General features: G+C 63.6%; 93 protein-coding genes and 3 tRNA genes (2 of these 96 running past the window's edge). 47 read left to right on the forward strand and 49 right to left on the reverse strand.

The annotated features are described in order from the left end of the window. The 4 genes from AC4K8G_RS09550 to AC4K8G_RS09565 form a co-directional block, all read right to left on the reverse strand. Positions 1-785, reverse strand: partial view of a sodium-translocating pyrophosphatase gene (locus AC4K8G_RS09550; RefSeq protein WP_491733914.1) — the start only. 1,339 nt of this gene lie to the left of the window's left edge; only the first 785 of its 2,124 coding nucleotides appear in the window; it begins with the start codon at positions 783-785; its stop codon lies beyond the left edge, outside the window. Between the two features lie 166 nt (positions 786-951). Continuing rightward, positions 952-1,929, reverse strand: coding sequence for a thiamine-phosphate kinase (thiL, locus tag AC4K8G_RS09555; protein WP_491734447.1), 978 nt, complete (start codon positions 1,927-1,929; stop codon positions 952-954). Continuing rightward, the gene (nusB, locus tag AC4K8G_RS09560) at positions 1,926-2,375 is read right to left on the reverse strand and encodes a transcription antitermination factor NusB (protein ID WP_491733915.1); all 450 of its coding nucleotides are present in this window, start codon (positions 2,373-2,375) and stop codon (positions 1,926-1,928) included. Before nusB ends, thiL begins: the two co-directional genes overlap by 4 nt. A 41-nt stretch (positions 2,376-2,416) precedes the next feature. Continuing rightward, positions 2,417-3,313 carry a pirin family protein gene (locus tag AC4K8G_RS09565; RefSeq protein ID WP_491733916.1) on the reverse strand — a complete coding sequence of 299 codons (897 nt, stop codon included), beginning with the start codon at positions 3,311-3,313 and terminating at the stop codon, positions 2,417-2,419. A 265-nt stretch (positions 3,314-3,578) separates the two neighbouring features. On the opposite strand from AC4K8G_RS09565, the gene AC4K8G_RS09570 reads away from it, so the two are divergent. Next, a complete protein-coding gene (locus AC4K8G_RS09570) occupies positions 3,579-6,632 on the forward strand; it encodes an autotransporter outer membrane beta-barrel domain-containing protein (RefSeq protein WP_491733917.1) in 3,054 nt (1,017 codons plus the stop codon). Between the two features lie 31 nt (positions 6,633-6,663). Here AC4K8G_RS09570 and AC4K8G_RS09575 read toward each other — a convergent pair whose 3' ends face one another. Next, positions 6,664-6,948, reverse strand: a complete 285-nt coding sequence (locus tag AC4K8G_RS09575) for a BolA family protein (RefSeq protein ID WP_491733918.1) — start codon at positions 6,946-6,948, stop codon at positions 6,664-6,666. A 43-nt stretch (positions 6,949-6,991) separates the two neighbouring features. Here AC4K8G_RS09575 and AC4K8G_RS09580 point away from each other — a divergent pair, with 43 nt between their 5' ends. Continuing rightward, positions 6,992-7,543, forward strand: a complete 552-nt coding sequence (locus tag AC4K8G_RS09580; protein ID WP_491733919.1) for a DnaJ domain-containing protein — start codon at positions 6,992-6,994, stop codon at positions 7,541-7,543. Here AC4K8G_RS09580 and AC4K8G_RS09585 read toward each other — a convergent pair. From AC4K8G_RS09585 to AC4K8G_RS09615, 7 genes are read right to left on the reverse strand one after another with little or no spacing between them, the layout of a single operon-like run. Continuing rightward, positions 7,540-8,187: a glutathione S-transferase family protein gene (locus AC4K8G_RS09585; protein ID WP_491733920.1), complete on the reverse strand. Its 648-nt coding sequence runs from the start codon at positions 8,185-8,187 to the stop codon at positions 7,540-7,542. The two genes, AC4K8G_RS09580 and AC4K8G_RS09585, sit on opposite strands and share 4 nt — an antisense overlap. Beyond that, positions 8,184-8,855 carry a dihydrofolate reductase family protein gene (locus AC4K8G_RS09590; protein WP_491733921.1) on the reverse strand — a complete coding sequence of 224 codons (672 nt, stop codon included), beginning with the start codon at positions 8,853-8,855 and terminating at the stop codon, positions 8,184-8,186. Before AC4K8G_RS09590 ends, AC4K8G_RS09585 begins: the two co-directional genes overlap by 4 nt. Further along, entirely contained in the window at positions 8,848-9,345 is a 498-nt protein-coding gene (locus tag AC4K8G_RS09595) for a VOC family protein (protein ID WP_491733922.1), read from the reverse strand. The genes AC4K8G_RS09590 and AC4K8G_RS09595 overlap by 8 nt, the downstream gene beginning before the upstream one ends. Before the next feature lie 10 nt (positions 9,346-9,355). Continuing rightward, positions 9,356-10,192 (reverse strand): VOC family protein, encoded by an 837-nt coding sequence (locus AC4K8G_RS09600; protein ID WP_491733923.1) that lies wholly within the window; start codon positions 10,190-10,192, stop codon positions 9,356-9,358. A gap of 29 nt (positions 10,193-10,221) precedes the next feature. After that, positions 10,222-10,962: a DUF1428 domain-containing protein gene (locus AC4K8G_RS09605; RefSeq protein ID WP_491733924.1), complete on the reverse strand. Its 741-nt coding sequence runs from the start codon at positions 10,960-10,962 to the stop codon at positions 10,222-10,224. Beyond that, positions 10,959-11,642 carry a glutathione S-transferase family protein gene (locus AC4K8G_RS09610; protein WP_491733925.1) on the reverse strand — a complete coding sequence of 228 codons (684 nt, stop codon included), beginning with the start codon at positions 11,640-11,642 and terminating at the stop codon, positions 10,959-10,961. The genes AC4K8G_RS09605 and AC4K8G_RS09610 overlap by 4 nt, the downstream gene beginning before the upstream one ends. Before the next feature lie 23 nt (positions 11,643-11,665). Next, positions 11,666-12,112 (reverse strand): VOC family protein, encoded by a 447-nt coding sequence (locus tag AC4K8G_RS09615; protein WP_491733926.1) that lies wholly within the window; start codon positions 12,110-12,112, stop codon positions 11,666-11,668. 61 nt (positions 12,113-12,173) lie between these two features. On the opposite strand from AC4K8G_RS09615, the gene AC4K8G_RS09620 reads away from it, so the two are divergent. Both AC4K8G_RS09620 and cobS read left to right on the forward strand, forming a co-directional pair. Next, positions 12,174-12,854 carry a winged helix-turn-helix transcriptional regulator gene (locus AC4K8G_RS09620; RefSeq protein ID WP_491733927.1) on the forward strand — a complete coding sequence of 227 codons (681 nt, stop codon included), beginning with the start codon at positions 12,174-12,176 and terminating at the stop codon, positions 12,852-12,854. Positions 12,855-12,886: 32 nt separating this feature from the next. Further along, positions 12,887-13,894 carry a cobaltochelatase subunit CobS gene (gene cobS, locus AC4K8G_RS09625; protein ID WP_491733928.1) on the forward strand — a complete coding sequence of 336 codons (1,008 nt, stop codon included), beginning with the start codon at positions 12,887-12,889 and terminating at the stop codon, positions 13,892-13,894. Positions 13,895-13,946: 52 nt separating this feature from the next. Here cobS and AC4K8G_RS09630 read toward each other — a convergent pair whose 3' ends face one another. Then, a complete protein-coding gene (locus AC4K8G_RS09630) occupies positions 13,947-15,599 on the reverse strand; it encodes a M10 family metallopeptidase C-terminal domain-containing protein (protein ID WP_491733929.1) in 1,653 nt (550 codons plus the stop codon). A gap of 211 nt (positions 15,600-15,810) precedes the next feature. Here AC4K8G_RS09630 and cobT point away from each other — a divergent pair, with 211 nt between their 5' ends. Next, a complete protein-coding gene (gene cobT, locus AC4K8G_RS09635) occupies positions 15,811-17,634 on the forward strand; it encodes a cobaltochelatase subunit CobT (RefSeq protein ID WP_491733930.1) in 1,824 nt (607 codons plus the stop codon). A gap of 205 nt (positions 17,635-17,839) precedes the next feature. On the opposite strand, the gene rpmB is transcribed toward cobT, so the two are convergent. After that, entirely contained in the window at positions 17,840-18,136 is a 297-nt protein-coding gene (gene rpmB / locus AC4K8G_RS09640) for a 50S ribosomal protein L28 (protein WP_491733931.1), read from the reverse strand. A 157-nt stretch (positions 18,137-18,293) separates the two neighbouring features. Between rpmB and AC4K8G_RS09645 the strand changes: the two genes are divergently transcribed. Further along, positions 18,294-18,572 (forward strand): hypothetical protein, encoded by a 279-nt coding sequence (locus AC4K8G_RS09645; RefSeq protein WP_491733932.1) that lies wholly within the window; start codon positions 18,294-18,296, stop codon positions 18,570-18,572. Between the two features lie 36 nt (positions 18,573-18,608). Further along, positions 18,609-19,061, forward strand: coding sequence for a nucleoside deaminase (locus tag AC4K8G_RS09650; RefSeq protein ID WP_491733933.1), 453 nt, complete (start codon positions 18,609-18,611; stop codon positions 19,059-19,061). Here the strand turns inward: AC4K8G_RS09650 and AC4K8G_RS09655 are convergent. Continuing rightward, the gene (locus AC4K8G_RS09655) at positions 19,058-19,711 is read right to left on the reverse strand and encodes an OmpA family protein (protein WP_491733934.1); all 654 of its coding nucleotides are present in this window, start codon (positions 19,709-19,711) and stop codon (positions 19,058-19,060) included. The genes AC4K8G_RS09650 and AC4K8G_RS09655 overlap by 4 nt on opposite strands. Before the next feature lie 138 nt (positions 19,712-19,849). On the opposite strand from AC4K8G_RS09655, the gene AC4K8G_RS09660 reads away from it, so the two are divergent. Further along, a complete protein-coding gene (locus tag AC4K8G_RS09660; RefSeq protein WP_491733935.1) occupies positions 19,850-21,193 on the forward strand; it encodes a hemolysin family protein in 1,344 nt (447 codons plus the stop codon). Here the strand turns inward: AC4K8G_RS09660 and AC4K8G_RS09665 are convergent. The 3 genes from AC4K8G_RS09665 to purD are packed head-to-tail and all read right to left on the reverse strand — an operon-like array spanning position 21,190 to position 23,443. After that, on the reverse strand, positions 21,190-21,675 hold the full coding sequence (locus AC4K8G_RS09665; protein ID WP_491733936.1) for a helix-hairpin-helix domain-containing protein: 486 nt from the start codon (positions 21,673-21,675) through the stop codon (positions 21,190-21,192). The two genes, AC4K8G_RS09660 and AC4K8G_RS09665, sit on opposite strands and share 4 nt — an antisense overlap. A 5-nt stretch (positions 21,676-21,680) precedes the next feature. Beyond that, positions 21,681-22,187, reverse strand: coding sequence for a hypothetical protein (locus AC4K8G_RS09670; RefSeq protein WP_491733937.1), 507 nt, complete (start codon positions 22,185-22,187; stop codon positions 21,681-21,683). After that, positions 22,184-23,443, reverse strand: coding sequence for a phosphoribosylamine--glycine ligase (gene purD, locus AC4K8G_RS09675; RefSeq protein ID WP_491733938.1), 1,260 nt, complete (start codon positions 23,441-23,443; stop codon positions 22,184-22,186). Before purD ends, AC4K8G_RS09670 begins: the two co-directional genes overlap by 4 nt. Here purD and xseA point away from each other — a divergent pair. The 8 genes from xseA to AC4K8G_RS09715 all read left to right on the forward strand — a co-directional run bounded on the left by xseA (position 23,442) and on the right by AC4K8G_RS09715 (position 34,655). Next, positions 23,442-24,770 carry an exodeoxyribonuclease VII large subunit gene (gene xseA / locus AC4K8G_RS09680; RefSeq protein WP_491733939.1) on the forward strand — a complete coding sequence of 443 codons (1,329 nt, stop codon included), beginning with the start codon at positions 23,442-23,444 and terminating at the stop codon, positions 24,768-24,770. The two genes, purD and xseA, sit on opposite strands and share 2 nt — an antisense overlap. 4 nt (positions 24,771-24,774) lie before the next feature. After that, positions 24,775-24,987 carry a DUF2093 domain-containing protein gene (locus AC4K8G_RS09685; RefSeq protein ID WP_491733940.1) on the forward strand — a complete coding sequence of 71 codons (213 nt, stop codon included), beginning with the start codon at positions 24,775-24,777 and terminating at the stop codon, positions 24,985-24,987. 307 nt (positions 24,988-25,294) lie between these two features. After that, complete coding sequence (locus tag AC4K8G_RS09690) at positions 25,295-28,708, forward strand: TonB-dependent receptor domain-containing protein (protein WP_491733941.1); 3,414 nt, start codon at positions 25,295-25,297, stop codon at positions 28,706-28,708. A 103-nt stretch (positions 28,709-28,811) separates the two neighbouring features. Next, positions 28,812-30,818 (forward strand): tetratricopeptide repeat-containing sulfotransferase family protein, encoded by a 2,007-nt coding sequence (locus tag AC4K8G_RS09695; protein WP_491733942.1) that lies wholly within the window; start codon positions 28,812-28,814, stop codon positions 30,816-30,818. 1 nt (position 30,819) lies between these two features. After that, the gene (locus AC4K8G_RS09700) at positions 30,820-31,977 is read left to right on the forward strand and encodes an aspartyl/asparaginyl beta-hydroxylase domain-containing protein (protein WP_491733943.1); all 1,158 of its coding nucleotides are present in this window, start codon (positions 30,820-30,822) and stop codon (positions 31,975-31,977) included. 4 nt (positions 31,978-31,981) lie between these two features. Beyond that, positions 31,982-33,460 (forward strand): 2OG-Fe(II) oxygenase family protein, encoded by a 1,479-nt coding sequence (locus AC4K8G_RS09705; protein ID WP_491733944.1) that lies wholly within the window; start codon positions 31,982-31,984, stop codon positions 33,458-33,460. 551 nt (positions 33,461-34,011) lie between these two features. Then, positions 34,012-34,293, forward strand: coding sequence for a hypothetical protein (locus tag AC4K8G_RS09710; protein WP_491733945.1), 282 nt, complete (start codon positions 34,012-34,014; stop codon positions 34,291-34,293). A gap of 92 nt (positions 34,294-34,385) precedes the next feature. Next, positions 34,386-34,655 (forward strand): hypothetical protein, encoded by a 270-nt coding sequence (locus tag AC4K8G_RS09715; RefSeq protein ID WP_491733946.1) that lies wholly within the window; start codon positions 34,386-34,388, stop codon positions 34,653-34,655. 3 nt (positions 34,656-34,658) lie between these two features. Here AC4K8G_RS09715 and clpB read toward each other — a convergent pair whose 3' ends face one another. The 3 genes from clpB to AC4K8G_RS09730 form a co-directional block, all read right to left on the reverse strand. Next, positions 34,659-37,262, reverse strand: a complete 2,604-nt coding sequence (clpB, locus tag AC4K8G_RS09720) for an ATP-dependent chaperone ClpB (protein ID WP_491733947.1) — start codon at positions 37,260-37,262, stop codon at positions 34,659-34,661. Positions 37,263-37,320: 58 nt separating this feature from the next. After that, positions 37,321-38,943: a M28 family metallopeptidase gene (locus AC4K8G_RS09725; RefSeq protein ID WP_491733948.1), complete on the reverse strand. Its 1,623-nt coding sequence runs from the start codon at positions 38,941-38,943 to the stop codon at positions 37,321-37,323. 79 nt (positions 38,944-39,022) lie between these two features. Then, positions 39,023-39,823, reverse strand: a complete 801-nt coding sequence (locus tag AC4K8G_RS09730) for a D-Ala-D-Ala carboxypeptidase family metallohydrolase (protein ID WP_491733949.1) — start codon at positions 39,821-39,823, stop codon at positions 39,023-39,025. A 42-nt stretch (positions 39,824-39,865) separates the two neighbouring features. Between AC4K8G_RS09730 and AC4K8G_RS09735 the strand changes: the two genes are divergently transcribed. The 6 genes from AC4K8G_RS09735 to AC4K8G_RS09760 all read left to right on the forward strand — a co-directional run bounded on the left by AC4K8G_RS09735 (position 39,866) and on the right by AC4K8G_RS09760 (position 46,045). Further along, entirely contained in the window at positions 39,866-40,183 is a 318-nt protein-coding gene (locus AC4K8G_RS09735; RefSeq protein ID WP_491733950.1) for a polyhydroxyalkanoic acid system family protein, read from the forward strand. Positions 40,184-40,195: 12 nt separating this feature from the next. Further along, the gene (locus AC4K8G_RS09740; RefSeq protein WP_491733951.1) at positions 40,196-41,500 is read left to right on the forward strand and encodes an FAD-dependent oxidoreductase; all 1,305 of its coding nucleotides are present in this window, start codon (positions 40,196-40,198) and stop codon (positions 41,498-41,500) included. Between the two features lie 87 nt (positions 41,501-41,587). Further along, positions 41,588-41,664: transfer RNA gene (locus AC4K8G_RS09745), tRNA-Pro, on the forward strand. Positions 41,665-41,734: 70 nt separating this feature from the next. Next, on the forward strand, positions 41,735-43,027 hold the full coding sequence (locus tag AC4K8G_RS09750; protein WP_491733952.1) for a hypothetical protein: 1,293 nt from the start codon (positions 41,735-41,737) through the stop codon (positions 43,025-43,027). Between the two features lie 49 nt (positions 43,028-43,076). Next, on the forward strand, positions 43,077-43,700 hold the full coding sequence (locus AC4K8G_RS09755; protein WP_491733953.1) for a methylamine utilization protein: 624 nt from the start codon (positions 43,077-43,079) through the stop codon (positions 43,698-43,700). Further along, positions 43,700-46,045: a putative bifunctional diguanylate cyclase/phosphodiesterase gene (locus tag AC4K8G_RS09760; RefSeq protein WP_491733954.1), complete on the forward strand. Its 2,346-nt coding sequence runs from the start codon at positions 43,700-43,702 to the stop codon at positions 46,043-46,045. Before AC4K8G_RS09755 ends, AC4K8G_RS09760 begins: the two co-directional genes overlap by 1 nt. A gap of 1 nt (position 46,046) precedes the next feature. On the opposite strand, the gene AC4K8G_RS09765 is transcribed toward AC4K8G_RS09760, so the two are convergent. The 7 genes from AC4K8G_RS09765 to AC4K8G_RS09795 form a co-directional block, all read right to left on the reverse strand. After that, positions 46,047-46,628, reverse strand: coding sequence for a hypothetical protein (locus tag AC4K8G_RS09765; RefSeq protein ID WP_491733955.1), 582 nt, complete (start codon positions 46,626-46,628; stop codon positions 46,047-46,049). Between the two features lie 67 nt (positions 46,629-46,695). Then, complete coding sequence (locus tag AC4K8G_RS09770) at positions 46,696-47,835, reverse strand: L-lactate dehydrogenase (RefSeq protein WP_491733956.1); 1,140 nt, start codon at positions 47,833-47,835, stop codon at positions 46,696-46,698. Position 47,836: 1 nt separating this feature from the next. Then, positions 47,837-48,622 carry a class II aldolase/adducin family protein gene (locus AC4K8G_RS09775; protein WP_491733957.1) on the reverse strand — a complete coding sequence of 262 codons (786 nt, stop codon included), beginning with the start codon at positions 48,620-48,622 and terminating at the stop codon, positions 47,837-47,839. A gap of 26 nt (positions 48,623-48,648) precedes the next feature. Then, on the reverse strand, positions 48,649-49,290 hold the full coding sequence (maiA, locus tag AC4K8G_RS09780) for a maleylacetoacetate isomerase (protein WP_491733958.1): 642 nt from the start codon (positions 49,288-49,290) through the stop codon (positions 48,649-48,651). 10 nt (positions 49,291-49,300) lie between these two features. Continuing rightward, positions 49,301-49,708: an acyl-CoA thioesterase gene (locus AC4K8G_RS09785; RefSeq protein ID WP_491733959.1), complete on the reverse strand. Its 408-nt coding sequence runs from the start codon at positions 49,706-49,708 to the stop codon at positions 49,301-49,303. Further along, entirely contained in the window at positions 49,705-51,765 is a 2,061-nt protein-coding gene (locus AC4K8G_RS09790) for a S9 family peptidase (RefSeq protein ID WP_491733960.1), read from the reverse strand. Before AC4K8G_RS09790 ends, AC4K8G_RS09785 begins: the two co-directional genes overlap by 4 nt. A gap of 57 nt (positions 51,766-51,822) precedes the next feature. Continuing rightward, complete coding sequence (locus AC4K8G_RS09795; protein WP_491733961.1) at positions 51,823-53,022, reverse strand: pyrophosphate--fructose-6-phosphate 1-phosphotransferase; 1,200 nt, start codon at positions 53,020-53,022, stop codon at positions 51,823-51,825. 115 nt (positions 53,023-53,137) lie between these two features. Between AC4K8G_RS09795 and AC4K8G_RS09800 the strand changes: the two genes are divergently transcribed. From AC4K8G_RS09800 to AC4K8G_RS09830, 7 genes are all read left to right on the forward strand, one after another. Further along, positions 53,138-54,400 carry an aspartyl/asparaginyl beta-hydroxylase domain-containing protein gene (locus AC4K8G_RS09800; RefSeq protein ID WP_491733962.1) on the forward strand — a complete coding sequence of 421 codons (1,263 nt, stop codon included), beginning with the start codon at positions 53,138-53,140 and terminating at the stop codon, positions 54,398-54,400. 53 nt (positions 54,401-54,453) lie between these two features. Next, the gene (locus AC4K8G_RS09805) at positions 54,454-56,253 is read left to right on the forward strand and encodes an aminopeptidase P family protein (RefSeq protein ID WP_491733963.1); all 1,800 of its coding nucleotides are present in this window, start codon (positions 54,454-54,456) and stop codon (positions 56,251-56,253) included. Between the two features lie 2 nt (positions 56,254-56,255). Then, positions 56,256-56,651: a cupin domain-containing protein gene (locus AC4K8G_RS09810; RefSeq protein WP_491733964.1), complete on the forward strand. Its 396-nt coding sequence runs from the start codon at positions 56,256-56,258 to the stop codon at positions 56,649-56,651. Positions 56,652-56,827: 176 nt separating this feature from the next. Beyond that, positions 56,828-56,902: transfer RNA gene (locus tag AC4K8G_RS09815), tRNA-Thr, on the forward strand. A gap of 280 nt (positions 56,903-57,182) precedes the next feature. Continuing rightward, complete coding sequence (locus AC4K8G_RS09820; protein ID WP_491733965.1) at positions 57,183-74,696, forward strand: hypothetical protein; 17,514 nt, start codon at positions 57,183-57,185, stop codon at positions 74,694-74,696. 51 nt (positions 74,697-74,747) lie between these two features. Further along, positions 74,748-75,749 (forward strand): threonine aldolase family protein, encoded by a 1,002-nt coding sequence (locus AC4K8G_RS09825; RefSeq protein ID WP_491733966.1) that lies wholly within the window; start codon positions 74,748-74,750, stop codon positions 75,747-75,749. 77 nt (positions 75,750-75,826) lie between these two features. Next, entirely contained in the window at positions 75,827-76,783 is a 957-nt protein-coding gene (locus tag AC4K8G_RS09830) for a DMT family transporter (RefSeq protein ID WP_491733967.1), read from the forward strand. An 8-nt stretch (positions 76,784-76,791) separates the two neighbouring features. Here AC4K8G_RS09830 and AC4K8G_RS09835 read toward each other — a convergent pair whose 3' ends face one another. After that, the gene (locus AC4K8G_RS09835) at positions 76,792-77,163 is read right to left on the reverse strand and encodes a DUF6491 family protein (protein WP_491733968.1); all 372 of its coding nucleotides are present in this window, start codon (positions 77,161-77,163) and stop codon (positions 76,792-76,794) included. Positions 77,164-77,249: 86 nt separating this feature from the next. Here AC4K8G_RS09835 and AC4K8G_RS09840 point away from each other — a divergent pair, with 86 nt between their 5' ends. Next, positions 77,250-77,468: a KTSC domain-containing protein gene (locus tag AC4K8G_RS09840; protein WP_491733969.1), complete on the forward strand. Its 219-nt coding sequence runs from the start codon at positions 77,250-77,252 to the stop codon at positions 77,466-77,468. Positions 77,469-77,533: 65 nt separating this feature from the next. After that, the gene (locus AC4K8G_RS09845) at positions 77,534-77,704 is read left to right on the forward strand and encodes a hypothetical protein (RefSeq protein ID WP_491733970.1); all 171 of its coding nucleotides are present in this window, start codon (positions 77,534-77,536) and stop codon (positions 77,702-77,704) included. Here AC4K8G_RS09845 and AC4K8G_RS09850 read toward each other — a convergent pair. Continuing rightward, positions 77,701-78,264 carry a hypothetical protein gene (locus AC4K8G_RS09850; RefSeq protein WP_491733971.1) on the reverse strand — a complete coding sequence of 188 codons (564 nt, stop codon included), beginning with the start codon at positions 78,262-78,264 and terminating at the stop codon, positions 77,701-77,703. The genes AC4K8G_RS09845 and AC4K8G_RS09850 overlap by 4 nt on opposite strands. An 81-nt stretch (positions 78,265-78,345) precedes the next feature. Here AC4K8G_RS09850 and AC4K8G_RS09855 point away from each other — a divergent pair, with 81 nt between their 5' ends. From AC4K8G_RS09855 to fahA, 3 genes are all read left to right on the forward strand, one after another. Further along, a complete protein-coding gene (locus AC4K8G_RS09855) occupies positions 78,346-78,552 on the forward strand; it encodes a hypothetical protein (protein ID WP_491733972.1) in 207 nt (68 codons plus the stop codon). 115 nt (positions 78,553-78,667) lie between these two features. Further along, a complete protein-coding gene (hmgA, locus tag AC4K8G_RS09860) occupies positions 78,668-79,948 on the forward strand; it encodes a homogentisate 1,2-dioxygenase (protein ID WP_491733973.1) in 1,281 nt (426 codons plus the stop codon). Next, positions 79,945-81,204, forward strand: coding sequence for a fumarylacetoacetase (gene fahA, locus AC4K8G_RS09865; protein ID WP_491733974.1), 1,260 nt, complete (start codon positions 79,945-79,947; stop codon positions 81,202-81,204). Before hmgA ends, fahA begins: the two co-directional genes overlap by 4 nt. Here the strand turns inward: fahA and AC4K8G_RS09870 are convergent. Beyond that, positions 81,196-82,149 (reverse strand): ketopantoate reductase family protein, encoded by a 954-nt coding sequence (locus AC4K8G_RS09870; protein ID WP_491733975.1) that lies wholly within the window; start codon positions 82,147-82,149, stop codon positions 81,196-81,198. The two genes, fahA and AC4K8G_RS09870, sit on opposite strands and share 9 nt — an antisense overlap. Positions 82,150-82,196: 47 nt before the next feature. Here AC4K8G_RS09870 and AC4K8G_RS09875 point away from each other — a divergent pair, with 47 nt between their 5' ends. Then, positions 82,197-82,898: an MBL fold metallo-hydrolase gene (locus AC4K8G_RS09875; RefSeq protein WP_491733976.1), complete on the forward strand. Its 702-nt coding sequence runs from the start codon at positions 82,197-82,199 to the stop codon at positions 82,896-82,898. Here AC4K8G_RS09875 and AC4K8G_RS09880 read toward each other — a convergent pair. Beyond that, on the reverse strand, positions 82,895-83,305 hold the full coding sequence (locus AC4K8G_RS09880) for a Cif family virulence factor (protein WP_491733977.1): 411 nt from the start codon (positions 83,303-83,305) through the stop codon (positions 82,895-82,897). The two genes, AC4K8G_RS09875 and AC4K8G_RS09880, sit on opposite strands and share 4 nt — an antisense overlap. A gap of 130 nt (positions 83,306-83,435) precedes the next feature. Between AC4K8G_RS09880 and AC4K8G_RS09885 the strand changes: the two genes are divergently transcribed. Then, entirely contained in the window at positions 83,436-84,419 is a 984-nt protein-coding gene (locus AC4K8G_RS09885) for a cyanophycinase (protein WP_491733978.1), read from the forward strand. A 317-nt stretch (positions 84,420-84,736) separates the two neighbouring features. Here the strand turns inward: AC4K8G_RS09885 and AC4K8G_RS09890 are convergent, their stop codons facing one another. The 6 genes from AC4K8G_RS09890 to AC4K8G_RS09915 all read right to left on the reverse strand — a co-directional run bounded on the left by AC4K8G_RS09890 (position 84,737) and on the right by AC4K8G_RS09915 (position 89,429). Next, a complete protein-coding gene (locus tag AC4K8G_RS09890) occupies positions 84,737-85,090 on the reverse strand; it encodes a hypothetical protein (protein WP_491733979.1) in 354 nt (117 codons plus the stop codon). 362 nt (positions 85,091-85,452) lie between these two features. Beyond that, positions 85,453-86,610, reverse strand: coding sequence for a site-specific integrase (locus tag AC4K8G_RS09895; protein ID WP_491733980.1), 1,158 nt, complete (start codon positions 86,608-86,610; stop codon positions 85,453-85,455). A gap of 241 nt (positions 86,611-86,851) precedes the next feature. Beyond that, a complete protein-coding gene (locus AC4K8G_RS09900; protein WP_491733981.1) occupies positions 86,852-87,919 on the reverse strand; it encodes a hypothetical protein in 1,068 nt (355 codons plus the stop codon). A 247-nt stretch (positions 87,920-88,166) separates the two neighbouring features. Further along, complete coding sequence (locus AC4K8G_RS09905) at positions 88,167-88,472, reverse strand: hypothetical protein (RefSeq protein WP_491733982.1); 306 nt, start codon at positions 88,470-88,472, stop codon at positions 88,167-88,169. After that, complete coding sequence (locus AC4K8G_RS09910; protein ID WP_491733983.1) at positions 88,472-88,870, reverse strand: hypothetical protein; 399 nt, start codon at positions 88,868-88,870, stop codon at positions 88,472-88,474. Before AC4K8G_RS09910 ends, AC4K8G_RS09905 begins: the two co-directional genes overlap by 1 nt. Before the next feature lie 145 nt (positions 88,871-89,015). Further along, positions 89,016-89,429 carry a hypothetical protein gene (locus tag AC4K8G_RS09915; protein ID WP_491733984.1) on the reverse strand — a complete coding sequence of 138 codons (414 nt, stop codon included), beginning with the start codon at positions 89,427-89,429 and terminating at the stop codon, positions 89,016-89,018. A 233-nt stretch (positions 89,430-89,662) separates the two neighbouring features. Here AC4K8G_RS09915 and AC4K8G_RS09920 point away from each other — a divergent pair, with 233 nt between their 5' ends. The 3 genes from AC4K8G_RS09920 to AC4K8G_RS09930 all read left to right on the forward strand — a co-directional run bounded on the left by AC4K8G_RS09920 (position 89,663) and on the right by AC4K8G_RS09930 (position 93,027). Further along, positions 89,663-90,154 carry a restriction endonuclease gene (locus tag AC4K8G_RS09920; RefSeq protein WP_491733985.1) on the forward strand — a complete coding sequence of 164 codons (492 nt, stop codon included), beginning with the start codon at positions 89,663-89,665 and terminating at the stop codon, positions 90,152-90,154. A 310-nt stretch (positions 90,155-90,464) separates the two neighbouring features. After that, positions 90,465-92,105 carry an ATP-binding protein gene (locus AC4K8G_RS09925; protein WP_491733986.1) on the forward strand — a complete coding sequence of 547 codons (1,641 nt, stop codon included), beginning with the start codon at positions 90,465-90,467 and terminating at the stop codon, positions 92,103-92,105. A 202-nt stretch (positions 92,106-92,307) separates the two neighbouring features. Continuing rightward, a complete protein-coding gene (locus AC4K8G_RS09930; protein WP_491733987.1) occupies positions 92,308-93,027 on the forward strand; it encodes a hypothetical protein in 720 nt (239 codons plus the stop codon). Here the strand turns inward: AC4K8G_RS09930 and AC4K8G_RS09935 are convergent. The 3 genes from AC4K8G_RS09935 to AC4K8G_RS09945 form a co-directional block, all read right to left on the reverse strand. Next, a complete protein-coding gene (locus tag AC4K8G_RS09935) occupies positions 93,024-95,039 on the reverse strand; it encodes an N-6 DNA methylase (protein ID WP_491733988.1) in 2,016 nt (671 codons plus the stop codon). The genes AC4K8G_RS09930 and AC4K8G_RS09935 overlap by 4 nt on opposite strands. Positions 95,040-95,055: 16 nt before the next feature. Continuing rightward, on the reverse strand, positions 95,056-95,547 hold the full coding sequence (locus AC4K8G_RS09940) for a hypothetical protein (protein ID WP_491733989.1): 492 nt from the start codon (positions 95,545-95,547) through the stop codon (positions 95,056-95,058). 369 nt (positions 95,548-95,916) lie between these two features. Beyond that, positions 95,917-95,992, reverse strand: a tRNA-Thr gene (locus AC4K8G_RS09945). Positions 95,993-96,150: 158 nt separating this feature from the next. Here AC4K8G_RS09945 and AC4K8G_RS09950 point away from each other — a divergent pair. The 3 genes from AC4K8G_RS09950 to AC4K8G_RS09960 all read left to right on the forward strand — a co-directional run bounded on the left by AC4K8G_RS09950 (position 96,151) and on the right by AC4K8G_RS09960 (position 103,076). Next, positions 96,151-97,488 carry a hypothetical protein gene (locus AC4K8G_RS09950; protein WP_491733990.1) on the forward strand — a complete coding sequence of 446 codons (1,338 nt, stop codon included), beginning with the start codon at positions 96,151-96,153 and terminating at the stop codon, positions 97,486-97,488. Between the two features lie 79 nt (positions 97,489-97,567). Further along, the gene (locus tag AC4K8G_RS09955) at positions 97,568-102,211 is read left to right on the forward strand and encodes an NAD-glutamate dehydrogenase (protein WP_491733991.1); all 4,644 of its coding nucleotides are present in this window, start codon (positions 97,568-97,570) and stop codon (positions 102,209-102,211) included. Positions 102,212-102,230: 19 nt separating this feature from the next. Continuing rightward, a complete protein-coding gene (locus tag AC4K8G_RS09960) occupies positions 102,231-103,076 on the forward strand; it encodes an ATP-grasp domain-containing protein (RefSeq protein WP_491734448.1) in 846 nt (281 codons plus the stop codon). On the opposite strand, the gene AC4K8G_RS09965 is transcribed toward AC4K8G_RS09960, so the two are convergent. The 5 genes from AC4K8G_RS09965 to AC4K8G_RS09985 are packed head-to-tail and all read right to left on the reverse strand — an operon-like array spanning position 103,050 to position 108,772. Beyond that, positions 103,050-103,289, reverse strand: a complete 240-nt coding sequence (locus AC4K8G_RS09965) for a ribbon-helix-helix domain-containing protein (protein WP_491733992.1) — start codon at positions 103,287-103,289, stop codon at positions 103,050-103,052. The genes AC4K8G_RS09960 and AC4K8G_RS09965 overlap by 27 nt on opposite strands. After that, positions 103,289-104,011 carry an acetoacetyl-CoA reductase gene (gene phbB / locus AC4K8G_RS09970; protein WP_491733993.1) on the reverse strand — a complete coding sequence of 241 codons (723 nt, stop codon included), beginning with the start codon at positions 104,009-104,011 and terminating at the stop codon, positions 103,289-103,291. The genes AC4K8G_RS09965 and phbB overlap by 1 nt, the downstream gene beginning before the upstream one ends. 26 nt (positions 104,012-104,037) lie before the next feature. Beyond that, the gene (hemH, locus tag AC4K8G_RS09975; RefSeq protein ID WP_491733994.1) at positions 104,038-105,045 is read right to left on the reverse strand and encodes a ferrochelatase; all 1,008 of its coding nucleotides are present in this window, start codon (positions 105,043-105,045) and stop codon (positions 104,038-104,040) included. Continuing rightward, positions 105,045-107,114 (reverse strand): molybdopterin cofactor-binding domain-containing protein, encoded by a 2,070-nt coding sequence (locus AC4K8G_RS09980; RefSeq protein WP_491733995.1) that lies wholly within the window; start codon positions 107,112-107,114, stop codon positions 105,045-105,047. The genes hemH and AC4K8G_RS09980 overlap by 1 nt, the downstream gene beginning before the upstream one ends. Further along, complete coding sequence (locus AC4K8G_RS09985; RefSeq protein WP_491733996.1) at positions 107,111-108,772, reverse strand: class I adenylate-forming enzyme family protein; 1,662 nt, start codon at positions 108,770-108,772, stop codon at positions 107,111-107,113. Before AC4K8G_RS09985 ends, AC4K8G_RS09980 begins: the two co-directional genes overlap by 4 nt. 71 nt (positions 108,773-108,843) lie before the next feature. On the opposite strand from AC4K8G_RS09985, the gene lgt reads away from it, so the two are divergent. From lgt to AC4K8G_RS10010, 5 genes are all read left to right on the forward strand, one after another. Next, positions 108,844-109,722 (forward strand): prolipoprotein diacylglyceryl transferase, encoded by an 879-nt coding sequence (gene lgt, locus AC4K8G_RS09990; RefSeq protein ID WP_491733997.1) that lies wholly within the window; start codon positions 108,844-108,846, stop codon positions 109,720-109,722. A 65-nt stretch (positions 109,723-109,787) separates the two neighbouring features. Continuing rightward, positions 109,788-110,696, forward strand: coding sequence for a class I SAM-dependent methyltransferase (locus AC4K8G_RS09995; RefSeq protein WP_491733998.1), 909 nt, complete (start codon positions 109,788-109,790; stop codon positions 110,694-110,696). Then, on the forward strand, positions 110,693-111,199 hold the full coding sequence (locus tag AC4K8G_RS10000) for a GNAT family N-acetyltransferase (RefSeq protein ID WP_491733999.1): 507 nt from the start codon (positions 110,693-110,695) through the stop codon (positions 111,197-111,199). Before AC4K8G_RS09995 ends, AC4K8G_RS10000 begins: the two co-directional genes overlap by 4 nt. After that, a complete protein-coding gene (gene pgeF / locus AC4K8G_RS10005) occupies positions 111,196-111,960 on the forward strand; it encodes a peptidoglycan editing factor PgeF (RefSeq protein ID WP_491734000.1) in 765 nt (254 codons plus the stop codon). Before AC4K8G_RS10000 ends, pgeF begins: the two co-directional genes overlap by 4 nt. Before the next feature lie 62 nt (positions 111,961-112,022). After that, positions 112,023-113,333, forward strand: a complete 1,311-nt coding sequence (locus tag AC4K8G_RS10010) for a cystathionine gamma-synthase family protein (RefSeq protein ID WP_491734001.1) — start codon at positions 112,023-112,025, stop codon at positions 113,331-113,333. On the opposite strand, the gene AC4K8G_RS10015 is transcribed toward AC4K8G_RS10010, so the two are convergent. The 3 genes in view from AC4K8G_RS10015 to AC4K8G_RS10025 are tightly spaced (each overlapping or abutting the next) and all read right to left on the reverse strand, a layout consistent with a single transcriptional unit that may run on beyond the window. Further along, positions 113,330-114,001 carry an HAD family hydrolase gene (locus AC4K8G_RS10015; protein ID WP_491734002.1) on the reverse strand — a complete coding sequence of 224 codons (672 nt, stop codon included), beginning with the start codon at positions 113,999-114,001 and terminating at the stop codon, positions 113,330-113,332. The two genes, AC4K8G_RS10010 and AC4K8G_RS10015, sit on opposite strands and share 4 nt — an antisense overlap. Continuing rightward, positions 113,998-114,762, reverse strand: a complete 765-nt coding sequence (locus AC4K8G_RS10020; RefSeq protein WP_491734003.1) for an NTP transferase domain-containing protein — start codon at positions 114,760-114,762, stop codon at positions 113,998-114,000. Before AC4K8G_RS10020 ends, AC4K8G_RS10015 begins: the two co-directional genes overlap by 4 nt. Continuing rightward, positions 114,759-115,343, reverse strand: partial view of a CDP-alcohol phosphatidyltransferase family protein gene (locus AC4K8G_RS10025; protein ID WP_491734004.1) — the 3' portion only. The gene runs 537 nt beyond the window's last position; only the last 585 of its 1,122 coding nucleotides appear in the window; the start codon falls outside the window, past its right edge — the gene reads right to left on this strand; its stop codon occupies positions 114,759-114,761. Before AC4K8G_RS10025 ends, AC4K8G_RS10020 begins: the two co-directional genes overlap by 4 nt.

The following is a 115,343-nucleotide window of genomic DNA, read 5'->3' on the forward strand; positions in this document are numbered from 1 at the left end:
ATCAGCTTCATCAGCATGTCGCTGCCTTCGCCGGTGACTGTCAGCGCGACCGACACCATGGTGACGCCGAGCGTCACGACGTAAGTCTCGAACAAGTCGGCCGCCATACCGGCGCAATCGCCGACATTGTCACCGACGTTATCGGCGATCGTCGCGGGATTGCGTGGGTCGTCTTCAGGAATTCCGGCCTCGACCTTGCCGACCAGGTCGGCGCCGACGTCGGCGGCCTTGGTGAAGATGCCGCCGCCGAGACGGGCGAAGATCGAAATGAGCGAAGCGCCGAACGCCAGCGCGACGAGCGCATCGACGACGACGCGGTCATTGGCCGCATGGCCCGCGATCGCGGTCAGGTAGTAGAAGAACACGGAGATCGCGAGCAGCCCGAGGCCAGCGACGAGCATTCCGGTGATCGCCCCCGAGCGGAACGCCATGGTCAGGCCGCCCTGAAGCGAGGTCCGGGCCGCTTCCGCTGTGCGAACATTGGCCTTCACCGACACATTCATTCCGACGAAGCCGGTCGCTCCCGACAGCAGGGCGCCGATCAGGAAGCCGATCGCGGAAACGGGCCCGAGGAAATAATACACCAGGGCCACGACGACCACGCCGACGATGGCGATGGTCCGGTACTGGCGGGCGAGATAAGCCTGCGCGCCTTCCTGGACGGCGCTGGCGATGTCCCGCATCCGCTCATTGCCGGCGGGCGCCTTCAGCACCTGCGCGGTCGTGATGATTCCATAAAGGACGGCAATCAGGCCGCAGATAATGGCGATAATAAGCAGGTTCATGGGTTTTCGCGCTTCCCTGTTCTTATGGCGAAAGGGCGCTGCCCCAGAACGGGTGGCGGCCCCTAAAATCGGCGGCTGTTTAGGGGCGCTTGGCGCGGCTTGCAACCGCGCGAATTGAACGGCTCAGCGAAGCAGTAGAGCGACGACCATGCCCGAAGCGAGCCCGCTAAGGCCGATCAGCCATTGGCGGATCGGATAGTGGCCGATGCTGATCGCTCTTATGCTCAAAACCCAGTCTCTCCGGCAATTCAACCGGAAGGCCTCCGCTGACCACCCCGATGCGCGGCGCGCCGGCAAGAAGCCGTCCTATCCGCGCAATCGTCGTCCCTTGAGGTAAAGAAAGTGTTGCCGGATCGAGCTCCGTAGGAAGCGCGGCAAGGAGCGCGTAATCGTCACCTGCGGTGGCCGCGTACATCCGCGCTTCGAGATCGCCCCCGCGGCTTTCAATGAATCCGTCGGACAGCGGCAGAGCGTCGAAGTTGATCTCGGCCACACAACCACTCGCTTCGGCCATGCGCTGAGCGTCGAGCAGCAATCCATCGGAAACGTCCATCATTGCGTGCGCGTGCGGAGCTATCAGCTCTCCGGCGCCAAGCTGGGGGATCGGTCGCCTGTATATGTCGACCAGCACGCTCGCGGCCTTGGCATCGGCACGAAGCTGGTCGAGGCCGGCGGCCGAATCGCCAAGCGTACCGACCACCCACAGCGCGTCGCCCGCACGGCCGCCGGCGCGCTCGGGCGTGTGAGCGCCGGCCCGCCCGATCGCAGTCATCCCAAGCACGCGGGGGGCGCCGGCTGGGAGCGACACGGTGTCCCCGCCAATCAACGGCAAGGTGTAGCTTTCGCAGGCCGCTTCGACGCCGCTCAGGAACCTTTCCTCCCAGGCGCCGTCGCCGGAAATGGTCAGCGACAGAAGCGCGCCCGTGGGGCTGGCGCCTTTGGCGGCGAGGTCGGAAAGATTCACCGCAACCAGTTTCCAGCCGACGCTGGCAGGCGGATCGAAGGGCAAGAAGTGGACACCCTCTACAATGGTGTCGTGGGTGATCACGAGGCTATCGAGCACCGCGACGTCGTCGAGCAGGCCGCGGGCTTCGGGCGCGCTGGCCATCCGCCGTAACCGTTCGATTACCTCGCGCTCGTTCAGGCGCGAACCTCCTTCGCGATCGCGTCCAGCAGGCCGTTCACAAAGCCGCTTTCGCTCTTGTCGTAGAAGGCGTGCGCGACATCGACATACTCGGAAATCACCGAGCCAACCGGCACGTCCGCGCGAGCCACCAATTCGTAGGCGCCAGCGCGCAAGATCGCCCGCATCGGCCGGTCGAGGCGCTCGAGGCTCCAGCCCGCTGCGAGGCGGTTGCTGATCAGGGCGTCGATCTCTTCGCGCCGCGCTTCAGCGCCGGTCACTATATCGTCGAAGAAGTCGCGCTCGGCCTCGTGATAGCGCTCGTCCTCGATCGTGGCCCCCAGCCGGTGGTCGTGAAACTCCTTGAGCAGGCGCTGGACGGGCGTGCCCTCCATCTCCTGCTGGTAAAGCGCCTGGACCGCGGCGAGGCGCGCGGCGGAACGAAAACGGGAACGGGCCTGGGTCATGCCGCGGACCCACTAGCGCGAGTATGCCGTGAGCGTAACCCTCAGGGATAGCTGACGGTGATGGGCTTCTCCGGAAGCGGGATGAACTCCTGGTCGTCGCCCGGGACGAGCGGAAAGCGCATCGCCTTCCAGTCTTCCTTCGCCTGGTTGATCCGGTCGCGCGACGAGGAAACGAAGTTCCAGAATACGTGGCGGCGCGTCGCGAAAGCTCCGCCTCCGAGCAGCATCAGTCGTCCGCCGGCCTCGCTGGACAGGCGCGCGGCATGTCCCGGTTTCAGTACGTACAGGGTGTAAAGTTCGAGCGGGTCGCCATCGAGCTCGGCCGCTCCACCAACCAGCATGACCCCGCGCTCGTCCGCGTCCGCATCGACCGGGATTGATCCGCCGGGGTCCATCTCGATGTCAGCATAAATGGTCGGTGAATGTTGGGGCGTCGCGGCCGTCGCGCCCCACAATGTTCCCATCAGCACCCGGGCACGTGCCCCGCCGCCTTCGACGATAGGAAGCTGATCGGATGGAACATGATCGAAGGCGGGCGCGATTTCTTCGCGGCCGTCGGGAAGGGCAAGCCAGGTCTGCATCCCATAGAGGCTTGGGCCATCGGGCCGAAGCGATTGGGGAGACCGTTCGGAATGAACGATACCGCTGCCCGCGGTCATCAGGTTGATTGCGCCAGGCTCGATCACGGCATGCGATCCGATGCTGTCGCGATGCTCGATCGCGCCCTCGAACAGGTAAGTGACGGTGGCGAGGTTGATGTGCGGGTGCGGGCGCACGTCCATCCCCTGACCGGTAGGGAGGCGAGCCGGCCCAAACTCATCGACGAAGATGAACGGACCGACCATCGTGCGTTCCCTCGCCGGCAGGGTTCGGCGAACTTTGAACGCCCCGAGATCGTGAGTGACCGGAGCGACCGTAATATCCACGCTTGAATTCATACCCGGCCTTTAGCCCTGCCTCGGGCCTGTTGAAAGCGAGACACACTTCGCTGCTTATTCCAGCGGCTTAACAATCGTTCATCTGGCCTTCAGCCTTTTGGCAGTTTAGGCAAGTTGTTCCCGGGGGTTTGATTTGGGTGCGGAATCGGTCGCATCCTCTCCCGACAGTCACCGCTTTAGCTCCGCCGGGCTCGGACCTGCGGCAGGGCGCGAAGCGCACGCTTGAATCGAGTGGCTCCGCCACTCCAAAGGGGTTTGAATTTTTATGCGCGTGTTTCTTGCTTCGACGGGTCTGGGCGTAGTCCTCGCGCTAACGGCTGCTCCGGCCAACGCGGAGACAGTGATCAGCACGGCGGTAACGACCCCTCAGACGACCGGCGTGTCAGGCGATATCCGCATCAGCAACACCGGATCGATCAAGCTACCCGGCAGCGGCATCGCCGTTACCATCAACAGCAACAATTACGTCAAGAACGAAGGCACGATCGCGTTCAATAACGCGAACGATTCGACCGGGATTCTCGCCAACACCAATCTGACCGGCGACATCACCAACACTGGCACGATCAGCCTGCTCGAAGATTACACGCCGACCGATAGCGACAGTGACGGCGACTTGGACGGAACCTTTGCGCAAGGTTCGAACCGCTTCGGCATCCACGTTCTTAGCGGTGGTACCTACACCGGCAACATCCTCAATACCGGCACTATCACCATCGAGGGCAATCAATCGGCGGCGATCGCGATCGATAGCCCGCTCACCGGCTCGTTGAGCGCGGGCGGAACGATCAATGTTGTGGGTAACGACAGCGTTGGAATCCGGACCGGCGCGGTCAGTGGCGACGTTCGCGTCACCGGTGGATCTATCAGCGTCCTCGGCGGGAACTCGGTTGGCGTATCGATCGGCGGCGACGTTGGCGGCGCGGTTGTTTTACAAGGCGCCATCAGCACGACCGGCTACCGCACCACCACCCCTCTCGACACGTCGAAGCTCGACGCCGACGACCTTCTCCAAGGGGGTTCGGCGGTCGTTATCAGCGGCAATGTCGCTCACGGCGTGCTGTTCGACCTCAAGCCGACGGCCAGCGGCAGCAACACCGACGTCGACGGCGACGGCATCCCGGACGCGCAGGAAGGTTCGTCTGCGATCACGACCTACGGAAAGGCGCCAGCAGTCGTTATTGGTTCCGCCACGCAGGATATCGCGATCGGAGCGGTCCCCTCATCAAACCTCAATAGTGGCGTCGTAAACCGCGGGACGATTTCCGCATTCGGCGTTTACGACGGCATCGGCTCGACCGCGGTTTCGGTCGGCGGGCTCGGTCATGCAGTGACTCTCGCTAACGGCCTCACCAATTTCGGGACGATCACCGCCAAGTCGGGCAGTGCCGATGCAACGGCAATCCATATCGCCGTGGGCACTACATCGCCGCTATTGGTGAACGCGGGAACCATCATCGCCGACGGGGCGGGGGTAGACGGGACCTCGGCGCAGGCCATCTCGATCGATACGGGCGCCAACGTCCAGCAGATCCTCAACTATGGCACCATTGCCGCGACCCGTGAGGGTGAAGGTGGCACCGCCTTCGCCATTGTCGATCGTTCGGGCACGGTGAACACCATCGTCAATCAGGGCGTTATCGGGGTGAGCAACGCTGCCAGCGTTGGCGAGGACGCCACCGCGATCGACGTCCGCAACAACACCACTGGCGTCCTCCTGTGGCAGGGCGTGCCCGGCTCGGGCACCCCGGCAATCGAGGGCAATGTTTACCTCGGCTCCGGCAATGACCTGCTCAGGATCGACGCCGGTCATTTGTTCGGCAACGTCGATTTCGGCGGCGGCACCGACACGGTCCAACTGAACGGCACTTCGGTGCTTCGCGGGTTGCTTCTCCACACGGATGGAGTTGGCGTCACGATCGGCACGGGCGCACTGCTCGACGCGACGAACCTCGGCGTCGTCAACCTGGCGTCACTGACCGCGGCCGACGGATCCAATCTTGGTGTGACAATCGCCAGGGATGGCTTCACGTCTTACAATGTCACTGGCGCTGCCTCGTTCGGCACGGACAGCAAGATCCTCGTGACGCTCGACACCGTCGGCCACGCGACCGGAACCTATCAAATCCTCAATGCTGGCACGCTGACTGGAAGCGCCAACCTTACCGACACGATCGTCACCTTGCCGTTCCTGTTCAACAGTCATCTCACGACTGACGACGCGACGGGCAAGGTGCTTCTCGACGTCGAGCTCAAGGACGCCGGTGAGCTACAGCTCAACCGCTCGGAAACCGCAATCATCGACGCCGCGCTTCAGGCGGCGGACATCGATCGCCCGCTCCGCGCTCTGTTTCTGTCGACTGACAATGCCGCCGACCTCAAGAACACGCTCCAGCAGTTGATGCCCGAGCATGCCGGCGGCGTGTTCGAGACCGCGACCAAGGGCTCGCGCCTCGCGGCCGGCGTGCTCAACGATCCAAAGCCGCTCGGCGGGTTGTGGATGCAGCAGGTCGCCTGGGGCTCCACCAAATCGATCGGCGATACTGCCGCCTATGATCTCGAAGGTTGGGGCGCGACGGCGGGCTACGATATCGGGCTCGGCGCCCTCGGCCGGGTCGGCCTGACCGCCGCCTACCTGTACGGCAAGGATGGCAAGGACGCGAACGAGCTGATCAGCAATCACTATGAAGGCGGTCTATACTGGCGGAAGAGCGTCGGGCCGTTCAACGCCTGGGCGCGCGGCACGGTCGGCACGATCGACTTCAGCAGCACCCGTAACTTCACCGGCAGCACCACGCTCGGCAACTTCACCCGCAGCGCGGACGCCAAGTGGAAGGGCACGCTCTACGCAGCGACCGGCGGTCTTTCCTACGAAGCGCGCATGGGCCGGCTGACGATCCGTCCGAACGCCCGCGTCGAATACTACAAGCTCAACGAAAAGGGCTACACGGAGACCGGCGGCGGCGACGGCTTCGACCTCACCGTGCTCGGTCGCAAGAGTAGCGAGAGTGCGGCGTCGGGCATGCTCACCTTCGGTTACGACCTCATGGGCCTGGAGCCGGATTCGACCTGGATGCGCGTCGAGGCCGAGGTTGGTTACCGCGCTATCTTGGGCGGCTCGATCGGCCACACCAGCGCCTCGTTCAAGGACGGCGACCCGTTCACGCTCTACCCGGAAAAGCGCAAGAGCGGATTGAACGGCGCGGCGCGCCTTCTCGCCGGCGGTCAGACCATGTCGGTGGTTGGCGAAGTCGACGCCGAGGAGCAGCGCGACAAGGCGTCGCTCGGTGCCCGTCTCGGCGTGAACTTCGCGCTCTAAGCGAAACCCGGGGCGGCGCGGCGCGCCGCCCTCATTCTCCCGGCGCGGACGCTCTGATTGAAAGCGCGTGAACGCGCTCGCGCATCAGGTCACCGAGCGCCGCATAGACCAGCCGCTGGCGCTCGACGCGGCTCTTGCCGGCGAAGGTCGCGCTCACGATTGTCAGGCTGAAATGGCTCTCGCCGGCAGGGTTGTAGCCGCCATGGCCGCGATGAGCCTCGCTGTCGTCATTGAGCTCGATCCGCGTCGGCGAAAGCGATGAATTGAGCCGGCGCAGCATTTCGGCCGCGACCGGTCCGGTTTCAGGAGCGTTCATTGCCCTTATATAGAGGGGTTCAATGGCGTCGAAACAAGCAAGAATGCACGGACGGGTGGAGGGCGCGCAGGCGAATTGCGCCGTCCCGGGATGCGCCGCGCCCGGCGAATTCAAGGCGCCGCTGCAGCCCGCGAACTTCGATGGCCCTGGCGCCTGGCGCTTCCTCTGCCTGGACCATGTCCGCGAGCACAATGCCCGGTACAACTTCTTCGACGGGATGAGCCCCGACGAGATCCAGGACGCGCAGGGGCCGCTCGCCGGCTGGGAGCGCCCGAGCCGCAAGTTTGCGGCTAACGGCGCCGATCCGCCCCCCGCGTGGAGCGACTTCGCCGACCCACTCGACGCGATCTCGGGGCGGTTCGGGCGCAGGCGCGACCCTGCCTCGACCTCGCGGTTCAGCAAGAATGAGCGCCGGGCGCTGTCCGTGCTCGGGCTTGGCGAGGACGCCGACCGCAACCAGCTGCGCAAGCGCTATTCCGGCCTGGTTCGCCGCTATCACCCGGACAAGAACGGCGGCGATCGCAGCCATGAGGGGCGTCTCGGCGAAGTCATCGAAGCCTATCAGCTCCTGCGGAAGTCCGCGGCCTTCGCTTAATCCCGGTCGGGTGCGCCGAGCGGGAAATAGTGGCGATAGGGACGGCCCTCGTCCACGGCCCGGGCAACGATCGGGTGGGCGAGCAGGCGCTCGCGATAGGCTTTGAGCCGCGGCCGCGCGTTGCCAATTTCTTCGACCCAGTCGGCATAGAATAAAGACGGAGCCGCGGCGCAGTCGGCCATCGTGAACGTGTCGCCGACAGCCCAGGTCTCGCCCAGATATTGCTCGAGCCAATCGTAGGCGACATGAAGCCGCTCGCGCGCCTTCTGCTCGCCGTAGGCATCGGCCTGGCCTTCCGGCCGAAGCTTGTTGGCGACCGGATTGTTCATGTTGGTCATGACGTACAGGTCGAAGAAGCGGTCGAAGAACCGCACCCGCAGCCCTTCGTCACCGTCGGGGATCCAGCGGTTCGGCCCCGGATGATGCTCCTGCAGATATTCGATGATGATCGACGTCTCGAACAGCGCGCGATCGCCATCGACGATCAGCGGAAACAGCCCGAACGGCGAATGCCGCTTCAGTTCGGCCGCATTGTCCGGATCCTCCACCATTCGATAGTCGAATGGCGTTTCATTGGCCCACAGGGCGATCAGGACTTTTTGCGTGTAGGACGAGAAGGGGTGGCCGAAGAATTGGATCGTCACCAGCTGCCCTCCGCGATTGCTTTCTGCCGTTTTTGCTCGGTCGCGTTGGCTTCAACCGGCGGGCTCGATCCCACCGCGACCCCCAGCTCGGGCACGAAGCTCGCAACCGCGGTGCCCTTCGACGTCATCCGGCCGCTTTCAAGCCGCAAGGTCGCGGACGGAGTACCGGCGGCGAACAGGCGCTTCCCCTTTCCGAGCACAAGCGGGTAGGTCAGCACCGTTAGTCGGTCGAGCATGCCGCGCTCGAGGAGCCCAGGGTACAGCGTGCTGCTGCCCCAAATCTGCAGGTCTGGTCCCTCGCTGGCCCGGATCGCGGCAAGCTCGTCGAAGCCCGACACCCGGCGGCTGTTCGCCCATTCCAGCGGGGCGTCGGAATGGGTCATCACGAACTTTTCGGCCGCGTTGAAATCCTTCGCAATCTTGCCATTCTCGTCATCGCTCTCCTGGTAGGGCCAGTAAGAAGAGAAGATGTCGTACGTCCGCCGGCCGAGGAGGAGCGCGTAGGGCGGGTGCAGACTCCCGCCGATCGCCTCGCCCGCCTCCTCGTCGCGGAAGCCGAACTGCCAGCCGCCGAGGTCGAACCCGTCGGTCGGATCCTCGCTAGGGCCGCCGGGCGCCTGCATGACGCCGTCGAGGGTCTGGAATACCGTGCCGACGATCCTACGCATCGGCGGTTTCCCCGGCGATCGCAGCCTCAATCCTCGCAACGTCGATCTTGCCCATGTTCATCATCGCTTCGAACACGCGCTTGGCGACCGCGGGGTCAGGGTTGGTGTTGCCCTCCAGGAGGACGCGCGGCGTGATCTGCCACGAAAACCCCCAGCGGTCCTTGCACCAGCCGCACGCACTCTCCTCGCCGCCGTTTTGAGTGATGGCGTTCCAGTAGCGGTCGGTCTCCTGCTGATCTTCCGTCACCACCATGAAGCTGACGGCTTCGTTCGGCTTGAAATTGGGTCCGCCGTTGAGGCCGACGAACGCGCGATCGAGGACGGTGAATTCCACGGTCAACTCGTCGCCCTGCTGGCCGTCGGGGAAATCGCCTGGCGCTCGCATCGCGTCGCCGACATGGCTGTCGGGAAACACCGACGCATAGAATTCAGCGGCCTTGCGCGCCTCGCCTTTGTCGAACCACAGGCAGGTGGTGAGCTTGTTGGTCATGCTTGCCTCCTTACTTGCGCGGGCCGACGAGGCCGAACGCTGCGCCCTGAGGGTCCATCGCGTTGAGCGCATATTCGCCGCCGGGAATTTGATTGGGGCCGTTGGTAATTGTGCCGCCGCCGGATTTTACGGCCTCGATCGCCCGGTCGATGTCGTCGACGCCGATATAATAAGACCACATGCTGACCGGGATTTGCTCCGGCTTGCGCATCACTGCGCCGATGCCGACGCCATTGGCCTGCATGAACTTGTAATCGCCCATTTCGCCCATCGGCATCGCGCCTTCCTGCGTCCAGCCGAACTGGTTGCGATAGAAGTCGATGGCGCCATCCTGGTCGGTGGTCGAAAGTTCGTTCCAGCGAATGTGCTGCGGCTGGTCGACCGAGAAGACGTCACTTTGGGCGTTGGGATCGCCGGCCGGCGGGATCGGCTTCATGATGTAGAAGGGCGCGCCGGAAGGGTCGGCGACCATCGCGATACGGCCGACATTGTCGATGTCGGTCGCGGGCATCAGGGTCTTGCCGCCCGCCTGCTCAATCGAGCCGATCGCCGTATCGACATCGTCGACGCCGATGTAGCCGAGCCAGGTCGGGCGGGCGCCGTGCTGCTTCATCTCGTCCGTGAGGGTCAGCACGCCGCCAGCGAAGCCGCCGTCGCTTCGGCCGATCATTCGATAGCCTTGGTATTCCGCCACGGGCTCGCCGAAGTTCCAGCCCACGACCTTGTCGTAAAAGGCCTTCGACGCTTCGGCGTCAGGGGTCATCAGCTCGTACCAGACATGGTGGCCGCGGGGGGATTTGCCGCCCTCGTCGTTGGCGGCCTGCGGTGCGTCGCGAACGTCGCTCATCGTCAATCTCCTTGGTTGGTCGATTAGGTTCAGGCGTCGGCCGTCGCGGGCGCCGTGGCGGTGTCGAGGATCTTCTCGAACCCGCCCCAGAACATCCGCTTGCCATCGAACGGTATGTCGCCTTGAGGCTGCATTCGCTCGTCCTTCATGATCTTTTCCCAGGCCTGGTCGCGGGTCTGCTTGTCCGGCCATTCGATCAGCGAGAAGACGACGCTTTCGCCGTCCTCCGCCTTCACGGCGCGATAGAAGTCGGTGACCTTGCCGTGCTGGACGTCGTCGGCAAATGCTTCGACCAGCCGGGTCGCGCCATATTCGCGGAAATACTTCGCATTCTTCGCGGCGAGATCGCGATACGCACCGCGCTTGGCGGTCGGGACGGGAACGACCCAACCATCGACATAGCCCCCGCCGGCTTCTCCTTCTTCGACGATGGCGTCGAAGCCGCCCATGATCATCCGCTTGCCGTCGAATGGCATGTTCTTGCCCATCTCTTCCATGCGCGGATCGCTCATGAATTTCTGGTTGGCAGCGTCGCGTTCCTGCCGCGAGGGATATTCGAACCAGGAGAAGACGATCTTCTCCTCGGGCTTGGCGTCGACCGCCTTGCGGAAGTCGGTGAGCTTGCCTTCAGGCAGGTCGCTGTCCCAGCTTTCGACCATCCGTCGCGCGCCGACTTCCTGGACCAGCGGTGCGAAGTCGGTCGCGTGCTTCTTGTAGGCGTCCCGGTTCTGCTCGGGCACGGGGACGATGAATCCTTCGAAATAGGTCATGCTGCGACTCCTTCTGGGGGTTGGTGTTCGCGGAACGTGGCGATCTGATCGGCCAGCGCTCTCTGGAATGCGGGCCGCGAGGTCCCGCGCTCGACCAGCGCGGCCAAATTGGCGTGCTCGTTCAAAAGTTCGGGCCCAAGGCCGCGCAGCGCGTCGACCATCATCAGGTCACCGACGGTGAAGCGATCGCCCTCAAGCCAGGTCTTGTCGCCGAGCCATTGCGACAGTCGGGCGAGGCGGCCTTCGACGAGTTGGACGACTGCCGGCCGGCGCTCTTTGCCCCAGGCGGCGTCGGGGTTGAACACGTCGATGGCGGCAAGCTGGCCCGTCTGCGGTTCGATGCTGTTGAGGGCTGCGATGACCCAGGCGATGGCGCGCATCCGGCCCACCGTATCGCGGGGCAGCAGGCGCTCATCCTTCTCGCCAATGTGAATCAGGATCGCGCCGGACTCGAACAGGCACAGCTCGCCTTCCTTGTAGACCGGCACCTGGTTGAACGGCTGGTCCTGGCAATAATCGCTCGGCCGGTCCGACGGGCCACCAATCAGGCGCACGCGATACTCCGCTCCGATTTCCTCGAGGGCCCAGCGCGCGCGTAAGTCGCGAACGAACCCTTCAGCGAACGGCGGCACCCATTTGAACGCCGTGATTTCAATGGCGGCATTGGGATTGATCGGCATTTCGCCCTCCTACTGCCCGATTGCTACGCGGCTGCGGATTCTTCGACCGGATGCGCGCCCTTCGCGGCGAACTCCGGGTCCATCCACATCGGCGCCCATTGATGGCCGTCGAGGTCTTCGAAGTCGCGGCCATACATCGGCCCGCCCTTCGTCTGGTCTTCTTGCGAGACGTCGATCTGTCCACCGGCTGCGCCCGCAGCCTCGGTGATCTTGTCGACTTCGGCCGGGCTCTCGCAGGAAATGCAGAGCAATACCTGACTTCTGGCGTGCGCGTCGGCAATCGGCTTGCGGGTGAACGTTGCATAAAAGGGGTGAGTGAGCAGCATCACCGCGATCGTGTCGCTGAGCACCATCATGGCGGCCGCGTCATTGGTGAACTTGGGCTCGTTCCTGAAGCCGATCGCTTCATAGAAACGCGTGGACTGTTCCAGGTCCGCGACGGGCAGGTTCACGAAAATCATGCGGGACATTTTTTCTCTCCTCCGACTCGATTCGCTTGCCTTTTGGACTCTGAAGTCCTAAATTGCAACTGTGCAGTTAGAAAAAGTAACTAAGACTCGCAAAAGCGATGAGAAAAGGCGTTACGAAGATGCCTGCGGACTGGCGCACGCGCTCGACCTGATCGGCGAGCGCTGGGCGATGCTGGTGCTCCGCGAACTCGCTTATGGACCGCGCCGCTTTTCCGAGCTGCGGTCCGATCTTCAGGGGATCAGCGCCAACGTCCTCACGCAGCGCCTGACGGAGCTCGAGGCGCGCGGCCTGGTGCGGAAGGTCAAACTGCCGCCGCCGGCGTCGGTGCAGGTCTATCAGGCGACCGAATGGGGCTTGGAAGCGGTGCCGATGATTGCCTCGCTCGGCCGCTGGGCAGCGCGCAGCCCAGCGCACGACCCCACGCTGCCGATGAGTCACGTGTCGATCATCATGTCCTTCCAGACCTTGATTTCTCCAGCGCTCGCCGAAGGCATCGACGAGCGGGTCGGCTTTCGCCTGGGTGACGCCGACTATGTCGTCCACGTTCACGACGGCCGGCTGGACGTCATGCGGGCCGATATCGAGAACACACGTGCGACCTTCATCGGCTCGCCGACCGAGATTGCCGCGGTCGTCCATGGCGGCGCGCCGTTCGACACGATCAAGGTCGAGGGCGACCTCGAGTTCGCCGGGCGCTTTGCTAAATTGTTTCCGCTGCCGCCCAAGGTCGATGCAAGTTGAGGCGCGCGGCGGCATCGCCTAAGGCCCCCGCCATGACCGATCTATCCAACGTCCAGCCGGAAAGCCGCGCCGAGACCTTGATGGCGACCCCCGACAAGATCGCGAAGGTGCGCGAGCTGTTCGGAGTCGACAGCGACATGGAAGTGCCCGCGTTCAGCGAGGCCGACGAGCGCGTCCCCGATCTCGACCCGACCTACGTGTTCGATCCCGACACGACGATGGCGATTTGCGCGGGTTTCTCGAAGAACCGCCGCGTGATGGTCCAAGGCTACCACGGCACGGGCAAGTCGACCCACATCGAGCAGGTTGCCGCACGGCTGAACTGGCCGCTCATCCGCATCAATCTCGACGCGCACATCAGCCGTATCGACCTTGTCGGCCGCGACGCCATCGTGCTTCGCGACGGGCAGCAGGTGACCGAGTTCCGCGAGGGCCTGCTTCCGTGGGCGCTCCAGCATCCGGTCGCGCTCGTATTCGACGAATATGACGCCGGTCGGCCCGACGTGATGTTCGTGATCCAGCGCGTGCTCGAGGCAGAGGGCAAGCTCACCTTGCTCGACCAAAACCGGGTGATCCGCCCGAACCCCTGGTTCCGGCTGTTCGCGACCACCAACACTGTCGGCCTCGGCGACACGACCGGCCTCTACCACGGGACCCAGGCGATCAATCAGGGGCAGATGGACCGTTGGAACATCGTCACCACGCTCAACTACCTGCCCGCCGAGGTTGAGGCGCAGATCGTGCTGGCGAAGTCGGGCGAATATGATGAGCCGGGCGGCAAGGCGATCGTCACCAAGATGATCAAGGTCGCCGAGCTCAGCCGCCAGGGTTTCATGAACGGCGATATCTCGACCGTGATGAGCCCGCGCACGGTGATTAGCTGGGCGCAGAACGCGCACATCTTCGGCGACGTCGGTTATGCCTTCCGCGTGTCGTTCCTCAACAAGTGCGACGAAGCGGAGCGGGGGCTGATCGCGGAATATTACCAGCGCGTGTTCGGCGAGGACCTGCCCGAAAGCGTCGTCGGCAAATCCGCATAAGAAAAGGGCGCCGCTCCATGGGAGCGACGCCCTTAGCTCTCATCGTCCGCGCTTAGGCGTGGAAGATATAGTCACCAGCATTCACGACATTCGCCGAATTGATGAACATATCGGCGGTCCCGTCATGGTTGATGTCGACCTGCACCTGGTGAGTGGTCGCGTTGTAACTCACGTCCGCCGCGCCGACGCCCGAAAGCCCGGACAAGTCGATCTTGTCCGCGCCGGTTTGGAAGTCGGTAACCGTGTCGGTTGAGCCATTGTTGGCGAACACGAACGTGTCAGCGCCTGCGCCGCCGGTCAGAACGTCGGTGCCGCCCTGGCCGTCGAGACGGTTGTTAGCGTCATTGCCGACGAGCAGGTCGTTGCCCTGGCCACCCACGGCATTTTCAATCGTCACGCCATAAGCGATGGCGAAATTCTCGTAATTGACCGTCCCGATTCCGCCGACCCCGGTGTCGCTTTGGATCGCGTTCGCGTTGTCCGCCTTGGTCCCGGCAAGCCAGCCGAGGCTGATCGCGCCGAGCTGCGCGTCGGTATAACCGGCGGCGTGTAGGTCTGTACCGAGTTGCAGGTAGGCGTTGTAGACCGCCGCGCCGAGCTGAGCCTGAGTCATCGTAACATCGCCGATCGAGCTGAACTCGCCGGCATTGAGGTTGAGGTATTGCGATGAATGGAAGCCCGACAAGTCGATCGTGTCGTTGGAGCCTCCGGCGTCATAGACCGCGTAGAACGGCAGTGGGTTCTTCGTGAAATCGAAGAGGTCGTTGCCCGCGTTCGAATGGAAGCCGTAGGTCGTGTCGCCTGCGCGCGTCGTCGGATCAGCACCGTAGGTTTGCTGGATCGCAAAGATGTCGTGCAGCATCGGGCCCTGCGGACTGTTGTCGTAGAAGACACCGCCCGAGTAGCGCCAGTCGATCGGCGCTCCGCCCGTGTTCCAGGCGCCAAAGTACGACATAATCGTATATTCTTGGCTGTCCTGGAAATATTGCGCGTCACCCGCATAGGTGATCGGGTCCGGCTGGCCGTCGCCGTCATTATCGTCGCTATAGTTATAGTCGCCTGGGTGAGACAGGCCGAGCGAGTGGCCCAATTCGTGGATCAGGGTCGTATTGCCGTACTGGCCGAACCCGAAGTCCCCGTTTGACGAATTGACGCTCGGCGTCGCGGTCCAGACATCGCTGCTTGCACGATGATAATTGTGGTCGCCACCCGGATAGTAGGTCCACGCCTGGGCCGGGCCAGTGGTCGTGTTCGCGAACAAGATCGTCGCCTTGTTCTGCGCCCAGCCTTTTTCGTCCACGTTACCGACGTTCACGAACGTCTGCGGGATCAGATCGTCCCACAGCTGGATCGCTGCGATCGCCGCGGCCTTTTGCGCAGCGCTAAACTGCGAGTAGCCCTGGCCCTCACCATTGTGCGGATTATTGTTGATCCCGAGCGCATGGTTGCCGGTGTAGAAACCGTAGGTGAAAACCGCATTCGGATCGGTGCTCAGCGTCAGGCCCGAAGACAGATGGCTGTAGACGCTGTTGCTGCCAGTCAGTGGGAGGATCGGCTTCCCGCCGATGGAAAAGCCGGCATAGGGATCAACGTTAATCGAAACTCCGGTTCCGGCAATCGCGCCATGAACCCCCGACTCCGGTCCTTCTCGAACGCTGGTCTGTGAAGATACGCCAGCCTGTGCAGATTGTGTGTTCTTAGCCAACTCGCCCTCCGATACTCTCTTACAAGTGCCCTGATTGTCGACGCGCGCGAATCTCTCCCCGCGGCCGGCTCAGATTAACGAACGGTAATGTTCGAGAGAGACGAGTCAATCACAAAGTAACTCTTTGTTAGCCTTAATTTTTTCGGCGCATGGATCTGGCTCAAATCGGGATTCTTTCCTCTGCGGCCACCCCTCGCTACAGCCACGCACGATGGCCGATCGAAACGCCACTGACGAATTCCGCCGCGCCCTGGCCGGGGCTTCACGGGCGATCGCCCGGGATCCGGAAGTCGACGTGATCTTCGCCACCGACGTCGCTCCACCTTCAGGCAAGACCGCACGCGTGCCGTCACCCGGGCCCGCGCTCGACGCCAGGCTGGTCGCTGAAGCGCGCGGCGCCGCGGATGCGCTCGCGCTCCGCCTTCGCTACCATGACGCCGGGCTCCATTCGCGCGTCGCTCCCGCCGACATCGATGCCCGCGCTGTGTTCGACGCGCTGGAGACTGCGCGGGTCGAGGCGCTGGGTGCGCGGTCCATGAGCGGGGTGAAGGGGAATCTCGCGAAGCTGACGGACGCGCGCGTACGCGCTGATGCCATCGTCCGTGCGCGGACCGCCGAAGAGGTGCCGCTGGCGACTGCCGTCGGTCTCATTGCGCGCGAGAGGTTGACCGGTGAGGCGCCGCCCCAGTCCGCGATTGCCGGCCTCAAGCTGATTGCTCCGTGGATCGAGGAGAAGGCTGCGGCCGAGCTCGACGCGCTTGCGCTCACGCTGGATGACCAGGCGAGTTTCGCCAAGCTTTCCCGCCGGTTGCTCGAAGACCTTGATCTCGCGGCCGCTGAGGATCTTGCGGAAGAGAATCCGGAAGAGGGGGGCGACGACGAGGAAGGCGAGCAGGGTGGCACCGAAGATTCGTCAGACGAAGGCGACGAGGGTACCCCGTCGTCGGGCGACGTCGACGTTCGCGGCGAAGAAGAAGATTCCGATTCTTCCGACGAAGGTTCGACCGAAGAGATGGAAGCCGGGGACGACGATAGCGTCGCCGGCGATGACCTCAGCGAAAGCCTGTTTGCCTCGCCCGGTCGGCGCAACTGGGATCTTTCGCCCGAGACCGATTACAAGGCTTTCACCACCCGTTTCGACGAAATCGTCGAGTCCGAGGAGCTGTGCGACGAGGAAGAGCTCGGCCGTTTGCGTGCTTACCTCGATCTGCAGATGAGCGGTCTTCAGAATGTCGTGACGCGGCTCGCCAACCGCCTCCAGCGGCGCCTTCTCGCGCAGCAGGCGCGCAGCTGGGATTTCGACCAGGAAGAGGGGCTGCTGGACGCGGCGCGGCTCGCCCGCGTCGTGGTCAATCCGCGCCACGCTTTGTCGTTCAAGATCGAGCGCGATACGGAATTCAAGGACACCGTAGTGTCCGTCCTGATCGACAATAGCGGCTCGATGCGCGGACGTCCTATCGCGATTGCCGCGATCTGCGCCGATATCCTAACGCGAACGCTCGAGCGCTGCGGGGTCCAGACCGAGGTGCTGGGGTTTACGACGCGTGGCTGGAAAGGCGGACAGAGCCGCGAGGCGTGGCTCGCCGCCGGGCGGCCGCCCAGTCCGGGCCGCCTCAACGACCTCCGCCACATCATCTACAAGCGCGCGGACGAACCTTACCGCCACGCGCGCCGGAACCTCGGGCTGATGATGCGCGAGGGGCTGCTAAAGGAGAATATCGACGGCGAGGCACTGCTGTGGGCGCACAATCGCTTGATCATGCGCCCGGAAGAGCGCCGCATATTGATGGTGATCTCCGATGGCGCGCCGGTCGATGATTCGACCGCGTCCGCCAACGGCGGTTCCTATCTCGAGCGCCACCTCCGCCAGGTCATCGAGTGGATCGAGCGCCGCTCGACGGTCGAGTTGATTGCGATCGGGATCGGCCACGACGTGACGCGCTATTACGAACGAGCGGTGACCATCATGGACGCCGACCAGCTCGCCGGCGCGATGGTCGATCAACTGGCCAGGTTGTTCGATAACCCCGGATAAAAATTGGGCCCGGCGCGGTTACGCGCACCGGGCCCCCCTCGTTACGCGACGCGAGGGAACTTGTCTGTTTCCAGACGCGACGGGGAAAAAGGGGGAAACCCCGCCGGATGACGAGGCTTATGACCGATTCGCGGCCAATGGATGCTGAACGCGGCTTGCAGCCTGCGTTCAGGAAAATCTGTTGAAAGTCAGTCGGTTAGACGACTCAGGAAGCGGGCTGTTCAGCCGCCTTCTTAGCAATCTCGCGTTTCAGCTTGCGCACCTTCGGCGACAGCTTGTCGTCGTTGGTCTTGAGCAGCCAGTTGTCGAGGCCGCCGACATGCTCGACCGAGCGCAGGCCATGCGTCGACACGCGCAGCTTCACGCTCTGCCCGAGCGCGTCCGAGATCAAAGTGACGTTCTGCAGGTTCGGCAGGAACGTGCGCTTCGTCTTGTTATTGGCGTGGGAAACATTGTTGCCCACCTGCCGGCCCTTGCCGGTCAGCTCGCAAACCCGCGACATGGTATCTATCCTGATTTTTGGTACGAGCCTCTCAAGAGGCCCGAAGAGCGCCGCCCGTTAGCCGGTCGAGGCGCACTCGTCAACGCCGACGCGCTCCGTTAGGGCAACCGGATACGGCTGTCTGCGTTCTGTCAAAAACGCACGGGGAAATGAAACAATGCGCTCGATAATCCTGATTCTCGTCGTCATCATCCTCTTGGTCATTGCCGCCATCGCTACCGGTTTTCTCGACATCAACCAGATCCGCGGGGCGCAGGCACCTCAGGTTTCGGCGACCCACAATGGGATCGTGGCCAAAGGCGGCCAAGCGCCCGCCTTCGACGTCCAGACGGGCTCGGTAACCGTGGGGGCCAAAGAGACGACGGTGAAGGTGCCCGCGCTCGAAGTGCAAAAGCCGGGTAACGAAGTGCAGCCGGTCACCAACAACGCCCAATAGCTGACAGCGGAGGGTAGCTCGGCTACCCGCGCGGCCATGGCATTTCCGCTACCCGTCCCGATGCGCCGCGCCCTTGAGCTTGCGCGTGAAGCGGCCGAGGTCGGCGAAGTGCCGGTCGGCGCGGTCGTTACGATCGACGACGAGGTCGTCGCGGAGTCTCGCAATGCAATGCGGGGATCGAACGACCCCACCGCCCATGCCGAAATGGAGGCGATCCGGGCTGCGGCCGAGAAGCTCGGCACTTCCCGCCTCGATCAATGCACCTTGTGGGTGACGCTGGAGCCATGCGCGATGTGCGCGGCCGCCGTGTCGGTCGCGAGGATCAAGGAGCTCCGCTTCGCCGCCGAAGATCCGAAGGGGGGCGGCGTCGTCCACGGCCCCCGAATCTTCTCGCAGCCGACCTGCCATCACCGGCCGGATGTGCTGGGTGGGATCGGTGACGCTGAGGCTTCCGAAATGCTTCGGACGTTTTTCGCCGAGCGGCGTTAGCCGCGATAGGGAACCAGCCGGATCTCGACACGCCGATTGCCCGCCTTCTTTGTTTCCGTGTCATCCGGAACGTAGAGCGGGGCGCTCTCGCCATATCCACGCGATGCAATCCGCGCTTTGGAGACGCCGTGACCGGCCAAATAGGTCGCAACCGCGGCGGCGCGCTTTTCCGATAGGGACTGGTTCGCCTGTGGGGTACCGGTCGTGTCAGTGTGCGCAAGCACGTCGACGAATGTCTGGTTCCGGGTTTTCACGGTCCGGGCGATCTCGAGCAAGGTCGCATCGAACTGGGGCTTCACCGCCGCGCTGCCGGCGTCAAAGGTGAGCGCCGCTGGTATGCGTATGACAATCCCATTGCCGACCTGAAGGACATCGAGCCCGATGCCCGCGGTCTGACGGCGAAGCTCACCGTCGAGATCGGCCATGTACGACGGAACGAGCGCCGGATTGATCGGCCGGATCTTGGCGGCGCGCATCTTCGCCGCTCGCGGCCGCGAGCCTCCGATTACATCGCCCGAGAGGTATGGCGCGCTGACGCCAAGCGGCGTGAAGGCCGCCGGGATGATGGGAGGCGGAGCAGTCTGGCAGCTTGCCAGCGCTATGAAGGAGCTTGCGGAAATCAGTGCAAGGGCGCGGCGGGAAAGCAGCATTGAAAAGCTCCGGGAGGGGCGTGAAAAGCCGATAACCGGCGCATAGCAGCGATAGTTCCGCGCGTGAATCGACGGGGTAGTTTGACGCGCGACTTGTGAACGGGTCACGGCGAAGGCTACACTCGTCCAACTGCGCCTATGAGCGATCATTTAACACCCATCCCCTGGCTCGACGTCCTCCTCATCCTTGCCCTGGTTGCCCTCAACGGCGTCCTGGCGATGAGCGAGCTGGCGATCGTGTCGTCGCGTGAGGCGCGCCTCAAGGCGATAGCGAAGGGCGGCAGCCGCGGCGCGCAATGCGCGATCAAGCTGGCGGCGGACCCCGGCCGGTTCCTGGCGACGGTGCAGACCGGCATCACTTTGATCGCGATTTTCGCTGGCGCCTTCTCCGGCGAGAAGCTCGGCGATCCGGCCGCCCAACGTTTCCAGGCCCTTGGCCTCGATCCGGACACAGCCCACACGGTCGGCTTCGCGGTCGTCATCTTCCTCACCACTTACGTTTCGCTGGTCATCGGCGAGATCGTTCCCAAGCAGATTGCGCTTCGCTCGCCCGAACCGATTGCGGTGGTGATGGCGCGGCCGATGCGCTGGCTGGCGGTGGTGACGGCGCCGTTCGTCTGGCTGCTCGATCGTTCCAGCGCCCTGATCTTCAAGCTGCTTGGGCTCGATCGTGAATCGAAGAACCAGGTGACGGCGGAAGAGCTTCATCTGGTCGTCGCCGAGGCGCAAACCGCAGGCGTCCTCGAGGAGGACGAGCGGGCGATGATCTCCGGGATCGTCCGTCTCGCCGACAGGCCAGTGCGCGAGGTCATGACCCCGCGAACCGAAATCGACTGGATCGACGTCCATGCGACGCCCGAGGAGATCCGAGAGACGTTGCTCGAAACGCAGCATACCCGGCTGCCGGTCGCCGACGGCTCGATCGAGAATATCGTAGGTGTAATTCAGCTGCGCGACGTGCTCGCCGCGACGCTCAAGCGCCGCCCGCTCGACCTCAGCAAATTATGTCGGACCGCGCCCGTTATCCCGGATTTGATGGATGCGATGGACGCGCTCGTCGTGCTGCGCAGCGCCGATGTGCCGCTGGCGCTGGTTCACGATGAATATGGCCATCTTGACGGCATCGTGACGCCCGGGAGCATCCTCGCTGCCCTGGCCGGAACGTTCGCCCACGATGTCGAGCAAGGGGAGGAGCCGCCGATCCTTGAACGCGACGATGGCAGCTGGCTCGTGTCCGGCGCGGCCAGCGCCGACGTGCTCAGCGACCGGATCGGCGTGCACATGTCCAACGTCCGCGACTTCTCGACCGTGGCCGGCTTCGCCTTGTCGGTGCTAAAGCATTTGCCGGAAACGGGAGAAAAATTCCGCCACGACGGCTGGTTGTTCGAGATCGTCGACATGGACGGCCGCAAGATCGACAAGCTCATCGTCACGCGCGCGAAGAAGAAGGCGGCTCAGCCGCCGGCAGAGCCCGAGAGCTAGAGCTTACCGAACCTTTGTTCGAACCCGTCGATGTCGTTGCGCGCCAGATAATCGGCCTGTTCCGAAATCCGGTCGCGGCTGATCCGGCCGCGGAACGCACCCAATTGATCGTCGAGCCGCTCGATTTCGGTCGGGCTCAAGCCGGCGAGCTGCTCGAAGCGGAAGAAGCCGAGCGCATTTAGCGCATCCTCGAACTTCGGGCCCACCCCCTTGATCATGCACAGCTCATCGCCGGCCTTGCCGCCGCCATCCAGTTTCTTACGCACCGGCGCGCCGAGGATTTCGCCGGTGACGTCGCTCGTGGCAGCTGCCGCCTCGCCAGCGATGCCGCGGCCCTCCGGCGGGCGCGAGTGGACCATGTGCGGGCGCGTTGGCGCGCTGTCAGTCAGCTTCACCCGCTGCTTCGGACGAAGCAACACAAACGCCAGGCCCAGCGCCACGACGACGATGATGAGCCACCAATATTCGCGAATGAGATCCATTGAATTCACCAAGTCCATTGTGCGTTGTAGCGACGCCGAAGCTCGATCAGATAGGCGACGAGAAGGCCCAAAAGGAAGCCTAGGATTGCGGCGCCCGCAGCCTCGGCGATCAGCGGCGGTCCGCCTACCTTGTTGTTCCAGCGGACGTGGCTAACGCCCGGCACGGTTTCCTCGATCCGTACGAGCTCGCTGCGTTGATAATCGTCGAGGCTCGCCGGCCCTGAAAGGACTAGAGTGCGGGTCAGGGGGGCACGATGGAGATGGCCGGTGACGTTCGGCATCTCCCACGAATCGAGCGACATTCGCATATTGCGCTCGACTTCCGTTGCCAGGCGATCTGCCGCGCCGAGTGGCCCGTGCCACAGCAGGGCGGCGGCAACCGCTGCTAGCGCGCCCGCGCTGATCGCCTTCGCCCGTTTTTCATTCCGGCGAAATCCGGCCAGGCCAGCGATCATTCCGATGATCAGTCCGCCCACGAACAAGGGCCAGAAGTAATTCCAGAAAGTGTTCACGCATTTTCTCGCGCAAGTTCGCGCCAGCCGATGTCGCGGCGGTGGAAGCCGTCGGCAAAGTCGATCTGGTCGACCGCGCGATAGGCGCGGGCCCGCGCATTGGCGAAGCTTTCGGCAACCGCTGTCACGGCGAGCACGCGGCCGCCTTTCGCAACCAGATTGTCTCCACTCAACGCCGTTCCGGCGTGAAAGACAGTGACCCCTTCGACCTGCTCGGCGGCTTCGATCGCGCGGATGGCGCCCCCGCTGGCCGGCGTTCCGGGATAGCCGCGCGCCGCAACGATCACCGTCATCGAATGCTTGGATACGAGCGCAGGGCGGGCAATTTCTGCCAGCCGGCCAGTCGCAACTGCCAACAGCAGCTCAGCGAAGTCGCCTTCGATGAGGGGCATGATCGCCTCGCATTCGGGATCGCCGAAGCGCACGTTATATTCGATAAGCTTTGGCCCTTCGGCGGTCAGCATCAGCCCGGCGTACAGGACTCCGTTGAACGGCGTCCCGGCAGTTGCCATCGCTTCGGCCGTTGGGCGGACGATCTCGTCCATCGCGCGCTGTTCGAGCTCAGCCGTAAGCACCGGCGCGGGTGCATAGGCACCCATTCCGCCCGTGTTGGGCCCGGTGTCGCCCTCCCCGACGCGCTTATGGTCCTGCGCGGACGCGAGCGCGACCGCGATGCCGCCATCGACAAGCGCGAACAGGCTCGCTTCTTCGCCTTCCAGGAATTCCTCGATGACCATTGGCCCGTCGCCGGCGGCGTCGATCGCAGCCTCGGCTTCTTGGCGTGTCATCGCCACGGTGACACCCTTGCCGGCCGCCAGGCCGTCCGCCTTGATCACTACCGGAATGCCAAATTGACTGAGCGCGACCCTTGCGTCAGCCGCCTGATCGATCCGCACGTAATTTGCGGTGGGAATCCCGTTCGCCTGGCACAGGTCTTTGGTGAAGCCCTTGGACCCTTCGAGCTGAGCCGCCGCAGCGCTTGGTCCGAAGACAGGAATGCCGGCCGCGCGCACGGCATCGGCAACGCCGGCCACGAGCGGCGCTTCGGGGCCCACTACGACGAGGTCGATCGCGTTTTCCTTTGCGAGCGCCACCACCGCGGCTGGATCGCACGGATCGATGGCGGCGGTTTCCGCCCAGCGCGCGATGCCGGGATTGCCGGGTGCGGCGATCAGCCGATCGCAGCTTGGCGATTGCCTAAGCCGCCAGGCGAGCGCATCCTCGCGGCCGCCCGACCCTAAGAGCAATATATTCATGGACCTTCCCGAAGACACGAGAGCCGGCCTGTTAGCGGAGGTCGCCCCCGGCGACAATTCGCCGCCGCTCAGCGTGACCGAGCTTTCGGGAGCGCTCAAGCGCACCGTCGAAAACGCATTCGGCCAGGTTCGCGTGCGTGGGGAAATCTCGGGGTTCAAGCGGCACAGCTCGGGCCACTGCTACTTCACCCTCAAGGACGAAAACGCCTGCATCGATGCGGTGATCTGGCGCGCCAGCGCTGGCACGCTCGCGTTTCGGCCTGAAGACGGCGCCGAAGTCATCGTCACCGGCAAGCTGACCACCTATCCCGGCCGGTCCAAATATCAGATCGTCGTCGATCGGATGGAGCTGGCCGGCGAGGGGGCTCTGCTGGCCCTGCTCGAGCGCCGTCGCAAGGCACTGGCGGCGGAAGGCCTGTTCGATGCATCGCGCAAGCGCCGGCTGCCGTTCCTTCCACAAGTGATTGGGGTTGTGACATCGCCCACCGGGGCCGTGATCCGCGACATCATCCATCGGCTGGAAGACCGCTGCCCAACACGGGTGATCGTCTGGCCGGTGCCGGTTCAAGGCGAGGGAGCAGCGGGAAAGATTGCGGAGGCCATCCGCGCATTCCCATCGCTCGATCCTCGGCCCGACCTGCTGATCGTCGCGCGCGGCGGTGGTTCAATCGAGGACCTGTGGCCGTTCAACGAAGAGGAGGTTGTCCGGGCCGCTGCCGAATCGCCGATTCCGCTCATTTCCGCCGTTGGGCATGAGACGGACACGACGTTGATCGACCATGCGGCAGACCTTCGCGCGCCAACCCCGACTGCCGCGGCCGAGCTCGCCGTTCCCGTCCGCGCCGACCTCTTCGCTAAGCTCATCGAACTCGCCCATCGCGCGCAGCATTGCCTCGCGCGGCGAGCAGACCGATGCAGCGAACGATTCGAGGAGGTTGGGAGCCGGCTACCGCGCTCGCTTGGCGCGCGTACCGCGACCGCTCGCGGCGATCTCAACCTGGTCGCGGGGCGGCTTAGGCGAGAATTGGTCGACCAGCGCATTGCCCGCCTTGGCGAAAGACTGTCGGCCTTATGGTCGATGGCGGAGCTGGCCCATCCCGACCGCCCCCTGACCCGCGGCTTTGCGCGAGTCACCGATCGCGGCGGCAAGACCTTGATTCGTGCGCGCGACGCGCGCGTGGCGCAGCGGCTGACCCTTCACTTCGGCGACGGTGCGGTAGATGCAGAGGTCGAAGAGACGGGCAAGCGCACCCCGCCGGTTGAGAGCAAGCCCCGTAAATCCTACATCGCGGCGCAGCCGGGGCTGTTCGACGCCCCCGAGGAGTGATGGAATGTTGATGACCGGCGCAGGGAAGCGCGCACGTATCCATTATATGGCTGGAACGTTCCGCTTGCTGGCGGATGGCGATCACGTCGTGTGCGCCGTGACGGGAAGCGCCATTCCTATCCATGAGCTTCGCTACTGGAGCGTCGAACGCCAGGAGGCTTATATAGACGCCGCTGCCAGCCTGAAGGCTGAACTAAAAGCCGGGGGCGGGCACTAACTCGCTGGTCCGGCGGACTGAGCCACCAGCTGCTTCTGCAGCTGACTCCGCAATCTTAAGCGATAATCCTCAAATAGCTGAATTTGCGTAATAATTTGTGTACCCGATAGGCAGGGTCGACAAAAAGTCGTCTTAACGGCTGCTGTTGCAAATTTGATACATGGCCGAGACAACTTGCGTCGGGAAGCCGACCCAGCGTTGCCAGCCGCTCTTCGCTTCACTTATCAGCCGGTCAGTTCGGCAAGGTTACGTTGCCGTTCCACGGCGGCCGTGCCTTGGGCTCGGCTTGTGAAGGGGAATTATTTTTATGAAGCTCGATTTCCGTCAGCGCTTGCTTGCCTCGACGCTGCTCGCGACGGCCGGTCTCATTGCGAACCCGGCCTATGCGCAAGACTCCTCGCAATCGACCGTCCCTGATCAGAATCAGGCGACCAATCCGGGCGCAGCGCCGCCCGCTGGTCCGGTCGAAGCGACTCCGACGCCGACGGTTTCGTCGAGTGGCGAAGCAGTTCAGCAGGCCAATGACATCATCGTCACCGGCACTCGTATTCCGCAGCCGAACCTCGAATCGGCCGCACCGGTCACCGTGCTGTCCAACCAGGACATCAAGCTTTCGGGTACGACCCGCATCGACGAAGCGCTGAACCAGCTGCCGTCGGCGAGCGCCGTCCAGAGCTCGGGCCTTCCGAACCCGTCTTCGGGCACCGCGGAAATCGATCTTCGCTACCTCGGCTCGAAGCGTACGTTGACCCTGGTCAACGGTCGCCGCCTCGCTCCGGGTGACCCCAACGGAACGACTCAGGCGGGTGACATCAACATCATCCCGGCCTCGATGCTGAAGCGCGTCGAAGTCCTGACCGGCGGCGCATCGTCAGTGTACGGTGCGGACGCGGTCGCGGGCGTCGTCAACTTCATCATGGACACTGACTTCGACGGCCTTCGTCTCGACGGCCAGATTTCGGGCTACCAGCATGACAACGACTGCCCGAGCATCGGCGGCGGCGACACCGTTTGCGACGAGCTCGATCGGCAGATCAACACACTGCACCGCGTCGGATACGACTATCCGAAGGGCAGCGGCTGGGACGGCAAGAACATCGACCTGACCGCGTCCTTTGGAGCGGGCTTCGACGATGGTCGTGGCCATGTCATGGGCTACTTCGGCTACCGCAAGCAGAACGCGATCTACCAGGGTCAGCGCGATTATTCGGCTTGTACGCTGAACGTCGGTGGCGGGCTGGGCTCGGGTCCGGGCGTGGCCTGCGGCGGTTCGGCCTTCTCGGCGGAAGGCAACTTCCTTCTGTTCGATAACGGTACGTCGACTTTCTACACGCGCACTGCTGGTGGCAACATCACGAACGGCGCGACCCGCTACAATTACGCACCGCTCAACCACTGGATCCGTCCGGACGAGCGCTATGTCGGTGGCGTGTTCGCGAACTACGAGATCATGCCGCAGATCAAGCCGTATCTCGAGTTCATGTTCCTCGACGACAAGACGGTCGCCCAGATCGCCCCGTCGGGTAACTTCGGCAACACCTACACGATCAACTGCGACAACCCGTTCATGAACGATGCGACGCGGGCGATCGTGTGCGACGGTGAGAACCTGATCAACGGCTTCGTTGGCAGCTTCCCGCTCGCTGCGGGTGCTGGCTACAACCCGAACCCGGGCAATGCGCCGCTGACGTTCTTCGATGCCCGCGGCAACACCTATCAGCAGGGCTTCTTCCAGATCTTCAAGCGCAACGTCGAAGGCGGCCCGCGTCAGAACAATCTGAAGCACACCACCTATCGCGGCGTGATTGGTACGCGCGGTGACCTGACCAACGCCTTCTCGTACGACGCTTACTATCAGTACGGGCGCACGAACTATACGCAGGTCTACAAGAACGAGTTCTCGGCTCGCCGCCTTGCCAATTCGGTCAACGTCGTGAACGTCGATCCGGGTACCGGCCTGGTCGTTCCGGTCGGAACTCCGGGCGCCGTGATCGAATGCCGCTCGGTGCTCGATGGAAGCGACCCGAACTGCGTTCCCTACAACTACTTTGGCACTCCGACCCAGGCGGCCGTCGATTACGTCAACGTTTATGGCGTGATTCAGGGCGAGTCGTCTGAGCAGATCGCCGACGTCAACTTCACCGGCGCGCTCGGCGAGCTCGGTGTCCAGACGCCGTGGGCGAATGACGGTGTCGGGATCAACGCCGGTTGGGAATGGCGTCGTGAAGCGCTTTACCTGAACCCGGACACGGAATTCCAGACCGGTGACCTCACCGGCCAGGGCGCTCCGACGGTGCCGGTCAGCGGCAACTTCCACGTCAACGAGCTGTTCGGCGAAATCCAGATCCCGATCGTCCAGCACAACTTCATCGACGACCTCAGCCTTTCGGCCGGTTATCGTAAGTCCTGGTACAAGCTGAGCAACGATCGGACCTACGACACTGACACCTACAAGCTGTCGGCTGAATTCGCTCCGATTGCCGATGTCCGGTTCCGCGGTTCGTACAACCGTGCGTCGCGCGCGCCGAACACTCAGGAACTGTTCGCGCCGAACATCGTCGCGCTCGACGGTGCGACCGATCCGTGCGGCGGCCGCACCATCCTCGCCACCGACTATGGTTGTATTGCGCAGGGTCTCGCGGTTGGTGCGAAGACGCCGCTGAACCCGTCGGAACAGTATAACGGCCTGCTGGGCGGTAACGAAGACCTGGTTCCGGAGAAGGCGACGACGAAGACCGTCGGCGTCGTGCTCCAGCCGCGCTTCCTGCCGCGCTTCGCGTTCACGGTCGATTACTGGAACATCAAGCTGACCGGCGCGATCCAGGGCTTCGGTGCCGACACGATCCTTCAGGATTGTATCGACAAGACCACTGCGAGCAGCGTTGCTCCGTCGTGCGGCCTGATCCATCGCGATACGGCCGGTTCGATCTGGCTGACCCCACAGGGTTATGTCGTCGATACGCCGACCAACATCGGACGCATCAAGACGGACGGCTTCGACTTCAACGGGTCGTATTCGCGTCGTCTGGGCGGTCTCGGCCAGCTCTCGCTGAGCTTCCTCGGCACCTGGCTGAAGCACTACAAGGTCAACAACGGCATCGCCCCGACCTACGACTGCGCCGGTTTCTACGGCACGGTCTGCTCGGGCGCGACGGTGGCGAGCTCTTCGGCGATGCCGAAGTGGCGGCACAAGGCGCGTGCTACGCTCCAACTGCCGTTTGGCCTGGGCGTGTCGGTTAACTGGCGTCACGTGGGCAAGGTTGCCTTCGAAACGACCAGCGACGATGCGGCTCTCTCGGGCGGTGGCACCACGCAGCTCAACGCTCACGTCAAGGCACAGAACTACTTCGATCTGGCCGCGACCTACACGTTGTTCGACATGGTCAACCTGCGCGCGGGTGTGAACAACATCTTCGATCGCAACCCGCCGATCATCCCGACCGGCAGCGGTTCGTGCCCGAGCGCATCGTGCGCCGGCAACACCTATCCGCAGACCTGGGACTTCCTGGGCCGGTTCCTGTACGCTGGTGCGACGGTCGACTTCAAACACAAGCCGACCCCGATCGCTCCGCCGCCTGTAATCGTTCCGCCGCCGCCGCCTCCGGCTGCTCCGGCGACGATTACTTGCCCGGATGGTCTGGTGATCCTGGCCAACCAGGCTTGCCCGACGCTTCCGCCTCCGCCTCCGCCGCCGGCTCCGGCGCCTGAGCGTGGTCTGTAAGCGATCGAGCTAGGCTAAAGATTGGGGCGGCGGACTTCGGTCCGTCGCCCCTTCTTTTATTCCGGCCTACCGGCTTTGCTGCCGACTAGTCTAAAGCACCGGCATGTCATCTCAGACTTCGATCGATAACCGTACCGCGGACGTCATTCGCTCGGCATTGGCGCTTGCCCAGGCCGGGCGCATCAAGGAAGCGCGTGAAATAGCGGAGCGCGGCCTGGGTGAGTGCGCTGACGCGGGCCCATTGCATGCCTTGATCGGTGCTCTCCTTTGCGCCTCTAGTGATTTTGAGCCGGCGATCCCTCATTTGAAGGCGGCGCACACCGCGCGCGCTGAAGACCCCGTCGTACTTCGCAACCTGGCGACGGCGCTCGCGAAATGCGAGCGCTACGATGAGCTGAGCGCAGTGCTGACCGACGATGTTACCGTTTCAGACCGTAGCGGCGCGCTTCGGAGACTGCGCGGCTTTGCCCGCCAGATGACCGCCGATTTTGCCGGCGCGATCAAGGATTTCCAGCCAATCGTGGAGCAGCATCCCGAGGATTGGGAGACCTGGAACAACCTCGGCAACGCCCGGATCGACGCTGGCGATGCGACTGGCGGAATCGCCGCCCTGCGGCGCGCGGCGGAGCTCAATCCGTTGAGCGCGCCCGGCCGCCTAAATCTCGCCCGATCGCTTCGCGATTCCGGAGACCTAGATGCAGCCGAGGCAGAGCTTCGATCCATGGCCGCCGATTTCCCGTCGGACGCGGTCCCTCTCACGGACCTGTTCCAGATCCTTCGGGATCAGGGGCGTGAAGAAGCGGAGGACGTTCTTGCGGCTGCGTTGGGCCGGGATCCCCGAAACCTGGAGCTACACTTGGCTCTTGGGAGCTATCGGGTCGAGGCGCAGAAATTCCCGGCCGCCGGGGTGAGCTATCGCACTGCGCTCGGCCTCGACCCTGCAAGCGGTGAAGCTTATTTCGGCCTGGCCACGGTGCTCGAGCACGATCGCCCCGACGATCTCGCTCAATTGGCGCGCGACGCCGCAACCGCGGGGATCGATGACGACCGGCTCAGCCTCGTGCGGGCCTTTGCTGCGCGCCGGGCCAAAGAGTTTCAAGCGGGACTTGCCGCCCTCGCTCGGGTCCCCGAGGATTTCGAGCCCGCCATTCGCTGGCATCTTGCCGGCCAAATGCTTGATTCACTTGGTCGATATGACGAAGCCTTTGCCGCATTCACGCGGATGAACGAGGCGCATGCGGCCGATCCCAGCGAGCCCCTTCGCCGAGCCGCCGAGGTTCGTGAAAACCTATGTGAACAGCTTCGCCAAACGTCCAAGGAATGGAAGGACGCCTGGGCCTCGCCTCCTGTAGCGAGCGAACGTCCTGCTCCGGTTTTCCTGGCCGGCTTCCCGCGCTCGGGGACCACGCTTCTCGATACCATGCTTCTAGGTCATCCGGCCGTCGAGGTGATGGAGGAGCCGCCGATCTTCCGCCAGCTCGATGCCGAATTCGGCGGGTTCGACACGCTTGCGGACATGAGCGAAGACAGCATCCGACAGGCGCAGCGGCGCTATTTCGAACTTGCCGCCAATCAAACGGAGCTGCGGGATGGGTCGCTGCTGATCGACAAGTCACCGCTTTATCTGCAGCGCGTTCCGCAAATTCGCCGGCTGTTTCCGGATGCGCGTTTCATTCTCGCGCTTCGGCATCCGGCCGATGTCTTGCTCAGCTGCTTTATCTCCAATTTCCGGCTCAACTCGTCGATGTCGAACTTCCTGCTGCTCGACACCGCCGCGGCTTTCTATGACCTCTCGTTCAACATGTGGGAACGGGCGCTCAGCCTGTTCGACGTCGACGTTCACGCGGTCGTATACGAACGAATGATCGAGGACCCGGAGACGGCGCTTCGGCCGGTAGTTGAAGGCCTCGGCCTCGAATGGAAGCCTGAAATCCTCGATCACCAGAAAACCGCGGAGACGCGCGGAGTGATCACTACCGCCAGCTATGCCCAGGTGACCGAGCCGCTGTATCAAGGATCAGCGGGACGCTGGCAGCACTACCGCAAGCATCTCGAACCAGTTCTTCCGATCCTCCGTCCATGGGCCGAGAAATTCGGGTACGAGATCTGAGATGACAAGCGGCGCAAATCTGGTCGCCGAGGCCGATCGGGCCGCTGCTTCGGGTGATCTTCAGCGTGCGGAAGCGCTGCTGAGTGAAGCTGCCGAGACTGAAGCAAACGACTCGAGCCTGTTTCTCAAGCTGGCCGGTGTTCAGCGGGCGACCGGGCAACCGGACCTGGCGCTCGCGAGCGTGCATCGCGCTCTAGCGCTAGATCCTCGCGATTTTACGGCGCTCCTGATGCGGGCGAGCCTGCTGGACCGTTTGGACCATGCGGAAGCGCCCGAGGCATGGGCGCACGCCATCGCACAGAAGCCGGACGGCGAATTGCCGGCAGGCCTGCTGCAAGTCATTGCGCAGGGCGAGCAGCGGGTTGCCGCGTGGCAAGGGCAAAGGAGCGATAAGCTACGCGCTGCGATGGCAAAGGCAGAAGCATCGGTCGATGAAGACACGCGCCGGCGGTTTGACCGGTTCCGCGATAATATCCTGAGAAAGAAGCGCGCTTATCACAGCGAGCCGACCCATTTTCACTATCCGGCACTGGCGGAGCATGAATTCCATCCGCGGTGCTCCTTCCCGTGGATCGACCAGCTGGAAGCTGCAACCGATGAAATTACCGCTGAATTTGAGGCGGTTATGACTGCTGAGCGGGCCGAGGTCGTACCATATATTCAGTATCCCGATCACCAGCCGCTCGATCAATGGCGTGCGCTCAATCAGAGCCGCGACTGGACCGCGATCCATCTGTTGCAGAACGGCGAACGCGTAGATGCGAATGCCCGCCACTGCCCGAGGACCTTGGAGATACTTGCGTCATGTGACCAACCGCAGGTCCGCGGTGCGTCGCCCAATGCGATGTTTTCGCTGCTCGCGCCCAACACGGCCATCCCTGCCCATGTCGGCGTGAACAACGCGCGCCTGGTCTGCCACCTGCCGTTGATCGTTCCCGAAGGTTGCTGGTTCAGGGTCGGCGGCGAAACGCGATACTGGCGACGGGGAGAAGCCTTCGTGTTCGACGATACGATCGAGCACGAAGCGATGAACCCCAGCGACGAGCTTCGCGTCGTGCTTATCTTCGACGTGTGGCGGCCTGACCTCCAGCCGATCGAACGACAGGCGATCGCAGCCGCGATCGAGGCGGAGACACCCGGTCAGGAAGCGGGGCTTTAAGATCGTGGCCACAATCGATTCCGAACGGCTTCAAGACCTCGCGCGCGACGCGCTTGCGAAAGGTACGGAAGAAGCCGCGTTGCTCGAGCTCGCGCCCGCTGCCGAAGCTGCACGCAGCGCCCGCCTGTGGCAGTTCACAGGCCTTCTGCAGCGCTCTCTCGATCGGCACGCCGACGCACTTCGTTCCTTCAGCGCCGCGGCCCGGCTGGCGCCCGACGATGTGAGCATTGCTCAAGGCCTGGCGCGGGTGGGGCTAGAGGCTGGTGTCGACGCGGTGCCGCTGTTCGAACGGGCTCTTCAACTCGACCCGTCTAGCGGCAGCTCTTTGCTCGGCCTGGTTGCGTCTAAGTTCTCAACCGGCAGGGGCGCGGAAGCCGAAGCACAGCTCGACCTTGTGGTCGGGCGATCCCCAACCTGGATTGATGGACACGTTCAGCTTGGCCAGCTCCGATCGATGCTCGGGAGGCCGGAGCAAGCGACCCTGTCGATCGAGCGCGCACTTTTCGACAGGCCGGGCGACGAAGCCCTGTGGACCGCATTGCTCAACCTTACTTTGGCCGGGGGTGACTTCGCCTCATTGGATGAAAAGGTCGCCCGCGCCCGCTCCGCTCGTCTGCTCGAAGCGACCATCATGCCGTTCGAGGCGGTGGCGGCGACCGAGCTCGGCGAGATAGACCGCGCCGATCGCCTGTTTGAAGCGCTCGGTCAGAATGCGCGAGGCGCGATGGCCGTGTGGCACGTCCGCCACCTCCTCCGCGCGGAACGTATCGAACAAGCACTCGCGCTGATCGATCGCGAACTCGAAGGCGAGCGCTCGGCCGATTTGTGGCCCTATGCATCGATCGCGTGGCGCCTTGCTGGCGATCCTCGCTCGGATTGGCTCGAAGCAGGCGGCAAATTAGTTTCGACGTTCGACCTTACTGCCCAATTGCCCCCGCTTGATCGCCTTTCCGATGTTCTTCGTTCGCTTCACGTGGCCTCGGGCCAGTATCTCGATCAGTCCGTGCGGGGCGGAACCCAAACCGACGGCCCGTTGCTCAGCAGAATAGAGCCGGAGATCCAAAGGCTCCGAACGGCAATCGTCGGTGCAGTTGAGGATTATCGCGCGAATTTGCCGGCGATTGATCCGAAGCATCCGACGCTCAGCCGACGGCGCGATGCGCGGATACGCTTTTCGGGCAGCTGGTCGGTTCGCTTGCGCACCGAGGGCCATCATGTCGCGCATGTCCACCCGCAGGGCTGGATCAGTTCCGCCTTTTACGCAGCGTTGCCGGAAGGGACGAAGGGAGACCTCCCGAACCCTGGCTGGCTGAAGCTTGGGGAGCCGCCCACGGCCCTTGGCCTCAGACTAGGAGAAACGCAGCTGGTGGAACCCGAAGTCGGGCGCCTGGTGCTGTTTCCCTCCTGGATGTGGCACGGCACGGTTCCGTTCGCGGCGGGGGAGCGCTTGACCGCGGCGTTCGATGTTCGGCAGCCGAGCTGAACGGCCCACTCGTCGAATTTGCCTCAGTGGGTAATCCTGACTGAAGTAGTAGATTCCGGTTAAAAGTGGCGTATTAAGTCGATGCTGTCGCGGCGGTTGCTGCAAGCAAGAGCAGACTAGTAATCGGAGCACTGATTATGTCCCGTTACTCCATCACCTCCGTAGCAATCACAGCACTTATTCTTTCGGCGACGGCCTCTGCTGAGCCTTCGACGCCAACAAGGGCCGAGCCATCGCCTGAAGAACAAGCGCAGATCGACATTATCGCAAAGAAGCTCTGCACCAAGGAGCCCGTGGTCGGCACTCGAATTCCCGTAAGGCACCGGTGCGATACGCCGAAGGAATTGGCAGCCTATCACAAGCAGGCGCGAGAACTTTATCAGACCTACACACAGCGCCCATGTATGGTGGGGGTTGGGACGGGCGAGAACGACCACGTCATGTCCTGCTGATCCCTCCGGAATTTTGCCAAATCGCAGAAGCGTTTAACTTATATCGCGGATTGTTTATTGGGAGTCGCAGGCGGCCGCCTTGGTTGAGGAGCATCGAACGTGAAGACCAGCGTGAAGATCGCAGTTGCAATTGTTTCCGGGTTTAGTTTCGCGATTCCCGCGACGGCGCAAAGCTCGGCGCCTGCGGCTCCTGCGCAGACCGCAAAGCCGGCCGATCCGATGAGCGAGGTCGTTTGCCAGAAACAGGAAGTGGTCGGGAGCCGCCTGGCGACGCGCCGGGTTTGCATGACTCGCCAGCAATGGCTGGAGCAGCGCACGATGGATCGCCAGGACGTCGAGCATTCCCAGATTCACCCTGACGTTCAAAAACCCGGCGGCTGAGTCGGCGACCGTTCGTCGAACGGCAATTTCATTCAAATCCGGCTTCGCTTATTACGCTGCTGCGGCCCGTACTGCTTACCATGGAGGTGAGTATGAAAGGCATTCTGGTTCTTGCGGCTGGCTTAGGCCTCGCCGTTAGCTCTTCCGCGACTGCGCAAAACGGCCGCGAAGCCAACGAGCAAAAGGTTCAGTCCCGCCAGGACCCCGGCGAGATCATCTGCGAGCGCGTCAAGGTGGTCGGCAGCCGCCTGATCTCCAAGAAAGTCTGCATGACCCGCCTTCAGTGGCGCGAGCAGCGTCAGGATGACCGCGTGTTTACCGAGCAGGTTCAGGGCACGCTAAATCTGCGCGACGGCACCTGAAGCTTACTCCGCCGCTTCGCGCAGCTCCTCGTCGGGTTTCAGCACTAGCGCGCCGTCCCCTTCATCGACATGCACGACCGATCCGTCGGGAATCTCACCCGCCAGAATTTTATCTGCCAGTGGGTCCTGCAGATACTTCTGCACCGCGCGCTTCAGTGGCCGAGCGCCGTAGACCGGATCATAGCCGACGCGGCCAAGCCACGCCCGCGCCGCGTCGGTCAGGTCAAGCCTGATCTTGCGGTCATCGAGCAGCTTCTGCAGCCGCTCCACCTGGATATCGACGATCGGTCCCATGTGACCCGCGCTCAGGCGGTGGAACAGGATGATTTCGTCGAGCCGGTTCAGGAACTCGGGGCGGAAATGCCCGCGCACCACTTCCATCACCTGCGGCTCGACCTTCGCGACGTCCTCGTCCTCACCCAGTGAGGCGAGATACTGGCTGCCGAGGTTCGAGGTCAGGATGATGATCGTGTTGGTGAAGTCTACCGTTCGGCCTTGCCCGTCGGTCAGGCGGCCGTCGTCGAGCACCTGCAGAAGTACGTTGAACACGTCGCCGTGCGCTTTCTCGACCTCGTCGAACAGCACGACCTGATAGGGCCGGCGGCGGACCGCTTCGGTCAGCACGCCGCCTTCCTCGTAACCGACGTAGCCAGGCGGTGCGCCGATCAGCCGCGCGACCGCGTGCTTCTCCATGAACTCGCTCATGTCGATGCGGACCATCGCGCTCGAATCGTCGAACAGGAACTCGGCTAGCGCCTTGGTGAGCTCGGTCTTGCCGACGCCGGTGGGTCCAAGGAACAGGAACGAGCCCAAGGGCCGATTCGGGTCCTGCAAACCCGCGCGGGCACGCCGCACGGCCGCCGACACGGCCTTAACCGCATCCTCCTGGCCGATGACCCGCGCGCCGATCGCGGATTCCATCGCGAGCAGCTTTTCGCGCTCGCCCTCCATCATCCGCTCGACCGGAATCCCGGTCCAGCGGCTGACGACACCGGCGATATCCTGGTCGGTCACTTCCTCGCGCAGCATCGCGCCCTTTGAAGCGACCTGCGCGTCGCCGAGCTGCTTCTCGAGTTCGGGGATACGGCCGTATTGGAGTTCGCCTGCCTTCGCGAGATCGCCACTGCGCTGCGCCTGTTCAAGCTCCAGCCGCGCAGCGTCGAGCTGCTCCTTGATCTTCGCTTCGCCGGCGATCTTTTCTTTCTCGGACTGCCAGCGCTGGGTCAGCTCGGCCGAATGCTGCTCGAGGTTGGCGAGTTCGTCTTCGAGCTTCGTCAGCCGGTCCTTGGACGCCTTGTCCTGCTCCTTTTTCAGGGCTTCGCGCTCGATCTTCAGCTGGATGATGCGCCGGTCGAGATTCTCGATCTCCTCGGGCTTGGACTCGACCTCCATGCGGATGCGACTCGCAGCCTCGTCCATCAGGTCGATCGCCTTGTCTGGAAGGAATCGGTCGGTGATGTAGCGGTTGCTGAGCATCGCCGCGGCGACGATCGCCGCGTCGGTGATGCGGACGCCGTGGTGAAGTTCGTATTTCTCCTTGAGGCCGCGCAGGATCGAGATGGTGTCGGGCACCGTTGGCTCACCCACGAACACCGGCTGGAAGCGCCGCTCGAGCGCCGCGTCCTTCTCGATATATTTGCGATATTCATCGAGCGTGGTCGCACCGATGCAGTGAAGCTCGCCGCGCGCCAGCGCTGGCTTCAGCAGATTGCCGGCGTCCATCGCGCCCTCGGCTTTGCCAGCGCCAACCAGCGTGTGCATTTCGTCGATAAACAGGATGATGTCGCCCGCGGCCTGGCGCACCTCGTCGAGCACGCCTTTCAGGCGTTCCTCGAAATCGCCGCGGTATTTCGCGCCGGCGATCAGCGACCCCATGTCGAGCGCGAGCAAGCGCCGGTCCTTGATCCCGTCGGGGACGTCGCCATTGGCAATGCGCAGCGCGAGGCCTTCGGCGATCGCGGTCTTGCCGACGCCCGGCTCCCCGATCAGCACCGGGTTGTTCTTCGTGCGCCGCGCCAGGACCTGGATGGTGCGGCGGATTTCCTCGTCCCGGCCGATGACTGGATCGAGCTTGCCCTCGCGCGCTGCCTCGGTCAGGTCGCGCGCATATTTCTTCAGCGCGTCGTAGCGGTCTTCGGCCCCTTGCGTGTCCGCGGTTCGCCCGCCGCGCAGCTTGTCGATCGCGGCATTTAGCTTCTGCGGCGTGAGGCCGGCCTTGGCGAGCGCGCCGCCGACGTCGCTGTTTTTGGCCAGCGCCATCGCCAGGAGGATTCGCTCGACAGTGACGAAGCTGTCGCCGGCCTTTTTCGCGATCTCGGCCGCCTGGTCGAGGATGCGGATGGTGTCGCCGTCGATGCCGGGGGCCTGGGTCGCGCCGCTGCCGGTGACCGACGGGAGCTTGCCGACCAGTGCATCGACTTCGCGCTGCGCGGCCTTGGCGTCACCGCCGGATGCATTGATCAGCCCGGCCGCCATGCCCTGCTCGTCGTCGAGCAGCGCCTTCAGGAGGTGCGCGGGCGAGATCCGCTGGTGATGCTCACGAACGGCGATCGTCTGCGCGGCCTGGAGAAACCCGCGGGCGCGATCGGTCAGCTTTTCCAAATCCATTCCGTACCCCTAAACCCTGTTGCGACCATATGGTGTGGCATATGGGCAACACAAGGCGTTAGCGGTCGGCCTTGGGCTCCTGCTTGGCAAACCTGTCCCCGAAATAGTCGCCTTTGTACCAGCGAGGCGGGTCCGTATCGTCGGCGAGCTTCCGCGCGATCAGGTAATTGACCAGCGCGAACTTGGCCGCCGCGCCCCAGTTGAACTGCTGCTTCATATCGTCGCTGACCCGGTGATAGTGATTGGCCAGGAAATCCTCGGTCGCTTTTGCGCCCGGACCGCCCGGTCCAAGATCGAGCGAGACCGCCGGAACGCCCGCTTTGACGAACGAATAATGGTCGCTCCTGACGAAGCTGACCTGCTCGGGCGCGGGGTCGGGGACCAGCTTTATGCCCTGGCTGGCAATGGCATCGGCGACGGCCTTCCCGACCGTCGAATGCTCGGCCCCGTAAGCGACCATGTCCTGAAAATCATAGGTGACGATCGGCATGTCGAGGTTGACCGCTGCCACCACTTTGCCCGGCGCGGCGACCGGATGCATTGCCAGATATTCGGAGCCGAGCAGTCCTTCTTCTTCGCCGGTCAGTGCGACGAAGATGATTGAGCGTTTGGGCACCGTTCCGCTTTCGACAAAGGCGCGCGCGGCCTCCAGCATCGTCGCGATGCCCATCGCATTGTCCATCGCGCCATTGGCAATGGAGTCGCCATTCTCGGGCTTGATTCGGCCGATGTGGTCGAGGTGCGCGCTAATCACGATATATTCGTTCTTAAGCTTGGGGTCGCTGCCCGGAAGGACGCCGATCACATTGGGGCTATGGATCCGCTTGGTTAGGCTGTGCCGCTCGACGCGGATCTTCTGGTTGAGCGCGAACCCCTTGGGCCGGGCGCCGTCCTGTCCCGTCGCGGCAAGAAGCGATGACAGCGGAGTGGGTGAGCCGGCGAAAAGCTTCGCGGCGGCCTTGGCGCCGAGGTAGCCGGTGATCGGTAGGTTGGGGCCGGGATAGTTGGGCTTCCCGTCCGCCCCGATCCATTTCACGTCCTTCTCGTTCGCGCGGTCGGCGATCGACTGCCACGGCGCGATCGACTGAAGGACGGGCGTGACCACCTGGAGCAGGCCGATCGCGCCATGTTCCTTGGCCATGCGCGCCTTTTGCGACTGGAGGTGCGCTCCGATCTCGCTCGGTGCGCCCTTGGGATAGCCCCAGAGCGCGATCACGATCTTCCCGCGAACGTCCAGCCCGTCGTAATCGCGGGAGCCGATTTCGGGGGCGTCCATCCCGTAACCGACGAACACCGTGTCGGCATCCACGCGCTGATGGGGGAAAGCGCTGTTGGGGTAGAGGCTGACGTCTTCGCCATTCGCGAACAACTGGCCGCCGATGGTCACGCCGGACAGAGCGCCAGGTTTGCGATCCGCTTCGGCGAAGGGGATGTCCTGGTACCAGCTGCCGTGGTTGCCCGGCTGGAGTCCGAGGGCGGCGAAGCGGGCGGCAACGAAACGCGCCGCGGTCTCGTGGCCGGAACTCCCGGTGTAGCGGCCCTCGAGCTTGTCGTCGGCGAGGAACGTGACGTCGGACTTGATCCGGTCGCCGGAAAATTGCGGATCGGCGGTTTGGCGCGATGCGCCGCACGCGCTCAGCGTGGCTGCCGCCAAAGCGACAGCCAGGAAATAGCCCTTCATCAATTCCTCCCGGTATTTTTCTTATGTGGCCAGAAGCCGGGCGGACCGTTCAGGGCCAACCTCTATTCGGCAAACCTCGTCAATTTTTCGGCGTTGAGGCCGGAGGGTTCGACGAGGGTAGGGGCGCGGCCTGCGGTGGAGAGACCGGGGGCGGCGTCGCGGTCGGAGTCGCCGGCTGAGCGGGCAGCGGCTGGCCGACATTGGCGACATCCTCAGGATGGATGATCGGTGGGCATAGCGCCGCCACTGCCGGGTCCATGTTCCAGCGACGATATTTGGTGCTGTCGATGTGAAATCGAAGGTAGGCGTAGAAGCCAAGGCCCGTGCTGTAGCCTGCGCCATGCTCCGAATGAGCGACGCACAATGCTCTCATCAGCTGCTCGCGCGTAATCGGCCGCAACGGAACCATGTCGATTGCTGAATAGGTTTTGTGCGCGCTTTCCGGCGCGCCGCCGGCGCATTGGTTGAGGCTCGGGTTGCGATACCCTGAAACGGGCTCGACCGGGCCCACGGCCGGGATCACGTAATCGTTGATATAGCGCAGCGTCTGGATGATGTGCGGCCATTCGCTGGTCGGCGGAATCTCGAACGGCTCCGCGCCGCATTCCTTCCACGATGTCGCCGTTCGGAACAGCTCCCACGTGGGAACGATGCCGCTCACCCGCGACGCGGTCAGGTAATCGTTGAACTGCTTCACTTGCGCCGCCCGCCAAGGTGCGGCGAGATACCACGACCGATACCCCGGTTCATCCTGGCCAACGGTGATGTACGGCGCGGCCGGATCGTAAGGCGCTGGCGCCCCGACCTGCGCGGCTGCGGGAACGGCGAGAAAGATCAGTGCTGCGAGGAACTTGCGCATTGGCTCACCATAGCTGGGCATGGCGGCTTGAAAAGCGGTGAACGCCCGCCCACTGTCGCGCCTATGTCTCAGCCCATCGACGTCGATCTCCCGCACAACCTCGGCAAGGACGAAGCGCGGCGCCGGATCGCCAACAACGTCCACAAGCTTTCGGAGCATATTCCGGGCGGGGCGCAGGTTCAGTCAGGCTGGGCCGGCGATCAGCTTAACCTTGAGATTGCGGCCATGGGCCAAGCGGTTACGGCGACGATCGACGTGGCGGAAACCAACGTCCATTTGCGCGTGCTTCTACCGGGCATGCTCGGCATGTTCGCCGGGGTGATCCAGGGCGCACTGCAGAAAAAGGGTGACGTCCTGCTCGAGGATCATACCAAGCCGTAAAGGGGGAAGGGCATGCGCCATTTCGCGGTCATCGGGTCTGGGCCCGCGGGCTTCTACACCGCCGAAGCGCTCGAGAAGGCGTATGGCGATAAGGCCCGCGTGGACATCCTCGACCGTTACCCGGTCCCCTACGGCCTCATCCGCTTCGGTGTCGCCCCCGACCACCAAAGCCTGAAGGCGGTCAGCAAGCGCTACGACAAGGTCGTCGAAAGCGCCGGGGTCGACTTCATCGGCAACGTCACCGTCGGCCGCGATGTGTCGGTCGCCGAGCTGCTCAACCTCTACGACGCCGTCATTCTCGCGGTCGGCGCTCCGCACGACCGCAAGCTCGGCATTCCGGGAGAGGACTTGCCCGGTGTTGTTGGCTCTGCCGAATTTGTGGGCTGGTACAACGGCCATCCCGATTTTGCCGATCTCGACCCGCCCCTGTCGGGCAGCCACGCCGCGGTGATCGGTAACGGCAATGTCGCGCTCGATTGTGCGCGCATCCTTTCGAAGACGCGCGGTGAGTTCGAAGGCTCGGACATCGTCAATCACGCCCTCGACGCGCTCGACCGGTCTGCCATTCGCACCGTGACGATTCTTGGCCGCCGCGGCCCGCATCAGATCGCGATGACGCCCAAGGAACTGGGCGAGCTCGGCCATCTCGAGGCTTCCTCGCCGGTGGTGGACGCGGCGGACTTCCCGCCGCTCGAAGCCGACGACGCGCTTGAGCCCGGTCATCGCAAGTCGATCACCATCCTGCGCGGCTTTGCCGATACTCCGCCCGATGCTGCAAAGCCCAAGCGCATGGTCTTCGATTTCTTCGCCAAGCCCGTTCGGATCGAAGGGGATGGCAAGGCGGAAAAGATCATCGTCGAACGGACCGAGCTCGACGAGAAGAGCGGCGCTCGAGGCACCGGCGAGACCTACGAGGTGCCCGCGTCCCTGGTGATCAGCGCGATTGGCTACTCGACGTCGCCAATTCCCGATGTGCCGTTCGACGGCGGCAAGTTTGTCAACGAAGGCGGCCGGATCAGCGACCGGCTTTATGCGGTCGGCTGGGCGCGGCGCGGCCCGAGCGGCACGATCGGCACCAATCGTCCCGACGGCTATGAAGTCGCCGACTTGATTGCTGCCGACATGCCGGCGGGGAGTGGCGGCGACGGCGCGGGGGCAGCCGGGCTCAAGAAACTGCTGGAGGCCCGCGGCGTGATGCCCACCGACTATAACGACTGGCGCAAGATCGAGGAAACCGAGACTTCAAACGCCCGTCCCGGCTCGCCGCGCGAGAAGTTTGTCCGCATCGAACACTTGCTTGGGACCTTGGGTCGTTAGGCCGCTTGCTCTTTCGCCAACCCCCTTCTATCTAGCCGCGGCCTTGGCTCCCGCCCGCGACCTTTGGTCGCTCATGCGGGTTCCGGTCGGGGAGTAGCTCAGCCTGGTAGAGCACTGTCTTCGGGAGGCAGGGGCCGGAGGTTCGAATCCTCTCTCCCCGACCACTTCGTCTTGCGTGGCCTGACCGAAGGTTAGTGACCACTATTTTAACGCAATTCCCTTAGCGTTTGGGCCATGGCTGAGCTCGGCACACGCCTGCTGAAGCGCGGCGCGGCGCCCTTGGCGTGCGCGCTTGCTTCGCTTTGGGCGGCGCCAGCTCAGGCAGAAAGCGATCTCAGACTCTTCACCCCCGACACGCTTGAGCTGAGCGGTGATGTTCGCGTCGTGCTCGCGGACGGCGAAGAGAGCTGGATCGACGGCAGTTTCGGCAAGCTGCGCTCGAGCGGTAACAGGGATCGTGATTTTCACCTCAAGCCACAGCTCGGCAACGTCAATCTCATCTGGCAGCCGCAATTCACCTGGTCGCTTTCCGCGACCGTCGTCGGCACCCTCCAGGGTGGCGAGAAGACCGAAGCCGGCCTCAGCCAAGCCTATTTGAGCTTCCGGCCGATGCGGTCCGATAAGCTCGCGCTTTCGGCCCGCGCCGGCCTGATGTGGCCACCGATCAGCCTCGAGCACGAAGGCGCCGACTGGCACGTGAAGGACTCGATCACGCCATCGGCGATCAACAGCTGGGTGGGTGAGGAAGTCCGACCGGTCGCGGCGGAAGGCACGGTTGCGGCGACCTTTGGCGAGCACAAACTACGTGCCACGGCCGCGCTGATGGTCGCAAATGACACCGCCGGAACATTGTTGACGTTCCGCGGCTGGGCGCTTCACGACCGCGTGACGCTCGCCTTTCGCCGCCAGCCGTTGCCGCCGCTCGAAGCGGAATATCTCGACTATCAGGCGCCCTTTACCCATCCCTTGCTCGACGTTCACAGCGGCTTTGCGAACCGCCCTGGCTATTACGCGAAATTAAGCTGGCAACCGCCAGTCCCCGTTCGGATCGACCTATTCCGCTACGACAATCGCGCCAATCCCGAGGATGTGAACGCCGACGTCGAATGGGGCTGGCGCACCCGCTTCAACCAGGTCGCGGCAGTCGCCGAGCTGGGCGGTGGCGCCGAGCTTAAGGCTCAGGCCATGGAGGGTCACACCAAGATGGGCTTTCCTGAACCCAAGCGGCGCTGGGTCGATGCCCGCTTTCGCTCGGCTTTCGTGCTCGTTTCGAGGCCATTCGGCCCGTTCGGAATTGCCGCTCGCGCCGAGGCCTTCGAGGTCCGCAATCATGGCGGGATCTGGGACCGCGAATATGACGATACCGGCTGGTCGGCGATGATTGCGGCCAAGCGCGAATGGGGGGCCGTTACCGGCCTCGTCGAGTTGCTCCACGTCTCCAGCCGGCGGGACGATCGGGCGCTTGTCGGGCTCGATCCCCGTCAGCGCCAGACCCAACTTCAGGCCGAAGTACGAACGCGCTGGTAACCACGCTCGCATAGCAGGCCGTTACCCACTTCCGTTTAATCTTGCGCGCATGGTGCGTGGACCGATTCTTTTTGCGGCGGGTTTGGGCCTCGCCGCACCGATCGCTGCAGCCCCGCTCGCCGTACGCGTCGTCGACGCTTCCGGGCGGCCGGTGCGCGACGCCGTGGTCACTCTCTATCCTGCCGGCAACGCCGCTCGCCCGATGCGTTCGAGCGGCCATTACGTCGTCTCGCAGAAGAACATCCAGTTTCACCCGTTCGTGTCGATAGTGCCAGTCGGCGCCGACGTGTCCTTTCCCAATCTCGATCCGACCAAGCACCACGTCTATTCCTTCTCGCCGGCCAAGCGCTTCGAGCTGAAGCTGTTCGCCAAGGACCAATCGCGCACCGTCCACTTCGACAAGCCCGGCGTGATTGCGCTCGGCTGCAATATTCACGACCAGATGAGCGCCTTCATCCTGGTCACGAGCAGTGCCTGGACCGCCCGAACCAATGCGCAGGGCATGGCCGTCTTGGCCGATGCGCCCAACGCGCCCGGGCGCCTTACCGTTTGGCACCCCTATCTCCGCGCTCCGGGTGGGGTGATCCAGCAGGCAGTCGGACCGGCCCAGCGCAGTGCCAGCTTCTCGGTGAAGCTGCGCCCGCCGCCGGCGATGCCGGCAATGGACTATTAATGGCGATGCGGTCGTTCCGCTCGCTCAGCGCTCGACTGACGGTCCAGTTCGCGCTGCTGTTTGCGGCTGCGATGCTGGTCGTGTCGGCGGCGCTGTCGACTTTCATTGCCGGCTCCGCCTCGCGCGAAGTCGTGGGTCAGCTCCAGTCGAGCGGCGCGGTCTACGACCGCCTGTGGCAGCAGCGCTCGCGCGAGCTTGAGAATGCAGCCCAGCTATTGTCCCGCGATTTCGGCTTTCGCGAGGCGGTGGCGACCGGCGATCGGGCGACGATGCAGTCGGCGCTGACCAACGCGGCCCAGCGGCTGAAGGTGCGCAGCGCCTTCATCGTCACCGCTGACGGGCGTGCCACGACGATCGATCCCTCGATCCGGCTCGATACCGCCGGTCCCTTGTGGGAAGCGCTTGACGAAGGACGATTGAACGGCGTCGCGGTGCTCGACGGCCGCCCGCGCCAGCTGGTGGCGGCGCCGGTGATGGCACCGACCCTGATCGGCTGGGTGGTGTTTGCGGCGGACCTCGACGCACGCGAATTGCGGGGGCTCGAAGGTCTGTCGGCAATACCGCTCCACGCGGCGGTCCTCGCTCAGAACAAGGACCGCTGGGCCGAGGCCGCGGGCAGCATGTCGCTGCTCAGCAGCGATGCTGCCTCGCTCGCGGAAAGCCATGTCGGGGGCGGCACGGCCTTTGAAATGCGCGTCGCGGGCACCGAATCGATCGCGCTCGCCAAGCCATTGCCGACCTTCTCGGGCAAGGATCGCGCCATCCTTCTCCTCGCCTACCCGAAGGCCGAAGCGCTCGCCGATGCCCGCAAGCTTCAACTTGCCCTCGGCGTCATGACGCTGCTGGGGCTGATCATGGTTGCGTTCGCGACGTGGAAGGCGGCGGGGCGCATCACCCAGCCCCTGGCGCGCCTCGACGAAGCGGCCGGCCGCCTCGCGTCGGGCGAGCATGTGCAGGTCCGGGTGCGCGGCAATGATGAGCTTGCCCGGCTCGCGACCAGCTTCAATGAAATGGTCGGCAAGATCTCGGAGCGTGAGCAGCGGATCACGCAGCTCGCGTTCAACGACGTCCTCACCGGCCTTCCCAACCGCAGCATGTTCCAGCGCCAGCTCGAGCAGGCCTTTCGCTCGCTCGAGGATGGCGACGGCATGTTCGCGCTCCATTGCCTCGACCTCGACCAATTCAAGGTGATCAACGACACGCTTGGCCATCCGGCCGGCGACACTTTGCTGATTGAGGCCGGCAAGCGTGTGCAGCATGCCGCGCGTGGCCACTTTGTCGCGCGGCTTGGCGGCGACGAATTCGTCGTCCTGCAGACGGTCGGTGGCGATCGCAACTCGATCGACAAGCTCGGCCGCAAGATTCTCGAGGAAATGGCGCGGCCGCTGGTTATCGACGGCAATGAATTCGCGCCGTCGACCAGCATCGGCATTGCCATTGCCACGCAGGACGGCGGCGATGGCGAAACCTTGCTGCGGAACGCCGACCTTGCGCTCTATCGTGCCAAGGAAGCAGGTCGGGGCACGTTCGCCTTCTTCGAGGAAAGCCTCAACGAGCGCGCGCAACAGCGCCGCCAGCTGGAAACAGACCTCCGCCTCGCGGTCGAGCGCAATGAGTTTGAGCTACTCTATCAGCCACTGTTCGACCTGAAGGACAATCGCATCTGCTCGTTCGAAGCACTGATCCGCTGGAACCACCCTACACGGGGCCAGATTTCACCGGCCGACTTCATCCCGATCGCGGAGGATACCGGGCTCATCGTACCGATCGGTACCTGGGTTCTGCGCGAAGCCTGTCGCCAGGCGGCCGGCTGGCCCGCGCATGTGCGCATCGCGGTCAACGTCTCTGCGGTGCAATTCCACCGCGGCAATCTCAACGAAACCATCCTGCTTGCCCTTGCCGACAGCGGGCTCGCGCCCGGCCGGCTCGAGATCGAAATCACCGAATCGATCTTCCTTGAAGGCGGTGAGGCAACCTTGCGGCTGCTCCACTCGCTGCGCTCGCTTGGGATCCGCGTTGCGCTAGACGATTTCGGGACCGGCTATTCGTCCCTCAGCTATCTGCAAAGCTTCCCCTTCGACAAACTGAAGATCGACCGCAGCTTCATCCAGAACCTGCTTACTCGTGAAGGTGCGAGCGCCATCGTTCGCGCCATCACCGAGCTGGCGCACGCACTGAACATCGAAACGACCGCGGAAGGCGTCGAGGAAACCGCCCAGCTGATGGAGCTTCGCGCCCACGGTTGCTCGTCGGTTCAGGGCTTCCTGTTCGCCGAACCGTTGACCGCCGCCGACGTCGACCGCCTGTTCAAGGAGGACGCCGGCGCTATCCAGAACGTCGCGTGACCTACCAGCCGGTGATGACCTCCGGGCACGGGTTGGACGACGCGTCCATCTGGTGAAGCATCGATGCCATTTGCGCTGAATAGGCGTCGGCTTCTTCCTGGCTCGATACGCTCCGCTTCATCGCCACCGCGGCGCACGCGGTGAAAGCCTGCACGTTGTTGGGATCGGACCCGATGCGGTCGCTATACTCTCCCGCGAGCTTTTCCCATTTCTCGCTGTCGGCGACGTCCGCCGACGTTGCGCCGGCAGCGCTGCCCAGCAGGCTCAATCGTGTCGGAGGATTATCGCTTCCGGGCTTGAATGCCTCGATCGTCCGGTCGTCGATGACGCGGATGCCGTAAGTGATATCATTGTTGGGGTTGGTGAATTGGTAGGTGCCGTCGCCTTGCTTCTCGTAAGGCGACGTCTTGTTGGGCTCGACCACGACTAGCGTGTCACCGTCCATTTTGACGTCGATGCTGTATCCGCTCGCAACATCAACATAGGTCCCGCCGACCTCGGCGTACGCGGGAACCGATAGGCTAAGCGCCGCGGCGCCGATCGACAGATACGCAAACGCGCACGCAATACTCTTCTTGTTCAACTGAACCCTCCCCCAAAATACTGATTTGATTGATTAACGGGCGCAAATTAATGCGCAACCGCCGATTTCATCCGCGGTCGATGATGTCCGCGTTGAGCTCCGAAATCCTTGTCGTTCCGGTCAGCGCCATGGCGACCCGCATCTCTGCTTCGACCAGCTTCAGCATATGGGCGACGCCGGCCCGGCCCGCGCCTGCGAGCGCATAGGCCCAGGCCCGGCCGAGCAGCACGAAGTCGGCGCCGAGCGCCAGCATCCGCACCACGTCCAGCCCCGAGCGCACGCCGCCATCGGCAAGTACCTTGAGCTTGCCTTCGACCGCCTCGGCCACGCGCGGCAGTGCGCGGGCGCTCGACAGCGCTCCATCGAGCTGGCGGCCGCCATGGTTGGAAACGACGATGCCGTCGGCCCCGCTGCTGGCCGCCGCGCGCGCATCGTCGGGATCGAGTATGCCTTTGATCGCTAGCGGGCCGCCCCATTGCGACTTCACCCATTCGACGTCCTTCCAGGTGACGCTCGCGTCGAAGTTCCGGCTGACCCATCCCATCAGGTCGGCGAGCACCGCCCCCGATCCGAGCAGCGGCTCAAGATTGCCCATGGTCAGCGGCTGTCCATGAACGGCGACGTCCCATGCCCATCCCGGTCGCTGCATCACCTGCAACGTCCTGCTTCCCGGCCCGCGCATCGATCCGGATAAGCCCGCGCGATAATCGCGGTAGCGTGTCCCGGGCACGGCGAGGTCCACGGTCAGCAACAGCGCGCCACAGCCTGCCTCCTTCGCGCGCGCGATCATGTCGCTGACGAAACCGCGGTCCTTGACGATGTACAGCTGGAACCACAGCGGCGCCGCCCTCGCGACCTCGCCGATCGAGCAGGCGCTCAGCGTCGACAGCGCAAACGGCACGCCGGCCGCATGGGCCGCCTTCGCGGCTTGGCATTCCCCGCGGCGAGCATAAAGGCCGGACAGCCCGACCGGTCCCAATCCGACCGGCATGGCCCAGCTTTTGCCGAACAATTCGGTCGACAGGTCGATGTCGGAAACATCGCGCAACACGCGTTGCTTAAGCGCGATCGCCTGCAGGTCCTCGACGTTCCGCTGGAGCGTCACTTCGTCGTACGACCCGCCGTCTAGATACTCGAACAGGAAGTGCGGCAGCCGCGCCTTCGCTAGCGCGCGATAGTCGCCGACGCTGGCTGGCCGCCGCCGCAACCTAGCTCGCGAAGCTCGGGTCCAGCCGGTACGCTTTCCGCTTCAGCGCCGGCCAAGCGAGCAGGTTCGCGGCCATCGGCAAGCCGATCGCGCCTTGCTGCGCCGTAAGCTCGGGCGAACCTTGAGGGGGATGGCTGACCTTGTCGCCGGCCGAAAGAGCCATCACCTGCGCCTGGCACGCGCGCTCGAGATAATAGAGCCGGATGAAGCATTCGCCGACATTTTGCCCGACCGCGAGGGTGCCGTGGTTGCGCAGGATCATCGCATGCTTTTCGCCGAGGTCGGCGACCAGCCGCTCGCGCTCGTCGAGGTCGACCGCGACGCCCTCATAATCGTGGAAGGCGACGTCGCCCCTGATCAGCATGGCCGTCTGGGTCAGCGGGAGCAGCCCCTCATCATGCGCCGCAACCGCCTGTCCGGCGGGGGTGTGAAGATGCATCACGGCGTGCGCGTCGTCGCGCGCCATGTGCAGCGCCGAATGGATGATGAATCCGGCGGGGTTGGTGATGAAGGGGGTCGGTTCGACGGGATTGCCGTTCGCATCGACCTTGACCAGCGACGAAGCGGTCACTTCCTCGAACATCAAATTATAGGGGTTGAGCAGGAAATGATGCTCCGGCCCAGGGATGCGCGCCGACAGGTGCGTGAAGATCAGGTCGTCCCAGCCATAGTGCGCGACCATTCGGTAAGCGCAGGCGAGGTCGACGCGGATCGCCCATTCCACGTCGCTGACCTTGCCTTCGAGCGATGGAATATCCACCGATTCCAATGGCTTTAGGTCACTCATTCCGCGGTTGATGCTGTCCACTCTGTTCATTGCGCACCCTCTTGGCGGTCCGGATGGGCCGCAGCGAATGCCTCGATCTTGTTGGCGTTTTCGTCCGCGCGCAACAGTGTCGGATAATCGTCGAGCGGCACATTGAAGCGCCGCGCATTATAAAGCTGCGGCACCAGGCAGACATCCGCCGCCGTGGGGTTATCGCCAAACAGGAACGTTCCTGACCGCGCTTTGGCCTGGGCCTCCAGGGCCGGCAGGCCAACGCTGATCCAGTGTGCGTACCAAGCGTCGACCTGCTCCTGCGAATGGCCAAGCTCGTTCTTGAGATATTTGAGCACCCGTAAATTGTTGAGCGGATGAATGTCGCAGGCGATGGACAGCGACATCGCGACGACATGGGCGCGTTCCGGCGCCATCGCCGGAATCAGAGGCCGGTTCGGAAAGCGCATATCCAGGTAATTGAGGATCGCCAGACTCTGGGCGAGTTGATGCCCGTCGATCTCAAGCATCGGGACCAAGCCGAATGGATTAATCGCTCGGTAGGCGGCCGAGTTTTGCTCGTCCGCCCGAAGTTCGATCTGACGGGTCTCGTAGTCGACGCCCTTCAACTTGAGCGCGATGCGCACGCGGTAGCAGGCGGACGAGCGCCAATAATCGTAGAAGACCGGTCGAGCCATGTCGGCTTGCTTACACTTGGGACAGGAAGGGCGCTATCACTTCGGGCGGCACGCGGATCGGCCGGCCAGCCGCCTTGTCGATGATCGCCCATTGCGTTTTGGCTCGCACGCAGACTTTTCCGTCGGCGCCGACAAACTCCATGTGGCGGTCGAACCGGGCGCCCTGCGGCGCCTCGCCAACCCACGTGCGGCCCGTGATTTGGTCGCCCTCGTGGGCAGCGCGCAGATAATCGATCTCATTCCGCACCACGACCCAGTAATAGGCGTTTTTGTGCGCCGGATCGGCGACACTGTCCCAATGCGCGACCGCGACCTGCTGGATCCATTGCACCCAGATCGCATTGTTGACGTGGCCGAGCTCGTCGATGTGCTCGGGCCCGGCGGTCAACGCCATCTCAAAGACGGGGCGGTCGGTCATTCGATTTCGGTCAGCATGAACGCGTAGGTTTCCGCGACCTCGTGCAGGCGGTCCCAGCGGCCAGACTTCCCGCCATGGCCGGCACCCGTGTTGATCTTCAGCAGCAGAAGGTTGTCATCGGTTTTATAGTCCCGGAGCTTCGCCGCCCACTTGGCCGGCTCCCAATAAGTGACTCGCGGGTCGGTCAGGCCGCCGGTGATCAGCATGGGGGGATAGGCCTGCTTTTTGACATTGTCGTAGGGCGAATAGCTTCGGATCAGCTCGAACACTGCCTTGTCGGTGATCGGATTGCCCCATTCCGGCCATTCGCCAGGCGTGAGCGGCAGCGTGTCGTCCAGCATCGTGTTCAGCACGTCGACGAAGGGAACATCCGCGACCACGGCGCCCCACAAGTCGGGATCGCTGTTTGCGACCGCGCCCATCAGCTCGCCGCCGGCCGACCCGCCGTTGATCGCGATCCTGCCCGGCCTTGTGAACTTCTCCGCGACCAGCCCTTTCGCAACGTCGACAAAGTCGTTGAACGTGTTGGTCCGCTTGTTGAGCTTGCCGTCGAGGAACCACTGGTGGCCGAGGTCGTCGCCGCCGCGGATGTGGGCGACTGCGCAGGCCCAGCTGCGGTCGAGCAGGCTGATCCGGTTGGAGTTGAACGAAGGCGGGATCGCGATTCCGTAGGCGCCGTAGGCGTAGAGGAAGAGCTTGCCCTGGCCGTCCTTCTCGAAGCCCTTCTTGTAGACGATCGAGACCGGCACCTTTGCCCCGTCGCGCGTGGTCACCGTCAGGCGCTCGGTTGCATATTGCGAAGCATCGTACCCTGATGGGATTTCTTGGACTTTCAGGACCTCAAGCGCGCCGGTATCGGGGTGGTAGTCGTAGGTCGTCGTCGGCGTGACCATCGACGAATAGCCGAGGCGATAGGCGGCCGGCGCGAATTCGGGATTGCCGTGGAAGAAGGCCGAGTAGCTCGCTTCATCGAACGGGATGCGCGTCTCTTCGCCGCCGTAAGTGCGCAGGATCAGCTGGTCGAGCCCGTTGACCCGGCTGCTGATCGCGAGATGATCGCGATAGGATGAGATTCCGGTGAGGTAGGTCTGTGCCGAGCCAGCAATGACCGTGCGCCACTCGCCGGGCGACGCCGGCTCCGCTTCGGCGAGGCGGAAGTTCACATGATCGTCGTTGGTGTGGATCCACAGTTTCCCGTGCGCGGCGTCAACATGATATTCGCGGTTCACCTTCCGCGGTGAGATCGTCGTCAGCGGCTGGGTTGGGTCGGCGGAAGGGACGAACCGGACCTCATTCGTCGCGTTGTCGCCGGTCGATACGAAGATCGTGCTGTCGTCCTTCGACTTGTAGACGCCGACGCTGAAACCGAGCTCCTCGGTCTCCTCGTACAGCGTGACCGACTCTTCCGGCGCTTGTCCCAACCGGTGATATTGAGCGCGGTAGCTGCGCCACTGGTCGTTGACCTCAGTGTAGACGATTCCGGCGCTGTCGCTGGCCCACACCGGCTGGCCGATCCCGACCGTGGTGACCGTCTCGATATCCTTGCCGCTGGCGAGGTCGCGAATGCGCAGCTCGAACCGCTCCGAGCCGTCATAGTCGGCCAATGTCGCCGCGAGTTTCCCGTCGGGACTGACTTCCAGCGCGCCGAGCCGGAAGTATTCGCGGCCCTCGGCTTCGGCCGGCTCGTCGAAAATGATCTGGTCGTCGCCGCCCGCGACCGGCTTTCGGTACCAGGTCCGATACTGTGCGCCCGGCTTGAACGCCCACCAGTAGAGCCAGTCGTGGTCGCGGATCGGGACCGAGCTGTCGTCTTCCTTGATCCGCCCCTTCATCTCCTCGAACAATTCGTCGAGCAGCGGTTGATGCTTCCCCTTCCACGCCCCGAAATAGGCGTTCTCCGCCTTGAGGTACGAAAGAACGTCGGGGTCATCGACTTCGGGATATTTGGGATCGCGCAGCCAGTGCCATGGGTCGTCGATCGTCACCCCATGCCGCTCATAACTGTACGGGCGTTGCTCGGCGGTCGGCGGGGCGGGAAACTCGACGGGTTTATCCATGGCGATAGCTCTTAGCGCCGCAGGCGAGGACGGGAAGGGTCGAGACGCACCCCCCTCTCAGGATTGCCCAAGGTCGCTCAGAAGGTCCGTGAACCACGGTAGCGATGTATCGAATGCCTTGCCGCCCCTGATACGCTCGAATTCGATTGCACGCAGCTCGTCGCCCCGCTCTTCGTCCTGGCCGACCACGCCGGATTCACCCCTTAGCGCCGCGCCCACCGCGTAGCTGGTGCAGGCCCGGATCAGCGCGAGGTCGGCCTCATTCGCGGGCGCGGAGCGAGCGAAATAACCGCTTTTCTGGACCAGCACCTTCTCGGCGCCCAACTCGTCGGCGAAGCGCTTGGCGAACCACTGGCCCGGGTTGATCTTGTCGAGCCGCACATGGCCGAATGGGTCGCGCGGCACATCCTCGCCCGCCTCTTCCATGGCGGCGACGATTTCGTGAACCCCTGCGCCCTCGGAGATGAACAGGTTCACGCCGCCCTGATCGTCCATAATTTTGCGCAGCCGGTCGGCTTCCTCAGCGATGTTGAATGGCCGCTCTGGCACGTAAACTCCGTGGACGTCCCAGCGCGCGGCCGAATTCTCCAGCCACTCGGCGAACGAAGCATCGCGAACCCATTGGTGGTGGGCGAGCGCAGTTGCGGCGGTCAGCCATCCGCAGTTCCGGCCCATTACCTCATGGACCACGAGCATTCGCGGATTCGAGGAGCATTCGGCGATGATGTTGCGCGCATAGAGAGCGCCTTGCTCAGCCGCGCTCCACGCTCCGAGCGTCTGCCGAATTGGAATGACGTCATTGTCGATCGTCTTCGGCAGGCCGACGACGGTCAGGTGGTAGCCGTGGCTGTCGAGGTACGCCGCAAGATCGGCGGCGGTCCCGTTGGTATCGTCGCCGCCAATCGTGTGAAGCACATCGACGTCGTCGCGCTGGAGTTGCTCGGCCGCCATCTGGAGCGGATCCTCGCCGGGCTGGACCAGCCCTTGCTTCACGCAATCCTCAACGTTGGTGAGCCGGACCCGGCTATTACCAATGGGGCTTCCCCCGAAGGCATGCAGCCGGCGCGCGTTGGCTCGCACCTTGTCATTCACTTCGACCGACTTGCCGGTGAGAAGGCCAGCGTAGCCGTTGAGATATGCGATGATGCGGACGTCCGGCGCGACTTCGGTGTAACGCTCGATCAGCCCTCCGACAGCGGCGGACAGGCATGGCGCCAGCCCCCCGGCCGTGAGCATCGCAACCGTCTTGACGGTCACGGCGCGCTCTCGGCGGTCGATGGCGGTCTATCCATGTTCAAGCTCTTAGCGCCGCTGCCGCGCACGAAAAGGGTGAAGCTTGACGGGCCGTGGCCGCTCTGCGTGAATCGGCAGCATGTCGAGCGACGACATTCGGCAGCAGCTGGCGGAGGCGCAGCGCGCGCTTCAGGCAGGCCTCGCCGACAAGGCGAGGACGCATTTCGAGGCCGTGCTGGCGATCGATGGCGAGGAGGCGACGGCTCGCAATTGGCTTGGTGCCGATGCCCTGTCGCGGGCAGATCCGGCAACTGCGGCGGAGCATTTCGAGATTGCCTGCAACCGTGAGCCGCAGGAGCGGTCGCACTGGATCAACCTTGCGACGGCCTATCGACAGCTTGGCAACGGCGCCCAGGAGCGAAGGGCGCTCGATGGTGCGCTGTCCATCGACCAGACTGACCTGCTGGCCCTGATCCGATTGGCCGAGCTTCACGAGCGGCTTGACGAAAAATCCGCCGCGGCAGAGCGCTGGGCCGCGGTAATTGCCATCGGCTCGAACATTCGCGATCCTTCGGCGGAATTCGCCGACATCCTCGCCCATGCGAACCGGTATGTGCGGCAGCAGCACCAGCAACGGGTCGACGCCGTCGACGCCGCGCTGGCCGATGATCTCGCCACGGCCAGCACCCGCGACCGCCGGCGCATGCAGGTCGCCGCCGATGCCTGGTTCGGCAAGCGACCGATCTACGCCAACCACTGCGAAGGGCTTCACTACCCGTTCCTGCCGGCCGACGAATATTTCGATCGGGACCTGTTCCCGTGGCTCGCAGAACTCGAAGCCGCCACCGCTACGATCGTCGCTGAGCTGGAGGCGATCCTGGCCGACCCGGCCGCCGAGCTTACGCCCTACATTTCGCTGCCGCCTGGCGTTCCGGCCAGCAAATGGTCCGCGCTCGACAAATCGCTCGACTGGGGCGCCTTTCACTTGTGGAAGGAGGGCGAACGCTTTGACGAAGCGTGTGAGCGCGCACCGCGGACCGCAGCGCTAGTAGAATCGCTGCCGATCTGCAGGATCGAGGGCCGCGCGCCGAACATCTTCTTCTCCATCCTGAAGGCTGGCGGCCACATCCCTGCGCATACGGGCGTCACCAACGTCCGCAGCGTCGTTCACCTGCCCTTGGTTGTTCCTGACGGTTGCGACTTTCGGGTCGGCGGGGAAACCCGGCGCTGGGTCGAAGGCCAGGCCTTCGCGTTCGACGACACTATTGAACATGAAGCATGGAATCGCAGCGATCGCGACCGCGCGGTGCTGATCGTCGACGCTTGGAATCCCTATCTTAGCGAACAGGAGCGGGCGATGATCTGCCGGTTTTACGAGGTTGCGGATGCTCGGCGCGGCTAGGACCCTTTAAGAACTGCGGCGGTTGGACTAGCTGACAGGCAAGGAGTTAGCCCATGTCCAGTTACGCCGATCGCCTGAAGGCCCTTCGCGAACAATTGAAAGCCGACAAGCTCGACGGCTTCGTCGTTCCGCTGACCGACGAGCATATGAGCGAATATGTCGGGAGCTACGCCCAGCGCCTTGCCTGGCTGACGGGCTTCCAGGGATCGGCCGGCTCGGCGGTGGTGCTTCCGGAGCAAGCCGCGATCTTCGTCGACGGGCGCTACACGCTTCAGGTGCGCCAGCAGGTCAGCGCCGATCAATGGAGCTACCAATCGGTGCCCGAGACGAGCACGACCGACTGGCTCAAGGAACATGCGCCGGAAGGCGCGCGGATCGGCTACGACCCGTGGCTGCACACCCGCGATTGGGTCAAGAAGGCCAAGGAAGCCCTCGCCAGCCGTGGCGCCGAGCTGGTCGCGGTCGACAAGAATCCGATCGATGAGATTTGGAAGGATCGGCCCGAGGCGTCGAAGGCGCATCTCGTCGTTCAGTCGGACGAGCATGCCGGCAAGTCGGCGGCGGAGAAGCGCACCGAGATCGGCGATTGGCTGGCCAAGCAGCATGCCGATGCGGCGGTGCTGTCAGCGCTCGATTCGATTGCCTGGGCCTTCAACATCCGCGGACAGGACGTGACCCACACGCCGGTCGCGCTGGCTTATGCCTTGGTTCATGCCGACGGCACGGCCGATCTTTTCGTCGCCTCGGAGAAAATTGGTCCGGACGTCCGTCAGCATTTGGGCAACGGCGTTCGTCTGCATGAGCGGTCGGAATTCGAAGGCGCGCTGGCCGAGTACAAGGGCAAGACGGTCGTGGTCGATCCCGAGCGCGCCGTCGCCGCAATCTTCGAAGCGCTGGAGAAAGCCGGGGCGAAGGTTGTGCCGATGCGCGACCCAACCATCCTTCCCAAGGCCATCAAGAATCCAGCGGAGATCGCAGGACAAAGGTCGGCCCAGGCGCGCGACGGCGCGGTCATTTCCCGATTCCTCCACTGGATCGACCAGGAAGCGCCCAAGGGCGACGTCGACGAGCTCAAGGCCTCGGACCATCTCGAGGCTTTGCGCCGCGAGAATCCCGAGCTTCGCGACCTGTCGTTCGACAGCATTTCCGGTGCGGGACCCAATGGTGCGATCGTCCATTACAAGTCGAGCGAGAAGACCAACCGCAAGCTCGAAAAGGGCACGCTCTACCTGATCGATTCAGGCGGCCAATACGTCGACGGAACCACGGACATTACCCGAACCGTGCCGATCGGCGAGCCGACCGAAGAGATGCGTGACCGCTTCACCCGCGTGCTTAAGGGCCACATCGCGATTGCAACCGCCGTCTTCCCCAAGGGCACGCGCGGGTCACAGCTCGACAGTTTTGCCCGGCGGCCGCTGTGGGAAGCGGGGCTCGATTACGCTCACGGCACCGGCCACGGCGTCGGCAGCTTCCTGTCGGTCCACGAAGGGCCACAGCGTATTTCGCCGGTCGGAAGTTCGCAGTCGGGCGGCGACGAGCCGCTTCAGGTCGGGATGATTCTCTCCAACGAGCCCGGTTACTACAAGACGGGCGAGTACGGGATCCGGATCGAGAACCTCGTGCTCGTCGTCGAGCGACAGATCGAGGGCGCGGAGAAGGACATGCTCGGCTTCGAGACCTTGACCTTTGCGCCGATCGACCGGCGGTTGATCGAGGTCACGATGCTCGAACCGGAAGAGCTGATCTGGCTCAACTGCTATCACGCCCACGTGCTGGCGAAGATCGGACCGCAATTGAAAGGCGCCGATCTCGAGTGGCTCCAGGCGGCGTGCGCGCCGATCGAGGCCTGACAATGAAAGGGAAGTCGCTTTACGACTTTCCGATCCACCTCGGGCTCGGCGCGAAGGCGATCGCCGAACCACAATTCACCGGCCCCGAATGGTACGAGGCCTACGTCGAGCGCCACGACGACGACATGGACGAGGGCCGCCTCGTCAGCCTGTTCCGCTTCGAGGAAAGCTGGACGAGCTGGGAAATGCATCCCGCAGGCGATGAAGTGGTGTGCTGCCTTCAGGGGCAAATGACGCTTCACCAGGAACTGCCCAACGGCTCAAGCGCCACCTTCGAGCTGGGTCCGGGCGATTATGCGGTGAACCCGCCAGGCGCGTGGCACACGGCCGATACAGATGGGCCGGTGGTTGCCCTATTCATCACCGTCGGGAAGGACACCACTCACCGGCCGCGTTAGCTTGCGCGCCTGCGCCTTGCGCTTTCGGAGGTTTTCGCGAAGCGCTGCCGCTAGGCGCTCGTCGCGTTCCTTGTCTTTGTCAGTCATATCGGCCAGATGGCGTCCGCGCCTTTGACCCGCAAGCCGGGTTGACGGGCGTCGGGCCCGCCTTCATAGGCGCGCCACTCCGAAAAAGTGCTGCCGTAGCTCAGTGGTAGAGCGCATCCTTGGTAAGGCTGAGGTCGTGAGTTCAATCCTCACCGGCAGCACCATTTTCCCATTAATGATCCGCATTAATCCCGAAATGGGCAAATTGTCATATTTCAAAAGTTTACGGATAGGCGCCCCCTGACTACCATAGCCGAGTCGGGGCTGTGCTCAGTCGGCCCGTCGTGGGGGTGTTTGAAACGGGGATTTTCGCATAGCGTCGCCGGCTCGGGGGGCTGAAAGCTAGGCACTTCCAACGTTTTAATTCGCTGAAACCCAACAGACGGGTTGTGCTCGATTGAGCGGCGTATTGCCAGTCACGACGCGGGGCGGGGGTGTCGTGTAATGGTTGGAGACTCAGAGTCTGTTCGCCTGGCGCTCGTTGCCAGGTTCGTTAATCGGTTCGCCGACCGCTTCGATCCAGCGGGCGTAACCGCGAAGCAGCGGCTCGCCGCGGCCACCGAGCTCGACCGCCTTATCCTGCTGTTCAGCGGTCAGTCTGACGAGCTTCAGAACGCACTTGTCGGCCTTCGCAATCGGCTCTGCACACCGTCCCCCAATTGTGCGATCGCCGCTCGCTCCCGTTCAACGCATCGCGGGCTGTCGCTACTCCTAAGGCTGCTTCCACCGCTGGCGACCGCGGGCGCATTTGCAGCGGCAACCATCGCCACCCCGGCGATGGCCGCGATTCCCGTGTATACGGTCGGAAGCTCGATCGTTTATCCGGAGACGGGCGCGACCGAGACTGTCTCGCAACTCCTCGACAATTATGCGGTCGTGACCTCGGCAGGGCATTGGATCCTGCTCGCGCAGACGGTTGGCGACACCTACACGGTCACCGACCAGTCGACCGTTCCAGCGACGCTGACGACGTATCAGGTGACGGCCGTCACCACGACTTCCGGGCGGGTGACGGGGGTTACCGTCAAGAACCTGACCACCAACGCCACCTCGACTATTGCAACGTACAGCAATTACACTGGGCCGCCCCCGGCCGGCGGCGGCACTGGGTCCGGAACTACCTACGCCACGCCGACAACGCCTGGCACGGCGTACATCGACATTCGCAGCGGCGGCGACGGCGGCGATGGCCGCGATGGCGGCGGCGTCTGCTTTGGCATCTTGGGCTGCATCGAATATTCGCCGGGCGACGGCGGCGCCGGTGGAACCGCCGCGCCCTTCACAGACACAATCGCCCTGTCGTGGGGCGCCATTAACCTGAGCGGAGACAACAAGCCGGGCATCGTCGTCGTCAGCAAGGGCGGGGACGGCGGGGACGGCGGCACCGGCTATGGCAATATCGCGCCGGCTCATGGCGGCGATGGCGGCGATGGCGGCACTGTCACCGCGATCAACCAAACCTCCGTCACGACCAACGGGCTCAACAGCTTCGGCATGCTGGTGCAGAGCGCTGGCGGACGCTCGGGCTCGGGCGGCAATTGCTACGTGGCGTGCAGCGGCGGCGGTCCTGGCGTACCCGGCGACGGCGGCAGCGCGACCGGCATCAACCAGAACCAGATCACGACCGGCGGGAACGGCTCGGTCGGGCTGCTAGTCCAGAGCACTGGCGGCAACTCAGGCACCGGCGGGTCGAGCTACGGCATCGTCGGCGACGGCGGCAGTGGCGGCTACGGCGGCAATGGCGGTGACGCGCATGCTGAAAATGACGGGTCCATCCATACCACGGGCGACTGGGCGTTCGGCGTCCAGGCGCAGTCGATTGGCGGCATTGGCGGCAATAGCGGCTCTGCCGGCGGTATCGTCGCGTTCACCGGGAGCGGCGGCGGTGGCGGCCATGGCGGATTCGCCTGGGCCGAACTGGGCTCGACCAGCTCCACGATAACCGAAGGCAATTGGGCGCATGGCGTGCTCGTCCAGTCGATCGGCGGGGGTGGTGGCTCGACCGGCTCAACTGGCGGCGTTGCCTCGTTCGGCGGCAGCGGCGGCGACGGCGGCTACGCCGGGAACGTGCAGGTCGACGCGGCGGCCGGCGCCTATATCGAAACCAAGGGCATCGGCGCCTACGGCATTTACGCCCAGTCGATCGGCGGCACTGGCGGTACTGCGGGCGGGACCGGCGGCGTTTTCACGATGGGCGGCTCGGGCGGCTCCGGCAAGGCCGGCGGCAGCGTCACGGTGAACAGCTCGGCGACCATCGTCACACATGAGCAGGACGCGCGCGGTATTGTCGCACAGTCGGTCGGCGGCGGCGGCGGTAGCGCGAACACCTCGGGCGGTCTCGTTACACTAGGCGGCAGCGGCGGCAGCGGCGGCGACGGCGGCATCGTTACTGTGACGCTCGGCGCGGCGAGCGACATCACGACATCGGGTAGCGGCGCTGACGGCGTTGTCGCTCAATCCATCGGCGGCGGCGGCGGATCCGGAGCCTCGGCGGTCGGCATCGTCGCGCTCGGCGGCAAGGGTAGCACCGGGGGCATCGGCAAGCTGGTTACGGTCAACAATGCCGGCGATATCACGACCGGCGGCCGGCTGGCCCGAGGCATCTACGGACAATCGGTCGGCGGCGGCGGCGGCAGCGGCGGCGATGGCGGTGGCTTGGTCTCGATCGGCGGATCGTCGAGCACTGGCGGCAACGGCGGCAACGTCATCATCGGCAACACTGGTATCATCCGGACAACGGGCGCCTTCAGCCAAGGCATTTACGCCCAGTCGATTGGCGGCGGTGGGGGCAGCGGCGGTGACGCCGGCGGCCTCGCGGCGATCGGTGGTTCGGGCTCGGGCGGCGGTATCGGCGGCAGCGTTACCGTCACCAATGGCGGTACCGTTTCGACCGCCGGCAATATGTCGTCAGCCATCCAGGCTGAATCAATCGGCGGCGGCGGCGGCGACGGCGGATCCTCCGGCGGCGCGTTCCTGACGATTGGCGGCAGTGGTGGCGCTGGCAATAATGGCGGCACGGTCACCGCGAATATTTCGGGTGGCATGCAGACTACCGGCGACGATTCTCACGGCTTGTTCGCGCAGTCGGTTGGTGGCGGCGGCGGCAATGGCGGGTCGTCGACGTCGGTCAGCCTATTCGCGGGCGTCTCGCTCGGCGGCAGCGGAAGTTCAGGCGGCAAAGGCGGCGACGTCACGGTCAATTTCACGAGCGTGAATTCGGTATTGCCGCAGATCATCACCACCGGCGACCGGTCGCGCGGCATTTTCGCGCAGTCGGTTGGCGGCGGCGGGGGCACCGGCGGCTTTGCGGTTCAGGCCTCTGCAGGCGCCTTCGGATCGGCCAGCATCGCGCTTGGCGGCAGCGGCGGCGCCGGGAGCCAGGGCGGCACCGTCACGGTCAACGGCGATGTCTCGATCCTGACTACCGGTGACTTCTCCGAAGGGTTATTTGCACAGAGCGTTGGAGGCGGTGGCGGCGCGGGCGGAGCCTCGGTCGCGGCATCTGCATCGGGCGGCCTCGGTTTCAGCGGTTCCTTCTCGATGAGCCTCGGCGGATCGGGCGGAAGCGGGGGAATTGGCGGTACCGTCAACGTCGATTCCGGTGGCAGCATCGAGACTCAGGGATCCTACTCGACCGGCTTCATCGCGCAGTCGGTTGGCGGCGGCGGCGGCAAGGGTGGCATGAGCGTCAGTGTCGCGGCAGCGGCCAGCGATAGCGTGGCCGTCACAGCTGCGGTCGGAATCGGCGGCGACGGCGGCAACGGCGGCATGGGCGGCACCGTCGATGCCACCTTTGATGGCAACATCCTCACCGGTGGCGACGATCGCCTAGGGACCGATGCCGCTGGCTTCATTGCCCAGTCAATTGGCGGCGGCGGTGGCACCGGGGGCTTCAACATTTCCGGCACTCTCGGCCTGTCGGGCGGGGCCAGCATCGGCGGCGCGGTCGGCCTTGGCGGCAAAGGCGGCCTTGGCGGCGCCGGTGGGCAAGTAACCGGTGAAGTCGGCGGCAACATCCAAACCGGCGGCGACCGCTCAACCGGCATGCTGGTTCAGTCGGTTGGCGGCGGCGGCGGGTCGGGCGGCTATAACGTCAGCGGCAACATCCAGGCGTCGGGCGGATTTGCAGGCGGCGTCGCAGTCGGCCTCGGCGGCGCAGGTGGCGGCGCGGGCGGTGGTGGTGTGGTCACCGGCACGGCCGACGGCACCGTCCTCACCTATGGCGATCAGTCTGACGGCGTCGTGATCCAGTCGGTCGGCGGCGGCGGCGGATCGGGCGGATTCAACGTTAGTGGCAACCTCGCGTTCGGCGGTAGCGCCGGGCTCGGCGTTTCCGTCGGCCTTGGCGGCTCCGGCGGCACGGGCGGTGCGGGCAATACGGTCACTGGCGATGTCTACGACAGCGTCGAAACATGGGGCGACCAGTCGCGCGGCATTCTCGTCCAATCCGCCGGCGGCGGTGGCGGCGCAGGCGCGTTCAACATCAGCGGAAATCTGACTGTCGGCGGGGTTGCCAGCGGTTCGATCGGTGTTGGCCTTGGCGGCTCGGGCGGAAGCGGCGGCGGGGCCAATTGGGTCGACGCCAGCGCTGAATCGGTTACGACGCACGGCGACCAGTCGGCTGGCTTCATCGCGCAATCGGTCGGCGGCGGCGGGGGCGCAGGCGGCTTCAACGTCACCGGCGGCTTGAGCTTCGGCGGCACCGCTGCAGGCAATATCGGCGTCGGTCTCGGCGGTTCAGGCGGCACCGGCGGATCCGCGCTGTGGGTTGATTCTGAGCTCACTGGCATCGCCAGGACCTACGGCAACGAATCCGCCGCAATCATCGCCCAGAGCGTCGGCGGCGGCGGCGGCTCGGGCGGCTTCAACATCAGTGGATCGCTGACTGCAGCCGGAACCGGCGCGGTCGGGATCAACGTCGGTATCGGCGGCGCGGGCGGTGGCGGCGGAACCGCCGATGCAGTCGACCTGGACGTCATCGGTAGCGCACACACCGAAGGCGACGACAGCGATGCGATCCTCGCTCAGTCCGTCGGCGGCGGCGGCGGCGCGGGCGCGTTCAACGTCTCGGGTGGGATCTCTCTCTCCGGCGCGGGCGCTGGCAATATCGGCGTCGGCATCGGCGGTGCTGGCGGGACCGGCGGCATTTCCGGCGCCGTTACGGTCAACGTCAACAAGAACATCCTTGGCCTCGACGAGGATACCGTTGCGGCAACGACCAAGGGCGATCGCTCGCGCGGCATTGTCGCTCAGTCGCTTGCGGGCGGCGGCGGCTCCGGCGGATTCAACGTTACTGGGAACATTGCCCTCGCGAGCGCTGGCGCTGGCGGCGTCAATGTCGGCATTGGCGGCTCCGGAGGTACGGGCGGGAAGGCCAGCACGGTCACCGTCAATGTGAAGGGCTACACCGCGACCGAAGGCGACGGAAGCGATGGAATTCTCGCTCAGTCGATCGGCGGCGGTGGCGGCGCGGGCGGCTTCAACGTCACCGGCGGCCTCAATGTCGGCGGAGTCGGCGCGGCCTCGGTCGGTGTCGGGATTGGCGGTTCGGGCGGCCTCGGCGGCGCGGCCGACCAGGTCACGGTCGACGTCAATGACGGCTATTCCGCAACCAACGACCAGCTGGTTGCAGCGTCGACCTTGGGCGACGATTCGCGGGGCATTGTCGCTCAATCGCTGGGCGGCGGCGGCGGCGCGGGCGGCTTCAACGTCACCGCGTCGATTACCGCGGGCGGAACGGGCGCTGGCGGTGTCAATGTTGGTATCGGCGGGTCGGGCGGCGGCGGCGGCGCGGCCGGCATCGTCGACGTCGGAATCACCGGCGCGACGCTGACCGAGGGCAAGGGCAGTGATGCCATTCTTGCCCAGTCGATCGGCGGCGGCGGTGGCGCGGGCGGCTTCAACGTCTCCGGCGGCCTCGCCCTGGCGGGCGCAGGCGCCGGCACGGTCAATGTCGGCATCGGTGGATCGGGCGGCTCAGGCGGCTCGGGCGAAGCCGTGACTCTCGATATCAACAAGGCAGTGACGACGCCGACCGCGGCGCTGGTCGCCGCCTCCACCAAGGGCGATGATTCCCGCGGCATTGTTGCGCAGTCGCTGGGCGGCGGCGGCGGTTCGGGCGGCTTCAACGTCACCGCCGCGATCAACGCGGCCGGCACGGGCGCGGGCGGCGCCAATGTCGGCATCGGCGGTTCGGGCGGAAGTGGCGGCGCCGGCAAATCGGTGACGGTCGACATCACCGGTTCAACCTACACTGAAGGCAACGATAGCGACGGCATCCTCATCCAATCCGTCGGCGGCGGCGGTGGTGCGGGCGGCTTCAACGTTGGCGCGGGAATCTCCGCTGGCGGCACGGGCGCGGGCAGCGTCAACGTCGGCATCGGCGGTTCTGGCGGCAGCGGCGGTATCTCCGGCATCGTCATCGCGGACGTCAACAAGCGTACCGCGATGGACGAAACGCTGGTTGCGGCCAGCACGCTTGGTGATGGGTCGCGCGGCATCGTCGCGCAGTCCCTCGGCGGCGGTGGCGGCTCAGGCGGATTCAACGTCACCGGTTCGATCAACGCGGCCGGGACGGGCGCTGGCGGCGTCAATGTCGGCATCGGCGGTTCGGGCGGCGGCGGCGGACAATCGGAAACGGTGACCCTGAAGGTCAGGGGCATGACCTCCACCGAAGGTAGCGACAGCGACGCGGTCCTTGCCCAATCGATCGGCGGCGGCGGCGGTGCCGGCGGCTTCAACGTGACGGCGGGGATTGATCTTGCGGGCGCGGGCGCCGGCTCGGTCAATGTTGGCGTCGGCGGTTCAGGCGGCCTCGGCGGCCGCGGCGAGGACGTCACTCTCGACATCAATGATGGCTATTCGGCAACCAACACGCTGCTGACTGCGGCGACCACCACGGGCGACAATTCGCGCGGCGTTGTTGCCCAGTCGCTGGGCGGCGGCGGCGGTTCTGGCGGCTTCAACGTCACCGGTTCCATTTCCGCGGCCGGCACCGGCGGCGGGGCGGTCAACGTTGGCATCGGCGGCTCTGGCGGCGGTGGCGGGCAGGCGGGCATCGTCGATGTCGGCATCACCGGCGCAACCTACACGCAAGGCAAGAGCAGCGACGCGGTGCTCGCCCAGTCGATCGGCGGCGGCGGCGGCGCGGGCGGTTTCAACGTCTCGGCTGGAATTGCAGTTGGCGGGACGGGCGCGGGCACGGTCAATGTCGGCGTCGGCGGTTCCGGCGGCACCGGCGGAGACGGCGAGGCCGTCACGCTCGACCTCAATCGCGGCGTGACGAGCCCGACCGGTGACCTGGTCGCTGCATCGACGATGGGTGATGAATCGCGCGGAATCGTTGCTCAGTCCCTGGGCGGCGGTGGTGGCTCGGGCGGCTTCAACGTCGCCGCGGGAATCAACGCGGCCGGGACGGGCGCTGGCGGCGCCAATGTCGGGATTGGCGGATCCGGCGGCGGTGGCGGCGTTGGCAAGGCGGTGACCGTCAATGTCACCGGGTCGACCTATACCGAGGGCGACGATAGCGACGGCATCCTGATCCAGTCGGTCGGGGGCGGCGGCGGCGCGGGCGGCTTCAACGTCGGCGCAGGGATTTCGGTCGCCGGAACTGGCGCTGGAAGCCTCAATGTCGGCGTCGGCGGTTCGGGCGGCAGTGGTGGCGTTTCGGGCGTGGTTATTGCGGACGTCAACACCCGCACGGCGATGGATGAGTTTTTGATCGCCTCGTCGACGCTCGGCGACAATTCGCGGGGCATCGTCGCGCAATCGCTGGGCGGCGGCGGCGGCTCGGGCGGATTCAACGTTACTGGCGCGATCAACGGCGCCGGCACTGGCGCAGGCGGAGTCAATGTTGGCGTCGGTGGCTCCGGCGGAAACGGCGGACAGTCGGAAGCGGTGACTCTGACGATCAGGGGCGCGACCTCCACCGAGGGCGACAACAGCGATGGCGTGCTTGCCCAATCGATCGGTGGCGGCGGGGGCGCAGGCGGCTTCAACGTCACTGCCGGGATCGACATCGGGGGCACGGGTGCCGGTTCGGTCAACGTCGGTGTCGGCGGGTCGGGCGGCCTTGGCGGCAGGTCCGAGAACGTCACCCTCGACATCAATGATGGCTATACGGCGACCAACGCGCTGCTGGTCGCGGCGACCACCAGTGGGGACAATTCGCGCGGCATCGTCGCCCAGTCGCTGGGCGGCGGCGGCGGCGCCGGCGGCTTCAACGTCACGGGCTCGATCCAAGGCGCCGGAACCGGCGCTGGCGGCGTAAACGTCGGGGTTGGCGGCTCGGGCGGCGGCGGCGGGCAGGCCGGCGTGGTCAATGTCGGCGTCAGCGGCGCGACTTACACGCAGGGCAACAACAGCGACGGCGTGCTCGCCCAGTCAGTGGGCGGCGGCGGCGGCGCCGGCGGCTTCAACGTGACGGCGGGGATCGCGCTTGCGGGCAAGGGTGCTGGGACGGTCAATGTCGGCGTTGGCGGATCGGGCGGGCTCGGTGGCGATGCCGACGATGTCACGGTCGAAATCAATCGGGCCGTAACGGCGCCGACGGATCTGCTCGTTGCGGCCTACACCTTGGGTGACGAATCGCGCGGCGTGGTCGCGCAGTCGCTCGGAGGCGGCGGCGGCGCGGGTGGCTTCAACGTCACCGGTTCGATCAATGGCGCCGGCACCGGCTCTGGCGGCGTTGCGGTCGGCGTAGGCGGTTCGGGTGGCGGCGGCGGCAATGCCTTCGACGTGATCGCCGATATTACCGGCGTGACCTATACCGGAGGCGACGACAGCGATGGCATCCTCGCCCAATCGATCGGCGGCGGCGGTGGCGTTGGGGGCTTTAACGTTACGGCCGGGGTCAGCCTTGCCGGCAAGGGCGCCGGAACGGTCGGCGTCGGCGTCGGCGGCAGCGGCGGAAACGGCGGATATTCGGGTGAGGTTACGCTCGATGTCCAGCAGCGCACCGACGACAGCGCGGACACGCTCTATTCGGCGATCACTCGCGGCGACAATTCTCGCGGTATCGTTGCCCAGTCGCTGGGTGGCGGCGGCGGTGCTGGAGGCTTCAACATCACCGGCCTGCTGTCTGCGGCCAGCGAAGGCGCGGGGAATCTAGGCGTTGGCGTTGGCGGCGGCGGCGGCGATGGCGGTTACGCGCTCGGCGTTACCGCACACGTCAACGGCGACATCGACACCACCGGCAATGAATCAGGTGCGCTCCTGCTGCAGTCGGTGGGCGGCGGTGGCGGTGCTGGCGGCTTCAACGTCACCGGCGGAATTGCCCTGTCGAAGAAGCTCGCCGGCAACATCATGGTCGGCGTTGGCGGCTTCGGCGGCGACGGCGGCTATGCTTCAGACGTCGACGGCACGCTGACCGGCGATATCATTACGCGCGGCGACGGCTCGTTCGGCGCTGCGATGCAAAGCCTTGGTGGGGGCGGCGGCGCGGGTGGCTTCAACGTCACGGGCGGCATTTCGATTTCCATGGGCGATACCGGCGCGGGCACGCTCGGCGTTGGCATCGGCGGCTTCGGCGGCGATGGCGGCGACGCCGGAAAGGTTACCGGCTCGATCACCGGCAATATCACGACCGTCGGCGACGATGCGTACGGCGCGCTGATGCAGTCGGCCGGCGGCGGCGGCGGCTCTGGCGGCTTCAACGTGACCGGCGGCATTTCGGCCAGCCGCAGCACCACCGGTTCGCTCGGCTTCGGTCTTGGCGGTTTCGGCGGCGGCGGCGGCGATGCAGACGAAGTCGACGGGACCATCGATGGCGACGTCACGACATTCGGCGACAACAGCTACGGCGCGATGCTGCAAAGCGTCGGCGGAGCGGGCGGTAACGGCGCGTTCAACGTAACCGGCAACGTCTCCTTCACGCCCAGCGACGATACGTCGGTAGCGGTCTCGGTCGGCGTTGGCGGCTTCGGCGGCGGCGCCGGCAAGGCCGAAAAGGTCACCGGCGATATCACCGGAACTTACATCACCCAGGGCAAGCAGTCCGCGGGCGTCATCGCCCAGTCGCTTGGCGGCGGCGGCGGCAACGGCGGACTGAACATTTCCGGCGCGCTCGCGATCGGCACAGGCACCGCGGGCACCGGGACAGTCGGCATCGGCGGCTTCGGCGGCGACGGTGGCGATGCCGGTGAAGTCATCTTCACACGCACCGGCGACACCTTCACAAGCGGCGCGGAATCGGACGGCATTGTCGTGCAAAGCCTCGGCGGTGGCGGTGGCCACGGGGGGATCGACGTCACAGCCGGCATTTCCTTCACGACGGCCGGCGACGCGGCCAGCCTCGGCTTCGGGCTTGGCGGTTTCGGCGGCGGCGGCGGCATCGGCCAGAACGTCACCGCGACCATCACCGGTAACGTGCTTGCTTCGGGGCTGACGTCCGACATCCGCACGCCCGAGGAAACCGTAACCCCCTTCCCGGACCTGTTTCCGGACATCTCCTTCACCAACCCGGCCTACCGGACACGCGACGGCGGCTCAAACGGCGTCATCATCCAGTCGATCGGCGGCGGTGGCGGCGCAGGCGGGATGAACGTCAGCGGCCAGATTTCGATCACCGGATCGAGCGACAACAAGTCGCGCGTCGCTGCGCTTGGCGTTGGCGGGTTTGGCGGCGACGGCGGCGATGCGGGCGTTGTGATCGCCGACATCGGCGCGCCGGTTGGCTCGACCGATCGGGTCCAGGTCCAGGGCATTGGCGACGACAAGGTCGCGGTCGCGATCCAGTCGATCGGCGGCGGCGGCGGCCAGGGCGGGATTAATGTCTCGGGCGGCATTTCGACCTCGGGCCAGCTGGTCATGGGCGTTGGCGGGTTCGGCGGCGACGGCGGCCTTGGGCGCAGTGTTACGGGCACGGTCGATGCAGATCTGTTCGCGTCGGGCAATCGGTCGACCGGCTTACTCGCGCAGTCGGTTGGCGGCGGCGGCGGCGCCGGCGGCATCAACGTCTCGGGCGGCATTGAGGCGACCAAGACCGGCACCGAGCCTTCTGTCGTCTTTGGCGTCGGAGGGTTTGGCGGCGCCGGCAACACGGCCGACGACGTCACCATCACGCAGCACGGCCAGGTCATGGTCGACGGTGCGGAAGCGCACGGCATCCTCGTCCAGTCGGTCGGCGGTGGCGGCGGCTTGGGCGGCCTCAGCGTTGCGGCTTCGGTCAATACTGGCACCGGTCCCGCGAAGACTGATGGCTTGGCGATTGCCGGCGGGCTTGGCGGCAAGGGCGGCACCGGCGCGGACGCCGGCGATGTCAGCCTCACCAGCAATGGCAATGTCTTTGTCAACACGGTCATCAGCGTCGATCCGGACACCAACGCCGTCACCTACTCTGGTGTCGAGTTCGCCAGGAACGCGCCCGGCGTGGTCGCTCAGTCGATCGGCGGCGGCGGTGGCGCGGGCGGCATGAACGTCACCGGCGCGATTGCTCCCAAGGGCAGCCCGATCGCCATCGGAGTCGGCGGCACTGGCGGTGTCGGCGGCGACGCCGGCGACGTGACGGTTGTTCGCGGCTACACCGACGTCGCCGGGGTTGAAACCGAGACTCCTGGCCTCATCACCACGTTCGGCGACGGATCGACTGGCCTCGAGGCGCAGTCGATCGGCGGTGGTGGCGGAGATGCCGGCATGAACTTCGTCTTCGCAGCGACGCTGCAGGGCGAAGAAAGCGACAATGTCGCGGGGATTTTCGCAATCGGCGGTGACGGCTCGGCGGCGGGCGACGGCGGCATCGTCGACGTTCGCCACAACGGAGACATCCTGACCGATGGCGACGCCAGCGCGGGCATCCTTGCGCAATCGCTCGCGGGCGGCGGCGGCAACGCCAACTTCAACGTCGGCCTCGGCCTTGTGCGCAACGCGACTGCGCTGACGGTCGCGGTCGGCGGCGGCAGCGGAGATGGCGGCACCGCGGGCAACGTCACCGTCGACCACGACGGCTTCATCGAAACCCACGGCGACGGATCGAACGGCATCACGGCGCAGTCGCTCGCTGGTGGCGGTGGCAACGCGGCGCTCAACATGGCGCCGGCCCTGCTGGCCAAGAACAAGCTTCAGATCGGTATCGGCCGCGAAGGCGGCGCGGGCGGTCTTGGCGGCAACGTCGAGGTCACCACGGACGGCACGATCGTCACGAAGGGCATGGATTCGCTTGGCATCCTGGCCCAGTCGACCGGCGGTGCCGGCGGCACCAGCGGCTCCATCGCAATTTCCGGGTCGGGACGCAGCGGCACGGGCAGCGACGCCAAGAGCTTCGGCGGTTCGTTCGCGCTCGGCCTTGAAGGCGGCGCCGGCGGCAAGTCGGGCACGGTCAGCGTCTACAACCACGCCGACATCAGCACGGAAGGCGACCGCTCGAAGGGCATCGTCGCCCAGTCGATCGGCGGCGAAGGCGGCATGGGCGGCGGCGTCACCAACATCATCTTCCAGGACGCTGGCTCGCTCGCCATGGCGATCGGCGGGGCCGGCGGCACTGGAGCGATCTCGGACCTCGTCACGGTCACCAACGATGCACTGATCCTGACCAAGGGCACAGAAGCGGACGGCATCCTCGCCCAGTCCCTCGGCGGCGGCGGCGGTGCCGGCGGCCAGGCGATGACGCTCGACCTCGAGCTGCGCGGCTCAAGCAGCGACAAAGCCTCGACGACCGTCACTGTTGCGGTCGGCGGCAAGGGCGGCGGCGGCGCCGTCTCCGGCGATGTGGACGTCACTAATACCGGTACGATCGCCACCAGCGGCGACCGTTCCTACGGCATTCGCGCTCAGGCCATCGGCGGCGGTGGCGGTGTCGGCGGCGCAGTCGTCGGTGCTCACATCCAGGGCAACGGCACGGACAGCTCGCTCGACATCAACGTCGGCGGCGCGGGCGGCACCGGCAACACCGCCGGTGACGTCGACGTCCTGAACGAAGGCCTGATCTACACGACCGGCATCGATTCGGCTGGCATCAGCGCCAACTCTATCGGCGGCGGCGGCGGCGACGCCGGCGTGATCATGGATCTCGCGATTGGCGCCGGGGGTGGCCAGTCCAATTCCCTTCGCGCCGTGTTCAACATCGGCGGCAATGGCGGCAGCGGCGGTACCGGCGGCGATGTCACCGTCACCAACCGCCCGACCACAGCGCTCAACAGCGGCACGATCGTTACCGAAGGCGCGGGCGCCTACGGCATCTTCGCGCAATCGCTCGGCGGCGGCGGCGGCAACAGCTCGTCGATCCTTTCACTGACTGTCGTCACGGGAAGCAAGGACAACGGCACGTTCGGCTTCAATTTCGGCGCTATCGGCGGCGACGGAAATACCGGCGGCACTGTCACCGTCGACAATAGCGGTCTCATCCAGACGGCGGGCGAGGGCGCCCACGGCATCTTCGCGCAGTCGATCGGCGGCGGCGGCGGCAATGGCGGCCTCGTGCTCGCCGCCAACCTCAACATTAGCGCTCCGACCAATGCTCCGCTGATCGCGATCGGCGGTGTCGGCGGCGACGGCGGAGACGGCGGCAATGTCACCGTCACCAACAGCGGCCAAATCCTGACTACCGGCGCGAATGCTGACGGTATCCTGGCGCAGTCGATCGGTGGCGGCGGCGGCAATTCGTCGATGGGCTTCGGCCTTACCGGCGAGCCCTACACGTTGGTTATCGGCAACGCCTTGTCGGCGATCGTCGGAGCGACCGGCGGCGGCAGTGGCGGTACCGGCGGCAACGTCACTGTGAACCACACCGGCGACATTACCGTGCTCGGCGCGGGTTCGCAGGCAATCGTCGCCGAAAGCATTAACGGCGGCGGCGGGACGATCAACCTGTCGTTCAACGGCATCACCACGCTTCCGGGCTTCGCTTATGGCGGCAGCACCGACCCGGCGGCGCCGCCCGATCCGTTGGTGATCGCACGCGCCGGCGCTGACGGCTCAACGGACATGAATAGCGGCAAGGTGACCGTGAACTCCAGCGGTACCATCGGCGCGGGCGGCGACCATGGTGCCGGCATCAGCTTCCAGGCCATCGGCGGCGGTGGCGGCACGATCGTGCTGCACAGCGACGTCGTGACCCTCGATGATCCCGACTACACCGATCCGCAACTTCCGCTGGCGTTCTCGGGAACGCTCGGCGGAATCGACGGCGACAACAACAATGGCGGTGATCTGGAGAGCGAACACGACGGGCAGATTCTGACCGACGGCACCGACACGACCGGCATTCGCTTGCAGACCATCGGCGGCGGCGGCGGTGTCCTGATCGTCGACGCAACGACCGAAGATCCGACCGAGTTCGGCGGGGTCAACGCGATTCTCGGCGGGACCGATACCGGCAATTCGGCCGGCGGCAACATCATCCATAACCAAAGCGGCTTCGTTGGGACGGCGGGCAATTTCTCGCCCGGCGCAATCATCCAATCCATTGGCGGCGGCGGCGGTTCTGCGCAGATCTTTGTCGGATCGGCCGCGACCACTGCGGCCTCAACGGCGGCGGCGATGCCGGCAATCACGAGCAAAGCTGGCCTGCTGTCCTCGACAGTGAGCCCGCTATCCGTTCCTCCAACCCCGACAAGCGCAACCCTGGGCGCGAACGGCGGCACCGGAAACGATGGCGGCACGATCGGCACGAGCTTCACCGGCGGCTTCATGACCGGAGGCAGCCACAGCCCGGGCCTAGTCGTTCAATCCATCGGCGCAGGCGGCGGCCAGGTGTTGTTCCAGGGCGTCGACTCCCCGAACATCACTCTTGGCGGCAACTCCGGAGCGACCGGGTCGGGCGAGAACGTCAGTGTCCTCAATGGCGGCAGCGTCTACACCGAGGGCCAGGGCTCGCACGGCGTGCTCCTTCAGTCGATTGGCGGCGGCGGCGGCGCGGTATTCGGTGACTTCACCTCGCCGGTCGTCACGCTCAGCGACGATAACAGCGGTGACGCCGGCAACGTCGATTATCGACAGGAAGGTGACATCGTCACGCTTGGCGACGGCGCCCTCGGCATCATCGCGCAGAGCATTGGCGGCGGCGGCGGCTTCGTCGACGGCACATTCGCCGGCACTGCAGGCGGCGCTGGCGCCGCGGGCTCGGTTTCGCTGGACATCGACGGGACCATTTACACCGCCGGCGATCGCTCGATCGCGGTCTTCATGCAATCGGTCGGAGACGGCAGCGGCGGCATCATCGATTACAATCAATCGGGCGACATCATCACCTGGGGCGACGGAGCGATCGGCCTGCTCATGCAAAGCTTCGGCGGCGCTGGGGGCAATCCCTTCGCCGGAATCTTTGCGGCCGATGCGGGGACCGGAACTGCCGGACCGTTGTCGTTCCACATGGATGGGTCGATCTTCACCGCGGGCACGGATGCTTATGGCGCGCTGATCCAGTCGATCGGCGGCGGCGATTCCGGGGCCCTCGATTATCACCAGTCCGGCGACGTCGTGACGCAGGGTGACGGAGCCGTTGGAATCATCGCGCAGAGTCTTGCGGGCGGCGGCGGGTACGCGGCTGATACCTTCGGCAATGACGGCGGTACGGGTGACGCCGGCTCGATCGCGCTCAAGCTAAATGGCTCGGTCCAGACCAAGGGCGAGGACGCTTATGGCGTGCTGCTGCAGAGCGTCGGCGGCGGAAACGGCGGCGACATCGATTACACCCAGAAGGGCGACGTCACGACCTACGGCGCCGGCGCCATCGGGATCATTGCGCAGAGCCTGGGCGGCGGCGGCGGCTTCGCTGACGGTACATTCGGCAATGCCGGTGGAGCTGGCGACGCCGGCTCGATTGCGTTCGACCTGACGGGCTCCGTCTCGACTCAGGGTACGGGCGCTTATGGCATCCTGATGCAGACGATCGGCGGCGGCGATGCCGGCTCCATAGATTACTCGCAGACGGGCGACATCCTCGTATCCGGCGCCAATTCGTTTGGCATCGTGGCGCAAAGCCTCGGCGGCGGCGGAAGCTTTGACGGCTCGTCCATCTCTGGCTTTGCAGCGGCGGCAGCTGCGGCGAAGACCGCGGCATTCGCACCTCTTGCGATCACTGCGACCGGCACCGGCGGGCCGATCACGCTCGACATCACGGGTTCGGTCCTGGCACCCGGCGCCAATTCGATCGCGGTCTATGCGGAAAGCAACGGCCCGGGTGGCGGTGGCAACATCACCATCAACAGCGATGGCGATATTCGCGGCGGCAGCGGATCCGGCGTCGGCGTGAAGATTGTCGGCGGCGTCGACAACACGATCACCACCACCGGGACGATTTCGGCTGTGTCCGGCACCGCCATCGAAGCCGGCGATGGAAACGATCATATCGTCAACAACGGTGCAATCATCGGAAACGTGTACCTCGGTGGCGGCAACAACAGCCTCGTCAACGGGCCGGGTGCACTCTTCACATCGATCGACACCATCGATCTTGGGCCGGATGGCGTGTTTACCAACGAGGGCGATATGCACCTCGGCCTGTCGGCGCCGCGTTTCCCGATCGACCTGGCGGCCGGCGAAACCTGGGGTTCGGGCGGCGGCAGCGCCAGCGCGAGCGCGCAGGCTGCCCAAGCTGCAGAGGCGGCCATGAGCCTCAATTTCGGCACCGGCGTGATCAGCCACCTCACGATCAATGGCTCGTTCGTCCAGACAGACACCGGCCACGACTGGTTCGACATTGCGTTCGGGCCTTATGAGTCCGACCTTGTCACCGTCACGGGCGATGCGACGGTGGCCGGCACTGCCGACATCACGCTCATCTGGCTCGAAAATGCAGATCCGATACCGCTCTTTGCGACGGGCGGTGTCGGCGTCGACAACGGGCTAGTAATCCCGGACACGATCGCGCTCGACTATCATGTGCTTGCCGGGGACGAGGGCATCCAGCTCGCGTTCGACAGCGATTTCGGCCAAGCGTTCCTCAACCCCAACGAGCAATCCCTCGGCCATTACATGGACCGCGCGCTGCTTGCGGGTGGCGCCTCGGGCATTGGCCGTCTGATGGCCTTGCTGGGCAACCTGACCGCAGGCGAAGAAGGGATTTACGCCGAAATCTTCGACGAGCTCGACCCCGAAGCGCTGCTTGCTCCGTCGGTCACCCAATTCGTCGCCGCGCGTGAATTCGGCCAGCAGTTGTTTGGTTGCCATCGCGTGTCCACGACCGCCGACCGCACCTGCATGTGGGGACAGATCGGCACGCACAGCATCAAGCGCAACGGCGACCGCGGCGACCTGTCGTTCAAGCAGAACGGCGGGGCACAATTGCGCGGCGGGCTCGAGCAGCCGCTCGGCAGCGGTTTCGGCCTTGCAGCCGCTATTGGCTACGACGCGCTGGCCGATCTTCGTTTCAACAGCGGCCAGGCTAAGTCCGACGGGAACGGGCTCCATGGCGGCATCGGCCTGCGCAAGCTATTCGGGCCGGGCGACGCGGGCTCGATTTCGATCACCGCCAGCGCCGGTCGTCAGAAGAACGATGCGAAGCGCAACCAGAACATCTTTGTCGCCGGCGTCGGCCGCTCCAACTACAAAACGAGCTACGAGCAGCTGGCTGGCAACGTCGGCTACAGCTTCGACCTCGGCAAACTCTTTGTCCGCCCCGAGGTCGACGGATCGATCATTTGGCTGAAGCAACACGGCTTCACCGAAGACGGCCTCGCTGGCCTCGGCGTAACGGCGCCAAGCGACACCAACCGCATCGAAACCGTGTCGCCGCATCTGACCTTCGGCATGAACATCACGCCAACCGCACGGTTCTCCCTGACCGGTGGCGGCGTGTTCCATGACCGGGGCTCGATCACTCATCCGTTCCGGCTCATCGGCAGCGATCAAACGACCGATCCGGCGCTGATGTCGACGCGCTTCGACAAGAGCTCATTCCTTGCCGGTGCCAATCTTGAGGTGGTCGGTAACGAGCGGATGAAGATCGACGCCAACTATCGCGGCGAGTTCGGCAAATCGGTCACTTCGCACACCGCCAATATCGACGTGAGGTTTGTCTTCTGAGGCTGCCGCGCCGCGATTGACGGGCCGAGCGGGTGCCGTCATTCGCCGGTGATGCGCTTCTTTTCGGACAATGCGGCGGTCGCCCATCCCAAAGTGATGGAAGCGATCGCCGCTTCCAACCACGTCGATACCGCGTACGACGGCGACGCTCTCAGCAAGCGGCTGGACGGCGTCCTCTCGAACCTGTTTGAGACTGAAGTTCGCGCATTCTGGGTTACGACTGGCACCGCGGCCAATTGCATTGCCCTTGGCGCCCTCTGCCCGCCCTACCGCGCAATCCTGTGCCACAAGGACGCGCATATCGAGGTCGATGAAGCGGGGGCTCCGGGCTTCTTTACCGGCGGCGCCAAGCTCGTGCTACTCGATGGAGCCGGCGCAAAGATCGACGCCGAAACGGTGTGCGCTGCTTGCGAACGCATCCGCCCCGACGTCCACCAGGTTCAGCCAGCCGCCATCTCGATCACCAACGCGACCGAATATGGCCTGGTCTATCGCGCGGATGAGGTTGCCGCATTGGGCGACGTCGCGAAAGCCAAAGGTCTCGCCTTCCATATGGACGGCGCTCGCTTCGCCAATGCGCTGGCGACAACCGGCGAAAGCGCGGCGGACGTGACCTGGCGCGCCGGGGTCGACGCGCTTTCGTTCGGGTTCGTTAAGAATGGCGGGCTCAGCGCTGAATGCCTGGTGCTGTTCAAGACCGAACTCGCCGACGAGGTTGCGGTCAGGCGCAAGCGGGCGGGGCACCTCGCCTCGAAGGGCCGCATGCTCGCGGCGCAAATCCTGGCCCTGCTTGAGGACGGCCTTTGGCTGGAGAATGGGGGAGCCGCCAATGCGGCTGCGCAGGCCCTGGCCAGGGCCGCTCCGCAGCGGCTGGTCTATCCCGTCGAAGCGAACGAAGTCTTCCTCAATGTCTCGAGCGAAGAGGCACAGCGCCTGCGCGACCAAGGCTTTGATTTCTACGACTGGGGACCCGGCGAAATCCGCCTCGTGACCAGCTGGGACCAGCGCGGTGAAGACGTCGAGCGATTTGCCGCGGCGCTTGCCGCCCTATGAGCCGCATAAGCGCTGCTTATCAGCGTTCGATCGCCATTGATTGGCGCAAGACGCGCGGCGTCGCTTAGTCTCTGTCGATGCCGCGGGATGTGAACAAGGGCGAGGCTCCCGAAAACCTTCAGGCCGAGATGGGCTCGGTCGTCATCCCATTCATCATCTTCACCGCGATCTGGGGCTCGACGTGGATTGTCATTCGCGGCCAGCTGGGAACCGTGCCGCCGCAATGGTCGGTCGCCTACCGCTTCGCCATTGCCGCGGTGGCCATGGCGATCGTGGCGTTATGGAAAGGCGACAGCCTAAAGCTCGATCGCAAAGGGTTTTTGGCGGCACTTTTCCTGGGCTTCTTCCAGTTCAGCGTGAACTTTAACGCCGTGTATCTGGCCGAGCGGCACATCACTTCGGGCGTGGTCGCCACCGTGTTTGCGCTGCTGCTCATCCCCGCGACCCTGCTTGGGTGGGCATTGCTCGGGCACCGCCCGACCAAGCGCTTCGCCTGGAGTTCGGTCGTCGCCGTGGCCGGCATGACGCTTTTGTTCGTGCACGAGCTGCACCAACATGCCGCGAGCCCGCGCCAGGTCGTCGCCGGCATCCTCCTCACGCTGTGCGGCATGCTTGGCGCCGCGATCGCCAATGTCGCCCAGGCCCGCCCCGAGATCCGCAAATATCCTTTGTTCGGCCTGCTTGCCTGGTCGATGGCGGTCGGCGCGCTGATCGACGCTCTCTTGGCCTTTGCAGTCGCCGGCCCGCCGGTGTTCGACCCCCGCCCGGTCTATTGGGTGGGCTTGCTCTACCTGGCGCTAGCCGCCTCGGTTCTGACCTTCAGCCTTTATTACCCGGTGGTTCGCAAAATCGGGCCGGCCAAGGCCGCTTACTCAAGCGTCGTGCTGCCGATCATTGCCATGGGCTTCTCGACCTGGCTCGAACATTATGAGTGGACATCACTGACCATCACCGGCGCACTGTTGGCGCTCGGCGGCATGGCCGGTGCTCTTAGCCGCGGCCGTCCGGCGACGTCCGCGCCGACAACCGACTGAGCCGCTTTTCAGGCAGCCAGGGCCGCTCGCGACAAGCTTTGGATGTCCGTGATCCGACAGCGGGCCAGCGGTGTCTGATAGGCTGTGATGATCTGCTGAGGGTGGCCCTCGCACAGCCAAGAGTCATCGACCGGCCGAACACCGATTTCCATCATCCAGCTGAAGTCGGGACAGTTGGGGCCGAGCCTGATTTGGAACGGACCTTGAGCCGTTTGCAGCTGAACCGATCCGTCAGGAGCAGAGGCATAGCCGAGCACCTCATTGGCGTGAAAACATTGCGGCGCGCGGCTGAACTGTGCCGGCGCAGCGGCCGGCTGAGTCGCGCAGGCAGTAACCGCAACAAGGCTGAGACCGGCAAGCAGTGGAACAGGCTTGATCATCGAGGCTCTCCTTCACCACGTACATCGCACAATGAACCTAAATGCCCTTAGTTGGAGCAGGGTAGAAGCCCAATCGTTCAAAGCCCATGCCTTCCTCAGTAATTCGCCGCTTCGTTTACGATCAGATGGAAGGTGAGCTGTGGGTCGAGTTCACGACCGGCCGCCGCTACGTCTACTCCGAAGTTCCCGAAGAGGTCGCCGAGGCGTTTCGCTCGGCCTTCTCCAAGGGCGCCTATTTCAACTCCCGGATTCGTGACAATTTTCCCTATCGCGAGATAAGCCGCTCAGAAGAAACACATTCTTAAGCGGTCAGGAGCACAATCGGGCGATGGTCCCGATGCGCTCCAGTACGATATTCAAGAGCCGCTGGATGGCGCTCGTCTGGGCCGCCGGCATCATCTGGTTCGCTTATGATTTCGTCACGCCGACGGATGGCCAGGCGAACAGCAGTGACAATGGGGTCGAGATCACCGACGCGAGCGGTGCCCCCGTGTCACCGGATGAGGCGAAGCAGCTCGAAGAGGCAGTGAAGAACCTCTAGGCGGGTGCCTTCCACTCAACCCGCTCGATGTGCCAGCGGCGTTGTGCCTCAGTGGAGCCCGGCACATCGTTGACCCTCCTCAAGATGACATCGGCAGCCCGCCGGTACTCGGCACTGCTCTTCTCTTTGCCATAGAAGATCGCGGGTACGGTCACATAGCTGGAGCCGGCCGCTCCTTCCATGTCCCCGGGCTTACCGATTTCCATGTGCACTTCGGATGCGTTGCGCCAATTCCGATCGAACGCCTTCGCTGTGGCCGCGTCGGACCAAAGCTTCCACGATTCCGTCCAGCGGCCCTGTTCAATCAGGGCGCCATAATGCTGCACGACCTGGCCGGCCGCCTCCGCGCTCTTGGGATCGATCGGCCCGTTGGGCTCCTCGAGCGGCGTCCTGTCGTCCGGCAGCGAGACATTGGCGACACGGTTGAGATCCAGCCCAGGCGCGCTCGCAGCTGCGGGCTGGTTATCGACCTCGTTCCTTACGGCTTCCTGTGGGGCCGGCTGATTGCAGGCCGCCAGCCCCCCCAGCAGCATCGCCGTCGCAAGTCTCTCGAATCTCAATGCCTTACTCCTTCGCGGAACCGCCGTTGCGACGGTTCGTTCGTTTCGCAGCAATAACAGGATGAGACAGGGAGAGTTTCCATGGCCGATGATAACGGCACGGAGCGCGAACACACGACCGTAGTCGAAACTGGTGGCGGCGGGGGAGGCGGCGTTCTCGCCGTTGTCCTGCTGATCATCGTCGTTCTGGTGCTCCTGTTCCTCTTCCGCGGCCAGCTCGGCCTCGGCGGAAGCAAGACCACTGTCGACGTTCCCGACAAGATCGACGTCAACGTCAACCACAACTGACCGGAGAGGGTCAGGTGAGCGCGGGCGGGTCGCGAGTCCCCGTCGGCGTGCGGGCGCGGCCTTAACCGGCCGCGCCCGTTTGATTGTGCGCGCCTGAAACGATAACCCGCGGCGCATGAACGCGCTTACCTATATGAGCGGCTTCGGCGGCCACTTCGAAACCGAAGCCGTTGATGGAGCGCTGCCCAAGGGCCGCAATTCACCCCAGCGCCCGGCCTTCGGGCTTTACGCAGAGCAGGTCTCGGGAAGCTCTTTCACCTCCCCGAGGCACGAGAACCGCCGCTCGTGGCTTTATCGGATGCGGCCGACCGCGGATCATCGCACGTTCGAGCGGTATGATGGGGCGCCTTTGTTCGCGCCGGGAACGGTGAAGGAGCCCCTGGCGCCGAATCGGTTGCGATGGAATCCGCCCTCGGATCTGCCTGGCGGCAGGGATTTCGTCGACGGGCTGGTGACGATGCTCGCCAACCGCGATCCTGCAGATCTCGAAGGGGTCGCCGTCCATCTCTATCGCGCCTCGAAATCGATGAAGAACCGCGTGTTCGTGGATGCGGACGGCGAGCTGTTGATCCTGCCCCAACAGGGCTCGCTGATCATCTCTACGGAACTGGGTCGGATGGACGTGTCCCCTGGCTCGGTCGCGCTTATCCCGCGCGGCATCAAATTCCGCGTGGAGGTCAACGGTGAAGCTCGCGGCTACGTCGCCGAGAACCACGGTCTTCCGCTGCGTCTGCCGGAGCTCGGACCGATCGGTTCCAATGGCCTGGCCAATCCACGCGATTTCGAATCGCCGGTAGCCTGGTTCGAGGACAAGGATGAGCCGACTGAAGTCATCCAGAAGTCGCTCGGCTCGCTGTGGCGGACCACGCTCGACCATTCTCCGCTTGATGTTGTCGCGTGGCACGGCAATTACGCGCCGTGGCGTTACGACCTGTCGAACTTCAACACGATCGGCACGGTCAGCTACGACCACCCCGATCCATCGATCTTCACAGTGCTAACCAGCCCTAGCGACGTGCCCGGCCGGGCCAACGCCGACTTCGTGATCTTTCCGCCGCGCTGGATGGTCGCGGAAGACACGTTCCGCCCGCCGTGGTTCCACCGCAACGTGATGAGTGAGGCGATGGGGCTGATCTCCGGGGCGTACGATGCCAAAGCGGACGGCTTCGCCCCCGGCGGGTTGTCGCTTCACAATTTGATGAGTGGGCACGGCCCCGACCTCGACAGTTGGAAAAAGGCGAGCGAGGCAGCCCTCAAGCCGACCAAGATCGAAGGCACGATGGCTTTCATGGTCGAGACCTGCTGGCCCTACCGTCCCACCCAATTCGCCCTCGATCGAGCCCAGCCTGATTACGATCAAGCGTGGGCCGGTTTCCCCAAGGCCAAGTTGCCGTGAGCGGCTGCTGGGTCGACAGTGCGGAAGGCAGCGACTTTCCCATCGAGAACCTGCCGCTCGGCATTTTTTCGGTTGGGCAACGTCGCCGAAAGGCGGGGGTCGCGATCGGTGATTACGTGCTCGACCTTGAAGGGATCTCCGATCTTCTCGACGAGGATTGGCGTGAAGATCTGTCGCGACCCGTTTTGAACGGCTGGTTGGCCCGCGGACAGGCGGCCCAGCAAATGCTCCGCGAGCGGCTGCAGGAGCTGTTCACCGACGAGCGCTATCGCGACGATGTCGAGCCCCAGCTGGTCGGCCAAACCGAGGCCCGAATGCATGTGCCGTGCCTCATCGGCGACTACACCGACTTCTACGTCGGCATCCATCACGCGACCAACGTCGGCAAGCAGTTCCGTCCCGACAATCCGCTCCTGCCCAACTATAAATATGTGCCGATCGGCTATCACGGCCGCGCAAGCTCGGTGCGAGCGTCCGGCGAGCCGGTGATCCGGCCTAGCGGGCAACGCAAGGCGCCTGACGCCGACGCTCCCGAATATGGGCCAAGCCGGCGTCTCGATTATGAACTCGAGCTCGGCATCTGGGTGGGGCGGGGCAACGAGCTTGGATCGCCGATTCCGATCGGCGAAGCGGCGGAGCATATCGCCGGCTATTGCTTGCTCAACGATTGGTCGGCGCGCGATCTGCAGGCCTGGGAATATCAGCCACTGGGCCCGTTTCTCGCCAAGAACTTCCTGACGAGCGTGAGTGCATGGATCATCAGCCCTCAGGCGTTGACGCCGTTCCGGAAACCCATGCCGGCGCGACCAAGCGGCGATCCGGAGCCACTTCCGTACCTCGACGATCCTGCTGATCGTCAAAGTGGCGGGGTTGCCATCCAGCTTGAGGTGACTTTGACCACCGCGCAGATGCGCAACGCCGGCGCTGTTCCGCACGTGCTTTCGCGCGGGTCGGCCGACGCCGCGATGTACTGGAGCGCGGCGCAAATCATCACCCACCACAGCGCTAACGGCTGCAACCTGCAACCCGGCGACCTGATCGGGACTGGAACCTTATCGACGGCCAGCGCTACCGGCCTCGGGTCGCTGCTCGAGATCAGCCATGGGGGCAAGGAGCCGATCGAGCTATCGACGGGTGAAAAGCGCAGCTTCCTGGAAGACGGCGACGAAGTGACGTTGAAGGCCTGGTGCGAGGCCGAAGGCGCCGCCCGGATTGGTTTCGGCGAATGCGTCGGGCGGGTCGAAGCGTCAGCCTAAACCGAGGCTTTCAGCCATCAGCCGGGTGACTCGGTAGAGCCGGTCTAGCGCCGGCGTCGCAATGCCATGCCGCGCGGCAATCTCGCGCGGCGCGCCAACCAGCGCCTCCAGCTCGATCGGCCGCCCGGCCTCGACATCCTGCAGCATCGATGTCTTGAACGCGCCAAGCCGCGCTGTGACCTTCATCCGGTCCTCGCCACTCTCGCTGATCGGGCAGCCGATCGCCGCAGCGATCTGGGCGAGCTCGGCCATGCCTTCGAGCATCCAGGCGCGGCACTCAGCATCCGCAAGGATCTTGTCCGCCGTCGCGCGTGTGAGCGCCGACAGCGGGTTGATCGTCGCATTGCCCCATAATTTGTACCAGATGGCTTTGCGGACATTGTTGCTAAGGTCAGGTCGAAGCCCTGCCTTGTCGAAGGTCGCGAATAGCCGCGCGGTCCGCTCGCTCGGTTGGCCGTCGGGCTCGCCGATGATGAGCCTGTCGGCGTGATTGACCTCAATGCGATTGGGCGCCGAACGCGAGCAAGACACGTGCACCACGCACCCCACCACCTGTTCCAGCGGGATTGAGGCGGCGATTGCGCCGTCAGGGTCGACCGAGGCCAATGGCTGTCCCTCGACAAACCACCAGGGCACGCCGTTCAGCGCGGGCATGACCATCGTCTCGGGCCCAATCAGCGGCTTGAGTTCCGAAGCAAGTGCAGGAAGCGCTGGCGCCTTGACGGCAATGATCAGGAGGTCCTGCTTGCCAATAGCGGTCGCATTATCCCCGGCCGTTACCGGCGCGACCAGTTCCTCGCCCCGCTCATCGATCCGAATGCCCTCTGCTCGGGCAAGCTGAAGCGTATCGCCGCGTGCGAGGATGCTGACATTCTCGCCTGCGATGGCGAGCTTGGCCGCGATCCATCCGCCGATCGCGCCGGCGCCGACGATGCAAATGTTCATGGGGTCGCGGATGGGCTAGAACGCGGTAGTCGGGCAAGGGGCTGCCAATGATCTTCCGTCAATTGTTCGAGCCGCAATCATCGGCCTTCACCTATTTGATTGCATGCGAGGACACCCGGGAGGCGATCTTGATCGACCCGGTGCTGGAGACAGTGGATCGTGACCTTGCGCTCCTTCAGGAGCTTGGCGTGACGCTCAAATTTACAATCGAGACCCACATCCACGCCGACCATGTGACCGGCGCCTCACGATTGCGGGACGCGACGGGCTGCCGGTGCGCACTTCCCGCCAAGAGCAAAGCCGAGAATGTCGACGTCGCGGTGGGCGAAGGCGAGCCGATCCGGTTCGGGGGATTATCACTCAAGCCGTTGTACACGCCCGGGCATACCGACGATCACCACGCTTATTTGCTGGAGACCGACGATGGCGCGCGCATCTTCACCGGCGATGCTTTGATGATCGACGGCTGCGGCCGCACCGACTTCCAGAATGGCGATTCAGCGACACTGTACCGTTCGGTTCACGAGAAAATCTTCGCGCTTGCCGACGACACGTTGGTCTATCCCGGCCATGACTATCAGGGGCGCCGGGTTAGCAGCGTTGCACAGGAGAAAGCCCGCAATCCACGGCTCGGCGGTGGAAAGACGCTCGAGGAGTTCGTCGCGATCATGACCGCGCTCAACCTACCCCATCCGAAAATGATGGACGTAGCGGTCCCGGCCAACCGCGAATGTGGCGAGGTCGACTAGCGCTCGTTGTCCCAGATCATGTGGATGATGCGCCAACCTTGGTCCGGGTCTTTGAACAACTGGATCGAATTGATGCCGCGGCGCTCCGGCGGTTCTTCGTCGGGCGTTCGCCGCGCCTCATAATGGCTCCAGACGTGCGCCATGTTGCCGAACCGGTCGATGCGCCGCTTTGTCTCGACCTCGTAGAAGTCGTTTTCGGCGAAGAAGGGGGTGGTGTTTGCCGAATATTCGTCCAGCGTCATGCTGAGCTTTTGCGGCCGCCCTCGCTCGTCGATCCAGGTCCGCACTTGGCGCGCTTCAGGCAGGAAGCACTTGGCTTGGCGCGACCAATCGCGCGGCCCCTTGGGCCCAGAGATCATCGCGTACATTTCGTCGATTGCGGCGCCGATCTCGGCTTCGTCGTTCATTCCAGTCCCCCTTGTGAGCGTGATGGGCCTTTAGCCGTGAGCGCTCGCGGCCGCGGCAATTTTTCGACCAACGATCTCGCCATTGGCCCCGAAGTCGACATAACGGACCCCTCTCGCCGGGGATGAGCACATGAAGTTATGCACTACGATCCTTCTTGCGATTCTGGCGTTTGCGATGCCGGCGGCAGCTCACGCTGGGACCGAACGCGGCTATTCATATTACGAAATCGGCGACCTCCATGCCCCTCGTCCCGCGGCCACCCATGCAGGGCTCCTTCTGGCCGGCGGTGGAGATTGGCCCACGGACGCTTTCCGCTGTTTCGCTCGTAAAGCGGGCGGCGGGCATCTCGTCATTCTTGCGGCATCAGGCGGCGCGGAGCGCGGTGAGGAAGTGTACCGCGATGTGGGTGGATTGGTTTCGGTGCAGACCATCATCTTCACCAACCGGCGCGCATCATTCGATCCGCGCGTCCTAGCCGTCTTGGCCAGCGCGGATGGCATATTCATCGCAGGCGGCGACCAGGCCAACTATGTCCGCTTTTGGAAGGGAACGCCCGTCGCACGGGCGATCGATCGAAAGATCGCCATCGGAAAGCCGGTTGGCGGCACCAGCGCCGGCCTCGCGATCCTCGGCCACGCTGGATACGGCGCGATGGATGGGGGGAGCATTGAATCGCCGGCCGCGCTTGCCGACCCGCTGGGTCCAGCCGTGACCATTGTCCGTGATTTCCTGCACATGCCGTTTCTGAAGCATGTGGTGACCGATACGCATTTCTCGGCCCGCAACAGGCTTGGCCGGCTGATTGCCTTCGTCGCCCAAGTACGGGCGACGAGCGATCGCCGCGCCGTAGGCCTAGGTATCGACGAAGATTCGGCTCTCTGCGTGGAGGCTGACGGCTCCGGGCGCTTCTATACGCGCAACAAGGGCTTCGCTTGGCTGGTCGAACCAGCTGGCGTCCCCAAGCTCAAAAAGGCCAAGCCGCTCAACTATCCTTCGATCCGGATCACCCGCATGGATCCGAACAGTCGCATTGATCTCAAATCGCTGAAGGTGACCAATCCGGCGTCATCGATCGTCGTATCGGTCGATCGAGGGCGGCTGAGCGGCATTTAGCAGCGGGTTGTCGGGGCGGAAGGCAGGGTGGTGCCGCTTGCGTGACTCGAACACGCGACCCCATCATTACGAAGGGTACCAGAGAAAACCGAAATTTCGTATGTGTAGAAGCAGTTTAGGCGCGTTTTGGCTATCGTCGTGAGCGGCTCCCAACGCTTTCCCAAACTGCGCTGAGTTCCGGACTGGCTGCGTACCTAACGAACGCGCTTTGGCTGGACGATTTAGCAAGAAGTGACCTCCGGCGATCCCACAAAGCCCGAGCAGCAAACGCCGGCTGAATTGCCTGAGCCTAATGTCTGCTCGAAATGGAAAGGGACCTACTCATTGCTGGGTGGAGAAGCCTCGACGCGCCCGAACTGCCGCTCGATTTCCCGTCGGATAGCGTCCTTTACTGCAGGACGGACCGCTCCTTCGACTTCGTGAGCACGCCGGCCCCCGTCCTCATAAGCAAAACGATACAAGACGCAGGCGACATCAATCTCCTTCCGCGCTTCGGCGGTCCCGCCATGCTTCCGAATATATGCAGCTTTCGCTGCCTCGATGCTGGCATCATCCCGCTGCGGTTGCGGGAAAGGATTGTCCCTGCAGACAGTGTAGAGATCTACCGCCTTGAAGACATCGGATTCAGATGGCGCAGCGCCCACGGCTGCGGCAATCAGTAGTGCGATCATTGGTCCCCCTGTTCGATCCAATTCCTAGTGCTCGCAGAAATCCCTGCAAGCGTGAGTGGACGCATGTCGTCGCAGGTCCGCGATGGGTCGAAAAAAACAAAAATCGCCGCCGGACGGAGCACCCATATGCTCAGCCCAGCGGCGATGTGAAAAGAGGTTAGATCGTGGAAACGATTCTAAGCCTCGGTCAATTCAACGTCGAAATAGTCTTTGATGCCCTTGCCTTTCGTGAGGAGGTTTCGGCACGGCCTTGCAGCGAACTGACCGCTCCTCCCTCACAGGCAGACGGTGCCAACTTGCACTGTGGCGAGCTCCGCAGTGCTGGCAGACCAATGTTTCGACCCCTTCTTGAAACGCCATGGCTACGCGGCTCCAATCATTTTAGCCGCGCCAGCTTCGACAGCTGCAATCAGCGTTTCATTGGCAAGATGGCTGTAGCGCATCGTCGATTGGTGATCGGCGTGCCCCAGGACCCTGCCCACCGCGTAGAGGTCGATTCCAGCGTTGATCATGAACGACGCAGCGGAATGCCGTAGGTCGTGAATGCAAACGTCAGACACTCCTGCCTCTTCCCTGACCGTGTCCCAAGGGTGCTTGATGCAATTGTAGGGTTTCGCGGTCTTGGGATTGGGGACAAGGTACGGGCACTTCTCGAACCTGGGCAGTTTCTCGATCACGTCGATCGCCGCCTGCGATAGTGGAACGTGTCGCGCCTTGCCGGTCTTCGACAGGGGGATAAGCCATTCTCGCCGCTCCAGGTTGACGTGCTTCCATTGGGCATGGAGCAGCTCGGACTTACGAGCGCCGGTGAACAGCAGCAGCTGGATGATCGCCTTCAATTGCCTGTTGCGCGATCTCTCGGCCGTCTTGAGGAGTCGCTGAACCTCCTCGGCTGTCAGATATCGAGTCCGGGCATTGTTGAACTTGCGACGCGGTAATCCTCGCACTGGATTGCGGTCGCCACCTGGAATGTTCCACTGCCGAGCCAGCTCGAACGACCGACTGAACACGACACGGATCTTCTCGACCGTCGCAGGTTTCAGCCCTTCGTGAGCCTTCTCGGCAAACCACTTGGCGATGTCTTGAGGCTTGATCTCGGTCAGGCGCAACCTGCCCCAACGTGGCACGATGTGCTTGCGAATGTTCACCTCCGTCGAACCGTAGCTTTTCTGATACGTCTTGGCGTGAGCAAGGTGCTGATCGGCCAGCTCCTTGTAGGTTGGGATGGCTTTCCGCTCCTCCTTTTGCGCTGCCGGATTGCCGCCTAGCACGACTTCAGAACGCAACCGTTTCGCTGACTTTTTCGCCTGATCGAAGTTGATATCCTCGAACCGGCCGATCTTGTGTTGACGCTGAACGCCGCTCTCATCGGTGTAGCGTAGTGCGTAGGTCTTCCCGCCGGAAGCGCGGCACTCCAGCACAAAGCCGTTGATCGTAGTATCCCAGTAATCGAGCTTCTTTTTGCCCTCTGGGCAGTATGCGAGCTGCACGAACGCAGCATCGAGCTTTCGCTTGGGCATGTCTGCCTCTCCTTGTGAAAGATGATTGGATTGAGGCCCACCAGACGCGGGCTTGGAATGGGGAGACGCGGGTACCGGGAGCGCCGGAATTCGCGGCTGTTGACGAGTGGGCGGCACCCTGAGGGTGCATCGCGAGCACCCAAGGGGTCTATTGCTGGCCTCTGCCCCTCAGCGCGAACCGGAATGCTGGAATCCTGGAACGCTGGAATCCTGGAACGCTGAGGGGCCGCCGTTCCCGGGCTTAGAATTCCAGCGCTTTCGGCTCGCTCAAATCCAGCAGCTGATAAACGTGCTTGCCGTGGTAGCCTCTGTGGTATTTCCAGCGGTGCTTGAAGCGATCCTCACCCGTATACTTTTCGATGACGTCAGAAGCGGTGTGACGGCCGACCCCCGTGCGTGCTGACACAGCTCGTGCGAGTTCCATCTTTCCGAGTTCGTCGTCACGTTCGAGGCAATCGACGACGGCCGCGATGATGTCAGCATCCTTGGTCTGCTCCGCTTCACTACGGGCACGCAGCAATTCGTCATCTCCTACCAAACGCACGGACGACACCATGTCGGCATAGGAAGTGGACGGCTCGATGGAGTATGAATACGCCACCTGAGGCGCCACATCCCCACGGCGTTTGATACAATCGAATTGCACAACTCGCTCGTTCGCCGTGGAACGGGAAACGACTTCCATGATCGTGTATCCACAATCGAAGTCATCGAGGATGTCACTGGTGCCGGCGTAAATTGGCCGGCCGTCCTTGTCCGTGCGCTTGTTTGTGTGGGCGAGCCCGATGAACGTCCCGCCTTTCATGGCAAACCGGCGAGCCACGTCAGCGAACTTGCTGCTCTCGCCCTTGTCCATGAGGGACACGGACTTCTTCAGAGTATCCAGGATGATGGTCTTCTGCCGAGCAGTACCATCCTCGGCCATTTCCAGCATGATCTCTGGCAGCATCCTAGCTTCGAAACCTTTGAAGCCAGGCGCAAGGACGTTTACACCGTATCCCTCGAACAGTTTGATCTTTTCAAGAACGCCACTGGGAGTGTCGTCAGCGGCGACGTAGTAGGTTCCGGCCGCCCAAAGCCTTATGTTCTCGATGGCCTCCTTCATGAGCGCCATGCAGATCAACGTCTTGCCCGTGTTGGGCTTGGCGTACCAAACGGTAGTCTGCCCTTTGAGACACACGTCCCCCAGTAGGGGTTTCTGGTCCTGAGCGATGCGTTGCAGTTCTTCGTAGGAATCGGAAAGGCTGAATTGGCGAAGCCGATCCGTGATTGAGCTAACCCCGCAAGGGGCTGCGTTCGTCTCTGTCATTGTAGTCATTACCCTAGTGCTGAGCCCCTTTGGGACTCTAAGTGGACTGAACCTGAGGTCCGCACTTGCGGGTAGACAACGGAGGCGGAGTGACCGCCCAAGGCCGCATAATCGACTCGTCGTTGGATCGGGAGGTTCAACTACCCGCCTGAGTCGAGGCCGCGATATTGGGGACACGGCTTCGGCCGTCAAGCGCCAGCCCGTTGCCATTGGGCCACACTGCGCAGCTTTCCAGTTTTCCAGTCCCTCAGTGGTCCGGGCTCGGAGGCGGCAACAGGCTCGGCGAGTCCGTCCGGCTGCCGTCCTCTTGCGCCGCCGGGCGACGCATCAAGGTAATGACACCGAGGAAACCCATTAGGGCCAGCACGGCGATCGTATGCGTCTGAAGCACAGCGCTAAACAGCAACAGTGCGACCAAGCCAAGCGTTTCGGCCGGGCGGAAGAACACGCCCCAAAGCAGACTCAACGTAACCAGGATGAAGAGGGCGACAACAGCCGCCCTCAACACCGCCAACGCCAAGCACACGCCGATGACGATAAGAAGCCAGCGCATCAGGCTGCTTCCGCGTAGGTTCGGCAAAGTGCACGCAGCTCTGGATCGACCCCTTCATTGTCCTCAACGAAGAGTACAAAGGCGAACCCGTCATTGCCCACCGTGAAGATCAGCTCGAACCAGCCCTCATGGTGCTCGAGCCAGTCCCAAGAGGGCTCAAAGCCCGTGGCGCGGAAGCGCCGGTTATCGAGTGGGTTGACCAAAGGGGAGAAAGCCACCTCCTCTTGGATGGCTTCCTCGGTATCACCGGATTGCACGATAAGCAGATGAGTCAGGTCGAGCAGATCTGTTGTGGTCCAGTCGTGCACCCGATCCGCGAGAAGCTGCTGTAAGGCCGGTTCGATAGCGGCAGTCGTCGGGGCCGCCGCGATTGCGGCAGCGTCGTGAAGTGACAGCATGGGTATTCCTTTCAGGCATGAAAAAGGCGCCCGCAGGCGCCCGTGGGAGCCGCTCAGCTGCGGCCGGATGGGTGAGGTTGTGAGCCGTTTCCGATGTCTGGGTTACGCCGGTGGCATCACATTAAGTGAACGGGTTCGTTTGCGATCACGGCTGGCGGGCCGCTTGGGCGTGTTCGGAGCCGTGCTCTTGACACAGACTCAGGAGCTCAGGAGCGACTCCTTGCGTTTTCGGGACGATAACCACGTGGCCGAAGCCGCTATCATCCATGATGTAGACAAACTCGAAGCAGAAGCCGTGGTCCTCGATCCACTCCCAGCCAGGGGTGAAATCCGTGTCCCCTAAGCGGCTGCCGTCAACGGGGTTCTGGAAAACTGAAAAGCCGATCGTTCGCTCAAGGTCCGCTAGCGTGTCGCTCGGTTGCACAATGGCGAAGTGAACTTGATCGGTAATGTCGCCGCCCAACTGGTCACGGCGAAGTCTTAGCAGACGTTTCAACTGGTCGTTGATTGGCGAATTGAGGGCGCACGTCAGCGCCTCTCCATCGGCGATGGAAAGCATCTTGACCTCCAGTGTCTGGTTTAGCTCCCGGCAGTCGGAAGGAAGCTCACGCAAGCTTCATATAAGATGCCCGCTTTTTCGCGTGTCGGCTTGCCCAGCAGCGAATGAATGGCCGTAATGTGCTCGTGGCAGGCTAAGGTATGAGCGCAGACGTTAATTGCGGCGTTTGGTAAAGTGCCGCTTCATTCACGTGCCAGATCAGCGCCGACAGGGGTTCAATGTGTGATGTTTGAATGACAAATACTCCAACAGTCTGGGTGGTTCGGGCTGGGCCCAGAGCGCAGGCGCTTCAGAGCTTTCTAGATAACGGCCACGTCGCGTTGAGTCTGCCGCAGCTCGGCGACCTGTCGCGTATTCCGGCGTCCCGCGCTGCTTTCCAACTGCATTACCTGGAGGCTCTGAACATCCCCAGCGAACGACGCCTAGCCGCGAAAATGAGTGCATCCCAATTCTTCAGATTTGTGCACGAGCTTGGGGTTGGGGACTTTGTGATTGTTCCTAGTAGGGGAGGAAAATATCTGCATATCGGTAAGTCGATCGGTGCGTATAACTTTGCTGCACATGAAGAAACGTTCGTCCACATTAAACCTGTGCAGTGGTTAGGAAGAATTGACGCACGCGAGCTTTCCCAAGGTGCTCGGTACGAACTGGGCGCTCCTCGATCACTCTACAAAGTCAATTCTCACTCCAAAGAGATCGTGCGGCAACTGCTGGCGGACGTGTGAGACAACCAAAGTACTGAGGGGGCAATCCGCAAACCTTGAGCGGTTTTAGCTTGCCGATGATCGACGTTTGAAGTGCCTTACGCCTCAAGTCGCATCAGATTTCGAGCGTCGAGGTCAGACAGCACATTGAAATGATCATGTGTTTAACCCAACGCGACCGGCCCGCCGTGAGTTTGCAAGTCGCTCCGCGGCCTAGCCCAAGGGAAGAGCCTAAGTTCGCCAATCGCGTGTTGCGCGCGAGATTCGGTGTGCAGTACTGTTTGTCACGAACGGGAGCCGGCTGTCCGCTCTTGAGGGGGGAGACGTAAGCGTGCCAACTGGACTCAAGCCCAGGGTGAATGAAGCTCGGGAATTCCTCGAGATTGCGAAAGACTTCAAGGACCCCAAGGAGATAATCCGGGAGGCACTAAGTAACTCATGGGACGCTGGCGCGACCAAGGTGAAAATGAGCTTTGACCTTGTGCAGGTGCCAGGAACGCGAAGGAAGAAAACACGCGTCACAATTGAAGACGACGGCAATGGCATGTCCACTGTTCACCGACCGTCAGTGGGCTCCAGCGAGATAGAGGGCTTCTTCAATCTCGGCGACTCAGCGAAGGGAAGCGGCGCTATCGGATCTAAGGGCCACGGAACGAAGATATTTTATAAGAGTGGCGGCATACATGTGGAAACCTACAGCAACGGCAAGCTCGTAATAGCCCGTACTGAGGCTGACCCGTGGATTTCTCTTCGTCAGGGCGTCGTGCCGACATTCGGCTACGAGGAAACTGACGCCGATGGACGTGGTACGAAGATTGTCGTGGACGGTTTCGAAGCGAAACAGTCGGAGTTCGCATCACTCGATGAGCTCACAACTTACATAAAATGGTATTCTGTCGCTGGCTCCTTCGGCAACTACTTTGACGTAAAGCGTAGAATGGATGTGGAAATTAAGACCCCGCATGGGGGCAACATCCAAATGCCGTTTGGATTCAACTTTCCAGAAGAGATGACAGATATATCGGGCGGTACGGGAGGGATTTGCAAGCTATTTGGCCCGACGACTCTCCAGGCGGGGACTACATCAGACGGTGATTTGATAGAGGTACAGGTTGTGGGTGCACTGCTTGGCGAGGACAACAGGTCGTTTGTGCCCCACACATATGAAAACATGGGGCTGTGGCTGGCGAAAGACTACATCAGGATAGAGAGGAACAACTCTGTTCTAGAAAAGGCTTTTAAGGGACAGTACTATTACAGGAACTTTCTTATATTTGCCAACTGCCAACAATTCGATCTAACAGCTAATAGAAATAACGTTAGAACTTCCGGTGAAGAATACGATGTTGCTTTAGATGCGATCCAGGAATGGTGCTCCAAGCTTTATAACGATCCGTTCACGCAGGGTTATTTCGCTGCCAAAAAGGAAGAGGATGACGCCGCTAGAAGGTCCAGAGAAGAAGCTGTTCGCAAAATAAAGGAGCAAAAGAACCTTTCTATCCGTGATCAACGCATAAACACATATAAGGGACGTCCTGACTTGCCTCCTAACAACGTGGCAGGTGCCCCTAGAAAAGAGCCTCAGAGCGAAGCTGAGACTGCCTTGCTACTTCAAGCTATGATCTCGTCCGGTCACCCTGCGATAGACTTTGTGATCGGCGATTACTCGACATCTCGAGGAGTAGACCTCCTAGTCGAAATGCAAGACAAGGGGTTTACCAGCTTCAAATGGGTCGAAATTGTATCGAAACTCGAAAATCTGTTTAAGTGGTCTCATCATCCCGATGGCTATCACGCTATAGTGTGTTACGAACTGGGCCAGGTTGCAGAAGAGCAAAAGTTCACCGACGGACGAGTGGCAAAGCTAAGCAAGAAATCGCCTGGGCGATACTCGTTAGTCTCGGACAGGGACACATTCGAGGTCTACGTTTTGCGTGAAATCTTGTGGTCGGAGAAAAGCGGCGGAAGCTAAGGCGGTCGGACGTTCACCGTAGATCGACGCTTTGCTGTTCAGTTTCGCATGACCGGCTGGTCCGTAAACTTGAGTGCTTAGTTGCGTCCAGTAAGCCTGAAAGAAAGCGCAGAATTGCGCTGATCCTGCTGCTTTTTATCGATAACTTGACCGGCAGTGAGCGCTACCGCATGGTTCTGTCACTGGCACTGCGGAGGGTTGCATGGAAGCCGCTGACAAGAGACTGCAAGAGTTTGTAGGCCTGGGGGAAAAAGCAGATAACCTGGACGTTGCAGATGTTCGGCGTCTGATGGAGCTGTCACGCCATCTCTTTCGTACGCTCAATCGCGAGGCTGGTATTTCTGATGTCGTGACTACGGCCCTGCTGACGAAGTTCCACGACGCGGGCAGACGTTCACCGCCAACCGCCGCCTTTTCCCAGATCGTTCCTGGCCGACCACAGAGCGGTGCTGATGGGAACCGCACGAAAAGATGGTTGCTCGATGCCGCGCACAAGTTCTACGCGGACGAGATTCCGGCCACCCTCGTGGAAATCAAATACATACTGGAAACGCTCTCGATGGACGGAGCGCCTGCCTTCCCAGACGGTACGGTCCAAAATGTTTTCGATTGGCTCACTGGCCACCCGATCCAGCCGGGCGCGTACAGAGATCCGATCCAGTTGGTGCCCATCTCTTTCGCGGCATTCTGCCAGGATAGAAGGCTTATCCAATCAGGACACATCTTTCCGCTGGACCGCGGGGGTCGTCATGAGCCCGCCAACGCCTTCCTCATGTTAGCGAGGAGCAATCAGCTGCAAGGAAACAACACCCTCCCCGAGATGCTAGACCTCATGAAATCAATAGTAGAACGTCATGCTGCTGAACCGGATTACGTCAGGCAGATTTCTCCCGACGTGCACGTTCGAGACAAAGCCGCTTAGCCGTCAAACAGCTGATCTACTTGGCTTACGCACGACTTGAATGCTTCCATTGCGCGCGCTCGCTCTTTTTCGGCTTTCATCATAGTGCGTCCGACCTCTTCTAATACGCTCGCTTCCGTCGGAATGGGAACCGGTAGGTCTGCGACATACTCCGGCGTAATCTCATCGATGACGGAGCCGAACACGCCGCGGCGCAGGTAATCCTGACCGTAGGCGCTGGCCAGGACCGCGTAGAGATAGCCAGGGGGCGCTCGTTCAGCATCAGGAATAATGCGGATTACGTGCTCGGATATCGCGATCCCGTCCCACACTTCCGGAACGGTGGAGACGATTCCTGTTGTTCCGCTTCGGGTGACAAGAATCCAGCCCGCCTTCACCCGCAACTTGTGTAGCTGGCGATCGTCAGAGCTCAGCCATTTTCGACCAGTTGAAAGGAACTCCGTGATCCCTGCACCGCCCATGAACTGAACTGCGCCTTCCGCGTCGGCGGAAACGTAGTTCCGTTTAAAACGAGTGGGAAAGAAGACGTCCTCGACAAGATCCCCCAACCGTTTGAACGTTAGTCCACTGGAGTTAGCTTGGGCGTGAGCGGCGTTGCGGCCAAGATAGTAGGCGGCATTTAGATTTCTTAGGTCCGATGCTAAAACGTCTTCGACGGACATCGTAAAGCTGCGGGTATGCGCCGAGCTTGGCGAATGCCCGGTTCTGAACACTGCGAGTGCCGAAGCGACTTCATCGAAATCGGTCAGAATTTCGTTTGATGGCAATCCATCCGAAGATTTCCGATAAATAGCGTTGCCACGACGATCATGGCCGATGTGCTGCGGAACCGACATAAAGATGGGCTCATCACGGGCCTCGGAAACGTCGCTGAGCGGTTCTGCACGCCGCTTCAGAAGCACTAACGCGCCCTTTGTGCCAGTGTGCGGCTGGAATGTGTCGGCAGGCAAGTCGATCACAGCCTGCACTTCCGCTTGCCGAATGAGCCACTCTCGAATTGGCAAAGCCTGGGGGCCAGACAATATTTGATATGGGACAACTATTGCGACACGTCCGATACCTGGCGCAAGCAGTCGAAGGTTCTGCTCCAAAAATAGCGTGTCGGGAGCTTGGGGGTAGACACGACGGTTCGTGAGACCGTCACGAGGGGATAAGCCGGCAAGCTCGTAATGCTGCAGGATCTCCGGGTCCTTAATCGTGATTTTTGTTCCAAATGGAGGGTTTGTAGCTGCGCATCGATGCTTACCGAGTTCGATTCCTGCGGGCAAAGCTCCAAAGTGCAGGTGCAAACTGTCACCGACGCGGACAACGCTTCGAACGTCATTTCCGAAACGTGCCCGAATGGTCGAATTGGCCGCCTCTGCGGCATCGGGATCAACTTCCACGCCGACGAAAGACTTGGCGACCAGTGCCGCTACGGATGTGCACTCCTCCTTGTCAGCCCGCTCCTCTAGATGAGCCATTCCAGCGAGTAGAAAACCTCCTGTCCCGGCACAGATGTCCACGAGATCGTCGCCCGCGAATGGATCGAATTCGAGAAGTTTCATCGCAAGATGGGTCACCTGCGGGTCGGTAAAAAACTGCCCACCCTTTTCCTTGGCAAATTGAGATCGAATGATTTCGAAAATGTCTCCGAGGAGGTCGTGATTTGGGTCTGAAAAGCGCAGGTCACCGATGTGCGCGATACAGAAGGCAATGTCGTAATCTGAGAGTTTGATCTCTCTGTCACCCGAGTACATCTCCCAGTCCTCGGCCATTTCCTTGAAACAGGCGCGCAGCCTTTGAGAAAGTTCTGCGATCACTTCTCGGGCGCGAAGAGCACGAGCAGGATTGCGTGCCGCCTCGGGGAAAGCTGGACCCGCGCTCTTTTGTTCAAGATACAAACATGCGTGCGCTAGCTTTCCGAATTCGTATGCGATCGCAGCGGGAGTTTTAACAGGCGCGTTTGCATATAGATGATCGTAAATCTTTCCGATGCGCCCCTGAACCGGAGCGTTTTGCGCTACTGCCAAACCGAAACCTCCCTCGTTATCTTTCTACGATCATCATCGAAGTGCGACACTCGAGCATGACCTCCATGAGTGGGCGCCCGGAGCTCACAAGCTTCAGTCCAGCAAGAGACACAGGCCTCAGCTCGTCCTTTAGTAGGAACCACATGGACGCATTCGCTGGCTCGATGGCGTTGTAATATTCAGGAACGAGCCCTTTGAGCTTAGCCGGCGGTGTGCCGGTGAACACTTCGGCAATTGGAGCCGAGTCCGCTTTGAACATGTCCCTAGCTCTGGAGACCACGAGAAGATCTGCGTGGCCCCGTTCCGCTGCCGCCTGTATCCATCCTATGATTTGTTGTCGGGCGGCCACTCCAAACTTTGCGAGCAGAACCGAACCATGCTGCTGAACAACCTTATTATGTTCTGCGACAACGGAGACGCGCTTACCCCGAGCTATCTGTAACTCTTCTGCCTGGCGTAGAACGACGCCCAGCTGCTCGGGGGCACTTCTCATGCCCTTCTGATTCATTGTCACCTCCCGCTTGACGAGTTGCGGAAGCTGATGCCCCGTACTTTCCGTATGCGCTAGGCACTCGTCAGCTGAATGCAGAATTTTGAGGCCCTCTAACACGCGATCACCATAGCGTGTTCTTGATCTGTTCGCACCTAAAATTGCCGAGGCTGAAGTAGGGGTTCACCGACGTTCGAACTGCTAGTCTTTGCATGTTCCCTGGCGCACGGTGAGTTCGTTATGCTCAGATGGGCGTCACCCCCAGTGCGAACGGCTCCGAACCGTGACCAAGCCAATTAGCCGTTCCTAAACCCAAACAGCGCCCAAGTGCGGGGATGCGCGTTAGCGCACTTCCAGAAGGTTGGCCGGAGCAGCCTTGTTAAGGGGTGGTGCCGCTTGCGTGACTCGAACACGCGACCCCATCATTACGAATGATGTGCTCTACCGGCTGAGCTAAAGCGGCTTGGCTCTCTTTTCGGAGACGCGCGCCCCCTAACAGCGCCTCGCCGCGTCGGCAAGGGCGAGACGGCGACACCACACTCAACAAACATACTTAACGCTTTAGTAACCGCCCTCAGCCATTTTCCGGTCGATTTGGAGGGAAGTGGGGCCCGCAAACCAATGGATAGTATGCGCAATTTCTCGAGCGACTTCGATCTGCCGTCCGCGGAGGAAGTCCCGCCCGCACAAGACGTTACCGCTGCAATCGGCACCGATGAGCGGCGGATGCACGTCCGCGCCTACAATTATTGGGTTTCCCTGCTGGAAGGCCGCGACTTTCCGTCGATCGAGGATCTTGAACCGGGCGACGTCGAGGATTTTTCGAGTCACAGCGTGCTGCTCGATTTCACCTGCGGCGGCGATAATCCCGCAATCCCCTACATCGGCGCCGAGATCCGGGACGAATGCGCGCTGAATGACGACACCCGCACCATCGCGGATGTCCCTAGCCGGTCGCTGCTCTCCCGCCTTACCGACCACTACATGCAGATCATCGCCAACCGGTCGCCGGTCGGCTTTGAGGCGGAGTTCGAAAATCCGCGCGGCGAGACGATTTGCTACCGCGGCATCCTGATGCCCTTCTCGTCGGACGGGGACACGATCGATTTCATCTACGGCGTGATTAATTGGAAGCACGTCGAAGACAGCACTTGTGAGGCGTCAATTGTGGCCGATCCTGGCTTCAGCCACCCTGCCGAGCCTGCGGTCTACGTTGAGCCAGTCGCCGAAGAAATTGCATTCGAAGAAGAGCAGCCGCTCGAACTCACCGAACTAGTGCCGGTCGAGGCGAATAAGCCCGAGCCTCCGATGGACGCGGAGGATGAGACTTACGTCGAGGACGAGCGCTTCGCAGTTCCAGAGCCGGTGGTTGCCGTGGACTCGGGGCTTGCCGACCGCCTCTGCGCTGCCCGTGAGACTGCCGACGCGGTAAAGGCGGGCGAGGGACGGACCCGCACAGCGCTCTATCAGGCACTGTCGATGGCCTACGATTTCGCGCTCGCTGCTCAAGAAAATCCCGAAGAGTATGCCGAACTGCTCGAAGAATCGGGCGTCAAGGCGCAGGTTCGCGCACCGATGACGCCGATCGTGAAGCTCGTCTTCGGCATCGACTATGACAAGGCGCGACTGACCGAATTCGCCGCTGCCCTCTCATACGCCAAGCGGCAAGAACTCGCCCTCGGGACACTCCACGACTTCATCGAAAAACAGCCGGGCGGCCTCAAGGCGCTTGTAGCCGCCGAGCGGCAGGCCCGCCGGCCGGAGTCGAAGCCTGACACCAAGGGCGACGCGGCTCGCGCGAGCCTCCGCGCTGCGCCGCCAATCTCGCTCGACCAAGTTCCGGCCGAGGAAGAATTCGCCGTCGTCGTCACCCGTCGCGGCGCCGATGGCCGGCACGAACTGGTCGCGATCGTTGAGGACGAAGCGCTGATCGAACGCGCTATCCGCCGCGCTGCCTAACTCCGCGGGGTTGTCCGTCCGGTGAGCGCGGGTCTATAGGCCCGGCCCAGCCCCTCACTCGCTGGAGCCCAATCTCTTCATGACCGCTCACACGCGCCTGGACCCGCCGTTGGTCGAGTCAATTCGTAAGGCGCTGACTGGAAACGCGCTCCCCGGCGAAACCCATGGCTTCACTCGTGAAGCCGAGCGCGATGCCGCCGAGTTCCTCGCCCAAGTCGCCTCTCGCCGCAAACCGGGAGAGGTCGAGATTGCGATCCAGTCGACCGGCGGAGAAGCCGGTCGCCGGCGGATGCGGATCGGAATCGTCAACGACGACATGCCGTTTCTCGTCGATTCGGTCGCCAACGCGGTCGCCGGGCGGCAAATCACCATTCACCGGCTGCTTCACCCGGTCGTGTGCGTCAGCCGCGACGCCAAGGGGGCGCTGGAAGAAGTCGAACTGCGCTGCGACGATAAGAGCCGGCGCGAATCGATGATGTATCTCGAGCTTGACCGCGTCGATGCCCGTGACCGCCAACAGCTAGCGGCCGATCTCAAGCAGGTCCTCGACGATGTCCGGTTGGCGGTGCGCGACTGGCCCAAACTTCAGGGCCGGATGCGCGGTGACGCGAAGGAAATTTCCGACCCGGAAGGCGCCGAGCTGCTCGACTGGTTCGCCAGCGGCGCGATGACCTTGCTCGGCTATCATGTGGAGAAGCCGTACGAGGCCCCGTCCGAGGCGCTGGGCATCTTCAGCATTCCTGGCGCACCGACTGACGAGGGCGGTTGCCTCAACGCCATGCGCTATCTCGAAAATGGCGGCGAAGTCCCCCTGATGGCCAAGGCTGAGCGCAAATCGACGGTCCATCGCCGCGTCCCGCTCGACCTCGTCGTGGTTCCGCTTCGCGAAGGAAATAAGGTCACCGGCATCGGCGTCCACGCCGGCTTGTGGACCAGTGAGGGGCTGCGCGTCCCTCCCGAGGAAGTCCCGGTGCTGCGCAAGCGTCTCCAGCGCCTGGACGAGGACTTTGGGTTCGATCCCAAAGGCCATTCGGGCAAGGCCCTGCGTCACGCGGTTGCATCGCTCCCGCGCGATCTGCTGATCACCATCGACTACCAGTCCATGCGCGCGTTGGTGATGATGGCCATGTCGCTCGCCGATCGGCCGCGACCGGGGCTGCTGCAGGTTCGCAGCCTGCTGAAAGGCCAGCTGTTCAGTTTCGTCTGGTTGCCGCGCGAAGAGCTGACGACCACCCGCCGCACGGCAATCGCGAAGCTCCTGGAGAAGGCGGTCGGCCGAGAGGTCACAAGCTGGTCAGTCGAGCTCGGCGACGGCGATCTCGCGCTCATTCGCTACACCCAATATATCGACGAGGACGCCCCGCTTCCCGATGCCGAAGCGCTCGACACTGCGGTAGTCGAGATGGTTCGCGGCTGGGCTCCGGCGGTCGAAGCGGAACTCATCGCTGCTGCCGGCCCGGCACTCGCGACCCGACTTGCTCTGACCTACCTGCACTCTTTCACCGACACTTACCGCTCGCGCACAGCGCCCGAGGAGGGCGCCGCCGATATCCTGCGGCTGAGCGGCCTCACCAGCGATGCAGACCGCAGCGTCCGGATTTCGCGCCGCGATGGGGATCCGGGCCGTCAGCTGCGGCTCAAGACCTATCGTCGAGGCGGCCTCATCGCTTTGTCCGACGTCGTACCGGTGCTGGAGAATTTCGGCTTCCGCGTGCTCGAGGAGCGCCCGAGCGCGCTCGCCGACGGGCTTGGCTACCTGCACGATTTCACCGTCGAGGTGGGCGCCGAAGCCGATATCGACGCGATGCTTGCGAGGGTTCGCGACATCGAGCGGGCCATTTCCAACGTGATGTGCGGCGTGTCCGAGGACGACGAGTTCAACCAACTCGTCCTCTATGCAGCGCTTGATACTCAGGCGGTGGTGTGGCTGCGGGCTTGGTTCCGCTATCTGCGCCAGACGGGTAGCAGCTTTGGCCTCATCACCATTGTCGACGCATTGCGCCGTGCGCCGAACGCCACGCGCGCGCTCATCGGGCTGTTTGTCGCGGCGCACGACCCGGCGGCCAAGGGTCGCGACGCCCAGGTCGCGAAATATGGCGAGCAACTGGATTCATCGCTCGCCAAGGTCCGGTCGATCGACGACGACCGCATCCTTCGTCGCCTTCGTGCGCTGGTCGAAGCGATCGTTCGCACCAACGCATTCGCTCCGGCTGCGGAAGAAGCGCTTGCGTTCAAGATCAACAGCAGCCTGGTTCCGGGTCTTCCGCGCCCTGTGCCGTGGCGCGAAATCTGGGTCTACAGCCCGCGCGTCGAGGGCATCCACCTACGCGGCGGTCCGGTTGCCCGCGGCGGCCTTCGCTGGTCCGATCGCCGCGACGACTTCCGCACGGAAATCCTCGGGTTGATGAAGGCGCAGCTGGTCAAGAATGCAGTGATCGTTCCGACCGGCGCGAAGGGCGGCTTCTATCCCAAGCAATTGCCGCCGATGACCAATCGCGACGCGTGGCTGGCGGAAGGGACCGAAAGCTATCGCATCTTCATCCGGTCGCTGCTTTCGGTCACTGACAACCTCGTCAACGACAAGGTCGTCCACCCCGAAAAGGTGGTGATCCACGACGGCGATGATCCCTATTTCGTCGTCGCCGCGGACAAGGGCACCGCGACCTTTTCTGACATCGCCAATGAGATAGCTTTGTCGCGCAACTTCTGGCTCGGTGATGCCTTCGCGAGTGGCGGATCCAACGGCTACGATCACAAGGCGATGGGGATCACCGCCAAGGGCGCGTGGATCTCCGTCCAGCGCCACTTCCTCGAAATGGGTATCGACGTTCAGTCCGACCCGGTCACGGTTGCGGGCTGCGGCGACATGTCGGGCGACGTGTTCGGCAATGGAATGCTGCTGTCGAAGTCGATCCGGCTCCTTGCCGCGTTCGACCACCGCCACATCTTCATCGATCCCGATCCGATCAACGCCGAGGCGAGCTGGAAAGAACGCCAGCGCTTGTTCGACCTGCCGCGCTCGAGCTGGGACGATTACGACCGCAAGCTCATTTCGAAGGGTGGCGGGGTGTTTCCGCGTACCGAGAAGTCCATTCCCCTGAGCGCCGAGGCGCAGCGCGCTCTCGGTATCCAGGCGAAATCTGTCGATCCCGCGACGCTCATCAACGCAATCCTGAAGGCGCCGGTCGACCTCATGTGGTTCGGCGGGATCGGCACCTATGTGAAGTCATCCGCGCAAAGCAACGCGGACGTGGGCGACACCGCGAACGACGCGCTTCGAGCGAACGCCGACGAGCTTCGCGCAAAGGTGATCGGCGAAGGCGCGAACCTCGGCATCACCCAGGCGGCGCGGATCGAGTTCGCCGAGCATGGCGGGCGAATCAACACCGACTTCATCGACAACAGTGCGGGCGTCGACTGCTCGGATAACGAAGTGAACATCAAGATCCCGCTCAATCGCGAGATGCGCGAAGGGCGGCTATCGTTCGAAAAGCGCAACAGCCTGCTCGCAAAGATGACCGACGAGGTCGCCGATCTCGTGCTCGAGGACAACCGGCTACAGAGCCTTGCCCTCTCGATCGCCGAGGCCGGCGGTTCGCAAGCGCTTCCGGGCCAGGTTCGTACCATCGAATTGCTCGAGGCATCGGGCCGGCTCGACCGCAAGGTCGAAGGCCTTGAATCGAGCGATGAGCTCATTCGGCGCGGGCAGGACAATCGCGGCCTCACGCGGCCCGAGCTTGCCGTGGTGCTCTCCATCTCCAAGCTCGTGCTTCAGGATGCCGCTGAAGACTTGAAGCTTTCCGAAGACGCAATCGTCCTTCCGCAGCTGTTCGACGCGTTCCCGAAACCGATGCGCAAAGCCCACGCGGACGCGATCCGGGCCCACCGGCTGCGCAACGAGATCATCGCCACCAAGGTCGCAAACCGGCTCGTGAACCGGCTCGGGCCGGGCGCTGCGTTCGACCTTACCGAGGAAGAAGGCGCGTCGCTCCAGCAGGTCGTGGCGGCCTTCCTTGTCGCCGAACGGTTGCTCGATCTCGATCGGCTTTGGGAGCAGATCGAAAAGGACAATCTGCCCGAAACGGTGCGCATCGAATTGTTCTCGATAGCCGCGTCCAGCATTCGCGCCCATCTGTCCGACATCCTTCGCTCCGCCGGCGGGGAAACCAGCGTGCAGGACCTCTGCGCTTTGCTTGAGCCAGGCGTTCGCAAGATTTCGGTTGCAGCGGCGAAGCTGATCCGTTCGGAAGTGAAGAACGAGGCGGCCGCGAGACGCGACCGCTTGATCGCGCTCGGTGCGAGCGAGGATATCGTTCGTGGTCTGGTGCGGCTGTACGAGCTCGACGGCGTGTTCGGCATCGCCGCGCTTGCGGCGCGCCGCAAGGTAGACGAACTCGTGGTCACGCGCGCCTACACGCGGCTCGGCGAAGCCCTCGGCCTCGACTGGGCGCAGCAGCAGGTCGCGCGCTTCGTCCCTTCCGATCAGTGGGAGCGGCTGCTCACCGCAGGCCTCGCACGCGATTTCGAGCAGCTGAGGATCGATTTCTTGTCGCGTAATCGCGCTGCGGAGCTCGACACTGCGGTCGACGGCTGGATCGAGCGTCAGCAGGCCCGCATCGATCAGTTCCGGCAGTTGATCGCGCGTGCGCGCACCGAAGGCCATGTCAGCGCGCCGATGCTGGCCCAGATCGCGGGACAGGCCCGCATCCTTCTCGGACGCTAGCCCTCTGCGCCTCGCGTTCCTGGTCCCACCGCCGGACTATCACCTCGACTGGGGCTGGACTTTCGACCCGCAGGCCGGCGCACTCCGGAAAATGGGGGCAACGGTCGAACCAGTGGATTGGACGTCCGACGCCGACTTCGCGGCCTATGATATGGTGCTCCCGCTCATCGCCTGGGGTTACCACCAGCACTTCGCCAAGTGGCAGTCTGTGCTCGACCGGTTTGAGAGCGAGGATGTTCGGGTAACCAACCCGGTGCCGGTGCTGCGCTGGAATGGTGATAAGTCCTACCTTGCCGAGCTTCACGCCAAAAGCGTCGCGACCGTGCCTTCGATCGCGGTCGAATCACTCGACGAGGTCGCGCTCGAGGCCGCTCGTGGCGCGTTCGGCGGTGGCGAACTGGTGGTGAAGCCGCTAGTGTCGGCGAGCGCCTACGGCACCTTCCGCATCGCGCCCGGCGATCCGCTTCCCGAGAAGATTCGCGGCTGGCGAATGCTGGTCCAGCCCTGGCTCAAGGATATCGTCAACAGTGGCGAATATTCGCTCATCTTCTTCGGTGGCGAGTTCAGTCACTCGGTGAGCAAGGTTCCCCGCCCCGGGGAGTTTCGGGTGCAGCCCGAATATGGCGGAATCATCGGTCCGTGCGATCCGCCACCCGGCTCACTGGATTTGGGCAAGGCCGCGCTTGCCGCCGCTCCCGCGGCGACGACCTATGCGCGCGTCGACATCGTCGTCGGCAACGACGGCCGCCTGCAGGTCATCGAGCTCGAGCTGATCGAGCCAGCTTTGTTCATGACGGACGCGCCCGATTCTGGTCCGCGTTTCGCTCGGGCGGTGCTGTCAGCCGCCGAGGCCGCCCGAAAATAGCCATTGGCGGATCGCCGACGTGAGGTTCGGCGGCCGGTCACAATCCAGCCGGGCAACGTCGATTTCCGCGACCAACGCATTGATGGGCACGCCCCGCGCCCGCGCAGCCGTCTCCAGCGCTTTCCAGAACACAGGTTCAAGGCTGATCGACGTTTGGTGACCGGCGATCAGTACCGATCGCTTTTGCGGCGGTGCGTAAGCGGCGCCCGCCATCAGTACATGTGCTGGCCGCCGTTGATCGACAGCGTGGACCCGGTGACGAAGCCCGCATTCTCGTCGACGAGGAAGGCGACACCGCGCGCAATCTCGCTTGCCTGGCCGAGCCGGCCGACTGGGATCCGGGCGACGATCTTGCCCAGCACCTCTTCCGGCACCGCTGCCACCATGTCCGTGTCGATGTATCCGGGCGCGATCGCATTCACGGTCACGTTGTTGCGCGCACCTTCCTGGGCCAGCGCCTTGGTGAAGCCATGGATACCGGACTTGGCAGCGGCATAATTGACCTGGCCATATTGGCCCGCCTGGCCGTTGATCGACCCGATATTGACGATCCGGCCGTACCCACGGCCCTGCATGCCTTCGAACACCGCTTTCGCCATGTTGAAGCAGCCGCCGAGGTTCGTATCCATCACCTCCTGCCACTTCTGGTGGTCCATCCGCTTCATCGTGGTGTCGCGGGTGATGCCGGCATTGTTGACGAGCACATCGACCGGGCCGAGGTCGCCTTCGACCTTCTTCACACCGTCCTGGCACGCGTCGAAATCCGCGACGTCCCACTTGTACGCCGGGATTCCGGTGCGCTCCGTGAACTCCTTGGCGCGCTGCTCATTGCCTGCGTAATTGGCGGCAACGGTCATGCCCATGTCTTTAAGTGCGACGCTGATCGCTTCGCCGATACCGCGCGTGCCGCCGGTGACAATAGCCACTCGAGCCATGTTCCTCTCCTCTCAAACGATCGCGCTTATGATTGCTCCAGCCAGCCTGCAAGTTCCTGCGCTATCAGGCGTTCCAGCATCGCGATGCTTTCGCGGCTGTCATTGAGGCAATCGAGCAACGCGAATTGCTTGCCGCCAGCGCGCTCGAACGTCTCCCGGCCGCGAATGCCGAGTTCCTCGAGCGTCTCCAGGCAGTCGGCCGAAAAGCCGGGCGCTGCAACGGCAACGCGCGTGATTCCCGCGCCCGGGTAACCGGCGAGCGTTGCATCGGTCGCGGGCTCCAGCCACTTGGCGCGCCCGAAGCGCGATTGGAACGACACATCCGTGTCGATTTTGAGCGCTTCCGAAACCAGCCGCGCCGTTTTGCGGCAATGGCAATGATAGGGATCGCCGAGTTCGAGCGTCCGCTGGGGCATTCCGTGGAAGCTCAGCAGCAGTTTCTCCGGCTTGAATTTCAGGGCCTTGATTTGGCGTTCAAGGCTGTCGCGTAACGCCGAAATATAAAACGGGTGGTCGTAATAAGGCGGAAGCACGCGAAGCGCGGGCTGGACGCGCATTCGCGCAAGCACGCCGAACACCGCATCGTTGGCGGTGGCCGTCGTCGCCGCGCAATATTGCGGATAGAGCGGTGCAGCGAGGATCCGCGCGCAGCCCGCGTCGACCATTCGATTGATCGCCTCGGCAATGCCGGGGTTTCCGTAACGCATCGCGTAATCGACCATCGCTCGGCCCTTGAACCGTGCAGAAAGCGCATGCGCCTGTCGTTTCGCGATTACCGCCAGTGGCGAGCCTTCGTTGGTCCAGATCTGGTTATAGGCTTCCGCCGAACGGCGCGGCCGGACCCGAAGGATGATTCCGTGCAGGATCGGCTTCCACGCGATCGCGGGGATTTCGACGACCCGCGGATCGCTGAGAAATTCGGCAAGATAGCGGCGCACTGCGCGCGCCTCCGGCGCGTCGGGGGTGCCGAGGTTGATGAGCAAAACGCCGATCTTCGGCTGCGGCGTGCTCGGATGATCAGCGGGTCGGGCCATCACGCCGACATAGGATCGAACGGCAGCGAGCGCATCCGTTTGCCACTCCCGGCGAAAATGGCGTTCGCAACCGCGGGCGCGAGCACCGTCGCCGCGAGCCCACTGATGCCCCCCGGCGCTTCGCTGCTGGGGATGATCTCGACGACCACGTCGGGAACCTCACCGATCCGCGGCAAACCAAGACTGCCGAGCGGGCGGGCGCGAGGCATCCCGGATACCCATTCGGGCGCGGGGATGGTCGCTTGCGCCAACGCCCAGATCAGCCCGCTCTCGATCTGCTGCACCACAAGGCCCGAATTGATGACCCGGCCGCAGTCGACGGCGGCAACGATGCGATGGACTTTTACTTTCTGGTCCTCGCCGATGCTCGCGCTTGCCACCAGCGCGATGTGCGAGCCGAAAGCCGACACACCGGCGATCCCCATGGTGCTGCCAGCTCCTCCGCCATCCCATTGCGCGAGGCGCGAGGCGCCTTGAAGGCAGCGGGCGAGGCGGCCGTTGCCGCCGAGCATGGACATTCGAAACGCCAGCGGCTCGGCCCCGGCGGCGTGCGCCAACTCGTGGACAAAGCTTTCGGTGAAGAAACTGAACTCGCGTTGCGGCGAACCGCGCATGTATCCCGCCTCGAACGGGACCGTTACCTGAACCGCTTCGACGGCGACGTCGGGGATCGAATAAGGCGGGACTGACCCGTCGAGGTCTAACTGGCCGAGCTTGGTTGGAGCCTTCTTTCGTTCGACTGCCGCAAGTGCGCTGCCGACACCGCCACCTGACGCGACGCGCATCTTCCAGGCTGCGGTGATTCCTCCGGCGCCCGGTAGCGCCATCATTCGTGCGAGCACGCCGCCGGAAGGATGGTCGTGGTTCTGATTGCCCGATTGCGACAGCACGACCTGCACCGGGCGGCCCATTGTCCGCGCGAGTTGTTCGGCGATGCCGGCCGCATCGGCTTCGAGCGCGCGCCCGGCGGGTTCGCCTGGCGGCATCGGGAAGCTGATCGCGCCCCCCGGGGCCAAGGTCGCTGCCCAAACTTCTTTCGCCCGACCGGCGGTGGCGGACATGGGCTCGAGCCCCAGATGCATCGCGGGCGCCGCATAATAGGTCGCTGCGAGTGGCCGGGATCCCCTAACCATGCGGTCGTAATCGCCGCGCGAGAACCAACTGTCGGCGCTTCCGTTGGCCAGCGCGTCCTCGAACAGCGGACGCACATCGGGCAGGCCTTGCTCTCCGCTGAAGACCGGGTTCGCGGCCTTCAGCGCGCGCTCCGCTGACCACCATGTATCGCCGACGACCGCGATCCATGCGTCGCGCGCCGCGACATGCCGGACACCGTGCGCGGCCGCGAGGGATTCCCTTGAATAGTTGCGCAGTCGGCCATTGGGCGGCGCCATCCGGACGGCCGCGAACAGCATGTTTGGAAGCCGGACGTCGCCAGAAAACCGCCAGCTCCCATCGGTCTTGGCGGGACCGTCGAGCCGCGCCAGCGGTTGCCCGATCAACCGCCCTTTTGCCGCATTGCGCAGCGGCGCGTTGCGCGGCGGGCTACGGTCCGCCGCCTCCTCGGCGAGCTCGCCGAACGTGAAGGTGCGTGCGCCGTTGATGACGAAGCCATCCGCAGTCTCGCACTCGGCAGGCGATATGTTCCAGCGGTCCGCGGCGGCGCCGACCAGCATCGCCCGGGCGACCGCCGCGGCGTGGCGCAGCGGCTGCTCGAACGCGCGGACGGAGGTTGAATTGGCCGTGATCCGCATATTGCCGTCCCCGAGCAGGGGATTCGCATATGCGTCAGTCAGCGGCGCCGGTTCGACAGCGACCGTCTCCCACGCTGCGCCAAGCTCGTCCGCGACGATTTGCGGCAGCGCGGTCCAAATCCCCTGGCCCGTTTCGACCTGGGGGACGGCGACGGTGACGCGGCCATCGCGGGCGATCTTGATGAAATTGCCAAAGGCGTCTTCGCCTTTTGCGAGCGCAAGGTCGGAATGGGCGCGGCGCGGCCACAGCGCGAACGCGACGACCAGGCCAACGCCCGCGCCGCCACCGATCAGGACGGTGCGACGGTCGACCTTCAATGTGCGTACTGCGCCTTGAGCGCCCGGCGATCGATCTTGCCCGTGCCCAGCCGCGGCAGCGGCTCGCTGCTGAAGAAGAAGCGCTGCGGGATTTTGAACTTCGCGAGCTTGCCGTCGAGGAACGCGCGGAGGTCGTCCTCACCAAGCTCGGCGCCATTCTTGAGGTGGACCACCGCGACCGGCACTTCGCCCAGCCGCTCATCGGGCGCGCCGAATACGGACACTTCGGCGATCGACGGGCAGGCGTAGCATTCGGCTTCGACCTCGGCCGCGGAGATGTTCTCGCCGCCGCGAATGATGATTTCCTTCTTGCGGTCGACGATGAACAGATAGCCGTCCTGGTCCAGATAGCCGATGTCGCCGGTGCGCACGAAGCCGTCGGCCGTGAACAACGCCTCGGTCGCCTTGGCGTCCCCCCAATAGCATTTAATGTTGGCCGCGGTCCGGATGCCGATCTCGCCCAAGCGCGAGGTCGTCATTGGCTGCCCCTCGTCGTCCAGGATCGCGACCTCGACCAGCGGCCTCGAAGCCCGTCCGGTCGATGCCGGCTTGGCGGCATAGCTGCTCCAGAAGTTGATGCAGCCGACCGCGTTGGTCTCGGTCAAACCGTAGCCCAGCGCCGGTTGCGCGTTCGGGAATTCCTCCCTCAGTCGCTCGACATGGCTGACAGGCCGCGGCGCGCCGCCGGCGGTGATGTCCTTCAAGGACGTCAGGTCGTATTTGCCGCGGTCGGGATGGTTCATGAGCTCGAGGCTCATGGTCGGCACGCCGACGAAGTATGTAATCTTCTCGGCCTCGATCAGGCGCAGCGCTTCGCCCGCATCCCATTTGGGCATCAGCACCATGCAGCGGCCGATGACGAAGCTATTGAGCATCACCGGCACCTCGCCGGTGACGTGGAAAAGTGGCACGCCGACTAACGTCCGTGCTTGGGCCGTCGGTGCTCGCCCCTCCTCTGTCAGGATGCCGAGCAGGGTGATGAGCCCGATCGAATAGGCGTAAGTGCCGGTCGTCACTGCGCGATGGGTCGATAGCGCGCCCTTCGACAGGTTGGTCGATCCCGAAGTAAATAGGATCGTGGCGTCGTCATCGGGCTCGATCGCCGGCAGTGGCGGGCCGTCATCGGCTATAATCTCCGCCAGCGCCTGCTCGACCGGCAGTTCGATCGGTACGGACAATATGTCGCGTCCGGCGCACCGCTCGGACATCTTCTCCGCGCGGCGGGGATCGGTGATGACCAGCTTCGGGTCGGTCATCAGGATCGCATGTTCCATCTCATGCGCTTCCCACCACCCGTTGAGCAAGGTCGCGACCCCGCCGGCCTTGAGAATGCCCATGTAGCTGACGATCCACGACGCGCAGTTGCGCATCGCGATGCCGACCCGGTCGCCCTTGGCGATCCCCCGCGCCGCAAGGCCAAATGCAACCTTCTCGGAGATCCGGTCGAGATCGGCGAAGCTCAATCGCTCGTCGCCGGCAACCACCGCCTCTCTGTCGGCGTTCAGCGCGCAGAAGGCGTGGAAAAATTCAGGAAGGGTTGCAGGGAAGTTGGTGACGATCGCTCGACCATGCTCATCGGCACCGACGGCCAGCCGCCCGCCCGGGCCGGTTACCTCGGCCAGGATGCGATCAAACTGCCGGTCTAGCTCGTTCGGCATTCGCTCGTCGGGCTTCCTTTGCCTTTGCGCCTGCCCGCCTTATGAGGCTCCGATCATTCAGGGGGAAGTCCTTGCAAGCCGCTGACAACGCACAGTTCACCAAGTTCACCGATCTCGGTCTGTCCCCAGTGGCGCTGCACATCGGACCGTTTGACCTCAGATGGTATAGCCTTGCCTACCTTGCCGGCATTTTCATCGGCTATTGGTACCTGCTGAAATTGCTGAAGCAGCCCGGCGCTCCGCTCGCCCGCCGCCACGCCGACGATCTCGTCTTCTATGCCGCGCTAGGCATCATCCTCGGCGGTCGCATCGGCTACGTGCTGTTCTACAACCTCGCCGAATATATCCGCCACCCGATCGAGATCCTCAAATTGTGGGACGGCGGCATGTCGTTCCACGGCGGCGTGATCGGGACCTCGCTCGGCATCATCTATTTCGCGCGGAAAGAGAAATTGTCGTGGCTTCGGATTCACGATTATGTCGCTTGCTGCGTGCCGTTCGGCCTGTTCTTTGGAAGGCTGGCCAATTTCGTGAACCAGGAGCTGTGGGGCGCGGTGACTCACGTTCCTTGGGCCGTTCGCTTCGTGGAAGTGACGCCTTACGGACCGATTCTCGGTCAGCCTCGCCACCCCAGCCAGATTTACGAGGCAATCCTCGAAGGTCTCGTGCTGTTCGCGATCCTCGCCTGGATGTTCTGGAGAACCAAGGCCCGCTACGAGCCGGGCAGGCTCGTCGGCGCTTTCCTGTTCTTCTACGGCCTGTTCCGCTTCGGCGTGGAGTTCATCCGCGAACCGGACAGCCAGCTTGTCGGCTTCGTCCAGGCGACTGGCCTGCACATGGGCCAGTGGCTCTCGCTGCCGATGGTCTTGGGCGGGCTGTACCTAATGCTGACCGCCGCCAAGCGCCGCGTTAGGGTCGAGCCTGTGGCGGGCACGGAGAGCGTCGCCTGACACCGCTGGAGCGCGCGCTTCGCGAACGCATCCAATCGGAAGGGCCGATCGGCGTCGAGGCCTATATGGAGGCCTGCAACCAATATTATTACGCGACCCGCGACCCCTTGGGCGCTGGCGGGGATTTCACGACCGCACCCGAGATCAGCCAGTTGTTCGGAGAGCTGATTGGCGCTGCGCTCGCGGATGTTTGGGTGCGGGCGGGAAGCCCGCCGGATGCGTTTTATGCGGAACTTGGTCCCGGACGCGGGACTCTCGCCGACGACGTACTTCGCGTGCTTCGTCGCGCCGGTTTCGCGGGTGAGGTCCACCTCGTCGAAACGAGCCCGGTCCTGCGTACCGCGCAGAAAGAATTGCTGTCCGACCCGCAATGGCATGATGCGGTGGATAGTCTGCCGAACCGCCCGATGCTGTTGGTCGCGAATGAGTTTTTCGATGCCCTGCCGATCCGTCAGCATGTCGGCGCGATGGAGCGGCGGGTGATTGCTGCCGGCGGAGGCCTCGCTTTCGACAGGGACGGCGAGATTGTCGAAACTTCGCCCGTCCGGGATCAAGTAGCGGCGGAGCTTGGACGGCGGCTCCACACGCATGGCGGTGTCGCGTTGGTCATCGATTATGGCCACGCGAAAAGCGCGCCCGGAGACACGCTCCAGGCGGTGCGCGGCCATCGTTTTGCGCATGTGCTTGCCAACGCGGGCGAGCAGGACCTGACCAGCCATGTCGACTTCGAATCGATCGGCAATGCAACGGCTGATGCTGGCGCAGCGGTGACCCCGGTTGCGACCCAGGGAGAATGGCTCAATCTTCTCGGCATCGGCGCTAGGGCAGCGGCGCTTACCGCCGCTAACCCCGACCGGGCGGAGGAGCTCGCAGCCGCGGTTCAGCGACTGACAGGCAAGGCGGAGATGGGCGAGCTGTTCAAGGTCGTCGCGTTTCACGCACCGGACTGGCCGCAACCAGCGGGATTCGAATGAGCGTCGCTTATCGCGGTGCCGACGAAGGTGACGCGGTGGCGCTACACGAGCTATTCACGCGCATCTTCTGCGACACCTTCGCGCACCTCTATCGTCCTGAAGACCTGGCCGCATTTCTCGCCGAATTCACCATCGGGTTGTGGGCGGACCAGCTGCGTGACCAGGACTATGCATTTCAGGTGGCGGAGAGCGATGGCGAGCTCGTCGGCTTCGCCAAGCTCGGGCCGTTGAAGGTTTCCGTCGACGATCCGGCGGGAGTCATGCTGCACCAGCTCTATGTGGACGGAGCGTTCCACGGCGCCGGCATCGGCAACGTGTTGATGGACTGGGTCGTAGAGGAAGCGCGGCGCCGCGATGCGCCCGCGCTCTATCTGACTGTCTTCACCGATAATCATCGCGCGCGGCGCTTCTACGAACGATATGGATTCGAGCCGGCCGGGCGCTACGAATTCATGGTCGGCAGCCAAGCCGATGAGGACGTCATCATGAAGAAGCTGCTGTGAGTAGCGTCGAGGTCAATCGGGCGATCTGTCTCGGCGACCTTCCGCACGGCTTTCTCGGACGCCGCGGCGGAGTCTCGACCGGCGAGCTTGAAGGGCTGAATGTCGGTTACGGCAGCAACGACGACCGCGCAGCGATCGATGAAAATCGCCGGCGGGCGATCGATGCGGTCAAAAGCGGCGCGGAGCTCGCGACGGTTCACCAGGTCCATTCCGCCGAAGCGGTGAGGGTCGAACATCCCTGGCCCCACGCCGAACGGCCCCATGCCGACGCGATGGTCACCGACCGGCCCGGCGTCTTGCTTGGCATACTGACCGCGGATTGTGCGCCGGTGCTGTTCGCCGACGCGGAAGCGGGCGTGATCGGCGCCGCGCATGCTGGCTGGCGCGGCGCGCTGGCTGGCGTGACCGACGCGACCATTGCCGCGATGGAGCGGTTCGGCGCCCGGCGCGATCACATCCATGCGGCGGTCGGGCCATGCATTGCGCAGCCCTCCTATGAAGTCGACGAGAGCTTTCGCGACCGCTTCATCGCCGGCGATGCCGACAATGAGCGGTTCTTCGACGAGGGGCCGGCCGGCAAACCGCACTTCAACCTTGAGGATTATGTCGTCCACCGGCTGATCGCGGCTGGTGTCGGCGAAATCGAAGCGTTGAACCTCGACACCTATGCGGATCCGGGCCGTTTCTACAGCTTTCGCCGGGCAACTCATCGCGGCGAAGCCGATTATGGGCGACAAGCCAGCCTTATAGGGCTCCCCTGAACTTCGGCTTGAGCCGCGTTTCGCAACAGCCTAGCCCTACGCCGATCAAGGAGACCTCTCTCGTGCCTACCGAACCGGAAGCCGGCGGCGTTCAGTCGCAACATCGCTCGCCCCGCCCATCACCGACCAGCATCGGCAATCACAAGCTGAAGCCGCAGACCCTGATGCTCGGCTATGGGTTTGACCCGGAGCTCAGCGAAGGCTCGCTGAAGCCGCCGATCTTCCTCACCTCAACCTTCGCGTTCGAAACTGCGGCCGCCGGCAAGCGCTTCTTCGAAGGCGTGACCGGCAAGCGGCCGGGCGGTGCTGAAGGGCTGATCTATTCGCGCTTCAATGGCCCCAACCAGGAGATTCTCGAGGACCGGCTCGCCGTATGGGAAGACGCCGATGATGCGCTTGCTTTCTCGAGCGGCATGGCGGCGATCGCGACCCTGCTCCTGACCTTCGTCCGCCCCGGCGACTGCGTGGTCCACTCGGGCCCGCTTTATGCGGCGACCGAGACCCTGATCGCCAAGATCCTCGGCCAGTTTGGCGTGTCGTGGATCGACTTTCCGTCCGGCGCGACCCGTGAAGAGATCGACGCCGTGATTGCCAAGGGCAAGGAAAAAGGCAGGGTCAGCCTGATCTATCTCGAAAGCCCTGCGAACCCGACCAATGCCCTGGTCGATGTCGAGGCCGTCGCGGCTGCTCGCGATACAGCATTTGCCGAGGGCGAACGCCCCCCGATCGCAATCGACAACACCTTCCTCGGCCCGCTGTGGGCGAAGCCGCTCAGTCACGGTGCTGACCTCTCGGTCTATAGCCTGACCAAATATGTCGGTGGACACAGCGATCTCGTCGCCGGCGCGCTCGTCGGTGAGAAGAATCTGATCAACCAGATTCGCATGCTGCGAAACACGATCGGTACGATCTGCGATCCGAACACGGCGTGGATGCTGTTGCGCAGCCTTGAAACGCTCGAGCTTCGCATGGACCGCGCGGGCCAGAACGCGGTCAAGGTGTGCGATTTCCTGCGCGATCATCCGAAGGTCGAGAAGATCAATTATCTCGGCTTTCTCGAGCCGGGCTCCCGCCAGGCCGACATTTTCGACCGTCACTGCACCGGCGCCGGTTCGACCTTCTCGCTCTACGTGAAGGGCGGAGAGAAAGAGGCGTTCGCCTTCCTCGACAATCTCAAGATCGCGAACTTGGCGGTCAGCCTTGGCGGCACGGAGACGCTCGCCAGCGCGCCCGCTGCTATGACTCATTTGTCGGTGCCGGAAGAGCGCAAGAAGCTGCTCGATATCACCGATAATCTGGTGCGGATTTCAATCGGCTGCGAGGATCCGGACGATCTCATCGCGGACTTCGCCAACGCGCTGAACGCAGTCTAGCCCCAGTCCTCGATCGTCCAGCCGCGCTGCGCGGCGAGCCGGCGGAGCTTGCCGTGCGGATTCACCGCGACCGGTTCGTCCGACCACTCGAACGCCGGCTGGTCGGACACATGGTCGGAATAGAAGCGGACGTGCCCTCGCGCGCCCTTGAGGCCTGACTTGTCGACCCAGTCGGCGATCATCCGGAGCTTGGCTGGCCCGTAGCAATTTTCGCCTGCGATCTTGGCGTGAACCCGCTCGTCGAGGCCGATAATCGATCCCGTGCCGATCACGTCGTCGAAGCCGAGACGCTTGGCGATCGCATCGGCGTAGAGGCGGTATGACGCGGTCGCGAGCACCAGCCGCCGGCCCTCTGCCTTGTCGCGGACTATGGCCTTACATGCGCCGGGTCGGATGTTCGTCGCGACCTGCCGTTCGGCGAAGCCATCGACTAGGGGCTGGAGATGGCGCGGATGGATCCTCGATCCGAGAAGCAGGTGGTGATTGATCTCTTTCAGCCGCGCCCGGTCGATCAGCCTCGTCGCGTAGGCCAGCATCGATAGTGCCACGAGCGGCAGGAACAGCAGGCGCCATGGCGCTCGTCTGATCGCGCAGTGCAGCAGGAACGGTGTGTAGGTGGCACGGCGCGTGACCGTCCGGTCCATGTCGTAGACGGCAAGATCGCTCATGCCTCGCCCCTGAGGATACTCTCGGCGAGCGCATGATCCTCGGTCTTGTCGACGTCGACGCCTGCGAGGGGATTGGAGAGGCGAACAGCGTTCACCGACAATCCGAGCCGGCCGCTAAGGCTCGCCAGGATCTCGTCGAGACTGATGAGCCGAAGCGCGGCCAGCATCAGCGTGGTGGGGCCGAGCAAAGAGATGATCCGCCACGCCTTCTTCCGGTCCTGCTCGACCGAGCGCCAGAGATCGATCGCGGGCGCCACAGCTGGCGATCGCAGCGCGAACAGGTTGGCGCCGGTGTAAACCCCGCCGCGGAATTTCAGCCAAGTCCGCCTCGTCTGGGGCAGGCGCCGCATGAGGTTTGCCCGCTCGACCACACCGAGTGCAACATCCGCTCCGGCTGTTTCGCGGCAGAACTCGTCGACCGTCGCAGCGTCGAGCAAGGCATGGTCCGCGGTCGTCACCAGTAACGGCCATTGGACGCTCGCGTCATTGCATAGCGCCAGCATCGTCTCCGCGATCGTGCCCAGCGACTGCCGGCTCGTGACCCGCGACTCTTCCGGCAGCGCTGCCCCAATCCGCTCCGGCGCCTGGCTCAGTACGATGATTTGCCCGACGCTTGGGCTCTCGATCAGCGCCTTTACCGGCCGTGTGACCATCGGCCGGCCATCGACCGGGATCAGCGCCTTCAAATCGGTGCCGAAGCTTTCCGCGAAGGCGTCGCGTCCGGGCCGCGACCCGGCGAGCACGATCGCGGTGAAGCTCACGCTTCCAGCCAGGAGGTGATCTTCCGTCCGCGTGCCGCCTGCTCGCTTGCCTGCGCGAGCCTGACCGCATGGAAAATCAGGCTGACGATCGTCCAAAGCGCCACCAGCACAAGGCCGGTATCGGGCCGCTGGACGAGGAGCGCGGCGACCAGGATCACCATGTTCGGGTTGCGCCGCGCGGTGATCAGCCGGAACTGGCTGTCGATCGGCTTCCATACGTGGATGTGCATGCCGCCGAACCGCCGCATGAAAATGCCCTCGATGATCCGCTGTGCGACATATCCGCCGACGATCGCCCACAGCACCATCGTGGCATAGACCGGCTCGAGCGGTCGCCCGAAGGCCGCCAGCCCATGCTCCCACGCCCACCACCAGAACGGCGGATGGATCAGGTCGATGCCATGGTCGAAGACATTGCCCCATTTGGACGATGCGCCGGTGCAGCGCGCGAGCTTTCCGTCGACGGTGTCGAGCACCATGAAGATAAAGCTCGACAGCACGCCCCACCAATATTCGCCGCGCCAGAACAGGAAGAAGGCGAGCACGCAAAGCAAAGCGCCAACCATCGTCACCATATTGGG

It is taken from the genome of Sphingomonas sp. SP3 (genome assembly GCF_058514305.1).

Excerpts from the sequence above, each read along its gene's own strand:
- AC4K8G_RS09840 (WP_491733969.1), top strand. The coding sequence starts at position 77,250 with ATGCCTTCCTCAGTAATTCGCCGCTTCGTTTACGATCAGATGGAAGGT.
- AC4K8G_RS09910 (WP_491733983.1), bottom strand. The coding sequence starts at position 88,870 with ATGCTGTCACTTCACGACGCTGCCGCAATCGCGGCGGCCCCGACGACT.
- AC4K8G_RS09900 (WP_491733981.1), bottom strand. The coding sequence starts at position 87,919 with ATGACAGAGACGAACGCAGCCCCTTGCGGGGTTAGCTCAATCACGGAT.
- AC4K8G_RS09995 (WP_491733998.1), top strand. The coding sequence starts at position 109,788 with ATGGAGGCCTGCAACCAATATTATTACGCGACCCGCGACCCCTTGGGC.
- cobS (WP_491733928.1), top strand. The coding sequence starts at position 12,887 with ATGACCGATCTATCCAACGTCCAGCCGGAAAGCCGCGCCGAGACCTTG.
- AC4K8G_RS09755 (WP_491733953.1), top strand. The coding sequence starts at position 43,077 with ATGGTGCGTGGACCGATTCTTTTTGCGGCGGGTTTGGGCCTCGCCGCA.
- AC4K8G_RS09955 (WP_491733991.1), top strand. The coding sequence starts at position 97,568 with ATGACCGCTCACACGCGCCTGGACCCGCCGTTGGTCGAGTCAATTCGT.
- AC4K8G_RS09575 (WP_491733918.1), bottom strand. The coding sequence starts at position 6,948 with ATGAACGCTCCTGAAACCGGACCGGTCGCGGCCGAAATGCTGCGCCGG.
- AC4K8G_RS09740 (WP_491733951.1), top strand. The coding sequence starts at position 40,196 with ATGCGCCATTTCGCGGTCATCGGGTCTGGGCCCGCGGGCTTCTACACC.
- AC4K8G_RS09965 (WP_491733992.1), bottom strand. The coding sequence starts at position 103,289 with ATGGCGGGCGCCGCTTACGCACCGCCGCAAAAGCGATCGGTACTGATC.
- AC4K8G_RS09580 (WP_491733919.1), top strand. The coding sequence starts at position 6,992 with ATGCACGGACGGGTGGAGGGCGCGCAGGCGAATTGCGCCGTCCCGGGA.
- AC4K8G_RS09790 (WP_491733960.1), bottom strand. The coding sequence starts at position 51,765 with ATGGATAAACCCGTCGAGTTTCCCGCCCCGCCGACCGCCGAGCAACGC.
- AC4K8G_RS09655 (WP_491733934.1), bottom strand. The coding sequence starts at position 19,711 with ATGCTGCTTTCCCGCCGCGCCCTTGCACTGATTTCCGCAAGCTCCTTC.
- AC4K8G_RS09685 (WP_491733940.1), top strand. The coding sequence starts at position 24,775 with ATGTTGATGACCGGCGCAGGGAAGCGCGCACGTATCCATTATATGGCT.
- rpmB (WP_491733931.1), bottom strand. The coding sequence starts at position 18,136 with ATGTCGCGGGTTTGCGAGCTGACCGGCAAGGGCCGGCAGGTGGGCAAC.
- AC4K8G_RS09695 (WP_491733942.1), top strand. The coding sequence starts at position 28,812 with ATGTCATCTCAGACTTCGATCGATAACCGTACCGCGGACGTCATTCGC.
- AC4K8G_RS09605 (WP_491733924.1), bottom strand. The coding sequence starts at position 10,962 with ATGACCTATTTCGAAGGATTCATCGTCCCCGTGCCCGAGCAGAACCGG.
- AC4K8G_RS09570 (WP_491733917.1), top strand. The coding sequence starts at position 3,579 with ATGCGCGTGTTTCTTGCTTCGACGGGTCTGGGCGTAGTCCTCGCGCTA.
- AC4K8G_RS09885 (WP_491733978.1), top strand. The coding sequence starts at position 83,436 with ATGAAGTTATGCACTACGATCCTTCTTGCGATTCTGGCGTTTGCGATG.
- AC4K8G_RS09940 (WP_491733989.1), bottom strand. The coding sequence starts at position 95,547 with ATGAATCAGAAGGGCATGAGAAGTGCCCCCGAGCAGCTGGGCGTCGTT.
- hmgA (WP_491733973.1), top strand. The coding sequence starts at position 78,668 with ATGAACGCGCTTACCTATATGAGCGGCTTCGGCGGCCACTTCGAAACC.
- AC4K8G_RS09845 (WP_491733970.1), top strand. The coding sequence starts at position 77,534 with ATGGCGCTCGTCTGGGCCGCCGGCATCATCTGGTTCGCTTATGATTTC.
- AC4K8G_RS09730 (WP_491733949.1), bottom strand. The coding sequence starts at position 39,823 with ATGCCCAGCTATGGTGAGCCAATGCGCAAGTTCCTCGCAGCACTGATC.
- AC4K8G_RS09820 (WP_491733965.1), top strand. The coding sequence starts at position 57,183 with ATGGTTGGAGACTCAGAGTCTGTTCGCCTGGCGCTCGTTGCCAGGTTC.
- maiA (WP_491733958.1), bottom strand. The coding sequence starts at position 49,290 with ATGGCTCGACCGGTCTTCTACGATTATTGGCGCTCGTCCGCCTGCTAC.
- AC4K8G_RS10015 (WP_491734002.1), bottom strand. The coding sequence starts at position 114,001 with ATGAGCGATCTTGCCGTCTACGACATGGACCGGACGGTCACGCGCCGT.
- nusB (WP_491733915.1), bottom strand. The coding sequence starts at position 2,375 with ATGACCCAGGCCCGTTCCCGTTTTCGTTCCGCCGCGCGCCTCGCCGCG.
- AC4K8G_RS09890 (WP_491733979.1), bottom strand. The coding sequence starts at position 85,090 with ATGATCGCACTACTGATTGCCGCAGCCGTGGGCGCTGCGCCATCTGAA.
- AC4K8G_RS09590 (WP_491733921.1), bottom strand. The coding sequence starts at position 8,855 with ATGCGTAGGATCGTCGGCACGGTATTCCAGACCCTCGACGGCGTCATG.
- AC4K8G_RS09825 (WP_491733966.1), top strand. The coding sequence starts at position 74,748 with ATGCGCTTCTTTTCGGACAATGCGGCGGTCGCCCATCCCAAAGTGATG.
- AC4K8G_RS09750 (WP_491733952.1), top strand. The coding sequence starts at position 41,735 with ATGGCTGAGCTCGGCACACGCCTGCTGAAGCGCGGCGCGGCGCCCTTG.
- AC4K8G_RS09805 (WP_491733963.1), top strand. The coding sequence starts at position 54,454 with ATGTCCAGTTACGCCGATCGCCTGAAGGCCCTTCGCGAACAATTGAAA.
- AC4K8G_RS09950 (WP_491733990.1), top strand. The coding sequence starts at position 96,151 with ATGGATAGTATGCGCAATTTCTCGAGCGACTTCGATCTGCCGTCCGCG.
- AC4K8G_RS09915 (WP_491733984.1), bottom strand. The coding sequence starts at position 89,429 with ATGCTTTCCATCGCCGATGGAGAGGCGCTGACGTGCGCCCTCAATTCG.
- AC4K8G_RS09830 (WP_491733967.1), top strand. The coding sequence starts at position 75,827 with ATGCCGCGGGATGTGAACAAGGGCGAGGCTCCCGAAAACCTTCAGGCC.
- AC4K8G_RS09615 (WP_491733926.1), bottom strand. The coding sequence starts at position 12,112 with ATGTCCCGCATGATTTTCGTGAACCTGCCCGTCGCGGACCTGGAACAG.
- AC4K8G_RS09665 (WP_491733936.1), bottom strand. The coding sequence starts at position 21,675 with ATGGATCTCATTCGCGAATATTGGTGGCTCATCATCGTCGTCGTGGCG.
- AC4K8G_RS09610 (WP_491733925.1), bottom strand. The coding sequence starts at position 11,642 with ATGCCGATCAATCCCAATGCCGCCATTGAAATCACGGCGTTCAAATGG.
- AC4K8G_RS09660 (WP_491733935.1), top strand. The coding sequence starts at position 19,850 with ATGAGCGATCATTTAACACCCATCCCCTGGCTCGACGTCCTCCTCATC.
- AC4K8G_RS09775 (WP_491733957.1), bottom strand. The coding sequence starts at position 48,622 with ATGAGTGACCTAAAGCCATTGGAATCGGTGGATATTCCATCGCTCGAA.
- AC4K8G_RS09595 (WP_491733922.1), bottom strand. The coding sequence starts at position 9,345 with ATGACCAACAAGCTCACCACCTGCCTGTGGTTCGACAAAGGCGAGGCG.
- AC4K8G_RS09690 (WP_491733941.1), top strand. The coding sequence starts at position 25,295 with ATGAAGCTCGATTTCCGTCAGCGCTTGCTTGCCTCGACGCTGCTCGCG.
- AC4K8G_RS09920 (WP_491733985.1), top strand. The coding sequence starts at position 89,663 with ATGACAAATACTCCAACAGTCTGGGTGGTTCGGGCTGGGCCCAGAGCG.
- phbB (WP_491733993.1), bottom strand. The coding sequence starts at position 104,011 with ATGGCTCGAGTGGCTATTGTCACCGGCGGCACGCGCGGTATCGGCGAA.
- AC4K8G_RS09875 (WP_491733976.1), top strand. The coding sequence starts at position 82,197 with ATGATCTTCCGTCAATTGTTCGAGCCGCAATCATCGGCCTTCACCTAT.
- AC4K8G_RS09855 (WP_491733972.1), top strand. The coding sequence starts at position 78,346 with ATGGCCGATGATAACGGCACGGAGCGCGAACACACGACCGTAGTCGAA.
- AC4K8G_RS09810 (WP_491733964.1), top strand. The coding sequence starts at position 56,256 with ATGAAAGGGAAGTCGCTTTACGACTTTCCGATCCACCTCGGGCTCGGC.
- AC4K8G_RS09645 (WP_491733932.1), top strand. The coding sequence starts at position 18,294 with ATGCGCTCGATAATCCTGATTCTCGTCGTCATCATCCTCTTGGTCATT.
- clpB (WP_491733947.1), bottom strand. The coding sequence starts at position 37,262 with ATGGATTTGGAAAAGCTGACCGATCGCGCCCGCGGGTTTCTCCAGGCC.
- AC4K8G_RS09985 (WP_491733996.1), bottom strand. The coding sequence starts at position 108,772 with ATGCCGAACGAGCTAGACCGGCAGTTTGATCGCATCCTGGCCGAGGTA.
- purD (WP_491733938.1), bottom strand. The coding sequence starts at position 23,443 with ATGAATATATTGCTCTTAGGGTCGGGCGGCCGCGAGGATGCGCTCGCC.
- hemH (WP_491733994.1), bottom strand. The coding sequence starts at position 105,045 with ATGGCCCGACCCGCTGATCATCCGAGCACGCCGCAGCCGAAGATCGGC.
- AC4K8G_RS09870 (WP_491733975.1), bottom strand. The coding sequence starts at position 82,149 with ATGAACATTTGCATCGTCGGCGCCGGCGCGATCGGCGGATGGATCGCG.
- AC4K8G_RS09930 (WP_491733987.1), top strand. The coding sequence starts at position 92,308 with ATGGAAGCCGCTGACAAGAGACTGCAAGAGTTTGTAGGCCTGGGGGAA.
- AC4K8G_RS09650 (WP_491733933.1), top strand. The coding sequence starts at position 18,609 with ATGGCATTTCCGCTACCCGTCCCGATGCGCCGCGCCCTTGAGCTTGCG.
- AC4K8G_RS09565 (WP_491733916.1), bottom strand. The coding sequence starts at position 3,313 with ATGAATTCAAGCGTGGATATTACGGTCGCTCCGGTCACTCACGATCTC.
- AC4K8G_RS09785 (WP_491733959.1), bottom strand. The coding sequence starts at position 49,708 with ATGACCGACCGCCCCGTCTTTGAGATGGCGTTGACCGCCGGGCCCGAG.
- AC4K8G_RS09715 (WP_491733946.1), top strand. The coding sequence starts at position 34,386 with ATGAAAGGCATTCTGGTTCTTGCGGCTGGCTTAGGCCTCGCCGTTAGC.
- AC4K8G_RS09700 (WP_491733943.1), top strand. The coding sequence starts at position 30,820 with ATGACAAGCGGCGCAAATCTGGTCGCCGAGGCCGATCGGGCCGCTGCT.
- xseA (WP_491733939.1), top strand. The coding sequence starts at position 23,442 with ATGGACCTTCCCGAAGACACGAGAGCCGGCCTGTTAGCGGAGGTCGCC.
- AC4K8G_RS09880 (WP_491733977.1), bottom strand. The coding sequence starts at position 83,305 with ATGAACGACGAAGCCGAGATCGGCGCCGCAATCGACGAAATGTACGCG.
- cobT (WP_491733930.1), top strand. The coding sequence starts at position 15,811 with ATGGCCGATCGAAACGCCACTGACGAATTCCGCCGCGCCCTGGCCGGG.
- AC4K8G_RS09835 (WP_491733968.1), bottom strand. The coding sequence starts at position 77,163 with ATGATCAAGCCTGTTCCACTGCTTGCCGGTCTCAGCCTTGTTGCGGTT.
- AC4K8G_RS09800 (WP_491733962.1), top strand. The coding sequence starts at position 53,138 with ATGTCGAGCGACGACATTCGGCAGCAGCTGGCGGAGGCGCAGCGCGCG.
- AC4K8G_RS09735 (WP_491733950.1), top strand. The coding sequence starts at position 39,866 with ATGTCTCAGCCCATCGACGTCGATCTCCCGCACAACCTCGGCAAGGAC.
- AC4K8G_RS09600 (WP_491733923.1), bottom strand. The coding sequence starts at position 10,192 with ATGAGCGACGTTCGCGACGCACCGCAGGCCGCCAACGACGAGGGCGGC.
- AC4K8G_RS09905 (WP_491733982.1), bottom strand. The coding sequence starts at position 88,472 with ATGCGCTGGCTTCTTATCGTCATCGGCGTGTGCTTGGCGTTGGCGGTG.
- AC4K8G_RS10000 (WP_491733999.1), top strand. The coding sequence starts at position 110,693 with ATGAGCGTCGCTTATCGCGGTGCCGACGAAGGTGACGCGGTGGCGCTA.
- AC4K8G_RS09760 (WP_491733954.1), top strand. The coding sequence starts at position 43,700 with ATGGCGATGCGGTCGTTCCGCTCGCTCAGCGCTCGACTGACGGTCCAG.
- AC4K8G_RS09725 (WP_491733948.1), bottom strand. The coding sequence starts at position 38,943 with ATGAAGGGCTATTTCCTGGCTGTCGCTTTGGCGGCAGCCACGCTGAGC.
- AC4K8G_RS09895 (WP_491733980.1), bottom strand. The coding sequence starts at position 86,610 with ATGCCCAAGCGAAAGCTCGATGCTGCGTTCGTGCAGCTCGCATACTGC.